The following is a 112,515-nucleotide window of genomic DNA, read 5'->3' as shown; positions in this document are numbered from 1 at the left end:
GGGTTGGCGTAGACGATCACGCCCAGCCGGTCCAGGCAGAACACCCCGTCGGGCAGCAGGTCCGCCGCGGCGTCGGCCACCGGTCCGAGCCCCGGGTCGCGCACGGCACCCCGCACCGGATCGGTGCCGGGCGGCGCGGCGTACGGCTTCCACAGCTCGACCAGGCGCAGCGCGCCGTCGGCGGTGCGCACCGGCAGGGGCAGCGGCGGCGGCCGGCCGGCGGCGGTCTGCCGCAGCGCGGCGGTGATCCGGTGGCCGTCCTCGGGGGCCAGCGCGGCCATGAGGGCCTCGGCGGTCGCCGACGGGCCCTGGACCGGCAGCGGGAGCAGGGCGCGCAGCGGCTCGTCGACGGTCAGGGCGCCGGTGGCGGCGTCCCAGGCGAAGCTTCCGGCGTGCTGCGCGGGGCGCCGGGCCGCGGGGGGCCGCACGCACACGGGCTCCCCGTCCCAGACGACGGGCGGCCCGGCCTCCGCCGACAGGGCCTCCAACGCGGTGCCCAGGTCCTCGGCGATCCGCGCCAGCCGGTCCAGGTGCCCCACCAGCTCGGCGTTGTCGGAGGCGGCGGGCCGCAGCACGGTGAGCACCCCGAAGATCTTCTGCGGACTTCCGACGGGCAGGTGCAGGGAGCCGAACGGGAACGGCAGGCCGGCCGCGAACTGCGGATAGCGGCGCATCGTCTCCGTGGCGTTGGCCAGAATCACCCGCACGCCCAGCCGGTAGGCGTCCGCCACCGGGAACGGGCGGTCGACGTGCATCTTCCACCAGGGGCGGAACAGCGGGCCGGGCAGTCCGACGAGTGCCGACAGCCGCAGCAGGCCGGGCGTGCCGCTCCGCAGGTAGACGCCTCCCGCATGGCCGCCGGCCGCGGCGACCGCCTCGGTCGAGGCGTCGATCAGCAGCGCCGCCAGCCGACCGGCCGCGCGGCCCGTCTCCTCGGCGCCTGCTGTCATCGGCCCCACCTCGTCCGTGCGCCGTCACGCGGGCGACACAGCAAGAATGCGCCACGGCCACCCCCTCGCGCACCTGGGAGCGGCATGTGCCCTCAGAGCCCGGGGATCGAAACTTTCGAATCCTGGGTGTCCCTGTCGGTGGTCCCGCACCTCTGAGTACGGCTCCCGGGGCCTGCCATGTGAATGCGGTGACAGGCGTTGACCCGACGGGTGGCAGTCCGTAACCTCCTTCGCGAAATTCGGAAACAAGAGCGAAACTTTCGCCGGCCCTCGTCGTTCATGGCTTGCTACTCGACGCTCGTCCGCTCGTCCCCGAAGGGAATGTCATGCAACCGACACGCTTACTCAGGGCCGCCACGGCCGGTCTGATCACCGCCGCCGCCCTGACGGCCGCCACGCACACCGCCGAGGCCGCCGACACGCTCGGGTCGGCCGCGGCCGAGAAGGGCCGCTACTTCGGCGCCGCCGTCGCGGCGGGCCACCTGGGCGAGGCCGGCTACGTCTCGACGCTCGAGCGCGAGTTCAACTCCGCGACGCCCGAGAACGAGATGAAGTGGGACGCCACCGAACCCAGCCGCGGCACCTTCACCTTCGACGCCGCCGACCAGGTCGTGAACCACGCCCTGGGCCGGGGCATGGACGTCCGCGGCCACACCTTCGTCTGGCACTCCCAGCTGCCGTCCTGGGTCGGCGCCCTGGGCGCGGCCGAGCTGCGCTCGGCGATGAACAACCACATCACCCGGGTGATGGGGCACTACAAGGGCAAGATCCACAGTTGGGACGTGGTCAACGAGGCCTTCCAGGACGGCGGCAGCGGCGCCCGCCGCAACTCGCCGTTCCAGGAGAAGCTGGGCAACGGCTACATCGAGGAGGCGTTCCGCACCGCCCGCGCCGCCGACCCCGCGGCCAAGCTCTGCTACAACGACTACAACACCGACGGCGTCAACGCGAAGAGCAATGCCGTCTACGCCATGGTCCGCGACTTCAAGGCCCGCGGCGTCCCCATCGACTGCGTCGGCTTCCAGGGCCACTTCAACAGCGCCTCCCCGGTCCCCTCCGACCTCCAGGCGAACCTCCAGCGCTTCGCCGACCTCGGCGTCGACGTGCAGATCACCGAGCTCGACATCGAGGGCTCGGGCACGGCCCAGGCCGAGAGCTACGCGCGGGTGGTGCGCGCCTGCCTGGCGGTGAGCCGCTGCACGGGCATCACCGTCTGGGGCGTGACCGACAAGTACTCCTGGCGCAGCGGCGGCACCCCGCTGCTGTTCGACGGCGAGTACCGGCCGAAGCCCGCCTACGACGCGGTACTGGACGCGCTGGGCGGCTCCGGCGGGGACGACGGCGGCGGCCCGGGCGACGGCACCGCGGCCTGCACCGCCACCTACACGCGCACCGCCGACTGGAACGGCGGCTACAACGGCCAGGTGACCGTCACCGCCGGCGACCGGCCGATCGGCTCGTGGACGACGACCGTGACCGTGCCCTCGCCGCAGCGGGTCTCGGCCATCTGGAACGCCTCGCCCACCTGGGACGACAGTGGCACCGTGATGACCGTGCGCCCGAGCTGGAACGGGTCCCTGCCCGCCGGGGCGTCGACCAGTTTCGGCTTCACCGTGACGAAGAACGGCAGCGAAGCGGCGCCCGTCGTCGGGGCCTGCACCGCCTCCTGAGCCGACGGCCGCGGCCACCCGGGAGCGGGGGCCGCGGCCGGATCGGCCAGCTGTACGGGCGGGTCAGGCTGCCGTACGGCCGGGTCAGGTGCGGCTGTACGGCTGGATCAGGTCCGGCTGTACGGCCGGGTCATGATCTCCATGTTGTGGCCGTCGGGGTCGACGAAATACGCGCCGCGACCGCCGAACAGCCGGTTGATCCGCCCCGGTTCGGTGTGGCCGGGGTCGGCGTAGTAGGTCACTCCGACGGCCTCCAGCCGGGCGATCATGCCGTCGAACTCCGCGTCGGGGACGAGGAAGGCGTAGTGCTGGCTCTGGATCGGTTCGTTCCGCGTCTCGTAGTAGTCGAGCGTCACGCCGTTGCCGAGGTCGACGGGCAGGAACGGCCCGAAGGGGGCGCCGACCGGCAGTCCGAGGACGGCGGCGATGAACTCGGCCGACAGCTGCCGGTCGCGGGCGCGGACGATGGTGTGGTCGAGCTGGACGGTGCTCGTCCCGTTCTCGTGTGTCATGGGAAGGATGTCTCCGGGTCTTCGCTTCGGTGAGGGTGCGCGGCGCACGGGCGCCGCTCGCGCAGGACGCGGAGAAGAGGCGGGGCTCTGGCCCGCCGGATGCTCACGGCCGGGCCGGGAAACCCACTCGTACATGGCCCGAGGCCGACCCGGCAGTCACCGGGCCGACCTTACTGGGCGTCAGGGGGTGGGACAACGCGGTTTTCCGCCGGACGGGTGACGCCGGCCCGCAGGACGGGATCAGTCGAACGGGTCGAGGGTCAGGTACGCCTCCTGCGGGTTGCCGTCGTGGACCAGCGACTCGTGGTTGCCCACGTCGTCGAAGGCGAACGCGTACGCCTTGCCGTCCGCCATCCGCTCATGGATCGCGCGGGCGTAGTGGTTGGTCACCGAGTCCTGGTAGAAACCCGCGGAACCGCGGTCCGGCTGGTCGGGGTTGGTCAGCAGCGTGGTCCGGTTGAACCCGGCGCACAGCGTGCGCGAGATCGGTCCGCGCACCTCGTCGTTGGGGGCGTCCAGCAGCTTGTGGCACCCGAAGACGCTGTCCGCGTCGGGCTTCTGGAAGGTGGTGACCACGGTGCCGCCGCCGTCGGTGAAGTTCATGACGCCGCCCGAGACCCGGCCGTAGTACTTGATGCCCGGCCGGTCGGCGAACGGGGTGACCGTCAGCGTCTCGGTGGAGTACTTCCGCCAGACCCGGTCGATGTAGTCGTCCAGCACCGAGGCGGGCAGGGATCCGGTCGCCAGTCCGTGGCCGGGGGCCAGCACCCGCAGCACCGTGCCGTCCTGCCGGGTCCGGATCAGGCCGGACCAGCCGCCGGAGCGCGAGCGGAGATCGTTCAGCACCCCGTGGTAGCCACCGGGCTCGAGGTGGCCCGTGGTGCTGGTGCCGCCGTCCGCGCGCCGCACGCCGACCGCGTAGGGGGCCGAGAACATGTCGACCTGGGTGCTGTTGATCCACAGGCCGGAGTCGTTGAGCGTGTACTCCGACCAGTTGAACAGGATGTCGCTGTTCGGGTCGCTGGGGTTCTGGACCGCGGGCTGCACCAGGCCGCCGGTGGCGAGCTGGAACACCAGCTTCTCGCCGTAGGAGAAGTAGATCCGGCCGGAGAGCTTGGGGATCCGGATGGTCTTGGACTGGCCCGGCGCGGGTCCGGCGATGGAGGCGTCGGGTGCCGGGACGGGCGGGGCGCCGCCCGCGGGCCAGGCGTGGAAGGTGCCGCCGGCGTCGGCCCAGCCCTGCCGGCCCGAGGCGAGCTCGGTGCCCAGGGTGTAGACGTACACCGGCTCGGAGCGGCCGGAGTTGTTGGTGATCGTCAGGGGGATGGTCGCGGGAACCGCGGCCTCGGCGGTGGCGGGGGCGCCGGTCGCGAGAAGGGCGCCCGCCACCGCGGTGGCGAGTGCGGCCGTCACGGCCGTGATCCGATGGCGCAGTCTGTCGAGCATGGGTGAGCCTCCGTACGGCCCCTGGGGACAGGGACGCAGTGTGGGGGGAGGAGGTGGACTGGGGTGGGGAGACGGACAGGGGGTGGAGACGGACAGGGGGTGGGGGAGAGGTGTACAGGGTCGGGGACAGGGACGGGGAGGGGGCGTCGGTCTGGTCCGGACCATTTCTGAGAGCGCTCTCAGAGTGCTCTGGAAGCGTGCGCATGTCAATAATGTGGTCGTGGGCGACGCGATCGGCGAGTGGGTGGCGGTGCCGTGGACCCGGGACAAGACCGGTGGACACGGCGGAACTTGGGGCAATGGAATCAACAGGGCCGGTGCGGTGCGTATCGTGTGGGGCCGCGGGCCCTTGCTTCCACTTCCCGGCCCCGGACGGTGAGGCTCTGTATGACTGCGGTGCACAGACCCGATGCCACGGACCCCTCCGCCGAGTCCACGGCCGAGGTCCAGCCCACGGTGGCGGACTTCTCGGGCGGATCGGCGATGATCCCCGCGTCCCGGGACGTCGTGGGCGGCTTCGTCGCGCGACTGGCCGAAGCGGGCGTGGAGACGGCCGACGGCTTTCCGGACGCCGCCCGCCTGGTCGCCAGCGAGCTGGTGACCAACGCCCTGCGTCATGCGCCGGGTCCGTGCCGGCTGGGGCTGACCCTGGTCGACGGCGCGCTGGAGATCGCGGTGTCGGACACGGGGGACGGCTTTCCCACATTTCTCCCCAGTGACCCGCGGCGCGTCGGCCGGCACGGTCTGGAGATCGTGACGCGACTGTGCGACGAGGTGATCACCAAGCCGCACGCACGCGGCAAGACCGTCTACGCGCGACTGCCGTTGCGCTGAGCGAGGGCGGTACCGGGCCGGGGGCGCGGGGCGAGCCGCCCGGCACCCCCGGCGGTCAGCCGGTCAGGGCCTCGTCGAAGGTGGCGTAGCAGGGGATCAGCGCGTCCACGCCCACGAGTTGCAGCACCCGCCGCACCGCCTGCCGTGGCGCGGCCAGCCGCAGCCAGGCGTCACGGGCCTGGGCCGTCTGGTGCGCGCTGATGAACACGTTGATCCCGCTGGAGTCCATGAAGGCCACTTCCCGCAGGTCGACGACCGTGCCGGGCGCCGTCTCCACGGCGGACATCAGCACGTCGCGCAGCTGCCGGCTGCCGTCGAGGTCCACCTCTCCGGCGAGAGTGACGACGCAGACGCCGTCGTCGGTGGTGGTACGGGTGATCAGCAGCCGCTCGGGCACCGCCGCTCCCTCGGTCTCCGCCACGCTTCCCTCGCTTCTCGTGGATGTCCGGCCCTCGTCGCGGCCATCATGCCAAGGTCCACCGGTGCCCGGGGGCGTCCGCGGCCGGAAAGCGTCCGGCGCGGAGTGAAGATCCGATGGGCCGACCGTGACTGTACCGGAGCCGCGGCGGGACGTTGAAGTGCCCCGTCCTGGGCAGACGGCGTGAGTGATCACTATCTGATCTTCACACCGATCCAGTGAGGGGGGACAGCTCCACCGTGCCCGTGCCTGCCCGTCGTATACGGCCGACACAGCGTCGGCGCTCCTTCGATCTGCGGTCCACCGCCGTGTCCTTCGGCGTCCTCGCCCTGCTGCTGAGCCTGGCCGGATTCACGGTGCGGACGGTGGCCGAGGCCGTCCAGCACCGCCCGCTCTGGGTGGCCGTCCTCGCTCTGCTCGGTGTCGCCGCCGTGGCCCGCCGGCGCCGTCGCCGCCGACGGCCCGCCGCGCCGGCCCGGGCCGTCCGCGAGGTCGGCGCCGCCCTCGACGAGGCCGCCCGGGCGGCCGCCCCGGACCCGCACGTCACCGAGGAGGGCGACCGCTACGGGTCCGGCCACGAGGTCCTCGACGTGGAGGGCTACGACGCCACCGACGCGCCCGGCCACGAAGCGCCCGACGCGGACGGCTACGACGCCCTCGACGCCGACGAGTTCGAACGGGCGGTGGCCGGGCTGTGCGAGCGGGACGGGTGCACCGGGGTCGAGGTGGTGGGCGGCGCCGGCGACCTCGGCGCCGACGTGCTGGCCGTGACGCCCGACGGGCGCCGCATGGTGATCCAGTGCAAGCGCTACGACAGCGACGCCACGGTCGGTTCCCAGGACGTCCAGCGGTTCGGGGGCACCTGCTTCGCCGTCCACGGGGCCGAGGTCGCCGCCGTCGTCACCACGGCCGGCTTCACCGCCCCGGCCGCCGAGTACGCCCAGTGGTGCGGGATCGTCTGCGTGGACCGGCGGGCCCTGCTCGCCTGGCGCGACGGCACGGGCCCGGCTCCGTGGGAGGACCCGGTGGGCGCCGGGGAACCGCCGGGGCCCTGAAAGCCTGCCGGCCGCGCCCGGTTCGCCGCACCGCCGTCAGCTGCCCGGCCCGACCGCCGTCAGCTGCGCGGTCCGGCCGCCGTCAGCTGCCCGTGACCGGCCGCCCGCAGACGCCTGTGTCCGGCCGTCACGCCTCGGTGTCGCGGTCGACGGCCCGGTGCACCTCCGCCTCGACCTGGCGCCGGTCCCGGCCCTGCTCCCTGACGTACTCGGCCATCGCGGCGCCGGCGTCGCGGTCGAGATCGCGCCAGGCGCGGAGCGCGGTCTCGTACGTGTGCGACTGGCGTGCGGTCCACTCTGCCTGGGTGGGCGGCCCGTAGGAGTCGCGCAGCTTCTCGACCCGGCTGTGCGCCTGGTCCGCCGCGCGCCGCTTCTGCACGAGCTCGTCGAATGTGTGAGCCACACCTCAACGCTAGTCAGCGGTCCGCCGTCGCGCGCGCCGAGCGGGTGTCCGCCGGGCTTCAGCCGTGTCCCGCCAGGGCGTCGCCGACGCAGGCCCGCACGGCGTCGGCCGCCTCGGCGCGGTCCTCGGGCACCAGTCCGATCCGCGTGCGCCGGTCCAGCAGGTCGGCCTCGTCCAGGGCGCCCTCGTGCCGCACCGCCCACAGCAGTTCGGCGCCGGTGACGGGGTGGCCCGGCAGGACCGGCTCCGCGAGCCGCGGGTCCCGCTCGGCGAGGGCGTGCACGGCAGGTGCCTCGGTGCCGTACCGCCGTACCAGACGGCGCGGTGCCCGCAGCGCCGCCAGGGAGCGGGGCGCGGCGGCGCCCACCAGCGGGAGCCCGGCGGTGGGGGAGGGGCCGGCGGCCAGCCCCCGCGCGGCGACGGCGGCGTCCACCGCGTCCTCGGCCATGCGCCGGTAGGTGGTGAGCTTGCCGCCGACCACGGTGACCACGCCGTCCGCCGAGGTGAGCACGGCGTGCCGGCGTGAGACGTCCGCCGTGCGCGGGGCGCCGCCGGGCCGCGCCGCGGAGGTGGTGTCCAGCAGCGGGCGCAGACCGGCGAAGGCGCCGGCCACGTCGTCGCGGTGGACGGGCACGTCGAGCGCGGAGCCGAGCACGTCGAGCAGGAAGCCGATGTCGGTCTCGGGGGCCTCGGGGACGTCGGGGACGGCGCCGTCCACGGGCTCGTCGGTGAGGCCCACGTAGACCCGGCCGTCGCCCTGCGGCAGGACGAGGACGAAGCGGTTGGTCTCGCCGGGGACGGGGATGTGCAGCCCGGCGGGGAGCGGTCCGAGGCGGTCGGAGCGCAGGACCAGGTGCGTGCCGCGCGAGGGCCGGACCCGGATGCCGTCCACCAGGTCGCCGGCCCACACCCCGGAGGCGTTGATCACGGCGCGGGCGCGGATCTCGCCCTCCTCGCCGGTGCGTTCGTCGCGTATGCGGGCGCCGGAGGCGGTCAGCTCCAGGGCCCGGACGCGGGTGAGGACACGGGTGCCGTGCGCGGCGGCGGTGCGGGCGACGGCGGTGACCAGGCGGGCGTCGTCGGTGAGCCGGCCGTCCCAGGAGAGCAGGCCGCCGCGCAGCCCGTCGGGGCGCAGGCCGGGGGCGAGGTGGCGGGTCTCGACCGCGGACAGCCGGCGCGGCGCGGGCAGGGTGGCGCGGGAGGTGCGGGCGGCCAGCCGCAGGGCGTCCCCGGCGCGCAGGCCCGCCCAGGCGAGCGCGGCCTGCCCCCGGGAGACCATCGGCGTCAGCGGCAGGACGAAGGGCTGGGCGTGGACCAGGTGGGGTGCCGTGCGCTCCATCAGCACACCGCGCTCGACCGCGCTCTCGTGGGCGACGTCGAGCTGTGCGGAGGCGAGGTAGCGCAGCCCGCCGTGGATCAGCTTGGAGCTCCAGCGGGAGGTGCCGAACGCCAGGTCGTGGGCGTCCACGGCGACGACGTCCAGACCGCGGGCGGCGGCGTCCAGCGCGGCCCCGGCACCGGTCGCGCCGAGGCCGACGACCAGCACGTCCACGACCCGGCCGTCGGTGGCCTCGGCCAGTTCGCGCGAGCGCCGCACGGCGGAGAGGGAGGCGGCGGGGGAGGACGAGGCGCAGGCCGAGGGGGAGCGGGCCGGTACGGGCGGGGGTGAGGGCGAGGCGGACGGGCGGGGTCCGTCGGCGGCGCCGCTGGTCGGGCTCATGGGGCGAGGGTCCTCTCCAGGATGGTGCGCAGCTCCGCGAGGAAGGCCGCGGTGGTCAGGTCGGCGTCGTCCTCGTCGGTCATGGTCCGCAGCGACAGGGCGAAGGACTGGACGATCAGCAGCACGGCCCGCGCCTGGCGTCCGGGGTGGGCCTCGCGCACGGAGCCGTCGGCGTGGCCCTCCCGCAGCGCGTCGGCGAGCAGCCCCAGGAGCGCCTCCTGGCTGGCGCCGCGCCGGTCGAGCACATAGGGCAGGAGCAGTTCCGGATCGACGTCGACGATCTTGTGGAACAGCGGATGGGCGCGGAACGCCGTCACGCCCGCCACCAGTCCGTCGACCAGCAGGGTGCGCGAGTCCGTCCCCGGCCGGCGCTCGGGCATGGCCCCGGTCGCCACGGCGATCCACTCCCGGGTCATCAGGTCGCCGACCAGCGAGCGGACGTCGGGCCAGCGCCGGTAGAGCGTCATCCGGGAGACGCCCGCGCGGCGGGCCACGTCGGTCATGGTCGTACGGCGCACCCCGACGGCCAGCACGCAGTCGCGCACGGCGTCGAGCACCGCGTCGCCGTCGGAGGAGTTCTGCCGGGCCGAACCGTTGTGACGAATAGGCGTCATGTGTAACAGTGTAACGCCCCGTGAGGCCGCCGCGGCGGCATCCCCGCGAAACGACCGGTGAGGACGACAGGCATGGACATGCTGTGGAACGGCTGGGGCGACCCGGCCAGGGCGACGCCGCTGCCGAAGGACGTGACCGGCCTGCTGCGCGACTGGCTCGGCGTCGAGCCCCGGGCCACGGCGCCGGCCCGGCTGGAGGAGGTCGCGGTCCCCGAGGCCGCCCTGGACGAGGCCGCCCACCGGGCGCTGCGGGCCGCCGTCGGCGACCGCGCCGACCGGGTGCGCACCGACGCCGAGACCCGCGTCCGGCACACCCGCGGCAAGTCCACCCCCGACCTGCTGCGCATCCGCGGCGGCGACGCCACCGACGCCCCGGCCGCCGTCGTCCTGCCCGGCAGCCACGACGAGGTCCTCGCGGTGCTCCGCGCCTGCGCCGCACACCGCCTGCCCGTCGTGCCGTTCGGCGGCGGCACCTCCGTCGTCGGCGGCCTCGCCCCCGGGCGCCACGAGCCCTTCGTCGCCCTGGACCTGCGCCACCTCGACCGCCTGCTCGCGCTCGACCCCGTCTCGCGCACCGCCACCCTGGAGCCCGGCCTGCGCGCCCCCCGGGCCGAGGCGCTGCTCTCCGAACACGGCTTCACCCTCGGCCACTTCCCCCAGTCCTACGAGTGGGCCACCATCGGCGGCTTCGCCGCGACCCGCTCCAGCGGCCAGGCCTCCGCCGGGCACGGCCGCTTCGACGAGATGGTGCTGGGCCTGACCCTCGCCACCCCCGAGGGCACCCTCGACACCGGCCGCGCCCCGCGCTCCGCGGCCGGACCCGACCTGCGTCAGCTGGTGCTCGGCTCCGAGGGCGCCTTCGGCGTCATCACCTCCGTCACCGTCCGCGTCCGGCCCGTCCCGCGGGTGCGCCGCTACGAGGGCTGGCGGTTCGCCTCCTTCGACGAGGGCGCCGCCGCCCTGCGCCGGCTCGCCCAGGACGGACCGCGTCCGACGGTGCTGCGGCTGTCCGACGAGACCGAGACCCTGATCGGGCTCGCCCAGCCCGACGCCATCGGCGCCGGCACCGGGCGGCAGAACGCCGGCTGCCTGGCCGTCGTCGGCTTCGAGGGCACCGAGGAGGACACCACCCACCGCCGGGAGGGCGCCGCCGCCGTCCTCGCGGCCTGCGGCGGCACCTTCGCCGGCGAGGAACCCGGGGAGAAGTGGGCCCGGGGCCGCTACTCGGCGCCGTACCTGCGCGACGCCCTCCTCGACGCCGGAGCCGTCGCCGAGACCCTGGAGACCGCCACCTACTGGTCGCGCCTGCCGGACCTCTACACCGCCGTCCGCGAGGCGCTCACCTCCACCCTCGCCGGGGCCGGCACGCCGCCGCTGGTCATGTGCCACATCTCGCACGTCTACGAGAACGGCGCCTCCCTGTACTTCACGGTCGTCTCCGCCCAGGGCGACGACCCCGTGGCCCACTGGACCCGGGCCAAGCACGCCGCCAACGAGGCGATCCTCGCCGCGGGCGGCACCATCACCCACCACCACGGCGTCGGCACCGACCACCGCGACTGGTACGTCCGGGAGGCCGGCGACCTCGGCATCGCGGCGCTGGGCGCGGTCAAGCGGCGCCTCGACCCGGACGGCCTGCTCAGCCCGGGCGTCCTGCTGCCCGCCGACTGAGCCCGGCCCCGGCCCACGCCCCGTCGTCCCGTGGGACGACAGGCGGGCACGACCATCAGGGGACCGCGGCCCGGCGCATCCGCCGCACGACGGCGGCCCGCACCCGCCTCCCGGCACGGCAGTCCGCACACCCGTCAGCCCGAAAGGCACATCGATGCGACAGTTCACCGCCGTCGTCAACCCCACCGCGGGCGGCGCCACCGGCGCCGCGGCGCTGCTGCGGGTGGCCCGGCTGCTGCGGGAGGCGGGCGCCGGGCTGCGGACCGAGTACAGCCGCAGCCTCGCCCACGCCCGCGAACTCGCCCTGCGGGCCGGGGAAGAGGGGCACGTGGTGCTCGCCGTCGGCGGCGACGGCGTCGCCGGGGGCATCGGCGGCGCCCTCAGCGGAACCGGCACCCCGTTCGGCCTGGTCCCGGCCGGACGGGGCAACGACTTCGCCCGGGCGCTGGGCCTGCCCACCGACCCCGCCGGCCTGGCCCGGGTCCTGCTGGACGGCGAGCCGCGCCCCGTGGACACCATCGAGGTGACCTCGGCCGTCCACGACCGCGTCGCCGTCCTCGGCAGCGTCTACGCGGGCATCGACGCGCTCGCCAACCGCCACGCCAACCGGGCACGGCTGCTGCGCGGCACCGCCTCCTACTACGCGGGCGCCCTGCGCGCCGTCACCACCTGGCGCCCGACCCGCTACCGCGTCACCGTCGACGGCACGGAACACGCGTACACCGGCTACACCGCGGTGGCCGCCAACTCCGGCTACTACGGCTCGGCCCGCCTCATCGCCCCCGGCGCCCGGCTCGACGACGGGCTGCTCGACGTCGTGATGATCCACCACGCGCCACGCCGGCTGTTCTTCACCCTGATGAACGAACTCGACACCGGCAAACACGTCCACCGGCCCCAGGTCCGCGTCGTCCGCGGCAAGGAGATACACATCGAGGCCGACCGGGACGTGCCCTACGGCGCCGACGGCGAGGTCGAGGCGGTACTGCCGGTCACGGCAAGGGTGCTGCCCGGCGCCCTGCGCGTCCTGCGCTGAACGCGCGCGCCGGGCAGCCCCCGTCCGCCGCTCACACCTGCGTGGTGAACCGCTCCCACACCCGGTGGCTCTTCAGCAGCTCGGTGACCTGCTCCAGGGTCGCGGTGGCGGAGTCGCCCACGACCACGCCCGCCGCGTCCGCGGGGACCCCGGCCGCCTCCAGGGCCACCTCGCCGTCCGCCCAGGCACCGATGGCCTTGCCGTGCCGGAACGCCTCCGACAGCAGCAGCCCGACCCGCGGGTCCGTGGTCGTCGGCCGGGCCGGCGCCGGGTCGGACTTGACGTCCCGCGCGGTGTACGCGTCGCTGCCCACCCCCGGCGTCCCGGCCAGCAGCACGGCGTCGAACTCCACGGAACGCGCGGTCACATAGGTGCGCTGCACGGTCAGCGTGTCCTCGCCCGAGCCGATGGTGCCGCCGGTCGGCGCGATGATCAGCGGGACCATCCCGGCGTTGAGCACGGCCTCCCGCACCGCTCGCACCCCGTCCAGGTCGCCGTCCCCGCCGGTCAGGATGCCGATGATCCGCCCGTCGGTCGGCCAGGTGCGCCCGACCTGCGACAGCGCCGGGCTGGGCTCGACGTCGGCCAGGGGCACGGTGGGCTTCGGTGCCGGCAGCCCGAGCCCCTGGGCGACCTGCTCGCACAGCTCGGGGTCGATGTTGGCGAGCACCTGAAGCGCCCGCTCCTTGACCGCCTGCTCGTAGCACTTGCCCAGTTCGAAGGTGTAGGCGCCCACGATGTGCTCCCGCTCCACCGGGCTCATGCTCAGCCAGAACCGGCGCGGCTGGCTGAAGTGGTCCGCGAACGACTCGGGCGCCTCGCGCACCTTCGTCGCCTCCGGCACCCGCACCGGCGCCTCGACGTACGCCGCGGCCTCGGGACCCGCCAGGAACGGGCAGCCGCCGTCCAGGGAGTTGGGCCGGTAGGGGGCGACGCCCCGGTGCACGGCCGTCTGGTGCATGCCGTCCCGGAGCATGTCGTTGACCGGCGCCTGCGGCCGGTTGACGGGCAGCTGCGGGAAGTTCGGCCCGCCCAGCCGGGTGATCTGGGTGTCCAGGTAGGAGAACAGCCGCCCGGCGAGCAGCGGGTCGTCGGTGATGTCGATGCCGGGGACGAGATGGCCGACGTGGAAGGCGACCTGCTCGGTCTCGGCGAAGAAGTTCGACGGGTTCCGGTCGAGCGTGAGGAGCCCGACCGGCTGCACCGGCGCCAGTTCCTCCGGCACGAGGTTGGTGGAGTCCAGCAGGTCGATGCCCTCGAAGGTCTGGTCCGGGGTGTCGGGGAAGGTCTGGATGCCCAGCTCCCACTGCGGGTAGGCGCCCGCCTCGATGGCGTCGGCGAGGTCCCGGCGGTGGAAGTCCGGGTCCACTCCGCTCGCGATCTGCGCCTCCTCCCAGGTCAGGGAGTGCACGCCCAGCTTCGGCTTCCAGTGGAACTTCACCAGCGTGGTGCTGCCGTCGGCGGCGACCAGACGGAACGTGTGCACGCCGAAGCCCTCCATCGTCCGGTAGGAGCGCGGGATGCCCCGGTCGGAGATGTGCCACAGGGTGTGGTGGGTGGCCTCGGTGTGCAGGCTGACGAAGTCCCAGAAGGTGTCGTGGGCGCTCTGCGCCTGCGGGATCTCCCGGTCCGGCTGCGGCTTGACGGCGTGGATGATGTCCGGGAACTTGATGGCGTCCTGGATGAAGAAGACCGGGATGTTGTTGCCGACCAGGTCGAAGACGCCCTCGCTGGTGTAGAACTTCGTCGCGAAGCCGCGGGTGTCCCGGACCGTGTCCGCGGACCCGCGCGAGCCGACCACCGTGGAGAACCGCACGAACACCGGTGTCTCGACGTCCTTCTGGAGGAACTCCGCCTTGGTGACGGAGGCCGCCGTGCCGTAGCTCTGGAAGACGCCGTGCGCCGCCGCGCCGCGGGCGTGCACCACGCGCTCCGGGATGCGCTCGTGGTCGAAGTGCATGACCTTCTCGCGCAGGTGGTGGTCCTGCAACAGCACCGGACCGCGCGGCCCGGCCTTGAGCGAGTGGTCGCTGTCGTACAGCCGGGTGCCCTGGGCGTTGGTCAGATAGGCCCCGGCCTGCGCCATCCGTGCCTGGTCGGCGCCGGTCGGCTGCCCGGTGGGGGACACCGTGTCCGGTCCGCTCTGGTCCGGCTTCGGGGGCAGCGGCTCGCGCGGCTCGACGGGTTCGGCGAACGGGGGCGACTCGGCGGCCGGCTTGCCGGGGATCCCCTCCGCCGGTCCCGCGCCGTCGCCCCGCAGGGTCTCGCTGACCTTGTCGGCTGCCCGCTTCAGGGGGTTGGCCTCGCTCATGCGTCTACTTCCTCCGGTTCCGGCCGTGTCGGTCTGCCGATCGCGGCGCGAGTACCCATGTGGGTCGGGTCAAGCGGGCGTCGGCGCGAGGTCTGGGGGAGCGGGAGCGTCAGACGATCGTCTCGCCGTCGTGGGTGCCGCCCTGGCAGCGCTTGCTGAACCCTCCGGAGCCCTGGCCGTCCGCCGTGACGATGATCATGCCGCCGCCCCGGACGCACTCCAGCGCGGTCACGTCCGCCGGCGCATGGGCGGCCCGGCTCACCGGGGCGGGCGCGGCGTCCGCCGCCGGGGCGGGGAGGACCACCGCGACGGCCAGGGCGGCGGTCAACGCGCACGACGACTTGTTCATGGCAGCTCCAGTTCCTCGTGACCCGTGCGTCATCAGCCTCGGGGGCCGGGGCGGGCACCGCGACCGGACCGGGGCGGGCGGGGGAACCGCGCCGCCCTCGCACGCGGGCACCGCCTTGCGCCGTATGCAGCAGCAGCGCGGGACCGCCCCTCGCGCCGCGCACGCTGTCCGACAACATCGCCGTCGCCCTGATGGCGGAGGCGATCGGGGCGCGCTGTTCGGCGGCAAGGTCCTGCGCGCGCAGCGGCAGTGAGTGCCCGGCGCCTCTCAGCCCGCGGGGCCCGGCCGCGACTCCGCCGGCCCGGGCGTCTTCCGCCACACCACCCGGTGCGGTGTCGTCCTCGGCCACACCGGCGACTCCCCGGCTGCACGCAACCGGCGGCCGCCACACCGGACGGCCGCCGCTCGCTGACGTTCTCCGCCACCACACAGATCGACGAGACCCCCCGGACCGACGCGCCGGATGTCGCGCCCTCCAGGAGGGCCTGGTCTGCGCCCTGCTGCGCGGCGGTTCCTAGGACCGGCCGCCCGGCCGCCCTCCGCCGCCGGGCGCCCCGTCGCCCTCGTGGGTCACGCGCACCCCGTCGCCGAACACCACCCGGGTGCGGGCGCCGTCCGCCCAGACCACTTCCGTGCCCGTGTCCCCGGCCGTCACCGAGGCGACGGCGTCCGGCAGCGGGCCCGGCCCCGGCGCGGCGGTGAGGACGGCCAGGCTCACGTGCAGGGAGGTGCCGCCCGCCCGGCCCGTGAGCCGGGGCACCCGCGCCCAGCGCGTGTAGGCGGTGCCCTGCGGGGCGCGCACCGGCTCGGGGCCGCCCTCCCAGCCGTGCAGCCCGCACAGCGCGGAGACCAGCGGCTCGTCGGGGCCGGTGGCCCAGCCGGTCTGCGTGACCCGGGCACCGGCCGGTGCCCCCGTCACCCGGTGCACGCGCAGCTCGTACACGCCCCGCGCCACCGTCACGCTCTCCACCCGCAGCCCCGGGACCATCGGCGGGCCGCCCGCGAACACCGGCCGGTGCCAGGACGCCGCCCAGCCCCAGCCGTCGCCGTGCCCCGCCCCGAGCGGGTGGATGCGGCGCCGGACGCCGGACCGCCCGGCCACGTCCACCGACAGCCGGTTGTCCGCCACGTTGCCGACGGCCGTCGGGCCGGTCCGCGTCGAGTACGCCTGACGCCCGTAGTGCGGGTCGTCCTCGTCGGCCGACTCCCCCTCGTGGGGACGCACATGGTCGCTGCCGTGGTTGTGCAGCCGTACGATCCCGTCCTCGCGCGTCGCCTGCGCCAGCAGCCCCGGCACGGGCAGCGCCAGCACCCGGTCGGCCTCCTCCACCGGCGCGGGTTCCTCCACGGCCGTCCACAGCGGGTGGTCCGCGGGCGCCAGCAGGGACACGAACGCCTTCGACGCCCAGTACGGGGAGGCCGGCCCGGAGTACGACTGGAGGGTGGCCGGGTGCGGCCCGTGCCAGCCCGGGCTCAGCAGCCCGTCCCCGGTCAGCGCCCCCCGGTCCAGGAAGTACCGCAGGCTGCCGCTGGCCAGGCGGCGGGAGGCACCCGGCGTCAGCGGGGTGTGCCCGGTCAGCGCGCCCAGGCTCACCGCGGCGGACGCGGCGAAGCGGTAGGCCAGCGACCGGCCGAAGTGCAGCGGCGCCCCGTCGGCGCCGAACATCAGGCCGAAACCGTCCAGATGGGCGCGCAGCCGCCCGCCGTACCGGGCCAGGGCGCCGGTGTCGCCGGCGAGATGGGCGTCCAGCACCGGATACAGGTGCAGCGCCCAGCCGTTGTAGTGGTCGAAGGCGCGTCCGTCGCCGTCCGCGTACCAGCCCTCGCCGCGGTACCAGCCCTCCATCAGCTCCAACGCCCGCTGCCGGGCCGCCGCCGTCTCGGTGTCGCCGCGGCCCACCGACTCCAGGAACCCGGCGACCGTGTACGGGAACAGGTACCAGTTGTTCGGCGCGGGCGTGTGCCGCAGCGCGCCGCGCAGCCATTCCTCCGCCCGGTCCTGCACCGGCGCGTCGAGGTGCTTCCACAGCCACGGAGCGGTGAGCCGGAGCCCGAGGGCGACCGACGCGGACTCCACCATCGGCTGGCCCTGCACGTGGTGGTCGAGGATCAGCGGCCAGGACTCGGTGTCGTCGCGGCCGGGAGAGCGGGTGCCCGAGGCGAGGCCGCGGGCGTAGCGCTCCAGCAGCCCGTGCGGATCGGCGCCGCCGGCGCCCGCGATCCGGAAGGCCGCCGCGAGAAACGTCCGCGCAAAGCCCTCCAGTCCGTCGGAGCGCACGCCCGACCGGGACGGCCGCCCGGGCAGGTCCAGCAGTGCGCAGCCGGGGGTGCTCCACCGCCAGGCGGCGGTCAGCAGCCCGTCGGCCACCGCCTCCCAGTGGGCCCGGCAGAAACCGGTGTACGGACTCGCCGCGCGGTCCTCGGCGGGCAGGTCGAACGGGATGCTCATGCCGCTCATGCGAGGAAGGCCAGCCTTTCGCGTCGTACGGGATGGAGGAAGCCGGCGCCGGACGCCCAGCGGGCGGTCTCGGCGAGGGCCAGGTCGGCCAGGCGGCGCCACTCGTTGCCCTGGGACCCGGCCAGATGCGGGGTGATCAGGGCGTTGTCGCACTCCCACAGCGGGTGGTCCGGCGGCAGCACCTCGGGGTCGGTGACGTCGAGGACCGCCCGGATGCGGCCCGCCAGCACGGCCCCGGTCAGCGCCTCCTGGTCCACGACCGCGCCCCGCGAGGTGTTGATCAGCACCGCGTCGGGCCGCATCGCCCCGATCAGGTCCCGGCCGACCAGGCCTCGGGTCTCGGGCAGCAGCGGGGTGTGCACGCTGACGGTGTCGCAGCGTGCGAACAGCTCCGGCAGCGTCACCCGCTCGACGCCGAGGGCGGCGGCGTCCGCCGCGTCGACGTACGGGTCGTGCAGCAGCACCTCGACGTCGTGCGGGCGCAGCAGTTCGATCACCCGGCGGCCGATCAGCGACGCCGACAGGATGCCGACGGTGCGCCGGTAGTTGCCCTCGGTGCGGGGGGTGCGCAGCCAGTTGCCGCGCGCCTTGGACGCGCGGTAGTCGCGGGCCCGCTCCAGGACCCGCTTGCCGGTGAGCAGGATCATGCCGAGCGTGTACTCCGCGACCGGTACGGCGTTGGCGGCGGCGGAGGAGGACACCTCGAGGCCGCGCTCCCAGCAGGCGTCGGTGACGTGCCCGCGGACGCTGCCCGCGGTGTGCACCACCGCCCGCAGCCGGGGCGCCGACCGCAGCACCCGTGCGTCCAGCGGCGGGCAGCCCCAGCCGGTGATCAGCAGGTCGGCGCCGGCGAGCACGGTGCGGGCCCGCGGGGTGGTCAGGTCGTCCAGCACGGGAGGCGGGGCGAGGTCGCAGACGGTGCGGAAGGCGCTGAGCGTCTCGGGGTCCAGGACGGCCTCGGCGGCGTCCCGGGACATGGCCACGGCCGCCCGTGGGCGGAAGCCGGGACCGGGGGCGTTCGGGGTCACTTGACGGCTCCGGCGGTCAGTCCACTGCGCCAGAAGCGCTGGAGCAGGACGAAGGCGAGGATGAGGGGGACGACGGCGACCAGGGAGCCCGTGATGACCACGGGGTAGTACTCCGGCGACACCGACGCGGCGCTGTTCCACTGGTACAGGCCGAGGCTGACCGGATACAGGTCCTGGTCGGAGAGCATCACCATGGGCAGGAAGAAGTTGTTCCAGATGGCGGTCAGCTGGAACAGGAACACGGTGACCAGCCCGGGGCCGAGCATCCTGAGTGCCACGCGCACATACGTGGTCAGCTCTCCCGCGCCGTCCACCCGCGCCGCCTCCAGCACCTCGTCGGGGACGTAGCCGCGGGCGAAGATCCGCCCGAGGTAGACGCCGAACGGGTTGAACAGCACCGGGACGAACACCGCCCAGAACGTGTTGACCAGGCCGGCCTCGGAGGCCATCAGGTACAGCGGCAGCGCCAGGACGGTCTGCGGGACCATCACGGCCGCCAGCACCAGTCCGAACAGCTTCTCCTTGTGCCGGAAGCGGTACTTGTCGAAGGCGTAGCCGCAGGCGACGCTGAGCAGCGCCCCGGCCGCGGCGCCGAGCACCGCGTACAGCAGGCTGTTGACGTACCAGCGGCCGTACAGCCCGCCGTCCATCGCGAACAGGTCCTGGAGGTTGCGCAGGAGGGAGAAGTCGCCCAGGGACAGCAGGTCGCTGCGGAACAGGGCGTCGCGGTTCTTGCCGGCGGCGAGCACCAGCCACACCACGGGCAGCAGGGTGTACAGGACGAAGACCGCGACGACCGTGTTGACCGTCGCGCGGCCCAGCAGACCGGGCCGCGAGGGGGTGCCGCCGATGGCGCTCATCGGGCCTCCTCGGCGATGTCGACACGGCTGGTGAAGCGGGTCACCCCGTAGGACAGGGCGATGGTGCACACCAGCAGCACGACCGAGGCCGCCGCCGCGAGGCTGTAGTTGTTGCGGGTGAACGCCGCGTCGTAGATGTACATGCTCGGCGAGAACCTGGAGTTGATCATCGGGGAGGACTGGCTGAGCAGCATCGGCTCGGTGAACAGCTGCAACGCCCAGATCAGCGTGAAGATCGCCACCATGACGACGGAGGCGCGCACCAGCGGCGTCTTGACCTGGAGCGCCGTGCGCACCGGGCCCGCCCCGTCCACCACGGAGGCCTCGATCACCTCGCGGGGCACGGCCTGAAGGGCCGCGTAGAAGATCACCATGTTGTAGCCGAGGTTGCTCCACAGGGCGATGTTCACGATGGACGGGATCACCGTGTGCACGCCGAGGAAGTCCACGGTGATGTCGGCGCGGGCGAACAGGTCGATCACCGGGCTGATGCCGGGCGTGTACAGGTACAGCCAGATCAGGGCCGCGATGATGCCGGGGACCGCGTGCGGCAGGAAGAGGCCGAGCTGGGCGAAGGCGCGCAGCCGGACCATGCCGGAGTCCAGCAGCAGCGCGAGGCCGAGCGCACCGCCGACCATGAGCGGGAGGTAGATCAGGCAGTACAGGGCGACGGTGCCGAGCCCGCCGAGGAAGGTCGGGTCGCCGAGTACGGCGGCGTAGGAGCGCAGGCCGACGAAGACGGTGCGCTCGGGACCGAAGCCGAGCCCGGGCTGGTCGTCGCTGAAGAAGCTGAGGTAGGCGGCGGTGCCGACGGGGATCAGGAAGACGGTGAGCAGCAGGGCGAAGAACGGCGTCATGAGCACGCCGCAGGCGGTCAGCTGACGGCGCCGGGCGGCTCTGCGGGCGCGCGGGCCCGCGGCGGACGGCGGCGGGGCGGTGGCGCGTGGCGCGCCGGCCGGCACCCGCCGGTGGGTGGTCGCGGTCATGGGTGTCACCTGCCTCTCGACGGCTCAGGTGCTGTGCTGGGTGGTGGACAGGCCGAGCGCCCTGAGGTCGGGCATGGTGCCCTCCTGGGCCGTGCGCAGGGAGTCGACGAGGGTGCCCTGGCCGCCGCTCACCCGGGCGAAGGAGTCCTGCATGACCTTCTGGGTGGCGCTCATCCGGGGACCCCACAACCAGCCCTCGCCGATCTTCTCGGCCTCCTGCTCGAACAGGGCGTAGATGTCCTGCCCGCCGTAGTACGACCGGTCGAACGCCTCCCGTCCGACGGGGACCAGTCCGGGCGCGGCCGGGTACTGGCTGCTGGTGCCGCTGGACAGCCGGGCGCGCAGGGCGTCGGGGTGGGAGACCTGCCAGGCGATGAACTCCATGGCGGCCTCCGGGTGGCGGCTGTCCGCGGTGACGGCGAAGGTGGAGCCGCCGTGGGTGCCGACGGCCGGGCGGCCGGTGTCCCACCGGGGCAGCGGGGCGATCCGCCACAGGCCCTTCTGCCCGGGCCGGGCGTTCATCTGGGCGCCGGCGTCCCAGGCGCCGGTCAGCCGGGTGAGCACCAGTCCGTTGCCGATCTGCGCGTCGGCCTGGCGGCTCTCCACGGCGTTCATGAAGACGTCGTCCCGGTCGATCAGCCGCTGCCAGTAGCCGGCCACCTTCCGCGACGGCGCGTCGGCGAGGGAGACGTTCCAGGCGCCGCGGGAGGTGTCGAACCACCGGGCGCCGGCCTGCCAGGCGTACGCCGCGAACTGGGTCATGCCGTCGGTGGGGAACAGCACCAGCCGCCGGCTGGGCGACTTGCGGCGGACGGTGCGCGCCTGCTCGGCGAACTCCTCCCAGGTGCGCGGCACGGTCAGTCCGTAGCGCTCGAACAGGTCGGCCCGGTAGTGCATCACCATCGGCTCGACGTCCAGGGGCACGCTGAACGTCCGGCCCTCGAAGGTGGTCAGCGCGAGCGCCTGCGGCAGCAGCCTGCGCCGCAGGCCGTCGGGGACCAGATCGGTGATGTCCCGGGCCACGCCGTCGATCGCGTACCCGGGGACCTGCGGGTACTCGATCGTGGCGACGTCGGGGGCGTTGCCGGCCCGGGCGGCGTTGCTGAGCTTGGCGTAGCCGCCCTGCCCGCCGGAGGGGATCTGCTGGAAGTCGACCTGGATGCGGTCGTGCGTGCGGTTGAACGCGTCGACCACCTCCTGGCTGCCGCGCAGGGCGGACCAGAACGTGATGCGCGTGGTGCTGCTCGCTCTCCGCGACCGGTCGCTCTCCGCGCTGCAGGCGCTCACGGCTCCTGTCAGCGGTACGGCGGCCATCGCGGCGAGCACGGATCGACGGCTGCGTCGACCGGGCATGGCGCCTCCCGCGGCTCCTGCGTGTCGCCGTCCGCGACACGACTGTTCGGGACACGGGAATCCTGAACGCCCCGACGCAAGCGGTCAATAGACCGATCAGAAGAAAATGAAACGCTCAAACGCTCATTGGGTGGGGCCGCCGACCGGGTCCATGGCCGGCCGGTCCGTCGAGCCGCGCACCATGAGCCGGGGCAGCAGCTCCACCCGGCGCACGGACCTGCTCCCCGCCCCGCCGCGCAGCCGGTGCAGCAGCAGCTCCGCGGCCACCCGCCCGACCTCGCCCTTCGGCGGGGACACGGCGGTCAGCGGCGGCGTCCCGAGCCCGGCCACCACGTCGTCGTACGCCACGACCGAACAGTCCCGCGGCACCCGCACGCCCTCCTCCGCCAGCCGCTGGACGATCACCAGGGCGTCCGCGTCGCCGTGCAGCACCAGCGCGGTCGCGCCGACCTTGCGCAGCAGCTCCGGCAGCGGAGCGGTCTCGTCCGGCGTGTACGGGCCCCCGGCGCCGGCCTCCGGCGCGCTGAGCGCCCAGGCCCACCGCTCCACCAGCGGATGGTCCTCGGCGATCTCGGCGAAGGCGGCGCGCAGCGAGCGCGCGGTGGGGCTGTCGTCCCGGGTGGCGAACACCAGGCGCCGATGTCCGAGGCCCACCAGGTGTTCCACGGCCAGGTGGGCGCCGTACCAGTGGTCCGAGCACACCGAGTCCAGGGCGTGCGGGGTGCTGCCGCGCCGCGGCCTGCGCTCCATCAGCACCGTCGGCACCTCCAGCCCGGTCAGCCAGCCGTGGTCGGCCTCCTCGTCGGCGGGGCTGCGCCAGCGCGGGGCGAGCAGCAGTCCGCGCGCCCCGTCCGCGACGGCCCGCTCCACCAGGGGCAGCTCGGCGCCGGGCGCCTGCGGCGCCAGGTGCAGCGCGATGCGCAGACCGGCCTCCTCCAGCGCCGTGCGGGCGCCGTGCAGGGTCTCGGTCAGATACGAGTGCCGCACCGGGACCACCACGGCGACCCGGTCGCCGGCCGCGGCCGGCGCAGGGGCCGGCACCTCCTCGGCCGGCAGCGTCGAGCGGACGACGCCGTGGCCGCGGCGCAGCATGCCCTCGCGGGTCAGCTCCTCCACGTCCCGGCGCACGGTCACCACCGAGACCTGCAACTCCTCCGCGAGGTCACGCACCCGCGCGGTGCCGCGCGCCTGCACCGCGGCCAGTATCCGCTGCCGCCTGAGATCGACCGGCTCCCGCATCGAGCCTCCCCGCCCCGTGAATGTTCGTTTGAACGATCGGCGTCATCATAGCGATCGTCCTGCCGCTCGTCCGTGCCGGACGGGTCGGGGCCGGGGGAGGGGGCCGCGGGCCGGGGTCACTCCGTCCGGGGAGCGGCGGGCCGCCTTCGGCAGTGCAGGAAGAGATGCGGCTCCGGCACCGCGTCGGGGTGGGCGGGGGTGAACAGCAGCTCGTGCCGGTCCAGCACCTCCAGGCCCGACCTTTCGGCCACGGCGGTCAGGGCCTCGGCGTCGAAGCTGGTCACCCGGACCGGCTGGCCCATGAAGACGCCCTCGACGTCCTCCAGGTCCAGCGGCACGGTGGCGAGGACCAGATGGCCGGCCGGGGTCAGGGCCCGGACCAGCCGCCCCACCACGCCGGCCTGTTCGGCGCGGGACATCTGGAGCAGCGAGAAGTACACGCAGACCGCGTCGAACGAGCCGTCGGCGAGCGGTTCGTCACGGATGTCGGCGCAGCGGAAGGAGGCGTCCGGCACCTGCCGGGCCGCCAGCTCGACCATGACGGGGGAGACATCGATGCCCAGCACCTCGTGACCGGCCGCGGCGAGCGTCTCGGCGGTGGGCCGCCCGGTCCCGCTGCCCACGTCCAGCACCCGGCTGCCCGGCGCGAGCCGCCCGAGCAGCCACTCCAGCGAGCGCCGGTGCGCCGGCGAACCCGCGAACGCCTTCTCGTAGGCGGTGCCCAGCGCGTCGAACACGGCGGCGGCCTGCGCGCGCTGCTGGTCGTCGGTCACGGCGGTCCCTCCGTAGGGGGTGGATCGAGGCCGGGGTCGGTGCCGGGCATCGTTCCACCGGGGCCGTGCCCGGGACAAGGGCGCGCCGGGCGGGCTGCGGGGCCGAGCCCGGGTCGCGGGCGCGGCGGATCTACGGGCCGGGCCCGGGAGAAGGGACCGTCGGCAACCGTGGACCGAGGGTCAGCCGTCGCCGTCCGGTGCCGTGCCCGGCTCCGCCATCCTGCGGTGGGCGGCGGCCTTGACCCGGTCCGGCAGCACCCGCTCGGCCACCCCCTGCGCCTTGGTCTTCGCCGAGCCGGTGACCAGCTTCCTGCGGCCCTTCATGACCGCCTCGAACGCCTGCCGGGCGACCTGCGCGGGGTCGTCCTTGTCCATGGTGCCGATCCGGGTGTCGTCCATGCCGGCCCGCCGGAAGAAGTCGGTGTCCGTCGGGCCCGGCATGAAGGACGTGACGGTGACGCCGGTGTTCTCGACCTCCTCCTGCAACGCCTGCGCGAAGGACTGCACGAAGGACTTCGAGGCGTTGTAGACCGCCTGGAAGGCGCCCGGCATCGTGGCGGCGACGGAGGAGGTGAACACCAGCCGCCCCACGCCGCGCGCCACCATGTCGCGCAGCAGAGGCTTGGCGAGCCGCACCGTCGACGTGACGTTGAGGTCGATGACGGACTGGTCGTCGGCCGGGTCGGTGTCCACGAAGGCGCCGCCCCGCCCCACCCCGGCGTTGAGCGCCGCCACGTCCACGGTGAGCCCGGTCGTGGCGGCGACCAGCAGGTCGACGCCCGCGGGGTCGCGGAGGTCGGCGCGCACGGCGCGGACCTGCGCGCCGGTCTCCCGCAACCGCTCGGCCGCGTGCTCCAGCCGGTCGTCCTCGGCGTTGATCAGCAGGTCGAAGCCGTGCTCCGCGAACTGCCGGGCGAGTTCGTGTCCGATGCCGCTGGACGCCCCGGTCACCAGGGCGAGGGGCCTGTTGCCGTCCATGGGGAGGGAGTAACCACCCGTGCCCGGGTCAACCGTCCGCGCCCCGGGCGCCCGAGTGCCAGGGCGCGCGCGTGCACGGACGCGCGGGCGTGCTCAGCGCAGCGCCCGGTACACCGACGCGGTGGTGAACCCGTACACCAGATGCGGTACGACGTCCGAGACCCAGGACGTCCGGTCCCACTCGGCCGGGTCGGTCACCCCGAGCGCGGTGGCCGGCAGATCGCTGCCCGCCATGGCAGCGGCGCCGAGCAGCGGACCGGCCGCCCAGTCCGGCAGCGACACGCCCCCGCGTCGCGCCAGCCCGTAGACCGCGCCGACCCCGAGGCCCGTGACGTAGCCGAGGAGCGCTCCGGCGGCCTGTTCGCGGTGGGGCTTCGTCTCCTCGTCGCCCAGCTCGACGCCGGTCCGGTCCGCGACCCGGTCGACGACCTGGGCGGGCGTACCGCTCGATCCCCGGCCGCGCAGCAGCATGTCGCCGTAGGTCGCGATGTTCAGGGCGACGGTGCCGGCGGCTCCGGCGAGCAGGCCCTTGGCCAGTGGTTGCATGGGGGCTCCCTCGGCTCGGCGTGGTGTGGGGGTGCGCGCGGGTGCGCGACGGACCCCGGGTTCCCCGGGCGCGGCCCTCAAACGGACGCCGTGCGGGCCGCGGCTCAGCCCCGGCGCCCGTTCCCGTCGGGCGGGAGCAACTGCTCGCACAGCGCCGTGAGCCGGCGGGAGGCGTCCACCGCACGGGCCCCGTCGGGCGTCGTCAGGGCCAGCAGCAGCATGTCCGCCACGACGAGTGCCGTCAGCGCCTCCGAGGTGATGCCCGTCGGGCTGCGCGGGGCGGTCAGCACGGCGTCGGCCCCGTCGCCGCACCGCTCACCCGGCTCGTCGGTGACCAGCACCACGCGCGCTCCGACCGTCCGCGCGCTCTCCACCAGCACGGTCACCTCGTGCGGCGGCCGACCGTGCCGGAAGGCGACCACGGCGTCGCCCCGGCGCAGCGCCAGCAGGTCGTCGGCCATGGCGAAGCCGGTAGCGCCCGCGAACCGGGCCCGGCGGCCGGCCCGGCCGAGCGCCAGCGCCAGATGCCGGGCGGCCGGCTCCGATGCCGCGGCCCCGAAGACATGGATCTCCGCGGCGTCCGCGAGCGCCGTGACGGCGGCCCGCAGCACCTCGGCCCCGGTCAGCCGCCCGGTCCGCTCGATGCGCTCACGCGCCTCGTCGAGCACGTCCGCCCGGACGGCGTCCAGGTCCCGTACACGGACGGCGCCCGCGTCCCGTGCCCGGACGGCGTCCAGGTCCCGGCCGTCGTGGGCGCCGCCCCCGGGCCGTGCCCCTGGTGCCGCGGTCGTGGCGGACCCGGCCGCGAGCTCCCGCTTGAGCGCGGGCAGGCCCGCGTATCCCAGGCGCTGGAGCGTGCGCACCACGGTGGCGTTGCTGGTGCCGCTGGCGGCCCCCAGCTCCTGGGCGCCGGCGAAGAGCAGGTGCTGGACCGGGGCGCCGACCAGATACCGGGCGACGGCACGCTCGGACGCGGTCAGGCGCTCCCAGCGTTCGTGGACGACCGCCCGCAGCCGGAGCACGCCCCGCCCCGCCGCCCCGCCGTCACCCTCCGTGCCGCCGGGTGCCGGGCCGCCGCACCCGGAGCCGGCGTGCTCCTCCGCGTCGCCGGGCCCGGACCTTCTCATCACGGACATCGAATTCCCTGTGACGGCGTCACTGTCGTGGTCAGCACGTGCCAAGAGCAGCGCTGGTCACCGACGTTACAGAACGGCGGGCGCGGTCGGGGACGCCGAGCACGGTCTCGCCGCCGGAACCGGCCGGGCCCGCGCCGGTGACGTGAGAGATTCCTGAGACTTCGTGGGGCGCTTGAACGCACGGCGGTCCGGCCGCGTATGGAGCCGGGGGCACTTCTCTGCCCGAGTACGTCACGACGTAGGAGCACGCCTTGGGACACAACAGGCGCAGACGCCCGACCGGCGCACGGCGCGCGACCTCTGCGGCGGTCGCGCTGATACTGGGTGGCGGCGGTCTGGTCGCCGCCAACGTGTACGCCTCCGCGACCGAGCCCGGCCCGAAACCCGCGGTCCCCCTGGGCGGTTCCGGAGTGGCGGCCACCGTGGACTGCCCGGACCTGAGCACCCGGCTGACCAGCGTGCCGGAGCAGGCCAGGACGGAGGTCGACACCGAACTCGCCCGGCTGGACGAGCAGATCTCCACGGCCTACCGGCAGTTGCAGGAGGCGGCGCGCACGGCGGACGACGGCCGGCTGGACGAGGAGGCCATCCTCGGCCCGCTGCACGAGGACCGCGCCGGGACCATCGAGCGCGTCGCCGCCGCGATCGACCGCGTCGGCGAGCCTCCCGAGGGGCTGGACGCGCTGGCCGAGTGCTCGCTGCGGCGCACGCAGGCCGCACCGTCCGACGGCCAGGACGGCCAGGACGGCCAGGAGGGCCGGGCGGACGGCGGGAGCGACGGCGGCGGTCAGGACGGCGCCGGTGACCGGCAGGCAGACGGGCAGGAGCAGGGCGGCGGGGACCGGCCGGGCGACGGCGGCGGTCAGCAGGGCGGCAACGGCGGGCAGGCGGGCAACGGCCCGGTCGCCGAGGACTTCGTCGACATCGCCGACGTGCGCCCGGACTCCCGGGACCTGCCCAACGGCCTGGCCGCCAACGGCGACAAGGGGTCCAGGGGTTCCTTCGTCACCGAGTGCGGGGTCAACGAGAACAACCTCTTCAACAGCGACAACATCATCGTCGCGCCCGGCGTCGACAACGGCGCCCACCACACGCACGACTACGTCGGCAACCAGGGCAACGACGCCTTCGCCAGCGACGAGGACCTGGCCGCCGCCGACACCTCGTGCCGGAACCAGGGCGACAAGTCGACCTACTACTGGCCGGTGCTCCGGCTCCAGGACGGTACGCAGGAGTTCGACGCGAACGACCTGGGCGGCGGCGCCGAGGGCAACGTCGGCCGGATCCTCAAGGCCAGTCAGGCGGAGCTGAAGTTCGTCGGCAACAAGCGGGGCGACGTCGTCGCGATGCCGAGGTTCCTGCGCATCATCACCGGCGACGCCAAGGCCTTCACCAACGGCCTGAAGAACGCCAACACCTCGTTCAGCTGCACCGGCTTCGAGGACCGTCAGGTCACCGACAAGTACGTGCTCTGCCCCGAGGGCAGCAAGGTGGTCCGCACGTCGAACTTCCAGAGCTGCTGGGACGGACGGAACGTCGACAGCGCCAACCACCGCGACCACGTGGCGTTCGTCCGGCCGGACGGCAGCTGCCCCGACGGCTTCCGGGCCATCCCGCAGCTCCAGGTCCGCCTGGTGTACGACGTGCCGGCCCCGGTGGTCGAGAACGGCCAGGTGCGCAACCCCTACGCCGTGGACGGCTTCCCGGAGCAGCTGCACAAGCCGATCACCGACCACAACGACTTCATCAACGTCATGGACGAGGACCTGATGAACCAGGTGGTCGAGTGCATCAACGGCGGCCGGCAGTGCGGCCCGGACGACGTCGAGCAGCCGGAGCAGCCCGGCGGCGACGGGGGCGGCCAGGACGAACCGGGCGACCCAGGCGACGACGCGGGCCAGGACAACCCCGGCGGCGATGGCGGAGGCCAGGGCGACGACGCCGGCAAGGGCGGTGGCGACGGCGGCCGGCAGAACCCCGGCGACGACGGCAACGGCAACGGCAACGCCGACGACGGCAACGCCGACGACGGCAACGCCGACGACGGCAACGCCGACGACGGCAACGCCGACGACGGCAACGCCGACGACGGCGGCGCACAGCAGAACCCGGGCGACGACGGAGGCAACGCCGACGGGGGTGCCCAGGACGGCCGGGACCGCGGCGGCGAGCAGACCGCCGCACCGCAGGCTCCCGCGCCGGAGGACGGGGACGAGGCCTCGTCGCCCGACGACGCCGGCACCGCCCCCGCCCAGGGCGGCCCGGAACCCCGCGCCGCCACCACGTCCGCGGCCCCGCCGGCCCAGGATGCGCGCGAGGACGCCACACGGAACGGGAACGACGGGAACGCGGCCGGGAACGACGACGGGAACGAGAGGAACGCGGCCGGGAACGACGAGGCCGGCCCGGCACCCGACCCGCAGGCCCAGGGCGGTCTCGCCGAGACGGGCGCGGGCCTGGGCCTCTGGCCGGCGGCGGGCGGAGCGGTACTGGTGGCCGCCGGCTGCCTGCTCCTGATCCGCACCAGGCGCCGCTCCGCATGAGGCGCTGACACACCCCGGACCACGGCGGGCGGGGGCGGCCCCCCACGGGCCCCCGCCCGCCGTCGCCGCGTCGAATCACGTATCGAACGCGCCACACCCGCCCCGGAAGTGGCGCGATCGGACGTTGTCCGTCCGCCTTGCCAGGCGCAACCTGGTCTTTGGGAGCGCTCCCATACGCGCCCGCTTCTCCAGCGGCGCACACGGCACCCCACCGAGAGAAGGCACGATGTATTGTCATGAGCACCTCAGGCGTGCGCGGCGTGGTCTGACACTCGCCCTGACCGCCCTCGCCGCCGTTCTGCTCTCCCTGCTCCCCGGGAGCGGCACCGCCTCCGCGCACGGCTCCGTCGTCGACCCGGCGTCCCGCAACTACGGCTGCTGGCTGCGCTGGGGCGACGACTTCCAGAACCCGGCCATGGCCCAGGAAGACCCCATGTGCTGGCAGGCGTGGCAGGACAACCCCAACGCCATGTGGAACTGGAACGGCCTGTACCGCAACGGCTCCGGCGGCAACTTCGAGGCGGTCGTCCCCGACGGCCAGCTGTGCAGCGGCGGCCGGACCGAGAGCGGCCGGTACAACTCCCTGGACGCCGTGGGCCCGTGGCACACGACGGACGTAGGCGACGACTTCACCGTCCGGCTGTACGACCAGGCGAGCCACGGCGCGGACTACTTCCTGGTCTACGTCACCCGGCAGGGCTTCGACCCCGCGACCGAGCCGCTGACCTGGGACGACCTCGAGCTGGTCACCCGTACCGGCCGCTACGCCCCGAGCCAGGACTACGAGATCCCGGTCAGCACCTCGGGTCTCAGCGGCCGGCACGTCGTGTACACCGTCTGGCAGGCCTCGCACATGGACCAGACGTACTTCCTGTGCAGTGACGTGAACGTCCGCTGACCGCTCCCGCGGCGGCCATCCCCGCACACCCGCACACCTGCACGGCCCGCCGGACGGCGTCACCCGCCCGGCGGGACCGGCGGCGGTACCACGACGGCGCGCCGGGGACCACGGCCGCGCGCCGGGGCCGCGACCGCGTCGCCGGGGTATACAGCCGACCATGGACTACTACGACCTCGGCACCCACCGGCGCCGCGTGACGACCTCGTCGGAGGAGGCGCAGACGTGGTTCGACCGCGGACTGGTGTGGACGTACGCCTTCCATCACGAGGAGGCCGTGCGCTGCTTCGAGGCGGCCGTCGCGGCTGACCCGGACTGCGCCATGGCGCACTGGGGCATCGCCTACGCGCTCGGGCCGAACTACAACAAGCCGTGGGACGCCTTCGACGACCGGGAACTGGCGCGGACCGTCGACCGCACCCACACCGCCGTGGAGCGGGCCCACGAGAAGGCGGCCGGCGCCGATGCCCTGGAGCGTGCCCTGATCGGCGCCCTGCGCGCCCGCTACCCGATGGCGCGGGCGGTGGAGGACTGCTCGGTGTGGAACGAGCCGTACGCCGACGCCATGCGCGCCGTCCACCGGCTCGCCCCCGACGACCTCGACGTCGCGGCCCTCTACGCCGACGCCCTGATGAACCTGACGCCCTGGCAGCTGTGGGACCTGCGCACCGGGCGGCCGGCCGAGGGGGCCCGCACCCTGGAGGCCGAGGCGGTCCTCGACCGGGCGCTGGCCACCGACGCCGGGCGGGCGCACCCGGGCGTACTGCACCTGTACGTCCACCTGATGGAGATGTCGGCCACCCCCGAGGCCGCCCTGCCGGTGGCCGACCTGCTGCGCGGCCTGGTCCCCGACGCCGGCCATCTGCTGCACATGCCGTCGCACCTGGAGGTGCTGTGCGGCGACTACCGGCGCGTGGTGTCGGACAACACCGCCGCGATCGCCGCCGACGAGAAGTACCGCTCCCGGGCCGGGGCGATGAACTTCTACACGCTGTACCGGGCGCACAACCACCACTTCAAGATCTACGGGGCCATGTTCCTCGGCCGCTCGCGGGTCGCCCTGGACGCCGCGGCCGAGCTGGAGGCCGCCGTCCCCGAGGAACTGCTGCGCGTGGAGAGCCCGCCGATGGCCGACTGGCTGGAGGGGTTCCTCGCGATGCGGGTGCACGTGCTGATCCGGTTCGGCCGCTGGGCGGACGTCCTCGCCCTGCCGCTGCCCGCCGACACCCGCCTGTACTGCGTGACGACCGCGATGCTGCACTACGCCCGGGGCGTCGCGCTCTCGGCGACCGGCCGGACCGACGAGGCCGAGAGGGAGCGCCTGCTGTTCCGGGAGGCGGTCGCACGGGTCCCCGGCAGCCGCACCCTGTTCAACAACACCTGCGCCGACATCCTCGCCGTCGCCTCGGCGATGCTCGACGGCGAACTGGAGTACCGCAAGGGTGACCACGAGGCCGCCTTCGCCGCCCTGGAGCGGTCGATCGAGCTGGACGACAACCTTCCGTACGACGAACCCTGGGGCTGGATGCAGCCCACCCGGCACGCCTACGGCGCCCTGCTGCTCGAGCAGGGCAGGGTCGCCGAGGCCGAGGCGGTCTACCGGGCCGACCTCGGCCTGGACGACACCCTCCCGCGCCCCCTCCAGCACCCCGGCAACGTCTGGTCCCTGCACGGGCTGCACGAGTGCCTGGTCCGCCTGGGCAAGGAGGGGGAGGCCCGGATCGTCGCCCAGCAGCTGAGGCTCGCCACGGCGCTGGCGGACGTCCCCGTCTCCGCGTCCTGCTTCTGCCGCCTCGAAACCGCCGGCGGCGGTGACTCCGGAGGCGGCTGCTGCGACTCCGGGGGCGGCTGCTGCGCCCCGGACCACTGACCGCCCGGCGCGCCGTGCGGACTCACTCCGTCAGCCCGGCCGCCAGCGTCGCCCCCAGCTCCCAGCACGCCTCCAGGTCCGCCTTGCCCGGCTCCCCGGTGACCGTCACCGCCGGTGCGGCCCGCCGCCAGCCGAGGCCGGTCGTGACCGACTCGATGCCCCGCACCGCTCCCGTGGTGTCGCTGCCGCCGTGCACGTAGTACCCGAACGGCCGGCCGCGCGTCTCGTCCAGGCAGGGATAGTAGATCTGGTCGAAGAAGTGTTTCAGGGCGCCGGACATGTAGCCGAGGTTGGCCGGGGTGCCCAGCAGCAGGGCGTCGGCCTCCAGCACGTCGGGGACGGTGGCGGCCAGCGCGGCCCGCCGGACCACCCGTACCCCTTCGATCTCCGGTGCCGTCGACCCGGACACCACCGCCTCGAGCAGCGCCTGGCAGTTCGGGGACGGGGTGTGATGCACGATCAGCAAAGTAGCCACCCCCGAAGCCTGCCGCCCGGCACCCGGTGCCCGCAACGCACCGCCGGACGGCGGCGCGGGCGGCGTTCCCCTCCCCGCCGCGGCGTGGGCGGCGCGCCCCCGGCGTCCGGCGGGCTGTAGCCTGGCCGGGTCGGCGTTCGACCGGCGTGGACAGGAGGTGAGGCGGATGACCGCGCGCGAGGCCACCGTTCGCCGTGCCCGGCACTCCCTCACGCTCCGGGCCGTGGCCTGACCGGTCCTGCCCGCCTCGCCGGAGGAGCGAGCCCGCGAGGCGTCCCGCCGCACGAACCCGACCGAGAAACGGAAGCTCTCCCTCTCATGCCTCTCACCTGGACCACGCGCGCCGAGACCGGCGACGACGTCCCCGCGATCCGTGACATCCTCCTCGCCGCCTTCCCCACGGCCGAGGAGGCCGACCTGGTGGACGCGCTGCGCGCCGACCCGGCCGCCTGGATCGACGGCCTGTCCCTGGTCGCCGCGGACGGCACCGGCCGGCCCGTCGCCCACGCCCTGCTCACCCGCTGCCACATCGGCGACAGTCCGGCCCTGTGCCTGGCGCCGTGCGCCGTCCTGCCCGAGCGGCAGCGCGGCGGCGCCGGTTCCGCGGCGATCCGGGCGGCCCTGGAGGCCGCCCGGCGCCGGGGCGAGCACCACGTCGTCGTGCTCGGGCATCCGTCGTACTACCCGCGGTTCGGCTTCTCGCGGGCCTCGGCCCACGGCATCGGCCTGACCATCGACGTCCCGGACGAGGCCCTGATGGCCCTCACCCTCGACGCCGGCCATCCGCTGCCGAGCGGCACGGTCCGCTACGCGGCGCCGTTCGGGATCTGACGGCGCGGGCGGAGCGACCGAGCACAGGAGCAGCGCCGGAAACGGCCCGGGCACGGCCGTCGCGTCGTCAGCCGACGGGAGCGGTGGGTCCGCCGCCCGCCGGTGCACCGGTCTCCGCCCGCGTGCCGTGGCCGGACTCCTCCGCGAGCCGCTCCATGCCGCTGGTGGTCTTCAGCGGCTTCTCCTTGAGGAACACCACGGCGATCAGCGCCAGCACGGCGAACGGCGCGGCGACGAGGAACAGGTCGGCCGTGGCGACCCCGTAGGCGTGCTCGACGATCTCCCGCATCGGCGCGGGGAGAGTGGTCATGTCCGGCACGCTGCCGTGCCCGCCGCCCGAGCCCCCGTCGGCGCCGGCACCGGCGATGCCGGCCTGCCGAAGGCCCTTGGTCATCTCGTCGGCGACCCGGTTGGCGAGGATCGCGCCGAGGACGCTGGTGCCGATGGTGCCGCCCATGCTGCGGAAGAAGGACAGCACGGAGGTCGCGGCGCCCAGCTCGGCGGCGGGCACGTCGTTCTGCGCCGCCAGCACCAGGTTCTGCATCAGCATGCCGACGCCGACGCCGAGCACCGCCATGAACAGGCTGAGCAGCGCGAAGTGGGTGTCCGCGCCGATGGTGGACAGCAGCCCGAGGCCCGCGGTCATGACGACGGCGCCCGCGACCAGGTACCGCTTCCACCTGCCGGTCCTGCTGATCACCTGGCCGGCGACGGTCGAGGACACCAGCAGACCCAGGATCATCGGCAGGCTCATCAGCCCGGCCACGGTCGGGGACTTGCCCAGGGAGACCTGGAAGTACTGGGACAGGAACACCGTTCCGCCGAACATGGCGACACCGACCAGCAGGCTGGCCACGGTCGTCAGGGTCACCGTCCGGTTGCGGAAGATGCCCAGCGGAATGACCGGCTCGGGGGTGCGCGCCTCGACGAACACGGCCGCGATCAGGAGCAGGACGCCGCCGGTGGTGAGCGCGGCGGTCTGCCAGGACGCCCAGTCGAACCGGTTGCCGGCCAGCGAGACCCAGATGAGCAGCGCGCAGACACCGGCGACGATCAGGAACGCGCCGAGCCAGTCGATCCTCACCCGACGGCGGACGGTGGGCAGCTTCAGCGTGCGTTGCAGCAGCACGATGGCGAGCAGCGCGAACGGTACGCCGATGAAGAAGCACCAGCGCCAGCCCAGCCAGGAGGTGTCCACCATGACGCCGCCCACGAGCGGCCCGGCGACGGTGCCCACGGCGAACACGGCGCCGAAGACGCCGGCGTACTTGCCCAGTTCGCGCGGCGGGATGATCGCGGCCATGACGACCTGGGCCAGCGCGGTCAGGCCGCCGGCGCCGATGCCCTGGATCACCCGGCTGAAGATCAGCAGCTCCACGCCGTGCGAGAAGCCCGCGAGAAGCGAGCCGACGACGAACATGCCCAGGGAGAGCTGGAGCAGCAGCTTCTTGTTGTACAGGTCCGACAGCTTGCCCCACAGGGGCACCGTGGCGGTCATCGCCAGCAGCTCCGCGGTCACCACCCAGGTGTACGAGGACTGGCTGGCGCCCAGGTCGGCGATGATCCGGGGCAGCGCGTTGGCCACCACGGTCCCGGCCAGGATCGCGACGAACATGCCGGCCATCAGGCCCGACATGGCCTGGAGTATCTGGCGCCGGGTCATGGAGGTGGGCGGCGCGTCGGCGGGCGCCTTCGATGCGGTCACGACATCTCTTTCGACGGTGGTGATGGGTGGTGACGGGTGGTGGGTGGTGGTGGGCGGTGATCGGTGCGGCTCCGCACGGGGCGTGCTGGGGCGTGCTGGTGTGTGCTGAGCCGCGCTGGTCCGTGCGGAACGGTGACGGCAGGGTCGTGAGCGGACGTCACGGCGGGGGAGTGGTCGCGGGGCCGGGCCGGGGCTCGTGCGGGCGCTTCCGGGCCGGAACCGGCGGCTACGCGGCCGGTTCCGGCAGTCCGGCGGCGAGCAGGGCGAAGACCTCCTGGAACACCTCGGCGAAGGGGCGTTCCTGCTGGCGCGAGCACCAGTGCTCCACGCTGACGCGGACCGCGGCCACCGCGACCCCCGCCAGCAGCCGCGGATACAGGTCCAGGGCCCGGCGCCGCTCCTCGTCCGACCCGGCCGGCGGGCCGTCCGGCGCGGCGGCGGGGCCCGAGCGGACGCGCGCGGCGACTGCCTCGGCCAGTCCGGTCTCGTCCGCCATGTGGGCGCTGAGGCTGCGGGCCAGCAGGTGCGGCGAGGCGCGCAGCACGTCGCCGTGCAGCCGCCACAGCTCGTGCTGCTGCTCGGCCTCCGTCAGCTCCGCCGCGACGGCGTCGCGCACGGCCTCCAGCGGGGAGAGGCCGGCCGGTGCGTCCAGCACGGCCCGGCGCACCCGCGCGCCGGCCTCCGCGTCGGTGAGGACGAAGACGTCGTCGCGGGTGTCGAAGTAGTTGAAGAACGTCCGCACCGACACGCCGGCCGCCGCGCTGATCGCCTCGACGGTGACCTTCTCGACCCCGTGCTCGGCGGCGAGCCGCACCGCGGCCTCGGCGAGCGCCGCACGCGTCGCCCGCTTCTTCCGCTCCCGCAGGCCGCCGCTTCCCGGGGCGCGGCCCTCCGACTTCTCCGCCATAACTTGCATGCTATGCAAACATGCACGCCATGCAAAATCTGCCGGGAGCCGGGAGCCGGGAGCCGGGAGCCGGGAAGCCCCCTATGCCGGAGCCCGGAGCCCGGAGCCCGGAGCCCCCTATGCCGGAGCCGGGAGCCCGGGCGCCGGTGTGCGGATGCCGCGCGCCCGACGCGGACGTCCCGTGAAGCGCTGGTGCACGGCGACATGAAGGAGGCGGGCCGGGGTAGACGGCGCGTCGCAGGGCCGCCGTCGGAGTCGGCGCCGACGGCGGCCCCGCTCACCGTTCCGAGTCACCGGGACGTGGTCCGGTCTCCGTACCGAGGCGGCGGGACCTGGTCCGGTCTCCGTACCGAGGCGGCGGGACATGGCCGGCCTCCGTGCCGGGTCGGCGCGACCTGACCCGGCCTCCCCCTGTGGGCCCGCGCGACGTGACCCGAACGGCTCTGTCGGGTACTCGCCCCGGGCGCGCAGGGTGGTGGGATGTGCAACGGCGGCACCGCGCCGTCGCGGCACGGCACCGCCCGTGCGCCCGCCGAGGGCGCGAGAGCCGTTCCGACCCGGAAGGACCCCCGGATGTCCGTCGACACGCAGCAGGCGCCCGCCGGGCTCACGGACGAGGAGCTCACCACGCTCGACGCCCACTGGCGCGCCGCGAACTACCTCTCCGTCGGCCAGATCTACCTGATGGCCAACCCGCTGCTGACCGAGCCGCTGCGCCCGGAGCACATCAAGCCGCGGCTGCTCGGACACTGGGGCACCTCGCCCGGCCTCAGCCTGGTCCACACCCACCTCAACCGGGTGATCCGCGCCCGCGACCTGAACGCCCTGTGCGTCTGGGGCCCCGGACACGGCGGCCCCGCGGTCCTGGCCAACGCCTGGCTGGAGGGGGCGTACAGCGAGACGTACCCGGACATCACCCGGGACGCGGCCGGGATGGCCCGGCTCTTCCGGCAGTTCTCCTTCCCCGGCGGTGTGCCCAGCCATGTCGCGCCCGAGACGCCGGGCTCCATCCACGAGGGCGGCGAACTCGGCTACTCCCTCGCCCACGCCTACGGCGCCGCCTTCGACCATCCGGACCTGGTCGTCGCCTGCGTCATCGGTGACGGCGAGGCGGAGACCGGACCGCTGGCCGCCTCCTGGCACGGCAACAAGTTCCTCGACCCGGTCCACGACGGGGCGGTCCTGCCGATCCTGCACCTCAACGGCTACAAGATCGCCAACCCGACGGTGCTCGCCCGGCTGCCCGAACCCGAACTGGACGAGTTCCTCCGCGGCCTCGGCCACGACCCCCTCCACGTCACCGGCGACGACCCCGCAGCCGTCCACCGCGCCATGGCCCACGCGATGGACACCGCCCTGGACCGGATCGCCGCCGTCCAGCGGGCCGCCCGCGAGGGCGGCGTCACCGACCGGCCGCGCTGGCCGGTGATCGTGCTGCGCACCCCGAAGGGATGGACCGGCCCCGCCGAGGTCGACGGCCTGCCGGTGGCCGGCACCTGGCGCTCCCACCAGGTCCCCCTCTCCGGCGTCCGCGACAACCCCGAGCACCTGCGGCAGCTCGAGCGGTGGCTGCGCTCGTACCGGCCGCAGGAACTGTTCGACGACCACGGTGCCCCGCGCCCCGAGGTGCTGGCCCGCGTCCCCGAGGGGGACCGCCGCCTGGGCGCCACCCCGTACGCCAACGGCGGGCTGCTGCTGCGCGAGCTGCCGCTGCCGCCGCTGGAGCGGTACGCCGTCCCCGTCGACAAGCCCGGCACCGCCCTGCACGAACCCACCCGCGTCCTCGGCGACCTGCTCCGCGACCTGATGGCGGCCACCGCCGACCGGCGCGACTTCCGCCTGGTCGGGCCCGACGAGACCGCCTCCAACCGCCTCCAGGCCGTCTACGCCGCCAGCGGCAAGGCGTGGCAGGAGCAGCGGCTCCCCGTCGACGAGGACCTCGACCGGCACGGCCGGGTGATGGAGATCCTCTCCGAACACACCTGCCAGGGCTGGCTGGAGGGCTACCTCCTCACCGGCCGGCACGGGCTGTTCTCCTGCTACGAGGCCTTCGTCCACATCGTCGACTCCATGGTCAACCAGCACATCAAATGGCTGCGCGTCTCGCGCCGCCTGCCCTGGCGTGCCCCCATCGCCTCCCTCAACTACCTGCTCACCTCCCACGTCTGGCGTCAGGACCACAACGGCTTCTCCCACCAGGACCCGGGCTTCGTCGACCACATCCTCAACAAGAGCCCCGAGGCCGTCCGGGTCTATCTGCCGCCGGACGCCAACACCCTGCTCTGCGTCGCCGACCACGCCCTGCGCAGCCGGGACCACGTCAACGTGATCGTCGCCGGCAAGCAGCCCTGCTTCGACTGGCTCCCCCTGGACGAGGCACGGGTCCACTGCGCCCGCGGTGCCGGCGTCTGGGACTGGGCCGGCACCGAGGACGGCACCCGGGAACCCGACGTGGTGCTCGCCTGCGCCGGCGACGTCCCCACCCAGGAGGTGCTGGCCGCCGCCCAGCTGATCCGCCGCCACCTGCCGGACCTCGCCGTGCGCGTGGTCAACGTCGTCGACATCGCCCGGCTGCTCCCCGCCGAGGAGCACCCGCACGGCATGACCGACTTCGAGTACGACGGTCTGTTCACCGCCGACCGGCCGGTGATCTTCGCGTACCACGGCTACCCCTGGCTGATCCACCGACTGGCCTACCGGCGCACCGGCCACGCGCACCTGCACGTGCGCGGGTACAAGGAGATCGGCACCACGACCACCCCGTTCGACATGGTCGTCGGCAACGACCTGGACCGCTACCGCCTGGTCATGGACGTCATCGACCGGGTGCCCGGCCTCGCCGTGCGGGCCGCCGCCGTCCGCCAGCGGATGGAGGACACCCGGCTGCGGCACCACGCCCACATCCGCGAGCACGGCGTCGACCTGCCCGAGGTCGCCGACTGGTCGTGGGACGGCTGACCGCCGGCCCCGCGCCCGCCGCACCACCGCGCGAAGGGAACCCATCGCCGTGACCACCACCGCCCCCTGGACCTGGGAATACGACGGATACGACCCCGCCGAGGAGCGGCTCAGGGAGTCGCTGTGCACCCTGGGCAACGGCTACTTCGCCACCCGCGGCGCCCTGCCCGAGTGCACCGCCGACGACGTGCACTACCCGGGCACCTACGTGGCCGGCTGCTACAACCGGCTCACCTCCCAGGTCGCCGGGCGTCGGGTGGAGAACGAGGACATGGTCAACCTCCCCAACTGGCTCCCCCTGCGCTTCCGCCCGGCCGGCGGTGACTGGCTCACCCCGGACGCCGCACCGGTCCTGGCACACCGCCAGATCCTGCACCTGGAGACCGGCCTGCTGGAGCGCACGACCCGCTACCGGCTCGGCGAGCACGGCACCCTGGACGTGCGCCAGCTGCGTATGGTGCACATGGCGGACCCCCATCTGGCCGCCCTGCGCACCGAGTTCGCGGTGGAGGCCGGCACCGTCGACCTGGAGGTGGAGGCGGCACTCGACGGCGGCGTCACCAACTCCGGGGTGCCGCGCTACCGCGACCTCGACGGCCGCCACCTGACCCATGTGCACACCGGCGTCGACGCCCCCGACACGGTGTGGCTGCGGTGCCGCACCACCACCTCCGACATCCGCGTCGGGCTCGCGGCCCGGCTGACCGCCGACGCCCCCGTCGTCTGCGAACACGACCACCTCCGCGCCACCCAGCGCGTCCGGTTGCACCTGACGCCCGACCACACCGCCGTGGTCGACAAGACGGTGGCCCTGCACACCTCACGCGACAAGGCGATCAGCGACCCTCTCCAGGCCGCCCTGGACCGGGCCGGCTCCGCACCCCGCTTCGACGAACTGCTCGACTCCCACCGCACGGCCTGGGGCCAGCTGTGGCGCCGCGCCCAGCTCGAGGTGCCCGGCGAGGCGGGCAGCATCCTGCGCCTGCACCTCTTCCACGTCCTCGAGACCCTCTCCCCGCACACGGCCGACCTGGACGTCGGCGTGCCCGCCCGGGGGCTGCACGGAGAGGCCTACCGGGGCCATGTCTTCTGGGACGAACTCTTCGTCCTGCCCTACCTCAACCTGCACTTCCCCGAGGTGTCCCGGGCCCTGCTGCACTACCGGCACCGCCGCCTGGAACGGGCGACCGCGGCGGCCCGCGCCATCGGCCGCCGCGGGGCGCTCTACCCCTGGCAGAGCGGCAGCGACGGCCGCGAGGAGACCCAGCAGCTCCACCTCAACCCGCACTCCGGCCGCTGGCTGCCCGACCACACCCACCTGCAGCGGCACGTCGGCTCGGCCGTGGCCTACAACGTGTGGCAGTACTGCGAGGCCAGCGGCGACGCGGAGTTCCTGCACACCAAGGGCGCCGAGATGCTGTTGCAGATCGCCCGCTTCTGGGCGGACTCGGCCACCTGGGACGAGCACCTGGGCCGGCACCGCATCCGGGGCGTCGTCGGCCCCGACGAGTACCACGAGGCCTACCCCGGCGCCGCGGAACCCGGCCTGGACGACAACGCCTACACCAACGTCACCGCCGCCTGGGTCCTCGCCCGCACCCTGGAAGTGCTGCGCGCCCTGCCCGAGCCGCGCCGCCGCGAACTCGTCGAACGCACCGCCCTGGACGACGGCGAGCTGGAGCAGTGGGAGGACGTCTCCCGCACCCTGTACATCCCCTTCCACCAGGGCGTGATCAGCCAGTTCGAGGGCTACGGCGACCTGGCCGAGCTGGACTGGCAGGGCTACCGCGAACGGTACGAGGACATCCGGCGCCTGGACCGGGTCCTGGAGGCCGAGGGCGACACGGTCAACCGCTACCAGGCCTCCAAACAGGCCGACGTGCTCATGCTCGGGTACCTGTTCTCGCCCGCCGAACTGCGGTCCCTCTTCGAGCGGCTCGGCTACCGGCTGGACGACGACACCTGGCGGCGCACCGTCGACTACTACCTGGCCCGCACCAGCCACGGCTCCACCCTCAGCGGCCTCGTCCACGGCTGGGTCCTGGCCCGCGCCCGGCGCGCCGAGGCGTGGACGTTCTGCCAGGAGGCCCTCAAGGGCGACGTCGCCGACCTCCAGGGCGGCACCACCGGCGAGGGCATCCATCTCGGCGCCATGGCCGGCACCCTCGACCTGGTCCAGCGCGGACTGACCGGCCTGGAGACCCGGGCCGGCGCCCTCTGGCTGGACCCCGTGCCTCTGCCGGAGCTGTCCTCCTACGGCTTCTCGCTGCGCTACCACGGCCACTGGGGCGTACGGCTGCGGCTGGAGCACGGCCGGCTGGAGATCGCCGTGCCGTCCTCCAACGGGCTGCCGATCGACGTCCGGCTGCCCGACCGCGCGGTCCGCATCCAGCCCGGCGACAGCTGCCGGCTGGCGCTGCCGCAGTGAGGCGTCAGTCCCACAGGGGGTAGGTCACGGTGCGCGGGAAGTCGTCCGGCCTGCCGTCGGTGTAGGTCAGGGTCATCCGCGTGAAGTGCCGCTCGTCCGGGTCCTTCTCCCAGACCGCGGGCCTGTCGAGGCGGACGGTCACCGGATAGGAGCGGAAGGTGCCGGCCGCGCAGTAGGGCTTGCAGTCGTTGACCAGGTTGATCCCGCTGCCCACGGCCGCCCGCGCGTCCCAGCGCGACCACTCCAGCGACTCCAGCCGGCTGTTGCCGTCACCGCAGGCGATCAGGAACGCCTCCGGGCGCACCTGGGCACCCCACGTGCAGTCGACCAGCACGGGCGCGTCCGCCTGCCGGGGGACGGTGCGCTCCGCCGGCGGCGCGGCGGAGGCCGTGCCCAGCGACGCCGCCAGCGCGGCGGCGGCACCGAGGGTGACCGCCGCCCTCATCGCGTGACTGCCCATCTCCGCTCCCTGCCTCGCCGGGTCAGTGCTCCCTATGACGCTACGACCGCGTCCGGGAACCCACCACTCGTACGGAGCAACGCCGCGCGTCGCCGACCTGCCCCCGGCGCCGCGGCGCGCTAGGGTCGATCTCGAACGCACGGCCCTTCGGGGCCGGCGGCCACGCGTCGGTGGTCCAAGGAAAGACACCCCGCTTCCCGCGGGGAGATGCAAGTGCAAGGCTTGCCCGACGCTCCGGGACCAGGGCCCCGGCTCCACCAGTGGAGCCGGGGCCCTCGTCGTCACCGGCCGGGGTGGCGCACGTCGGCCTCGTGCCGGGACAGCGCCAGCACCCCCACGACCACCAGGGCCACGCCGAGCACCTGGGGCAGCAGCCACCACCCGCCGCGGATGTCCTCCTGGTAGATCAGGACACCGAGCACCAGACTGACCGTCGCGTCGCCGAGCGTGAGCGCCGGCTGCGAGGCGACGAGGGGCCCGCCCTGCATGGCGTGCTCCAGGAGCAGCACGGCGGCCACACCGGCCGCGGCGAACGCGTAGGTCTGCCAGGCGGTCAGGAAACCGCCGATCCCGCGCTCGTCGAGGATGTACATGGCGTCCTTCATCAGGGCGGCCGTCAGCGCGTAGCACACCGCCGTGGCCGCGCCGAGGCAGCCGGCGCGGGCCTTGCCGGACGGGCGCCGCAGCCCGGCGGCGGCCAGCAGCAGCGCCGCCCCGGCGCCGGCCGCCAGCACCGGCACCCAGCGGTCCAGCGGCACATGGAAGTCCTCGCCGCTCGGGGAGGCCGCCGCCAGGGCGACGCCGAGGCCGGCCACCACCGCGGCCACGGCCGCCCACAGCCCCAAGGGGAGCCGGTTGCCCGCCATCAGCGAGGCCAGCAGCAGCGCCAGCGGCAGCTCCATCACGAACAGCGGCTGGACGAGGGCGAGCGCGCCGGTGGCCAGGGCCGCGGCCTGCCCCAGCCCGGCGACCACGACGGCCAGCATCCCGGCCAGCCAGACCGGCTGCCGCAGCAGGTCGAGCAGGAGGGACGGGCGAAAGCCCCGGGACTGCGGCACGCCGAGCGCGGCACGCCGCTGCAACACGGTGGCCAGCGCGTTGCTGAACGCGGCGAGCAGGGCGAAGAGGACCGGCAGCACAGCACCCATCCACCGATCCTCACTCCGATCACCGCGCTCCGCCCGGTGGACCGGACCGACGGGCGTAGGCCCGCCGAGCGGAGGTGCCGGAGGGTCAGGCCGCCGGTGCCGCGCCCTCCGGCTCCGGGGGTCGTGCCGGGCGCGGCAGCGTCAGCACGGCCAGGAGACCGAGGACCGCGACGGCGGAGAAGAAGTAGAAGCCCCACGGATGGCCGATCCCGGAGGCGACCAGCGCGCCCGTGATGGACGGGCCGACGATGGAGCCGAGCCGGCCGATGCCCGAGGCCGAGCCGAGTGCGGTGCCGCGCACGGACGCCGGGTAGAAGTTCGTCACGTAGGCGTAGACGAGCACCTGGGCCGAGAAGACGAACACGCCGGTGAGGAAGACGACCGTGTTGAGCATCAGGTCGCTGTCCATCCTGACGCTCAGACAGGCCAGCATGGCCACCGAGACCGCGAACCAGCACAGCGCCGTGCCCTTGATGCCGCGCCGGTCGGCGACCCAGCCGCCCAGCACCAGGCCCACCACGCCGCCGACGTTGAGCACCAGCAGCTGGGTGACGGCCGTGGGCACGGGGTAGCCGGCGTCGTTCATCAGCTTGGGCAGCCAGGTGTTGAGGCCGTACACCAGCAGCAGCCCCATGAAGGAGGCCACCCAGATCCCGATGCCGGCCCGCAGATAGGCCGGTTTGAGCAGTTCGGTGAACGGCAGCCGCTCGGCGTCGTTCTCCCGGGCGCGGACGAACGCCTCGGACTCCGGCAGCTTGAACCACTGGACGACGGCGACGCCGAGACCCACCACGCCGAGGAGGTAGAACAGGATCTCCCAGTCGTCGGTGACCTGGAGCGCCAGCAGCGAGGTGATGACCGCGCCGGTGTGGTAGCCGGTCATGGTCAGCGTGCTGGCGCGGGCCCGGCGCCCGGCCGGCATGTGCTCGGCCATCATCGTGAGCGACACCGGCATGCAGGCGCCCAGGCCGAGGCCGGCGATCAGGCGGAGCGCGGCGAACATCGCGACGGAGCCGGCCAGCGGCACCACGAGGGTGAACACCGAGAACAGCACCACCGACCCGATGAGGAGCCGGCGCCGGCCCAGGCGGTCGGCGAGGGGACCGACGCAGACCGCGCCGATGGCGACGCCGACGAGGGAGAGCGTGGCGATGGTGGTGGCGTCGGCCGCGGTCATGCCGAGGTGCTCGGTCTTGAGCAGGGTCGGGATGATGGCGCCGAGGACCACGAGGTCGTAGCCCTCCAGCAGGACGGTGATCCAGCACAGGATCACCGTCCAGGCGTTGCGTCCGGAAGCGGTGCCGGTCCGCGCCGGCGTGCCGGAGGAGGTGACGGAAGCCATGGTGGCATTCCCCCCAGGGGACGGAAGGGACGGGGAAGGGGGACGGAGAGGAGAGGAGAGGAGGGGTGGGGACGGGGACGGGGACGGTGCCGAGGATCAGAACGGGTAGTCGGCGATGTCCGGCCGTACGGTGACCCATTGGGTCTCGGTGAAGGCCTCGATGTTCGCCGTGGCGCCGCCGAACCGGGAGCCGGTGCCGGACGCCTTGACGCCGCCGAAGGGCGCGCCGGGCTCGTCGTCCACCGTCTGCTGGTTGATGTGGACCTTGCCGGACTCGATGCGGTCGGCGAGCTTCATCGCCGTCCCGACGTCCCCGAGGATGCCGACGGACAGCCCGTACTCGCAGTCGTCGACGAGGGCGGCGGCCTCCTCCAGCGTGGAGAAGCCCATCACGGGTGCCACGGGACCGAAGATCTCCTCCCGCCACGCCGGCATGTCCGCCGTCACACCGGTCAGCACGGTGGCGCGGTAGCCCGCCCCCGACACCTCGCCGCCCGCGGCGACGGTCGCGCCGGCCGCGACGCTCTTCGTGACGATCTCGTGCACCCGCTCCAGCTGGCGGCGGTCGATGAGCGGGCCGAGCGCCACCTCCTCGCGGGCCGGGTCACCGACGGTCAGCGCCTCGGCCTTGGCGGCGAGCGCGGCCGTGTAGGCGTCGAGCAGCGACGCGTGCACGAGGTGACGGCCCGTCGTCATGCATATCTGGCCCTGGTGCAGGTAGGAGCCGAACGCGCCCGCCGAGGCGGCCTTGTGGACGTCGGCGCCGGGCAGCACCACCAGGGCGTTGTTGCCGCCCAGTTCGAGGTGGGCGCGCTTGAGCAGCCGCCCGGCCCGCTCGCCGATGGCCCGGCCGACCGGCGTGGAGCCGGTGAAGGACACGACCCGCACCTCGGGCGCGTCGACGACCGCCTGGCCGACCGCCCCGTCGCCGGGCAGCAGGTGCAGCACGCCCGGCGGCAGCCCGGCCTCCTCGAAGACACGGGCGATGACCACACCCCCGCTCACCGCGGTGCGCGGGTCCGGCTTGAGCAGCACCGCGTTGCCCAGGGCCAGGGCGGGCGCCACCGACCGGAGGCCCAGGATCAGCGGGAAGTTGAACGGGGCGATCACGCTGACCACGCCCGCGGGGCGGCGCCGGGCCAGCGACCAGCGGTCCTCGCCGGAGGCCAGCACCTCGCCCTGCGGATGCGTCGGCAGTGCCGCGCACTCGAAGCACTCGCCGACCGCCAGCCCGGCCTCGAAGCCCGCCTTGGCCCGCACCGAACCGGCCTCGCGCACCAGCCAGTCCTCGATCTCGGCGGCGTGCTCGGTGAACAGCTCGCCCGCGCGGCGCAGCACGGCGGCCCGGCGCGCCGGCGGGGTCGCGGCCCAGGCGCGCTGCGCCTCGGCGGCGCGGGTGGCGGCGCGCGCCGCGTCCTCGGCGGTGGCCAGTCCCACCGCGCCGAGCGGGCCGCCCGTGGCCGGCTCGGTCACCGGATGGACAAAGGCGGCGCTCCGCCAGCCGTCGCTGAAGAACTTCTCGCCCCAGACGTCGTCGTCGAGGAGTGTCATCCCGTTCCTTCTCTCTTCGGCTCTCTTCGGCTCTCTTCGGCCCCGGGCGGGGCACTGGGGCCCCGTGAGGGGTGCTCGCGGCTCGTGCGGTACGTCGGACGGTGGGTCAGGAGGGCGTGGTCAGCGCCGTGTCCACCTGGATCAGCCGGGGGTGGCCGGGGCGCTCGGCGAGGACGGCGCGCAGTTCGCCGGGGTCGGCGACATGCCGGGAGGGCACGCCGTAGCCCTCCGCGACACGGGTGAAGTCGATGCCGGGGATGTCCGTCCCGGGCGCGTCCGGCACGCCGAGAAGGCCGCCGAACCAGCGCAGCGCCCCGTAGGTGCCGTTGCGCAGCAGCACGACGGTGAGCGGGACCCGGTGCCGGGCGGCGGTCCACAGGGCGGTGATGCCGTAGTTGGCCGAGCCGTCCCCGATCACGGCGGCGACCGGCCGGCCGGGGCTGCCCATGGCGACGCCGACCGCACCGGGCAGGCCGAAACCGAGCCCGCCGGCCGCCGGGAAGTAGTAGGAGCCGGGCCGGCGCAGGTCCATCTGCCGCCACCACGAGGAGATGGTGGAGGTCGACTCCACCACGTACGCGGTGTCCTCGGGCAGTTCGTCGCGGAGTGCGGCGAAGACCTGCTCGGGGTGGAGCAGCGCCCCTTCGGCGGTGCGCGGCTCGGGGGGCGGCCGGTAGCCGGCCGCCGGCGCCACGGGCCCGTCGAGCGCCTTGAGCAGCAGATCGATCACCGGGCCCGGGTCGGCGACGAGCGCCTCGCCCATCGGTGCCCGCGCGGCGGCGGAGGCGTCCTGCGTCACCTGGACCAGCCGGGTGCCCTCCGGCAGGTAACGGCCCGGCAGGTACTCGTGGTAGCGGAACACCGGTGCCCCCAGCACCAGGACGAGGTCGTGGCCCTCGAAGGCCTCGCAGACCGGTGCGATGCCCGCGGGCAGCACCCCGCGGAACTGCGGGTGGCGGTTGGGGAAGGGCAGCCGGAACTGCGACGGGGCCGCCCACACCGGCCCGCCCAGCCGCTCGGCCAGCCGGACGGCGTCGTCGAACAGGCCGTCGGAGTCGATGTCGCCGCCCAGCACCAGCGCGGGCCGCCGGGCGGCGGCGACCTGGTCCACGAGCCGGCGGCTCTGCTCGGCGTCCGGCACACCGGCCCGGCCGACCCGCCGGTCGAGCACCGCGGGGCCGTTGTCGTCGGCGTCGGCCGCCCAGTCGTCGTAGGGGACGGACAGATAAGTCGGCCGGCGCTGCAACCGAGCCTCGAACACCGCCTGCGCCAGCGCCCGGGGCACGTCCTGCGCACAGGCCGGCTCGGCCGCCCAGCCGGCCAGCGGCTTCATCAGGGCCGCGGCGTCGACGTTGGCCAGGTTGGCCTCCGGGCCGATCGCGGGCCGCACCTGCTGGCCGGCGACGATCACCAGAGGGGTGCGGGAGGCGACGGAGTTGGTCAGCGCGCCCATGGCGTTCCCGGAGCCCGAGGCCGCGTGCAGGTTGACCAGCGCCGGGCGGCCGGTGGCCTGGGCGTAGCCGTCGGCCATCCCGACGACGGCACCCTCGTGCAGCCCGAGGACGTACCGGAAACCGTCGGGGAGATCGGCGAGGAAGGGCAGCTCGTTGGAGCCGGGATTCCCGAAGACGGTGGTGAGCCCCTGACGCTGAAGGAACTCGTGGGCGACACGGCGCACGGACGGCACGGACGCTCCTTTCGACGTGATGCGGGACACGCTAGGCAGGCCGCGACATGGGGACCAATAAATGTTTCGGCGGGCCGATATAGAAGCGACCTATATAGTCCGGCCATGGCGCCCCTGCGGAACTTCGACCTCAACCTCGCCCGCGTCTTCGTCCTGCTCTACGAGACCGGCAGCGTCACGGCCACGGCCGACGCCCTGCACGTCACCCAGCCCACCGTCAGCTACAGCCTGGGCAAGCTCCGCCGGCACTTCGGCGACGAGCTGTTCCGGCGCTCCGGCCGAGGGCTCACTCCCACGGCGGGGGCCCGTCGGCTGTACGAGCCGTTGCAGCGGGCGCTGGCGGAGATCGACGGCACCATCGGACAGGCCGAGGACTTCGACCCGGAGACGATGACGGGGCTGTTCACCATCGCCCTGTCCGACCTCGGCGAGGCGACCCTGCTGCCCCGTCTGCTGGCGGCGGCCAGACAGCGGGCGCCGGGGGTGTCGTTCACCGTCCGGCCCCTGGACGTCGAGGACGCCGAGGGGCAACTGCACCGGGGGGAACTCGACGCCTTCGTCGCCACACCGGTGCTCACCTCGCACCGCACCGTGCGCGTCCCGCTGTTCGGGGAGCGCTACGTCGCCATGGTCGCCGCCGACCATCCGCGCGTCCGCGGCCGGGCGGTGACCCTGCCCGAACTCGCGGCCGAGTACCACGCGACGGTCGGCGGGCCCAGCGGGCACATCGTTCCCAGGGCCGCGCTCGCCGCGCACGGGCTGCTGGACCGGGTCGTCGTGGACGCCACGCGGTTCTCGATGCTCCCGTACCTGCTGGAGGCGACCGACCTGATCGCCATCGTGCCCGAGTACGTCGGCGAGCTGTTCACGGCCTCCCACCGGCTGCGCCTGGTCCGGCTGCCGTTCGAGACGGAAGCGATCGAGGTGGCGCTCTACGCCCGGCACGAGTCCTCCCGCAGCGCCTCGCAGCGGTGGCTGGTGCAGTTCATGGCCGAGGTCCTGGGGGAGCGCCACAGCCCGGCCCAACTGCCCCCCACCCAGGCCCTGGACGGCGGGAAACGAGCCGGTTGAACAGTTCGTTCACAATCGCGCGAGCCGGAGGTGGAGCAGGCCGACATCACCGCCGCGCTGAGCCTCCTGCCGCTGATGCCGGGCGAGACGGACGAGCTGGAGGCCGGGCTGCTGCGCATGGCCCGCGGCCGGGGCATGACGTGGCACGAGATCGCTTCGGGCTCGGCCTCGGCACCCCGCAGGCCGCTCGGCAGCGCTGCGAACGGCTGGCCGAGCGCGTCGAGACCACGGACCGAAACCGCCGGCGAGCGGCGCGGGGACCTCAGAACCCCCTCAAGTTCCTTGATCCACACGGCTCGTGAGCCCGAGCATGGCACCCATGTTCGGATGGAGCAGACAACCGGAACTCGACGTCCTCTTCGTGCGCGACGCGGACGTCGTCGCCGACGGCGTCCGCCAGGCGCTCGCCGAGGCCACGCCCGAGGAGCGCCCCGGGCTGGAGCGCGCCGCCGCCCTGGTCGAGCGGGTGGCAGCCGCCTCCGACGCCGAGCTGCGCGCCCGGTGGGTCCGCGAACGCCTGGCCGCCGCCGGCCACGAGGGCCCCGCCGACTCCGTCCACGCCATCAAGATCCTGCGCGAGGCGGCGCCCGGACTCCGCCTGTCCGCCGCCGTCCAGCTGGCGAAGGATGCCGCCGCCGTCCAGCCGACGAAGGACGCCGCCGGCCGTCCCTGATCGCGGCTCCAGGGCACGGCACCGCGGCACCGCACCGGCACGCGGGGCGCACATCGGCGCCGCGTGAGCCCTGTACGCGCCCCCGCGTACGCGGGAAGAATGCCACGTCAGCGAACACGTGGCCGAGGGCCGACGGGTGTGGGCTCCCCGCCACCGACTCCCCAGGAAGGCAGGTCGGTCGCCGTGCTCCTGCGTCTGCCCACGTCCGTGTCCGAAGCTCAGGAGTGCCTCGCCGACGGGGCGGTGCCCATAGGCGGGGCCACGCTCGTGTGGGCCACCTGGCAACGGGAGGGCTTCCCGGAACTCGCCGTGTCCCTGCGCGACCTGCCCGAGGCCAACGCCGTCGGCGGCGAGGAACTCGGCGCCGCCGTCGTCCTGCACCGCATCGACGACCGCGTGCCCGAGGTGCTGCGCCGGGCGGCCGGCTCCGTCGGCACCGGAGCCGTACGCCGCACCGCCACGGTCGGCGGCAACATCGTCGGCAGCACCCTGCGCTGTCTGCTGCCCGCGGCCCTCGTCCTGGACGCCCGCGCGACCGTGCTGGACACCGGCGGCACCTACCGGACCGACCTCGCCGAGGTCCTGGCGAAGCGTCAGCTGATGCTGAGCCTGCACTGGCGCGCCCCCCTGGCCAGCGCCTACCGCAAGCTGCCCGGGGAGGCGGGCGGCCCGCCGCCCTTCGTGACCGCCGCCGCGCTGCACGCCGACGCGGGCGGTGCCCGCACCCTGCGCGTCGCCGCCCGCGACGGCCACGAGGTGCTCGACGGCACCCTCCCGTGCGACGCCGGCGCCGAACAGGCCCTCGCGGCACTGGAGCGCACGGCCCTCGACGGCCTGCCCGGCCCCGCCCGGGACGCCGTCCGCGCACAGGTCACCGGCCTCCTGGACGGCCGTCCCGAGTGAAGCCGCCCGCGACTTGAGCGGTCCCGACGGGGCGGGTCAGGCCCCGGGCCCGCGCGGCGGTGCCGATCGAGGACGGCACAAGGAGACCCTCAGGACCCGCGACCTGCGCGTCCACGAGGGAACGGTGGTCCGTCCGCGCCGGGCTCGGCGGCGCCGCCCGGCTGCCGGGCCGCGTACCGGCCAGGGCCGCCAGGCGTTTCGTGCGCAACCGTCCCCGGCCGGCCTCCGCCGCCGCCCGGACCCGCCGGGAACTCGGACGGCTGCGCGAGCCCCCGGCCGGACGTACCTCGCTCCGGGACCGCCGGGTCGCGGATGCTCCGGTACGGAGCCGACCGTCGAGCTGACGCCCCGTCACTCCTGCTCGGACGCCGCCGTTTCGGCCGCGGTCTGCGGTGCGGGCGGCGTGGCGTCGGCGGCCGAGTAGTAGACGGAGTTGCCCTGCTTGCTGCGCTGGGCCTGGTTGCGGGCGACCAGGCCTTCCAGCGTGGTGCGCACGACGTTGGACTTGATGTCCCGTCCGGGGTGCTCCTGGCCGAGGGCCGTGGCGACCTCGGCGGCCGAACGCGGTTCCCGCTGTCCGGCGAGGTGCTCGCGCACGAGCGCCACCAGCGTCGGCTGGGCCGGCTGCGTCGCGGCCTTCCCGCCTCCGGCGGACCTGCGCGCGGCCGACGCCTTTCCGCCCGCGCTCTTTCCGCCCGCCGCCGTTCCGTCGGCCGGCTTCGCGCTCGTCGTCTTTGCGCCGGCCGGCTTCGCGCCCGCCGTCTTTCCATCGGCCGGCTTCGCGCCCGCCGTCTTCCCGGCAGCGGCCTTCCCGGCCGGGGCCTCGCCCGTCGGGGTCTTCCCCGCCCGGCTCCGGCCCGAAGAGCCGCGCCGCGCAGGGGACTTGGCGGTGGACTTCTTCGTGGCGGGCCTCTTGGCCTGGGTACGCCCGCCCTTCCGCGGCTCCTCGACCGGCTCGGAACGCGGCGCCGGAACCACCGCGCCGTCGGCCACCCCACCCTCGGCCACCCCACCCTCGGCCACCGGACCGTCAGCCACGCCGCCCTCGGCCACGGCGGCGCCCGCGCCGAGCGCCTGCTGCATCGCCACCAGCAGCGCGTGGTCGTGCCGCAGCTCGGCCAGTTGCTGCTCCAGGGCCGCGATCTTCTGAGCGATACGTTCCTGCTCCTTGGTGTTGCGTTCCAGATCGCCGGTCACCTGGGCGGCGTACTGCGAGGACAGTTCGGTGGAGCGCACCGTGCTCTCGGACATGGGACTGACTCTCCTTCGCCAGGCAGTTCGCGACTGCGTCGGTTCGTTGTGAGGACAGATGGTACGGAGGAACCGCCGTTCTGCGCGGTCCCGGCACCGGGCCGGTTGCCCGCGTAACGTGCACGAGCGGGCGCGCACGCCCCCCGGCGCGCCCGGTACGCCGAGTCGAGTACGCCGGGTTACTCCCCGCGTCGGACGCCACGGCGGCTCCCGCCCGGCAGCGTGGAGGACGTGAAACTCAGCCGACCCGCACGCCGGGCTTCCCTCGTCGTCCACGTAGCCGCCTCCGCGAGCTGGCTCGGGCTCACCCTCGGCCTGCTCGCGCTCGGCACCACCGCGGCCACCACCAAAGCCGCGGTGACCGTGGAGGCCTCCCTGCGGACCATGAAACTGTTCGCCGACTGGCTGCTGCTCCCCGTCGCGTTCCTCACCCTGCTCAGCGGCCTGCTGCTGGCCCTCGGCACCCCCTGGGGACTGGCCAGGCACCGCTGGGTGTGGACCAAGTTCTGGCTCACCCTCGCCACGACCGCCGCCACGGCGTTCGCACTGCGCCCCGGGGTCAACGCCTCGGTCGCCGCCGTCGCCGCCGGCGGGCCGCTGCCCGACGCCGGCGAGGTGCTCTTCGGACCGGTCGTCTCGCTGTCCGCCTATGTCTTCATGACGGCCGTCTCCGTCCTGAAGCCGTGGGGGCCGACCCGACGCGGCCGCAGGTTCCGCGCCACCGGCCAAGGGCCCGGGAGCGCGGCGCGTGCCCGTCAGCCCGTCGGCTGACGCGCTCCGGCGGGACTCACCGCTCGCCGGAGCCCGGCCCGGTCCCGGCGCCGTCCGCCGTGCTCAGCACCTCCGACGGCTTCGGGGCACGGATGTCGAGGGGCTCGTCGAAGCCACTGAAGGAGGTGGTGGTGTGGAAGTCGGGGCCCTTGTAGACCGTCCTCAGCAGGTAGGGCCTGCCCTCCGCCGCCACGTAGAAGGTGTAGGTGCCCTTCGCTTCCGCCTCGTCGGTCACCGTCAGCTCGACCGCCTCGCGGCCGTCGATCCGCGTGGAACCGCTCTTCTCCGCCGTGCCGAAGGAGTCGAACGGCCGGGTGCAGGAGGACAGGCCGTCGCCGGCCCGGGCGGTGTCCACGCCCTTTTTGACCCACAGCCGCTGCTCGGTGCCGTCGTCGTCCCCCTTGCCGGCGGCCTGGAGGTAGGCGCGGTTCGGGCGGACGTAGTCCGTCTCACCGATCCGGATCTGCTCCAGCCGCCCCCCGGTCCCCGACCAGGTGGTCCTGGAGGTGCACCTGCTGTCCAGGTCGGTCACCAGCCGGTTCGTCACTTCGTCCCCGCCGGTGGGGACGGTGGTGACGTCGACGGTCACGGACGTCAGCTCCCGCATGGTGGCGTTGGCGTCGTCGAGCAGCTCGCCGGCCGACCGCTGCCCGCCCGTGCCGCCATCGCCGCACCCGGCGACGGCCGCTCCCGTCAGCAGGCAGGTCAGTGCGGTCCGCACCGCCGTGGCCAGGGTCCGCATGACACTCCCTCGTCCGCTCCGCGCCTGTGATCGAGCAGGGGCCGAGCCTAGCAAGGGGCGGAATCCGGTGGCCGCGCCGGTGGGCCCGCGGCTACCGTCCCCGCATGGCCGACGAGTGCTTCACCGACCCGCGGCTCGCCGCGCTCTACGACGCGCTGGACCCCGACCGCGGCGACCTGGACGCCTACCTGCGGCTGGCGGGGCGGCTCGGGGCGCGCAGCGTGCTGGACATCGGCTGCGGCACCGGCGTGTTCGCGCTGGCCCTGGCCGGCCGCGGCCTCGACGTCGTCGGCGTCGACCCGGCCCGCGCCAGTCTCGACGTGGCCAGGGGCAAGCCCGGCGCCGAGCGCGTGCGCTGGATCCACGGCGACGCGACGGCGCTGCCGCCGCTGCGCGTCGACCTCGCCACGATGACGGCGAACGCCGCCCAGGAGATCGTCGATCCGGCGGCCTGGCGGCGGACGCTGCGCGGGGCGCACGCGGCACTGCGGCCGGGCGGCCACCTGGTCTTCGAGACCCGGGACCCGGCCCGGCGGGCCTGGGAGGAGTGGACCGCGGAGGCCACCCGGGCGGTGACCCGGATTCCCGGGACCGGCACCGTCGAGAGCTGGTGCGAGGTGCTCGACGTGAGCGGACCGCTGGTGACCTTCCGGTGGACCTATGCGTTCGGCGCGGACGGGCACGGCACGGACGGGCAGATGCTGACGTCGACGTCGACCCTGCGGTTCCGTGAGCGGCGGGAGGTCGAGGAGGAGCTGACGGCGCAGGGCTTCGTGGTGGAGGACGTGCGCGACGCCCCCGACCGTCCGGGCCGTGAGTTCGTCTTCGTCGCGCGCCGTCCGCCCACCGGTTCCTGCTGACGTCCCCCGGCGGATCAGCCGTTGGCGAGCGCGCGGACCCGGTCCAGCGCCCCGTTGAACTTGTTGTGGTCGCCGACGATCGGCCCGGAGGAGGTGTACTGCCACATCGTGTACGTGGGCCAGCCGGCGGGCAGCTCGCCCACCGCCGAGGCGTACCGGGCCACCCACAGCGGGTTGTGCGCGGCGAAGCCCGTGTGGTTGCCGGTGCACTGCTTCCACCAGCTGGTGGAGGTGTAGATCACCGCGTGGCGTCCGGTGCGGTCCCGGTAGGTGTTCAGGAAATCGCGGATCCAGGACACCATCTGGCTGTGCGACTTGCCGTAACAGGCGTCCCCGTACGGGTTCCACTCGATGTCCAGCACGCCCGGCAGCGTCCTGCCGTCCCTGGACCAGCCTCCCCCGTTGTCGACGAAGTACCGGGCCTGGGCGGCGCCGCTCGCGGTGTCGGGCGTGGCGAAGTGGTACGCGCCGCGGATCATGCCGACGCCGTACGAGCCGTTGTACTGCTGCGGGTAGTAGGGGTTCTTGTAGTAGGTCCCCTCGGTGGCCTTGACGTAGGCCCACTTGACGCCGCTGTTCCACAGGGACGCCCATGCGACGTTGCCCTGGTGGCTGGACACGTCGACGCCCTCGGTCGTGGCGGCCCTGATGCCGAGGGGGAGTCCGTGCTCGCCCTCGTGGGCGAGGACGCCGATGCCCATCCGGGCGGAACCGCGGGCCGGATCGTCCTCGGCGGAGAGGGCGGCGGCGGTGTGCGACGGCAGAAGGAGAGTGGGGGCGGCGAGCAGAAGGCTCGTGGCGAGCACGCGTGAGCGGCCGAAGGCCCCGGCTATGACTGAGCGCATGGCCCCATCCGATCCGGTGCCGCGCCCGGCCGCATCTCACAGCCGTCCATTCGGAGTTGCCCCGGTCCACGGGCCTCAGCCGGCGGGCTCCTGCGCGGGCTTCTCCCAGACCGAGACGTGCCGGACGCTCTCGGCGGTGAACGGCTGCCGCTCCCAGCCCTCCCACCGGTCCCGCAGCCGCAGCCCGGCCAGGCGCGCCATCAGGTCCAGTTCGGCGGGCCACACGTACCGGAAGGGCACGGCCTCGTACTCCGGGCGTCCGTCGACCAGGGTGACGTAGTGCGAACTCATCGCCTGCGTGACGACGTCGTAGGTGTCGAACGCCCACTGCGTGGGGGTGATCCGGAACGGCACGGCGGTCTGCCCGGGCGGCAGCCGGCGCAGGTCCGGCACCCCGACCTCGATGACGAAGCAGCCCCCGGGCCGCAGGTGCGCGGCGGCGTTGCGGAAGCACTCCACCTGCGCGTCCTGGGTCGTCAGGTTGTTGATGGTGTTGTACACGAGGTAGACGACCGCGAACGTGCCGTCCACCCGCGTCGTCGCGAAGTCGCCGATCGTCACGCCGATCGCGTCGCCGCCCGGCTTGGCGCGCAGCCGGGAGACCATGGCCCGGGACATGTCGATGCCGTGCACCGGGACCCCCCGGCCCGCCAGCGGCAGCGCGATCCGGCCCGTGCCGACGCCCAGTTCCAGCGCCGCGCCGTCACCGGCCAGTTCGGCCAGCAGGCCGACCGCCGGGTCCACCACATCCGGCCGGAACATGTCCGCGCTCGACGTGTCGTAGGTGGCCGCGACGCTCTCTCCGAAGTAGCCGTCCGCATCTCGCATGCCGGGACCGTATCCCGGGCGAGGGTGGCTGCGCGCGCGGTTTTCCACCGGTCCGGCGGGGACGGACCGCCGCTCGGCGGCGGGGCGGAACGGGGATCTCCCGCAGTGGCCGGCCGCCGTCGACGAACAGCCGGCCACCCGGTGCGAGGGCGCCGGCGATGCGCTCCCGTGCCCGCCGCCCCGCCTCCGGGCGGCGCCCGTCGAGCGCGCCGACGCGTACGGCGAAGACGAGGTCGAAGGGGCCCTCACCGGGCTGCCGTACGAAGTCCTCCGCCGACGCCTGCCGGACGCTCATCCGGCCGGAGGCGATCTCGGCGGCCGATCCCGCCTCGGCCCGGGCGACGGCCCGGGCGGACCGGTCGACGGCGAGGATGTGCCCGGACGTCAGCCGGGCCGCCACGGCACGAGCGGCGGCGCCCGGCCCGCAGCCGATCTCCAGCACCCGCGCGTCGGGGGTGAGCGGCAGCGCGTCGACGATCTCCGCGAGCCGCGGCGAGAGGCCTTCTGGCATGAGCCGAGCGTCATTCGCCCACCGGGTCGGCGGCGCGTTCACTAGAGTCCCCGATCATGGAGATACGCGAGGAACTGCCCGGCGACACAGCGGCCGTACGCGCCCTGCACCTGGACGCGTTCGGCGGTCACGGGGCGGTCGTGGCCGGGCTGACGGACGCCCTGCGCGCCACCCTCACCCCGGGCGGCGGGCTGTCGCTGGTCGCCGAGGAGGCCGGGCAGGTGATCGGTCACGTGATGTTCACCCCGAGCCTGCTCGACGCGCCGCGGCGCCTGGTCGACGTGCAGGTGCTCAGCCCGTTGGCGGTGGCGCCCGGCCGGCAGCGCCGGGGCGTGGGCTCGGCCCTGGTCCGGCGCGGTCTGGAGGTCCTCGCCGGACGAGCGGTTCCGCTCGTCTTCCTCGAGGGGGACCCGGGCTACTACGCCCGCTTCGGTTTCGGGCCCGGCGAGCGGTCCGGGTTCCGCAAGCCGTCGCTGCGCATCCCCGACGCCGCCTTCCAGTCGCTCGCGCTGCCGGCGTACGAGCCGTGGATGACGGGGACCTTGGTGTACGCGGAGACGTTCTGGCGGCACGACGCCGTCGGCCTGCGGGAGGACCACCGGTGACGGACGCGCACAGCCCGGACCGTGACACGGCGGACGGGGCGCACGGGCCCGGGGGACCGGACGCGGCCGACGGGTCTCGCGGACCGGAAGGGGCCGGCGGGTCCCGCGGACCGGACGGGGCGGAGAGGCTCGGTGGACCGGACGGGTCCGGCACCTCGGCCGTACCCGGCGGGGCGGGCTGGTCCGCCACGCGTGCGTGGGTCGAGAAGCACCTGGGTGCGGGGGAGCGGATCGAGGCCGCCGAGACGCTGCGCGGCGGATGGACCTCCCGGATGCTCCTGTTGCGCGTGTCCGGCCCGGACGGCGGCCGGCGCCTGGTCCTGCGCTCCTTCGTCGAGCCGTTCTTCCGGAGGCACGCCGAGGGCCTCCTCACCCGCGAGGCGGAGATCCTGTCGCTGCTGCGGACGACCGACGTCCCCGCGGCCCGCTGCCTGGCCGTCGACGCGACCGGCGAGCACTGCGACCACCCCTCCCTGCTGATGACCCTCCTGCCCGGCAGGGTCCGGATCGACGACGAGGGGGCCGAGGCGCGCGCCGCGCTGCTCGCCCGCCGGCTGGCGCGGATCCACCGGGTGCGGGTGACGGAGCGGACCCGCCCCCGCACCTACCAGGCGTGGACCGCCCCCGAACGCGTACAGGTCCCGCCGGCCACGCGACGGCCGGAGCTGTGGGCGCGTGCCGTGGACGTCATCCGACGGGACCCGCCCGAGTACGCCGGGCGCTTCCTGCACCGGGACTTCCACCCCGGCAACGTGCTCTTCGCCGGGCACGGCGACGACCTGCGGATCACCGGCGTCGTCGACTGGGTGGAGACCTCCTGGGGGCCCGCCGACCTGGACGTGGCCCACTGCGGCACGGTCCTCGCCCTGCTCCACGGCCCCGACGCCGGACTGCGGTTCGCCGACCGCTACACCGACGCCGGCGGCCGGCTGGCCACGGCGCCGCGGGACCACCTGTACTGGCGGCTCCTGGACGCCCTGTCCTTCGCGCCCGACGCCGAGAAGGTCGCCGTGCCCTGGCGTGAACTGGGCCGCACCGACCTGACCGCCCCGCTGCTCGCCGGACGGCTGGAGAGCTACGTCGAGGCGCTCCTGCGGCGGTACGGCCCGTGACTCAGGTGCGCAGCTTCTTGGCGGGCAGCAGCACGTGGGCCGCCGTCGCGAGGGTCTCCTCGTCGTTGGCGAACGCCGTCAGTGCCTGGGAATCGCCGGGCTCGGCGCCCTGCGGCCAGGGGCGCGTGGCGAAGATGAGATAGGCGACCCCGCGCTTGTCGACCGCGGTCAGCCAGGACTGCGGCGGCACGAACTGGGCGTTGGTCCGGAGCACGGTCAGGACGGCGGAGTTGGGCACGACGAGCAGGCTGATCGGCAGCCGCGGCCGGGTGGCGGCGTCGACCAGTCCCTCACCCGGGGGCAGGCCGATGTCGCGCAGCAGTTGTTCCACGGCCGCCGCGGAGGCCTCCGGGCCGTCCGCGCCGTCGCCGAGCGAGCAGACGAGAAGGTAGGGAACGGTGCCCTCCGGAGTCTCGGTGCTCCAGCACATGACACTGAGCGTGCCCGGGGAACCGGTCGTCGAAGCGGGCGTTTCGGATGAAATGGAAGTCACCGCGGAACCCTATCGACGCACCGGAAGGCGTCCGGCCCGCGCTCACCCGACCAGGTGACGACCCCCGGGGCGGCCACCCGAACGAGGGACGACCGCGCGCGACGCCCGGGCCGGGACCGCCCGCTCGGCGGGCGACGCCGCCGGCGACAGCGCCGGGCCGGGTCCGGACGGACCGCGGCGGCGAGGCGACACGCCGCCCGCCCCCTGCCGCTCGCAGAACCGACCGTCATGGAACGCCCGGTTCCGGGTAGGGGCTCGCAGTCCCGACACCCCGACCGAGGAACGGAGCGCACCCGTCCATGGTGTACGTACCCGACCGCCCGACGACGGACCCGACCATGGAGCTGGCGCCCACGATGCCGGACTGGGCGCGTGACCACACCTCCGAACTGATCGGGATACCGCTGCGCATCGCGCTCATCGTGATCGTCGTCGCGCTGGTCCGGATGCTGGCCAAGCGGGCCATCACCCGCGTGGTCAAGCGCATCCTCGAGCCGGCCGACGGCGGAGGGGAGACGGGCCGCCGGCCGGGCCGCGGTCCGGCGGTGCTGCACCGGGACCGGTCCCGGGCGCGGGAGCGGCGCGAGCAGCGGGCGCGGACGATCGGCTCCGTCCTCAGCAGCATCGTGTCCGTCGTCCTGTTCGCGGTCGGTGTGGCCATGGTGCTCGACCAGATCGGCATCGCCCTCGGACCGCTGCTCGCCAGCGCCGGAGTGGTCGGTCTCGCCATCGGCTTCGGGGCGCAGTCCCTGGTCGCCGACTACCTCTCCGGCATGCTCATCATGATCGAGGACCAGTACGGGGTCGGCGACTCCGTGGACCTCGGTGAGGCGGTCGGCGAGGTCGAGCACGTCGGCCTGCGCCTCACCCAGGTCCGCGACCTCAACGGCGGCCTGTGGCACATCCGCAACGGCGAGATCCTCCGGGTCCGCAACGACAGCCAGGAATGGGCGCGCGCCGTGCTGGACGTGTCCGTGGCCTACGACGCCAACCTCGACGAGGTCTACCGGGTGCTGGAGGAGACCGGCAAGGCCATGCGCCAGGACCCGGACTTCGCCGGCGTCCTGCTGGAGGACCCGGCGGTGTGGGGCGTGCAGTCCCTGGACGCCGACGGCGTCCTGGTGCGGCTGGCGGTCAAGACGGTGCCGCTCCAGCAGTGGGGCGTCACCAGGGAACTGCGGCGCCGGGTCAAGGAGGCCCTGGACGCCGCGGGCATCGACATCCCCTTCCCGCAGCGGACCGTCTGGCTGCGCAACGAGGACTCGCCCGCCGTCGCCGCCTCCGCCCCGCGCTGAGAGCGGCACCCGGCGGCGCCGCGAGCCCCTGACTCCTGGACCGGTGAACTCCCGGGACCCGTGAACTCCCGGACGGCCCCGCCGCGTAGGGCCGCCCGGAGCGGGCAGTCGTGTCGGAGCAGGCCGCGAACCGGAAGGCATCCGCCATGGGTGAATCGTCGGTACGGGCAGTGGGGTGGGCGCGCTCCCTGCCGGTGGGCAGCGGAGTGAAGGCCGCCCGGGACTGGGCGTGGCACAACCTCCGCACTCTGGGCTGGACGAGCAGCGACCCGGCCACCGCGGACGCCGTGCTGCTGACCGTCTCGGAGCTGGCCACCAACGCCCACGTCCACGCGCACAGCACCGCGCATCTGGTGATGAGCTGGGACAACCGTTGTCTGCACGTCGCCGTGCACGACGGGTCGAGAGAGCTGCCCGCGCCCCGCCAACCCGGCGCGGAAGGGCTCGGCGGACGCGGCATGCTGCTCGTCGACGCCCTGGCCGACAGCTGGGAGGCGCGGCCCTGCCCGGACGGCAAGACCGTCATCGCCTGCTTCCGCCCGTCCGGCGCCGACCAGGAGAGCGACTGAGGGAGCGTCAGCGGCGGCGCACGGCACCCGCGAGCACCCGCTCCTGGCTTCGGGATGCCCGTGCCCCGGCTTCCGGACGCCCGTGCCCCCGGCTTTCGGGTGCACGCGCCCATGGCTTTCGGGTGATCATCATGCGGCCACGGCGGAACGCCGACGCCGAAGGGGAAGGCATCACGGCGTCCCAACCCATGGTGAAACCGGAGGTTTGTATGCGTATGCGCACATTCGTGGCGGCCGGCCTGCTGTCGGTGGCGGCCGCGGTGATGGGGGCAGGAACCGCGAGTGCCGCGGACGGCCCGCAGTCGGTCGAGATCGAGGGCGGCTACTTCGACCACAAGGCCGCGGGTCAGTTCATGAACGTCGGTGGCGAGAACGGTGTCACCTGGGCCGGCGAGTTCGAGAGCCACCAGGGCGCCGGTTTCGAGGTCGAGGCCGACTGAGGCCGCCCGCCTCGTGGGCGGCCCGGTTCCGGCTCGCGCGCCGGAACCGGGCCGTCGCCCATCTCAAGCTTCTGACCAGCCGGTATGTGACCGGGGCGACGTTGCCGTACTCCCAGTAACAAGATCACGATCGTAGGCGTGAGCCTCAGGCAACCATCTGGGGCCGACGTGTCCGATCACCCAGGGAGCCCGCATGCACCCCGCGCACCAGCCCGCCGAACCTCTCGCCCGCCTCGCGCAGGCGCGCGACGAGTACGACACGCACCGGCAGAACTGCCGGCAGTGCGGTGCGGACGGCATGCCCTGCCCGGTGGCCAAGCTCCTGCGACGCGCCTACAACAACGCCGCACGCGCTGCCCGCCCCCACCTCGACGGCCACTTCTCGCCGCGGTAGGGGCCCGACGCCCGCGGTAGGGGCCCGACGCGCGCCGCCCGGCGGCTCCGGCAGACCCGGGGCGCGCGCCTAGCCGTCGTCACCGGTGCTGCGACCGGATGTCCCGCGGCTCGTCGCGGAGCGCAGCAGATCGCTCGCGAAGACGGTCACGGCCGCCACGGCGCGGACCCACCGCGGTCCGCCGCGCTCGGCCCGCACCACGCAGACGCACGCGCCGACGACGAGCGCCAGAACGACGAGCAGCACCACGACGGCCAAGTCCCCTACCCTCCCTGTGCACGGTCCCGGTGATCCTCCCAGGGGGCGCGGCAACCCGCTCCGGCGGGGTGGGTGCCGGGGCGGGCCCCGGGCGTTCGGCGGCTCAGATACCGAACTCCGCGGGCGGCACGCCGAGCGCGGCGCAGGCCTCGCGGACCACCTGCTGCTCCGCCGGCTCGAAGTGCCCGTCGGCGCCGGCGACGACCATGCCCGTCTGGATCACCGCGCGGGCCTCCTGAGGCTTCTTGGCGGCCTTGGCGATCACCTGGAGCGCCTCGGCCCTGCCCTGCTGGAAGTCGGCCAGGAGCCGGTCCACGTGCTGGTTGAACCGCTGGCGGAGCTGGTCCGCGGGGAAGTTCTGCAACACCTCGTTGGTGACGATCAGCTCCTCCACGCGCTGCCGCTCCGCCGGCTCCACGCGCCCGTCGGCCGCGGCCACCAGGGCGCACATCGCCATGCTCGCGTCGCGGTAGGCACCGCTCTTCAGCTCCGTCTTGACGGAGGCGAGCTGGGTCTTGAACAGGCCGATCAGCTGGGCCTTGGACCCGCCGGAGGACGAGCTCGAACCCGGGCCCCGGCCACCCCCGAACGGCCCCGGCGCGTGCCCGCCGCCGCCCCGGGAACCCTGGGACTGCTGAAAGGTCTTGGCCTGGTCCTTGATCCGGTCCCACATCGCCACTGGTGCCACCTCGGCTTCTGGTGCTGCCTGTCGGTCCTGGTCGGTCCGGGCCGTGCTCGCGCACGGCCCGTCAGGTGAACGCCCCCGGCGCCGCAGGGGTTCCCCGCCGGCAAAGACCGCGCAAAAAAGGCCGGATGAGCGGGGGCGGCCGGGCCCGGGCCCGACGTCCGGGTCACGGCAGGGCGATGCCGTCCAGCCCGCCGGCCTTGGCTTCCGCGACGAGCGACGAGAACTGATCGGCACTCATCTGCACCCGCTGGCCGAAGTCGTCGGTGAGCACGATCCGGCGGTCGGCCGGGGCTTCGGGGTCGACGAACAACTGGGGGCAGCCGCAGTCGCAGTTGCCGCAGAACGTCGCCACCGGCTCCAGGCCGTGGATGTCCGACATGCCGTTCCACCTCTCCGTGCCGCGCGGTCGGCGCGCGTCGGTGTCCGGGGGTCCGGCACCGGCGCGCGCCCTGGGCTGTCCGGGGGATACCCGGCCGCGGGGAGCGCCACGCCCGTGTCCGCCGCACGCGCGTGCGGCGGCCGACCATCTTGACGTGTACGCGGCGTAGTGAGTTGATGGGAGGCCTGAGTGTGGGAGCGCTCCCATGGTCACTCCGGTCGATCACTCCGATGGATCACTCCCGCCCCCACCCCCCCACTCCTGGAGCCGCCATGAGAAACCTGCTGCGCACCGCCCGGCACCGGCTGCGGACCGGAGCACTGGCCGGACTGGCCGCCTTCCTCGGCCTGGTCGTCCTCGGCGCCCTCGCCCCGGACGCTCGGGCCGGGACGGCCGACGCCGCCCTCGCCGCCGGCCTGCACGTCCGCGACGGCCGCCTGGTGGAGGGCAACGGCAACGACTTCGTCATGCGGGGCGTCAACCACGCCCACACCTGGTACCCCGGCGAGACCGGATCGCTGGCCGACATCAAGGCGCTGGGCGCCAACACCGTCCGGGTCGTCCTCTCCGACGGCCACCGCTGGACGGAGAACAGCCCTGAGGACGTGGCGCGCGTCGTCGACGACTGCAAGGCCAACCGGCTCATCTGCGTCCTGGAGGTGCACGACACCACCGGCTACGGCGAGGAGGCCGCGGCCGGCACCCTGGACCACGCCGCCGACTACTGGATCGGGCTGAAGGACGTCCTCGCCGGCGAGGAGGATCACGTCGTCGTCAACATCGGCAACGAGCCCTGGGGGAACACCGACCCGGAGGGCTGGACCGCACCGACGATCGCGGCCGTCGAGAAGCTGCGCGCCGCCGGGTTCGAGCACACCCTGATGGTGGACGCGCCCAACTGGGGCCAGGACTGGCAGGGCGTCATGCGCGCCGAGGCCCGGTCCGTGCAGGCCGCCGACCCCACCGGCAACCTGGTCTTCTCCATCCACATGTACAGCGTCTACGACACCGCCCAGGAGATCACCGACTACCTGAACGCCTACGTCGCCGCCGGTCTGCCCCTGGTCATCGGCGAGTTCGGCGGTCCCCCCGACCAGTGGGGCGACCCGGACGAGGACACCATGATGGCCGCCGCCGAGCGGCTCGGGCTCGGCTACCTGGCCTGGTCCTGGAGCGGCAACACCGACCCCGTCCTCGACCTGGCCGTCGACTTCGACCCCGGCCGGCTCAGCGGCTGGGGCGAGCGCGTCTTCAACGGGGCCGACGGCATCGCCCGTACGGCGAAGGAGGCCACGGTCTACGGCGGCACCGCCCCCGGCGACACCCGGGCGCCGACCGCTCCCGGCGCCCCGGTCGCCTCCGCCGTGACGGCCGCCTCGGTCACCCTGGGCTGGGCCGCCGCCACCGACGACACCGGCGTCACCGGCTACGACGTCGTCCGCGTGGACGGCGCCGACGAGACGACGGTCGCCGCCGCCACCGGCACCACCGTCACCGTGTCCGGCCTGACCGCGGGCACCGCGTACACGTTCGGGGTCTACGCCCGCGACGCCGCCGGGAACCGGTCGGCCCGCTCGGCGACCGTGACCGTCACGACCGACGGGGACGGCGGCACGCCCGGCGTCTCCTGTTCCGTCCGGTACCGCGTCGTCCACGAGTGGCCCGGCGGCTTCCAGGGCGAGATGGTGCTCCGCAACACCGGTACCGCCGCCCTGACCGGCTGGACGCTCGGCTTCTCCTTCGCCGACGGCCAGACCGTCTCCAGCATGTGGGGCGCGACGCCGGCCCAGAACGGTGCCGAGCTCAGGCTCGTCCCGGCCTCGTACACCGCCACGATCCCCGCCGGAGGCCCGGTCACCGTCGGCTTCACCGCCGGCCGGGGAACGGCCAACACCGCCCCGACGCAGTTCACGCTCGACGGCACCCGCTGCGCCACCGGCTGACGCGCTCCCGCCGTCCGGCGGGCGGACGGCCCCTCCCGCCCGCCGGCCCGGCTGCCGTGCGCCCACGGCACTCGCGGCCGTCTCCGGACGAAGGCGGCCCCACGAGGTGGGAGTCCACCGGCGTCGGCCCCGCCGCGACGAACCCGTCACCCTCGTGGCGGAACGCCCCGCACTTGCCCGGCGGCACCGGGTCGGCCCCCGCCGGCGGGGCGAGCCGCTCCACGTGCTCCCGCAGCGGTGGCGACACCGCGTTCACCACGACCTCCGGGCGGGCCCGGAGGTCGTGCACAGTGTGCAGTGCCGTCAGCAGGACCGCCGTGATCATGGCCGGTGGCTCTCGGCCGCGCACCGGCCCGGTGGCTGTCGCCGCCGCACGGCAGAAGGGGCAATGTAGGAGAATGTGCCCCGAGCGGGTTCTCGGCATCCCGGAGTGATCAATGTCCCGCAAGCGCTCACCGGACGAGGGCGACGAGCTGCTGGCCAGGCTCGGGCTGCTGACCGCCCAGGCGCGCGAGGTCGCGGCGATGCAGCGGTCGCAGGTCGAGCTGGCCATCGCCCTCCAGCGCGGCATGCTGCCCCGGGACATGCCCGACGTCCCCGGCATACACCTGGCCGTGCGGTACTCGCCCGCCTACTCCGGGCTCAACGTGGGCGGCGACTGGTACGACGCCTTCTCCCTGCCCGACGGCCGGATCGGGCTCTCCGTCGGCGACGTGCAGGGGCACACCCCCGAGGCCGCGGCGTTCATGGGGCAGGTGCGGGTCGCGCTGCGCGCCCTCGCCTCCGTCACCAGCGAACCGGGCGACCTGCTCGCCCGCACCAACGACCTGCTGCTCACCCTGGGCACCGACCTCTTCGCCACCTGCACGTTCATGCGGCTGGACCCGTTCGCCGGGACGCTGGAGAGCGCCCGCGCCGGGCATGTGCCGTGCGTGTGGGCCACGGCGGACGGCAGGTCGGGGGTCTCCGAGGACGCGGGCGGCCCGCCGCTCGGCGTCCAGGAGGGCATGGAGTACCCGGTCACCCGGTACCGGCTCACCACGGGCGGCGTCTTCGTCCTGCTCACCGACGGGGTGGTGGAGGGCCCGCTGCTGAGCCTCGACGAGGGCCTCGGCCAGGTGGTCCGCCTCGCCGGCATCGCCGCCGTCGCCGGAATGGAGGCGGCGTCGCTGGCCGCTGCCGTGATCAAGAACGCCGAACACGTCGGACACGAGGACGACGCGGCCGTCCTGGTGGTCGGCCACGACGGGCGGACGTTTCATCCGTAGGGCGGCCACCCGGACACTCCCGCCTCGCCGCCACGGCCGCGCCGGTGTCTGATGACTGCGTGGTGGGTATCCGTGGTTGGCCCCGACCGGTCGTCCTCGCCCTGGAGACGCTGGTCGTCGCGGCGTGCTACTACGCGGCCGGACGGCTGGGGCTGCTGCGGGGGCTGGTGGTGGAGGAGGCCGTCGTCACCCCGCTGTGGCCGCCCGCCGGGGTGGCGGTCGCCTTCCTGTTCGTCCTCGGGCTGCGCGCCCTGCCGGGGATCGCCGTCGGCGCACTGCTCGTCGTGATGTACCTGACCCCGTTGCAGCCGACCGTCCTCGGCACCCTGTTCGGGAACACCGCCGGCCCCCTCTGCGCCTACCTCCTGCTGCGCCGGGTCGGATTCCGCACCGACCTCAGCCGCCTGCGGGACGGGGTCGCACTGGTGTTCATCGGCGCCCTGGCCAGCATGCTGATCAGCGCGAGCATCGGTGTCGGGCTGCTCGTCGGGACGGACAAGCTCGCCTGGGACAGCTTCTGGCCGGTCTGGCTGGCCTGGTGGGTGGGCGACGCGATGGGCGTCGTGATCGTCACGCCGCTGCTGCTCCTGCTGTACCGCGTGCGCTGGCCGCCGCGGGGTCCGCGCTGGAAGTGGGCGGAGGCCGCGGGGATGACCGTCGTGGCCTGCGTGGTGATTCCCGTGGCCGCGTTCAGCACCGTCAGCGCGCTGTTCCTGATCTATCCGCTGCTGATCTGGGCCGCGCTGCGGTTCCAGCTCGCGGGCAGCCTGCTGTGCGCCCTGGCCGCCTCGGTGATGACGACCATCGCGGCCACGGAGGACATCGGCGACTTCCGGCGGCTGACCGAGGTCGAGGTGATGGTCAAGCTCCAGGCCTTCAACGGTTCCATGGCCCTGACCGCGCTGCTGCTGTCGGCCGTGATCACCGAGCAGCTCAACACCCGGCGCTCGGTGGAACGGGCCTGTCAGGAACTGGTCGAGGTGCTGGAGCACCTCACGGCGGGCGAACCCCCGCCCGCCCGGCGCCCGGACGACGCCCGCGCCCGGCGGCGAGACGACGCCCGCGCCCGGCGCGCGGACGCCGGTGACCCGCGCCCGGACGACGGGCCCCGGGCCTCGGACGCCCGCGACCGGCCGCCCTGAGCCGCTCCGGACCGGCACACCCACCTGGATGGTCCCCGGCCCCGATGGCCGGTGCCGGCCCCCGAGGCGGCCCGCGGCGGCCTGGGCGAGGGCCGTCAGCCGCTGTTCGGGGCCGTCCGCGCCGGGCGAGCGGTGCGGGGGCGCCGCTCGGGCCGCCAGGTGGCGACGAGCGCGCCGGCCAGCAGCAGCTCGGCGATGTCGCCGCCGTAGTACATCAGCTCCGCACCACCCCGCACCTGCGTCACGGGTGCGGGGACGTCCACCCAGAACCCGCCGTACATCAGCTGGGAGACGACGGCGTGCACGGCGATCGCGCAGCCCAGGCAGACCAGACGGGTACGGACGCCGGGCCGGGCGGGGGAGGGGTCGGGGCCGGCGATGACGTGGGCGAACAGACAGCCCGCCAGCAGGAAGTGGACGTGCAGCGGCCAGTGGCCGGCCGGATGGGCGGTCAGCGTGCCGTACAGCGGGGTGAAGTAGAGCACCACGAGGCTGCCCGCGGACAGCAGCAGGGCGAGACCCGGGTGGGACACGACACGGCAGGGACGGCTGTGCAGGACGCGGGTCAGCGTCCGGGCCCGTGCGGCCGGCAGGGCGCGCAGCAGCAGGGTGACCGGCGCGCCGAGCACCAGGGCGAGCGGGGCGTACATGCCGATCAGCAGGTGCTGGGCCATGTGGCCGCGGAAGTCGGTGTGCGCGAACGGCGCGAGCGGCGGCAGGAGCGCCGCCGCCAGCAGGGCCAGACCGGTCAGGAAGGAGGCGGTGCGCCACGGGCTCGGAGCCTGGACGGGGTTGCGCAGCCGGGCCCGGTGGACGAGACGGAGGTAACCGGCGGCGCACACCAGGAGGACGGCCGCGGGTACCAGCACGTCCAGTGGGCCGGGCCCCGCACCGTGCTCCGCGGGATGGGTGCCGTGGTCCATCAGGCGCGCCCGGCGGGGGAGTCCGGGTCGACCGGCCGCCCGCCGCGCACGAGCAGCAGGCCGCCGGCGACGAACAGGGCGCCCAGGACCAGGAAGCCGATGTCCCACCAGACCTGGCCGTCCCCGGCGTAGACGTGGTGGATGCCCAGCACATGGTGGTCCAGGACGCCCTCCACCAGGTTGAACAGCCCCCAGCCCACCAGCACCCAGCCCCACAGCACCCGGGAGGTCCACACCCGCCGCCGGTCGTGGGTCACCCGGGAGTACAGGACCGCCAGCCCGACGAGGACGGCCAGCCAGCACACCGTGTGGAAGACGCCGTCCCACACGGTGTTCATCCGCAGCCCGGAGACGGTGTCCGGATCGTAGTACTTCACACTGATATGGTCCTGGTCGGTGCTGGTGAGCATGTGGTGCCACTGCAAGAGCTGGTGCAGCAGGATCCCGTCGACGAACCCGCCCAGGCCCACGCCCAGCACGATCCCCGGTGACCGGAGGCCGGCCGGTGCCGCACCCGCCGTGGTCCCGCCTGCGATGCCGGCCATCGAACAGCCTCCGTCCCCTGGGGTGCTGGTCCGTGTGCGAGGTGCCGGTGCGGTGCCCCGGCCGGGCGGCCCCGGTCCCGGGGCCGGCCCGTGGTGGCTCCCCTCCAGGTCTACCGGCTCACCGGGGCCGCCGCCGCACCACCTTCGGCCGTTCGGTCCCGTCCGGAATCCGCGCACGGTTCGCGCCACACTCCCAGGTCCGGCCTCTTGCGCATCGACGACAGTCCCAGCGCGCGGGAGACGGGGCAGAAACGGTGCGGCGGTTCCGCGTACTCCACGTGGAAGACCGCCTTGCCCGCCTTCGTGAACGGCCGCAGCAGCGCGCACTCCCCGTACTGCGCGCACTCCTCGTTGACGGCGAAGTCGAAGTCCCCGACGAGCTGCGCGATCTGCGGCAGATCGTTCTTCAGACCCACCGCCAGGCCCCGCTCGTGCGCGAGGGCGGCGATCATCCGGTTGTACCGGAGCTGGTCGCGCGCGGTGAGGGGGAAGCCGGTGCGGTTGCCGTACCCCTCCGTCAGATCCGGCTCCACCGCGTCGAACCCCTTGTCCCGGCACATGTCCAGCCGCCGCTCCATCAGGGGCCGCAGCACCGCGGTCCGGCGGATGTCCAGCCAGCGCTCGCCCCGCCAGCCGTTGGGCTCGCCGAGCACGGCCGCCGGGAAGGCGTCCGCGTCCGGCCGGAAGTCCTCCCACGCGCCCACGTTGACGTAGCAGATCACCTTGCGGCCGGCGCGGTGCAGCCGCTCCACGTCCGCCGCGGTGTTCTCGAAGCCGTCGATGTCGTAGACGGGCACGTCCACCGACGTGTCCACGCGGCCGTCGAGCTGCCACTGCCAGGCCAGTCCGGGGCGGGGCCGCCACCACCGCCCGCGGTCGCCGCCGCCGGAACATCCCGCCAGGGACGCCACCAGCACGGCCGCCAGCACCGCGCACACCCAGCTCCGCCCCCTCACCGCCGGGTGTCCGTCAGCGCCGGGGTCAGCCGGGACCACGGGTTGGGCGGCTCTCCCGGGACCGGCCCCGAGACGGCCGCGCCGCGTTCCCGCGCGGTGCGCACGGCCAGCGGCGCGAGCGGCTCGGGCACGCCGTACACCAGGTGGCAGAACCGCTCGGGCGGGTGGCGCAGCGTCCAGTCCGGTCGGCTGAAGGCGGACACGTACGTCGACCAGTGCCCCTCGAACGTGACGAGCAGATCGGCGAAGCGGGCGTAACCGGGGGCCGGGTGCACGCCGGGGTTGAGCACCACGGTGCCGGTGCCCGCGCGGCGCAGCGACCGCACCAGCTGCCGGTAGAAGCGGGTCCCGGACGCGTCCGCGCTCACCTGGTCCAGGAAGCAGCCGTCCGCCCCGTACCACGCGCGGTGCCGCCGTACGTCGGCCTCGATTTCGGCCGCGGCACGGGTGCCGTAGTCGGTGTCGACGTAGCCGAGCACCCGGGCACCCGCCGCGCGCAGCGCCCGGGCCGCCGCGGTGAACGCCGGGTCGGGACCGCTGCCCGGCCCGTCGGCCGGATTGAGCACCACCCCGTAGGTGCGGCCGGCCGCGGAGACGAGACGGTGCCAGGCGCCGGGGTCCTCGGCGGGGTGGACGTACAACGGCACGAGCAGACTCATGACGGGCTCTCGCCTCCGCCGGCTCCGACGGGCGCCCGCACCGCCGCCCACAGCGCCGCCAGGGACTCCCGGAGCGTGTGCGCCGGGCGCCAGCCGAGGGCGGTGTGGGCGGCCGAGACGTCGGAGCACTGCCAGGACACCTCCCCCGAGCGGGCGGAGCCGGCGCCCCGCTCCTCCACCCGGCCCCGGAAGCCCGCGATCTCGGCCAGGGTGTGCACCAGGTCGCGCACCGGCACGGCCTCCCCGCCCGAGACGTTCAGGACGCGGGGCAGGGGGCCGGGCAGCACCGCGGCCAGCTCGGCCGCCCGCGCCACGTCGCGTACGTCCACGAAGTCCCGGTACGCGGACAGGTCGCCGAGCCGGAGCACGGCGTCCGGTCCGGTGCCCGCCGCGCGCAGCAGGCCCGCGACCCGGCCCGGCAGGCCGGACGACGGCGCCCCGGGCCCCACCGGGTTGCCGACCCGCAGCACCACCGCGTCCAGGTCCGAGGCGGCGACGGTGACCGTCCCGGCCAGCTTCGTGGCGCCGTACGCCGTCACCGGCCGGGTGGCCCCCGACTCCGCGGCCCGGGACGCCGCCGTCCCCGGCCCGTACTCGGCGGCCGACCCGAGGTGGACGAGCCGGGCCCCGGGCCGGGAGGCCCGCAGTGCCGCGCACAGCACGGCGGGACCGCGGGCGTTGACCTCCGCCAGGGTCACCGGGTCGCCGCCGGTCGCCCCGGCACAGTTCACCACGGTGTCGGGCGCGGTCTCGGCGAGCGCCCCGGCCAGCCGGTCCGGCGCTGCCGCGGCCAGGTCGACGCGGACGTCGGCGTCCGCCGAACGGCCTCCGCGGAGGACCTCCGTGCCGGTGCGCGCCGTCAGCCGTTCGACGAGATGGGCCCCGAGGTAGCCGGTGGAGCCCAGGACGAGGATGCGCATGCGGTGGTCAGGCCCCCTTCAGCAGCAGCGACTTGCGGCTGGTGAACTCGGCGTTGGCACGGTCGTAGTCGTCGGGGCGGCCGATGTCGAGCCAGTAGCCGTCGAACTCGTAGGCGTGCGGCGGGTTCTGCGCCTTCAACAGGTCGAGCACCAGCTCGTCGAAGCCCAGCGGCAGCCCGGGGGTGTAGCCGTCGAGCGTGTCGCGGGAGAGTCCGTACACGCCCATCGAGACCCGGTAGTCCATGCTCGGCTTCTCGGTGAAACCGACCACCTGGCCGGCGTCGGTGGTCAGTACACCGAAGTCTATGTGCACCTTGCGGGCGTACGTGGCGATCGTCAGCGGTGCTCCGCCGGCCCGGTGCCGGCGCAGGACGTCGGCGAAGTCGAGATCGGTGAGGACGTCGCCGTTCATCACCAGGAAGTGGTCGGGCAGCCGGTCCCGCATCGTCAGCAGCGGGCCCATGGTGCCCAGGGGGCTGTCCTCGGTGGAGTAGTCGACGGTCAGCCCCCACTGGGAGCCGTCGCCGACGTAGGCGCGGATGATCTCGCCCAGGTGGCCTATGGCGATGGTGCAGCCGGCGAAGCCGGCCGTGGCGAGCTGGCGCAGCACGATCTCCAGGATGGCGTGCTGGTCGCCGATCGGTACGAGCGGCTTGGGCAGCGCGGTGGTGTAGGGCCGCAGCCGGACACCCTTGCCTCCCGCCAGGATCACTGCGTGCATGGGGTTCCTCCTTGCTTCTTCGGGAACGTGCCGGCCGGGTCAGATGTTGTAGATGCCGGTCTTGTAGCGGGCGAGGTTGGCCGGGTCGCGGAAGAACTCCGCGGTGTGGCCGAGGCCTTGCTCCAGGTCGTGCTCCGGCCGCCAGCCGGTCGCCGCGGTCAGCCGGCTCGCGTCCGCCACCAGCCGCATCACCTCGGAGTTGGCGGGCCGCAGCCGTTCGGTGTCCTCGCGGACGTCGAGGGCGGTGTCCATGACCTTGCCGATGAGCGCGACCAGGTCGCCGACGGAGATCTCGCCCCCCGTGCCGGCGTTGAAGGTGCGGCCCACCACCCGCTCGGCCGGCGCGGTGCCGACCGCGAGGAACGCCCGCGCCGTGTCCCGCACGAAGGTGAAGTCCCGGGTGGGGCGCAGATCGCCCAGGGTGATGGTGCGCTCCCCGGCGGCCACCTGCCCGATGACGGTGGGGATCACGGCGCGCATCGACTGGCGGGGGCCGTAGGTGTGGAACGGCCGCAGGACGACGACGGGGGTGCCGAAGCTGGCGTGGTAGCTGTCGGCGAGCCGGTCGCCGCCCGCCTTCGACGCCGCGTACGGGGACTGGGTGTTGACGGGATGGTCCTCGGTGATCGGCACGGTCCGCGCGGTGCCGTAGGTCTCGCTGGTGGAGGTGTGCACCAGCCGGGGCGTGCCCGCCGCCCGGACCGCCTCCAGCACGTTGAGGGTGCCGGTGACGTTGGTGTCCACGTAGCTGTGCGGGGCGCGGTAGGAGTACGGGATGGCGATGAGGGCCGCCAGGTGGTACACGCAGTCCGCGCCCTCCACGAGGTGGCGGACGGAGCCCGGGTCCCGGACGTCGCCCAGGACGATGTCGACCTCGGCGAGGACGTCGGGGGAGAGGGTTTCCAGCCAGCCGTACGAGGAGAAGGAGTTGTACTGCGCCATGGCCCTCACCCGGTGCCCGGAGGCGACGAGCGCTTCGGTGAGGTGCGAGCCGATGAATCCCTCGGCTCCGGTGACGGCGGCGAGCGGTGCGGTGGTCACAGGGGTTCCTTCCGGTCGGTCGCGCCCTGGTCGGCGCGAGCGGTGAACGCTTCGGACACGGGCGGGCGCGGGGCCCGCCGCACGGGGTCAGCCATGGGCGGCCGGCCGGCCCAGCAGCGCCGCCGCGCGGGCCGCCAGGACGGCCAGGGCCACGGCGCAGCACAGCGGGAGGGCGCCCGGACCCGGTGGCAGGCCCAGCAGCGGCAGCGCTCCGGCGGTGCCGGCGGCCCCGAGACCGACGGCGGCCGGCGGCCAGGCCACCTCGAACGCCTGGAGCAGCAGCGCGGTCCACAGCACCGCCGCGAGCGGCAGCAGCGTGGCCGGCGGGGCGCCGGTGAGCAGCGCGGCCGGCACCAGCGGACCGAGGTAGAGCAGCAGGCAGCCGGCGAGGACCGCGGTCGAACGGAGCCGGAAGCCCGCGGGGGTGCGGGCGGCACGCAGCGCGGCCACGCACAGGCCGCGGCAGCGGAACAGCAGCCACTCGGCCGGCCCCATGCTCAAGGTCAGCACCACCACCGACCAGGGGTGTTCACGTCCGGCCAGCAGCACCAGCGCCCCGGCGGCCAGCCCGAACAGGCCGTACGGCAGGGAGAGCAGCAGGCCTGGCCGGGCGTCGTGCGGCACGGGCGCGTGGCGCAGATCGCGGCGGAGCGCCCAGCCGGCCGCGGCGACCGCCCCGAGGACCGACGACAGCGGCAGCGCCATCCGCAGCCAGCTCCCCGGCTCCCACCACGGCAGCGCCGCGGCTCCGGCGGTCACCGGCAGCAGCACCGCCAGCAGCAGCCGCTCACGGCCCAGCACCAGCAGGACGCCCGCCGCCGCGAGATACCCCGCCTGCGCGCCGGCGGCCAGGGCCGTGACCCCCGGGCCGGCGAGGGCGGTGCCGGCCGCGGCCGCCGCCGCCGCGCCCAGCGGAGCGCCCGTGCCCAGGGCCAGGGCGGCCTCCCGCCGGCCGGTGGCCAGTCGCAGATACGCCCGGTGGGCGAGCGCCAGGCCCCACGCCCAGGAGACCAGCGCCGCCACCACCAGCGCCGGGACCGTGCCGTCCCCCGGGATCAGCCGGCCGGCGAGGAGGTAGGCGAGGCCGGGCAGGGCGAACAGCGCCCCGCGCAGTGCGCAGCGGACCGTGTCGGGGCGCCAGGGGTCGGCCGGGCGCGGCGGCTCGGGAAAGGACCGCGGTGTCCGCTCGTACAGGGCGGCGGCCAGGGAGAACAGGTCCGGGTGGCCGTAGCGTTCGCGGACCGTTTCGCCGGTGAGGCCCTCCGACTCCAGCAGCGCGGCCACCTCGTAGGGGTGTACGGCGGGCGCGACGCGGTCGGCGAGTTCGGCGGCGAGGACGTCGACGGCGTCGCGCTGCGTCGAGGGGCCCGGCGCGGCGCCGGCCACCCGCAGCGCCAGGGTGCGCTCGTCGGCCAGGCGCAGCGCCAGGGTGTCGTGGCGCCCGGGAGGTTCCAGGGACATGGGCCCGCTCATACGGTCGCCCTCCGCATCGGGACGTCCGCCGTGCGGGCGCCGGGCACGTCGGCGACGGGGCGCGTGCCGCCGCCGCCGGCGAGTTCCCGGTAGATCGACCGGAAGGTGTCGATGGTCCGCCGCAGGGTGAACTGCTCGATCACCCGCAGCCGCGCCGCCTCGCCCATCGCCCTGCGCCGTTCGGTGTCGCGCAGCAGCTCCAGCGCGGCGGCGGCCATGGCCTCCGGGTCCCGCGGCGGCACCACCAGGCCGGTGTCGCCCACGGCCTCGCGGACCCCGCCGACGTCCGTGGAGACCGTCGCCCGCCCGCAGGACATGGCCTCGATCAGGGTGAAGGGGAAGCCCTCGCTGATGCTGGAGAGCATCACGACGTTCCCGGCGGCGTAGGCGTCCCTGATGTCGTCGACGCGGCCCTCGAAGGTGACCGCGTCGGCGTGGCCCAGCTCGGCGGCCAGGGCCTCGCACCGCTCCCGGTAGGCCTCCCCGCCGCGCGGGGTGCCGCCGAACAGCCGCAGCCGGGCCTCGGGCAGCCGGGCCCGGACCAGGGCGAAGGCCCGCACGAGGGTCTCCAGGTCCTTGATCGGGTCGACCCGGCCCGCCCAGCTGAGCACGGGCCGCGCGGGCTCGGGTCCCGCGGGCGGGAACGCGGCGGGGTCCACGCCGTTGTAGACGGTCCGGATGGACCCCGGGGCGGCACCGCCCTGTTCCTCCCAGAGCCGGTTGTAGCGGTTGCCGGGCGTGATCAGCGCGGCCCGCCGGTAGGTCTCCTCCGCCAGCAGCCGGAAGAAGCCCAGGACGAGCGCCTTCACCGGCCACCGGTACGGCGCGGTGCGGTACCCGAGGTAGCGCTCGCGCAGGTAGACGCCGTGCTCGGTCAGCAGCAGCGGCACCCCGTGCCGCTCCCGCCCGGTCAGCCCGGGGAGCACGGCGAGCCCGCCGCTGACGGCGTGCGCGACGCCGTCCTCGGGACAGGGCGCGGCCAGCGGGCGCAGGGCGTGCTCCAGCAGGGCGGTGCCGGTGACCGCGTCGTGCAGGGTCGGCCGGGCCTCGCGGACGGCCAGCCCCGGGCGGTTCCACACCCCGGTCAGGATGGTGATGGCCCGGTCCCCGCGCAGGAAGCAGCTGAGGTGTCCGTCCGTCGCCGCCCCGGCCAGGGCGTACAGGGCGGGGCCGAACCCCTCCTCGGCGCGCGGGTCGAACAGGGCGGTCAGGAACCGCTCGTAGGCGGCGGCGAGCCGGTTGCGCGACCGCCCGCGGGGCGGGCGTCCCCGCGGCGGCGGTCCCCACATCGGGACGGAGACGACCCGCCGGACGTGGCCGGGGACGTCCCAGACGAGCGGCTCGCGTCCGGTGCCCGTGACGGCTGTGACGTCGAACTCCAGGTCGGGCATCCCGGTGACGAGCTGGTCGCACCAGACGCTCACGCCGCCGTGGCTGTGCGGATAGGTGCCTTCGGTGAGCAGGGTGACGCGTTGCGCGCCGGAGCGCCGCGCGCCGCGGTGAACGTGCATGGAGGTGCTCCACGGGCGAGGTGCGGGGAGGGCCGGACCCCGGGCCGGCCGGACGGGCCGGGCAGCGGTGGTCGGTCCCGCGGTGACGGGTTGGGTGTGGTGGGTGTCCCGGACGTCGGCCGGCGTCCGGGACACGGCCGCGCGGGGCCGCTCAGCGCTCCCGGCCGTACGGCACCGGGTCGGACACCCCGGCCGCGACGCGGGTGTCCGGGGCCGTGGACGAGGCGGCGGCGGGCCCGTCCGGTGCGGTGGCGGGCCCGCCCGGTGTGGCGGTCGCGGCCGGAGGGGCGGCGGCCGGAGGCACGGTGAGGGTCAGCGGCTCACCGGTGGAGACGGCCCACCCCGACCTGGCCCCGGCGTAGGCGCCGCCGAAGTCCGCGTCGCCGTGCCGGATGCCCTCGGGCATCGTCGCCGGCACCGGCACACCGCCGGGCGCTCGCACGGTCACCGTGGTGCCGACGCGGTAGGCGGTGACCCGGCCGTCCGCGAGGGCGCCCTGCCAGCGGGCCCGGCGCTCCAGCTCCGCCCCGATGCCCTTCATCCGCAGGTGGACCACGGGGGTGTCGTCGGCGAACAGGCGGGCGTAGCCGCCGAGCACGCCGTCGAGCACCGGGTGGGCGATGCGGTCCTCGGCGAGGTTCGACTGGTGGACGAAGTGCGGCCTGGGGTCGTTGGTGAGGACGTGGCCGAGGGCGATGCGGGTCTCCAGCGGCACGGTGTACCCCGTGGCGGTGTCCAGCGGGTCGGGCAGACACGTCGTGGTGGCCGGGCGGTCCTCGCAGATGCCGCTGCCCCCCTGGGCGCGGCCGGTGTGGATCCAGTTGTACTCGTCGACCTTCTCGGCCGCCCGCCCGGCGTTGTGGAAGACGTTCATCGGATGGCGGGGGACCGTGGTGGCCGGGCCGACCCGGCGCTGCGCGGGGGCCCGGGAGTTGTCCGAGGCCAGCCGGGCGATGCCGGTGTCGGCGAGGGCGGGCCCGGGATGCGGGTTGTCCTCGCTCTGCTGCGGCAGCACCCGCAGGTCGACCCGTGGCGCCGGGGCGTCCGCCCGGGCCGGGCCCGCCTCCGGGCCCGACGCGGCGAGCAGCAGGCCGGCGGCGAGCGCCGTCGTGCGAATGGTCCGCTTCATGCGGTGCGATTCCCTCCCCAGGGCAGGAGTGGGCTGCTCCACGCGGAACGTCCCCCACCCCGTTGCTCACGCCGCCGCCCCCCATGACGCCGGTCGCCGACGTGTCCGTCGCGTCACATGGTGAGGTCTGTGTGGAGCAATTGTGTGCCTGCTGCGGAACTTGACGGAAAAGCGTAGGTGGCCGCCCGGCCGGGTCCGGCAGCGGTACGACCGTCGGCGGCCGGTACCGCGCCCGCGCCCGCAGGGGCGGTGACATGTGGCGGCACCGCCCTCGTCCTGCCCGGAGCCGAGGCCGGCGGCCGGGCCGGACGGCCCGCCTCCCGGCCGACGAGTGCCAGAGGTCTCGACCAGATCGCGCCGGGCCCGGTGCGGGGGACCGGTCGAAAGCCGGCCGCGGGGCGCGGCGGTGGCCGGGCGCGTGCCGCGCCTGCCGTTGCAACTGCCGCCGCGCGTGCCGCGCCTGCTGCCGCGCGTGCCGCCGCGCGTGCCGCGGCCGACCGCCGCGGGGCGCCGTCGTCAGGCGCGCACGACGCGGGTCTCGGGCGGGTGGACGGGGCCGCCCCTGGCGCTCGTGCCGTCGCTGAACTCGGCGCAGCAGTCAGAAGTACGAGGAGAAGCCGATGTCGCCGGTCCGCTACGCCCGGGCCGGGGCGGACCGCGTCGCCGGGTGCGCCGCCTCGCGGGACCGGCGCGGCCGCTCAGCCCGCTCGCAGGGCCTCCAGCACCGCCAGCGCCACGTGCAACTCCGTGCGCTGCGCTCCCGATTCGAGGTCGCGGCCGAGGAGCCGCTCCACGGTGCGCAGCCGCTGATAGACCGTCTCCCGGGAGACGTTGCCCAGCCGGGCGGTCGTCGTCTTGTTGCCGGCCGCTTCGAGGTAGTGGCGCAGGGTCGTCAGCAGGTCGGTGCCGTGCCGCGCGTCGTGGTCGACCAGCCGTCCGAGCTGCCGTTCCGCGTACTCCTGCACCCGCACGTCCTCGCGCAGCGCGTAGAGCAGCCGGCGCAGGCCGATGTCGGAGGGTTCGTGGTAGGCGCGGCCCGTGGGCGGGGGCTCGCCCGGCGGAGTCGCCTCCGCCACGCGCGCCGCCTCCCGGAACGAACGCGCGGCGTGGGCGAGGTCGGTGACCTCCGTGCCCGCGCTGACCACCGCCCCGGGGTCGAGCCCCCGGACGGTGCGGGCCAGACGGTCCAGGACCGGATGCCGGGGCTGCTCGGATCGCAGGGCCAGCAGGACGGCGAGCCGGCCCGGCGCCACTTCGCCGACGAGACCGGCCACGCCGGCCGAGGCCAGCTCCGTGGCCAGCCGCGGTTCGGTCCCGCCCGCGTCGCCGCCGGCGGGGCCGGTCCGGGCGAGGACGGCGAGATAGCGGCAGCCGTCGGTGGGCAGCCCCAGCCCGGCGCAGCGGGCCCGGGCGTCCCCGGCGGAGCGGTGCCGCTGCCCGGCGAGGTCGCGCAGGAGCCCGCGATGCGCCGTGCGCTCCCAGGGTGCGGGGTGGATGAGGCGGGCGATGGTCAGCGTCATCGCCGTGCGCTCCAGGACGACGACGTCCTCGCCACCGTACGCCCGGACGTCCTCGCCGCCGAACGCCCGGACGTCCTCCGGCGCTCCGCCGTACGCCCGGACGTCCTCCGGCACCGAGGGGGCGGGCAGCATCACCACACGGCCCCACCGCTCGCCCTGGTACTCCACCGGCGCCACGAGCCAGCCCTCGGGACCGCACACCTCCGTACGGTCGCCGGACGGCGCGGCCCGGGACCGGCGCTCCCAGCCACCGAGGGCGGCCTCCACGGTGCCGCCGGCCGGCTCGCAGACCAGCGCCTGGTGCACCAGGTTCTCCAGCACCACCGTGCGTCCGCTCAACTCCGCCGCCGCGCGCACCACCTCCTCGGCGCCCGCGCCGCGCAGCGTCAGCGCCGTGAACTGCTCGTGGACCCGCTGGGCGCGGCGCATCGCCTGCTCCTGGCTGCCCAGGATCAGCGCGTGCACGACCTGGGTGACCTCCAGGAAGTTGACGTCCCTCGCCAGGCCGACCAGGGGCAGTCCGCGCGCCCGGCACGCCCGGACCAGGGCCTCCGGCGGCCGGTGGAAGCGCCGTACCAGCTCGATGACGAGGGCGGCCGCGCCCACGTCGGCCAGCTCGTCCACGTAGCGGCGCACCGCCCTCGCGTCCTCGGGCAGCGGCATCCCGGTCGTCAGGACCAGCTCGCCGCCCTTGAGGAAGGAGGCAGGGTCGGTCAGCTCCGTGATGTGCACCCAGCGCACGGTCCGGTCCAGCCCCGGGGCACCCGTGACGACCCGCGGGCGGCCCGCGGCCACGACGGGCAGCGACAGCACGTCGGCCACGGTGAGGCCGGGCCCGGGCCCGGGCCCGGGCGCGTCCCGGCCGGCGCCGCGGGCGGCACCGCCGCCCTGGCTCCGCGCCCCGGTGATGGGGAGGTTCTCGCTCACGGTCCCTCCCTGCCCGCCCGGCCGCGGGGGCAAGCGGCGCCGCTGGACAGATCGTCCGGAGCCGGCCACCGGAACGGACAGTTCATCCCTTGCCCGGGCCGGAAGCGGCCGGGACGCTCGGAACCGGGGCGGTCCACCCAGCCGGCGGACCGCGACCGGGCACGACCGGACACGACCAGACCACGCACGGCCGGGAGACGATATGACCGCACTGTCGCCGCACCTCCGCCAGGCCACCCCGGTGGTGGCGGTCAGGGGCGAGGGCGTCCACCTGTACGGCGAGGACGGCCGCCGCTACCTCGACTTCACCGCCGGCATCGGCGTCACCAGCACCGGCCACTGCCACCCCAGGGTCGTGGCGGCGGCGCAGGAGCAGGTGGGCACGCTGATCCACGGCCAGTACACGACGGTGATGCACCAGCCGCTGCGCCGGCTGGTCGACAAACTCGGGGAGGTGCTGCCGGCCGGACTGGACAGCCTGTTCTTCACCAATTCCGGCAGCGAGGCGGTGGAGGCCGCGCTCCGCCTGGCCCGGCAGGCCACCGGCAGGCCCAACGTCCTGGTCTGCCACGGCGGCTTCCACGGCCGCACCGTCGCCGCGGCGGCCATGACCACCTCCGGCACCCGCTTCCGCTCCGGCTTCTCCCCGCTGATGAGCGGAGTCGTGGTCACCCCGTTCCCGACGGCCTACCGGTACGGCTGGGACGAGGAGACCGCCACCCGCTTCGCCCTGAAGGAACTCGACTACACCCTCCAGACCGTCTCCCCGCCCGCCGACACCGCCGCCGTCATCGTCGAGCCGGTGCTCGGCGAGGGCGGCTACGTGCCCGCCACCGCCGGCTTCCTCCAGGGGCTGCGCGAACGCGCCGACCGGCACGGCTTCCTGCTGATCCTGGACGAGGTGCAGACCGGCGTCGGCCGCACCGGCCGGTTCTGGGGACACGACCACTTCGGCGTCACCCCCGACATCCTCGTCACCGCCAAGGGCCTGGCCAGCGGTTTCCCGCTGTCGGGCATCGCCGCCCCCGAAGAGCTGATGCGCAAGGCGTGGCCCGGTTCCCAGGGCGGCACCTACGGCGGCAACGCCGTCGCCTGCGCCGGGGCCTGCGCCACCCTCGACGTCGTACGGGACGAGAAGCTGGTGGCGAACGCCGAGGCGATGGGCGACCGGCTGCGGCGGGGCCTGGAGGCGGTGGCCGCACGCACCCCGGCCATCGGCGACGTCCGGGGCCTCGGGCTGATGCTCGGCACCGAGTTCGTCACCGAGGACGGCGACCCGGACCCCGCGACCGCCGCCCGCGTCCAGCGCGCCGCCGTCGACGAGGGCCTGCTGCTCCTGCTGTGCGGCGCCTGGAACCAGGTCGTGCGGATGATCCCGGCGCTCGTCGTCGACGAGACGGCGGTGGACGAGGGGCTGGCGGCGTGGACGAGGGCGGTCGAGGCCGGCACCGCGGGGACGGAGTGACGATGACGGGCGACGCGGTGACGACGACGGGTGATGCGGTGACGACGACGGACTTCCTGACCGCGGTACCCAAGCGCCTGTTCATCGGCGGCACCTGGGTGGACGCCGCGGACGGCGCCACCATGGCCGTGAGCGACCCGGCCACCGGCGAGGCGCTGTGCCGGGTCGCCGACGCCGGCCCCAAGGACGCCCGGACCGCCGAGGACGCTGCCGTGCGGGCGCAGCAGGAGTGGGCGCGCACGGCGCCCCGGGCCCGCAGTGAGATCCTGCGCCGTGCCCACGAGACGCTGCTCGCCCGCACCGACGACCTCGCCCGCCTGATGACGGCGGAGATGGGCAAGCCGCTGGCCGAGGCCAGGGGAGAGGTGGCGTACGCGGCCGAGTTCCTGCGCTGGTTCTCGGAGGAGGCGGTGCGCGTCGACGGCGGCTACGGCGTCCTGCCCGACGGCCGCACCCGCATGCTGCTCGGCCGCCGCCCGGTCGGGCCCTGCCTGCTGATCACCCCGTGGAACTTTCCGCTCGCCATGGGCGCCCGCAAGATCGGCCCGGCCGTCGCGGCCGGCTGCACCATGGTGCTCAAACCGGCCCCGCAGACCCCGCTGTCCAGCCTCGCGCTCGCCACGATCCTGGCGGAGGCCGGGCTGCCGGACGGCGTCCTCAACGTCGTCACCACCTCCCGCGCCGGCGAGGTCTGCGAGCCACTGCTGCGCGGCGGCCGCATCCGCAAACTGTCCTTCACCGGCTCCACGGCGGTCGGGCGGCTGCTGCTCGCCCAGTGCGCCGACACCGTCGTGCGCACCTCCATGGAACTCGGCGGCAACGCGCCCTTCATCGTCTTCGACGACGCCGACCTGGACCGGGCCGTGGACGGCGCGATGGTCGCCAAGATGCGGAACATGGGCGAGGCGTGCACCGCCGCCAACCGGTTCTTCGTCCACCGGTCGGTGGCCGCCGAGTTCGGCGAACGGCTCGCCGCCCGGATGGGCGCGCTCTCCGTGGGACCCGGCACCCGGGACGGCGTCGACGTCGGACCGCTGATCGACGCCGACGGCCGGACCAAGGTCGAGGAGCTGGTCGCCGACGCCGTGGAGCGCGGCGCCCAGGTCCTCGTCGGCGGCCGTACGCCGAAGGGGCCCGGCTTCTTCTATCCGCCGACCGTGCTCACCGGCGTCGACCCGGGCAGCCGGCTGATGGGCACGGAGATCTTCGGCCCGGTCGCGGCGATCCTCGTCTTCGACGACGAGGACGAGGTGGTGCGCCGCGCCAACGACACCCCCTGGGGGCTCGTCGGCTACGTCTTCACCGAGGGCCTGGACCGCGCGCTGCGCGTCGGCGAACGCCTGGAGGTGGGCATGGTCGGCCTCAACACCGGCCTCGTCTCCAACCCGGCGGCACCGTTCGGCGGGGTCAAGCAGTCCGGACTGGGCCGGGAGGGCGGCCGGGCGGGGATCGAGGAGTTCCTGGAGCACCAGTACCTGGCGGTGCCGGTGCGCTGAGCGGGCGGCTCGTCAGACGGTGGCCGGCGGTGGTGACCACCGCCGGCCGGGCGGCACCGCCGCGGAGACGCCGTACTCCTTCTCGAGCTGCTCGGGGATGGCGTAGTGCATGACCCGTCCGCGGGTCGGCGACGACAGCTCGAACACGGTCGTCAGGTGACCGAGGCGGTCCAGGGCCCAGGCTCCGAGCGGCGAGCGGCCCTCGATGCCCTCCGGCACCCCCAGCAGACTCGGCAGTACCCTGACCACGCCGTCCCAGGCGGTGCGCGGAACGCCGAGCCAGTCGCCGCAGGCGTCGCCGACGAGATAGTGGATCAGGGCGGAGACGACCGGGTCGAAGAAGGTGCCCGGCACGACCTCCTCGTACAGGTCGATCAGCTGCCGCGTCAGCCGGGCCCCTCCTCCGACGGGCCCATGTGGCGCAGCATGTACAGGTCGAGGAACTGCCGTGCCTCCCAGCGAGCCCTCGTCCCAGCGGCCCTCGCGCCGCAGGTGGTGGCGGATCGACGCGTGCAGCAGGCGCACCTTCTGGGCGGCGGGGACGAAACGGCTGCCCGCCTCGAAGGCGCCCGGCTGCATGAGCAGGACGGTGAACTGCCCCGTCCGCCATGCGCCTGGAGGGGTAGTCCAGGCCGTGCGTCGTGGACAGCAGCCTCGCCACGTGCGGGACGACGTAGCAGGCGGGCATGGCGGCGAACGACAGGGCGGTGGAGATGTGCACGTTGTTGTCGATGAGGAACAGCCGGGCCTTCTCCGTCCGGTCCCAGTCCACCCAGGACGGGGGTGCGGCCGTCGCCTCGAGGTACTCGCGGGCCGCGTCCGGCAGCCCGTCCGGCAGCGGGGCGCCTGCCGTGGAGACGTAGCGCACAGAAGCGGCTGCTCCACCGTGTACTTCGCCGTCTTGTACCGGACGAGGTGCAACGACACCGCCGTGTCCGGGCTGCCGCCGGTGTGCAGGATCTCCAGGCAGGCCCCCGCGGTCAGATCCCGGTCGAGCGCCGCCCACAGCGGCCGGGCCCGGGCCAGGTAGGCGGTGGGCAGGCCGCTCGCCGCGAACGACTGCCCCGCCAGGGCCATCAGATGGTCAACGACTGCCCCGCCAGGGCCATCAGATGGTCGCCGACCGGCATGGCCGGCCAGCGGGCCGCCGGCGCGGCGTCGGGCCGGTCCCGCAGGACCGAGCACAGCGAGCGGTGCGCGGTGGGCAGACCGTGGCGAACGGGGCCGTCGTCGATGAGGTCGTCGTGGACGGTCGCGGCGGCATGGACCAGCTCCATCGAGGCCGCCGCCCGGACCAGGGCGTCGCTGTCGGGCTGTCCGGCCGCGCGCCGGCCCCAGTAGCACAACGCCGCACGCAGCCGCTTGCCGTGCCGGGCGGCTGCCCGGATCCGTGCCGCCACCGGTTCCAGGTCCGGGTCGACCGCCGCGTACCGCGCGGTCTCCGCCGAGAGGAAGGAGCGCAGGGTGTCGTCGACGCGGGCCCTGAACGCCGACGGGTCCCAGCGGTCAGGGATCGGCGTCGGCCACCGGCCGGCGTGCCGCCACCCGGCGTGCCAGGACCTCCAGATGCGCGGGCCCGGCGGCGTGGCGGTCCAGCACGAGACGGCCGCGGGCCATGAGGTCCCGCTCGGCCTCCGCGACCAGTTCCGCCCCGTCGGAGCGCCGCAGCAGCCCGCGCAGCGTCCCCACGGCGGTGCCCGGCGTGCTCACCGCCAGATCCGCCAGTCCGGCCGCCAGCACGACCGCCTGCCGGTCCAGGCCGCCGCCGCTGTCCGTCTCACGCGTCATGCGTCACCCCTCGCCGCCCGAGCCGACGGCGCGGGTGCGCCGCGCCGTCCGGAGCAACGATCCGGTGTCCCCGGTGCGGAGCGGGACCGCGATCACCCGACGGGCGATGACGGGAACGCCTGTCCTGCCGGCGGCCGGCCGGCGCGGGAGACCGGGAGGAGGAGCACGGCGGGGACGTGCCGGGGAGGTGCCGTGCCCTCGGTGCGGGGCGTCGGGTTCGCCGTGCCGGTCACGCAGCGGCCTCCTGTCCGGTCGCGGGCTGGCCGTGGGAGCGCCGGGCGGGGAGGATGCCTGCCATGGAGCACGGCGCCGGAAGCGTACGGACCGGGACGGCCGCGGGACGGTGGGTACTGCTGACCACCGTCCTCGGCTCGACCATGGCCATGCTCGACTCCACCGTCGTCAACGTGGCGCTGCCCCACATCGGGCGCGACCTGGGCGCCGACCTGGCGGCGTTGCAGTGGACCGTGAACGGGTACATGCTCACCCTGGCCGCCCTGATCCTGCTCGGCGGGGCGCTGGGGGACCGGTACGGCCGCCGGAAGGTCTTCGTCGTCGGCGTCGCCTGGTTCGCGCTCGCCTCGCTGCTGTGCGGGATCGCCCCGGAGCCGTGGGTGCTCATCGCCGCCCGCGCCCTCCAGGGCGTCGGCGGCGCGCTGCTCACGCCGGGGTCGCTGGCGCTCATCCAGGCCACCTTCCACCCCGACGACCGGGCGAAGGCGGTCGGCGTCTGGTCCGGCCTCGGCGGCGTCGGGGCGGCCGTCGGTCCCTTCGTCGGCGGCTGGCTGGTGGACGGGCCCGGCTGGCGGTGGGTGTTCCTGCTGAACGTCCCGCTGGCGCTGCTGTGCCTGCCGGTCGCGCTCCGTCACGTGCCCGAGTCCCGCGACACCCGCCGGCGGGGCCGCTTCGACGTCCTGGGCGCGGTGCTCGGCGCGGCGGTCCTCGCCCTCCTCACGTACGCCCTGATCGACGGCGTCCTCGTCGCCGGGGCGGCCGGGCTCGTGCTCGGAGCCGTCTTCGTGCTCCTCGAGCGGCGGCGCCCCGACCCGATGCTGCCGCCCGCCGTCTTCCGGTCCCGGCTGTTCACCGCCACCAACCTCGTCACCCTCTGCGTCTACGCGGCCTTCGGCGGCTTCTTCTTCCTGGCCGCGGTCCAGCTCCAGACCGTCGCCGGGTACTCCGCGCTGGGCGCCGGCACCGCGCTGCTGCCGACCACGGTGCTGATGCTGCTGCTCTCCGGCCGCTCCGGCGCGCTCGGTGAGCGCATCGGGCCGCGCCTGCCGCTCACCGTCGGGCCCCTGCTGTGCGCCGCCGGGATGCTGCTGATGCTCCGCGTGGGCGAGGGCGCCTCCTACGTGGCGGACGTGCTGCCGGCGCTCGCCGTGCTGGGACTGGGAATGGTCACCCTCGTCGCGCCGCTGACCGCCACGGTGCTCGCCTCGGTGGAGGCCGGGCGGGCCGGCCTGGCCAGCGGCATCAACAACGCGGCGGCGCGGGCCGCGGGTCTGCTGGCGGTGGCGGCCCTGCCCCTGCTGACGGGCATGGGCCCGGAGGCGTACCGGTCGCCGGACCAGTTCCAGGAGACCTTCCGGCAGGCCATGCCGATGTGCGCGGGCGTGCTGGTGCTGGGCGCCCTCATCGCCTGGACGTCCGTCCGCACGCCCGCCGCCGCTCCGGCCGCCGAACCCGCCACCGAACCGGAGTGCCGGATGCACTGCGGGGTCTCCGCGCCGCCCCTGGAGCCGGCCCGCGACCGGCCCGGAACGTCACCTGGTGCGCCGTAGCCGTCCGGGCCGCAGGACCGGTCAGGGCAGGGGCTGGCCGCCGGTCGCGTTGAGGATCTCGGCGGTGATGTAGCTCGCCTCCTGGGAGGCCAGATAGACGTAGGCGGGAGCCAGTTCCGCGGGCTGCGCGGGGCGGCCCAGCGGACTCTGCTTGCCGAACTCCGCCGTGTCCGGCAGCGTCGCCGGGATCAGCGGCGTCCACACCGGTCCCGGGGCGACCGCGTTCACCCGGATGCCCCGGTCCGCGACCATCTGGGCCAGACCCTTGGTGAAGGTGGCGATCGCACCCTTGGTCATCGCGTAGTCCAGCAGATGCGGACTGGGCTGGTAGGCCTGAACCGAGGTGGAGTTGATGACACTGGCCCCCTCGGGCATGTGCGGCAGGGCGAACTTCGTCAGCCAGAACATGCCGTACAGGTTGGTCCGCATCACCCGGTCGAACTGCTCGGTCCCGATGGCCTCGATGCCGTCCGGCTGAGCCATCTGGTACGCGGCGTTGTTCACCAGGACGTCGATGCCGCCGAACTCCGACACGGCCCGCTCGATCAGGGCCCGGCAGTTCGCCTCCTCCCGGATGTCGCAGGAGACGGCGACCGCCTTGCGGCCCGCGTCCTCCACCAGGCGTGCGGTCTCGCGCGCCTCGTCCTCCTCCTGCTGGAGGTAGGTGAACAGCACGTCGGCGCCCTCACGGGCGAAGGCCAGCGCCACCGCCCGCCCGATACCGGAGTCACCGCCCGTGATGACGGTCCTGCGGCCCTCCAGCCGGCCGGAGCCGCGGTAGGACTCCTCGCCGTGGTCCGGCGGCGGGTCCATCGGCCCGGTCCAGCCCGGGTGCGGCTGGTCCTGCGCCGGGAAGTCGGGGCGCGGATGCTGGGTGGTCGGGTCCTGCTGGGCGCGCTGTTCGTCCGCCACGGCGGCCTCCTGTCGTTCGAGCGAACCGGGACGAACCCCCGGGTTCCCCCATGTCAGCGGCCCAAAAGCGGATCCCCGGCCCGTTGTGCCCCGTGCCCCGACCTGCGTGGAGGGCCGAGCGCGCGGCCCGGCCCTCCGTCACCGTCCCCGGCCGCTAGGGCAGGGTCCATTTCTGGTTGGGGCCGGTGTGGCAGGTCCACAGGTGGACGGGGGTGCCGTCGTTCCAGGTGCCGCCGGAGGCGTCGAGGCATTTGGCGGACCGGGGGTTGCGGAGGCTGCCGTCGGTTTGGGGGGTCCATTGCTGGGCGCCGGTGCCGTTGCAGGTCCACAGTTGGATCTTGGTGCCGTCAGTGGTGCCGCCGCCGGAGACGTCGAGGCATTTGCCGAGGGCGCGCAGGGTGTCGTCGCCGGGCAGGGTCCAGGTCTGGGCGGCGGTGTTGTTGCAGGTCCAGAGCTGGATCTGGGTGCCGTCGGCGGTGGCTCCGCCGGAGACGTCCAGGCACTTGCCGTTGACGCCCTTCACCGCACCCGACCGCGGACCGGGGCCGGGGCCGGGGCCGGGGTCCGACGTCCGGATCCGGACGTTGCGGAAGGACACCTCGTCACCGTCGCCGTGGTTCTGGAGGCCGACGTGCCCCTGCGCCAGACTGCGCGCCGGGTCGGTGTTGGTGAAGTCGTTGATCTTACGACCGTTGAGGAACAGCTCCAGCCGCTCGCCCGTGACCCGGATCTCGTACGTGTTCCACTCACCCGGCGGGTTGAGCGCGGCGTCGCGGGCGGCCAGGTCGGCCGACTGGAAGCCGTAGACGGAGCCGGTGGTGCGCTCGGGCGCGTCGGTGGCGTCGATCTGGATCTCGTAGCCGTTGTCCACGGCCGACCACGGGTCGCCGGAGGCCGGGAACCCGACGAACACCCCCGAGTTGTCGTCTCCGGCCGTCCTCCAGTCCAGCTTGAGGGAGTAGTCGCCGGTGAACTCCTCGGCGGAGTACCACAGCATGCCGAGGCCGCCGTGGGAGGTGAGCGTGCCGTCGGCCAGGGTGAAGCCGCCGGGGCCCGCCTGGCTCCAGCCGGTCGTGCCGGAGCCGTCGAACAGCGGCCGGTAGCCGGTCTCCGGCCGGCAGTCGGCCTCGGTCATCCCGGCGGCCCAGCGGATGCCGCCCAGCAGATGGCGGCGGAACGCCGGCTCGCCGTAGGACTCGTCGGTGTGGCCGCCGCCGGTGTAGAAGGCACGGCCGCCCCGGTAGTCCTTGCACCAGCTGATCGGGTGGTCGCCGGACATGTTCCCGCCGCTGTAGCTGGACTCGTCGAGCGAGGCCAGCACATGGGCGGTGGTGCGGGGATTGGTGCGGTAGTTGTACCACTCGTCGGTGCGCTGCCAGGCACCGCCCAGATGGGCCGTGGCGTCATGGGCCCGGTCCTCGACCTTCACGGTCGCGGACTGGATCGCGGGGTGGGAGTGGAACAGGGCTCCGGCGAGGCCCTCGTAGAACGGCCAGTCGTACTCGGTGTCGGCCGCGGCGTGCACGCCGACGTAGCCACCGCCCGCCTGGATGTACTGCTCGAAGGCGGTCTGCTGGGTGCCGTCGAGGACATCGCCGGTGGTGGAGAGGAAGACGACCGCCCGGTACTGGGCGAGGTTGCCGGCGGTGAAGGCGTTCGCGTCCTCGGTGGCGTCCACCGTGAAGTTGTTCACGGTGCCGAGGTCGCGGAGCGCGGCGATGCCGTCGTCGATCGAGGAGTGCCGGAAGCCCGCTGTCTTGGAGAACACCAGGACCTTGTAGGCGGGGTCCGCGGCGCGGACCGCCGCGTCCGCGGAACTGTCCGCCGGGCCGTCCGCGGGCTTGGCCGAGGACATGGTCGGTGTGGTGGCCAGCAGGGCTCCGGCGAGCAGGGCCACTACCGTCCGCAGTCGCTTGCGCATGGGTGACTCACCTCCTTGTGATCATGCGGGACGGTCACGGCAGGGTCCATTTCTGGTTGGGGCCGGTGTGGCAGGTCCACAGGTGGACGGGGGTGCCGTCGTTCCAGGTGCCGCCGGAGGCGTCGAGGCATTTGGCGGACCGGGGGTTGCGGAGGGTGCCGTCGGTTTGGGGGGTCCATTGCTGGGCGCCGGTGCCGTTGCAGGTCCACAGTTGGATCTTGGTGCCGTCGGTGGTGGCTCCGCCGGAGACGTCGAGGCATTTGCCGAGGGCGCGCAGGGTGTCGTCGCCGGGCAGGGTCCAGGTCTGGGCCGCGGTGTTGTTGCAGGTCCACAGCTGGATCTGGGTGCCGTCGGCGGTGGCTCCGCCGGAGACGTCCAGGCACTTGCCGTTCACGCCCTTCACCGCACCCGACCGCGGTCCCGGGCCGCCCGAGGTGGCGAAGGAGAACTCGTCCACGTCGAACAGGGAGCCCGCGCCGCCCTTGAACACCAGGTACAGGGTGGTGGTCGTGCCGGGCCGGTCGGTGAGGGACGCGGTCACGTCCACGAAGTTCTCCCAGCCGCCGGTCACCGGCACGGTCGCCGTGCCCAGCAGGGTGCCGGTCGCCGAACCGGCGCGCACCTCGATGGTGCCGCCCGCGCCCGCCGAGGAGACCCGGGCGGTGAACCGGGTCGCGTTGTCCAGCGCGTACGGCTTGAACGAGATCCAGTCGCCGTTCTCGATGTGGCCGACGGTCCTGCCCCCGTGCGCCGGGGCATGGCTGACGACCTGGACGCCCGCGGAGTCGCCGTAGTGCTCGGCCTGCCGGTGGGTGGGCTGGGTGATGTGCTGGTCGTGGGTGGTCAGGGCGGGCTGGCCGCCTGCGCCGCCGTCGGTGTACTCGGCGTCGATCACCCCGAAGATGTTGGCGTTCGGGTCGTGCTCGCCGTCGGCGAGGGTCTGGAGGGTGCCGGTGCAGCCGGTCGCCGAGGTCTGCGGGTGGCCATGGCTGTCGTGGCCGACGATGAAACTGACCTTGACCTTGGAGCAGTCGATCGTGCCGTCCTCGGCATCGGTGACGGTGACCTTGAAGGGGATCGCCGCGCCGAAGTCGTAGATGCGGCCGTCCAGAGGCGTGTCCAGGGTGACCTTCGGGGCGGTGTTGCCGACGGTGATCTGCACGGAGGCGGTCGCCGACCTGCCGGTGGAGTCGGTCACCGTCAGGGTCGCCGTGTACTGGCCGTTGGCGTGGTAGGTGTGCGACGGGTTCGCCGCCGTCGACGAGGAACCGTCACCGAAGGTCCAGCGGTGCGTGATGCCGTCGCCGTCCGGGTCGGAGCTGCCCGCCGAGGAGAACGACACGGTCAGCGGGGCCTGACCCGACGTCACGTCCGCCGCGGCCTGGGCCACGGGGGCGCGGCCGCCGGTGACGTGCTCGATGCGGTACAGCGCGGAGTTCTCGTCGCCGTTGAAGTAGCCGGTGCCGTAGTCCAGGACGTAGAGCGCGCCGTCCGGGCCGAAGGCCATGTCCATCACCTGGGTGCCGGTCCAGGGGAAGGCGTTGATGGACTGGACGGTGCCGTCGCCCGCGCTCTCGACGCGCTTGATCCAGCGCCGGCCGAACTCCCCTGCGAAGAAGTCGCCGTCGTACTCCTGCGGGAACTTCACCGCCGACGTCGAGGCGGCGTCGTAGCGGTAGACCGGCCCGCCCATCGGCGACTCCGAGCCACCGCCGAACTCCGGTACGGACGTGCCGTTGTACGGGATCCAGGCGGGCTGCGCCGGGGGCAGCTCGGCGAGTCCGGTGTTGTTCGGGGAGGTGTTGCGCGGCGCCGAGCAGGTGAAGGCGGAACCCGAGGCACCCGTGGCGAAGTCGTAGTCCACGTAGGCGTCGTTGGCGCCGGTGCAGTACGGCCAGCCGAAGTTGCCCGCCCGGGTGATCCGGTTGAACTCGACCTGGCCCTCGGGCCCGCGCGTCGGGCTCGAGGTACCCGAGTCGGGGCCGTAGTCGCCGAGGTGGACGATGCCGGTGGCCTTGTCGACGCTCATCCGGAACGGGTTGCGGAAGCCCATGGCGTAGATCTCGGGCCGGGTCCGGGCGGTGCCGGGCGCGAAGAGGTTGCCGTCGGGGATCGAGTAGGAGCCGTCCGCGTTCACCTTGATCCGCAGCACCTTGCCGCGCAGGTCGTTGGTGTTGCCGGCGGAACGCTGGGCGTCGTAGGCGGGGTTGCGGGAGGGGCGCTCGTCGATCGGGGTGAAGCCGTCCGAGGCGAACGGGTTGGTGTCGTCACCGGTGGACAGGTACAGGTTGCCCTCGGCGTCGAAGTCGATGTCGCCGCCGACGTGGCAGCAGGTGCCCCGGGACGCCGGCACGTCGAGGATCTTCTTCTCGCTGGCGAGGTCGAGCGTGCCGTCGGTCCTCAGCACGAACCGGGAGAGCCGGTTGACGCCGTCGAACCGGGCGAAGTCCGAGGCCGATCCGTCGGCGGGAGCGTCACCGGCCGGCGTGTCGAGCTTGGGCGCGTAGTACAGGTACACGTACCGGTTGGTGGCGAAGTCCGGGTCCGCCGCGACGCCTTGGAGGCCTTCCTCGTCATGGCTGTAGACGTCGAGCCGGCCGGCCGTCCTGGTGGTGCCGGCGGCGTCCGTGAGACGGAGGGTGCCGTCGCGCGAGGTGTGCAGCACCGAACGGTCGGGGAGTACCGCCAGGGTCATCGGCTCGCCCGTCTCGGCCAGGCCCTTGGCGAGGGTGACCTGCTGGAAGTCCGGGGCCGCGGCGGCCTCGCGGGCGCCGCCGGGCCCGTCCGGTCCGTTCGGCGCGGCCGTGGCCGCCGTCGGTACCGCGGGCAGCACGGCACCGACGGCGCAGACCACCGCCGGTACCAGCCATCGAAGGAGTCTGCGTCGATACGGTCTTGTGCGCACAGGTGTCTCCCATGGGGGGTGGGGTACGGCAGGCCGGAGCCGCCCTGCCGGGGGGAGTACAGGCGCGCGCCGTCGCGCCATGAAACACCGGCCGTCGTGTCATGACCGGTTCATTTCACGGAAGTTAGTGCGCTTCGTTCGGGGGCGTAACCCCTTTCGCACAAGATCTCGACACTTCTTCCTTCACGGAGACAAAGGCGCGGGTGACCGGCCGTCGGCCGGTGCCGCTCCGGCCCGCCCCTCCCTGCATCAGTGCGCGCGGATGCTAGAACGAGATCTCGCGGACGCCGACCTGGTTCCTCGGCCGGGTGGTCGCGGTGACCTCGGAGCGGTGGCGGCTCGCCGAGAACGTCACCGTCAGCGTCTCCGGCGCGCTCTGCTCCGTGCTCACGGTGAAACCGCGCTCGGGCACGGCGGAGACCAGGCACACGTCGTCACCGCCGAAGCGCACCGTCACCTTGCCGCCCTCCGACGGCACCGTGTACACGCCGGAGGCGCCCCCGTCGCACCGCGGGGCGCCGCTGCTCGGCTCCGGCGTCCGGGAGGCCGTCGTCGTACTGGGCTCCGGCGCCGACGGTGTCCGCCGCGGCGGCGGGGACGTACGGGCCGGCGTCGGGCTGGGCGGCGCGGTCTTCGTCCGGCTCGGCGACGGGCTGGGCGAGGGTCGGGCGCTCCCGGTGGCCTCCGGCCGCGGCGACGCCGGCAGCTCCCGCGGCGCCGACTGCGCGACCGGTGCCGTCGGCCGGGTCGATCCCACGACGAAGTGGATCGTGAGGATGACGGCCGTCACACTCGCCGTCGTGCAGGACAGCCAGAGGATCAGGTAGCGCAGGAGGCGGGACACGACACCATAGTGACGGACCGGCTAACGTGCCTGCCCATGGCCTCCGTACTTGTCGTCGAGGACGACCCGGTGATCCGGGCCGCGCTGATCGATGTCCTGACCGGGCACGGCTACGCGGTGAAGACCGCACACCAGGGCTTCGAGGCGCTGCGCGAGATCACCGAGAGCCCGCCCGACATCGTCGTGCTCGACCTCGGGCTGCCCGACCTCGACGGGCTCGACGTGCTGCGCATGGTCAGGGGCATCTCGCGGGTGCCGGTGCTGGTCGCCACCGCCCGCGACGACGACAGTGAGATCATCCGGCTGCTGAACGCCGGCGCCGACGACTACATGGTCAAGCCGTTCTCCGGCGGTCAGCTCGCCGCGCGGCTCGCCGCCGTGCTGCGCCGGTCCGCGCCCGCCGAGGTGCGGACCGCACGGCAGCAGGTCCTCCAGGTCGGCGACCTGCGCATCGACCCGACCGCCCGCACCGCGCACCTGGCCGGCCGGGAGCTGTCCCTCACCCGCCGCGAGTTCGACCTGCTCGCCTATCTCGCCGCCAACGCCGACCGGGTGATGTCCCGGCAGCACATCCTCGCCGAGGTCTGGCAGCAGCCGTACCTGGAGGACCAGACGGTGGACGTCCATCTCTCCGCACTCCGCAGGAAAATGGGGGAAAAGGCGCGGCAGCCGCGATACCTGCACACGGTGCGCGGAATAGGTATCAAGTTGGTCAGCTCGCCATGAGACGCGCGCTCGCCGGCATCGCCCTCGCGGTCACCTCGATGGTGGCCCTGTCCTTCCTCGTGCCGCTCGCCCTCCTCGTCCGCGAACAGGCCCGCGACCAGGCCACCACCGTGGCCGAGCAGCGCGCCGCCGCACTGTCGCCGGTGCTCGCGCTCACCACCGAGCGCGCCGACGTCCAGCAGGCCGTCGCCGAACTCGGCTCGCCCGAGCAGCTCGCGGTACGGCTGCCCGACGGAGGCCTGGTGGGCACCCCGCACGCGCCCCGCGAGGCCCTCGACCGGGCGGTACGGGGCCGGGAGACGCTCGCGGTGGACACCGCCGACGGCTGGGTCTACCTCCAGCCCGTCGTGCTCCCGGGCGACCGCGTCGCCGTGGTGGAGGCCTTCGTCCCGGCCGCCGACCTGACCCGCGGCGTGGCCGCGTCCTGGGGCGTCATGGCCCTGCTGGCGGTGGGCCTGGTCGGCGGGTCGGTGCTGGTCGCCGACCGGCTCGGCGCCCGCGTCGTACGGTCCTCCCGCAGCCTCAAGCGCGCCTCGCTCGCCCTCGGCTCCGGCGACCTCGACGTGCGGGTGGAACCGGACGGCCCGCCGGAGCTCCAGGAGGCGGGAGTGGCGTTCAACACCATGGCCGACCGGGTCGTCGACCTGCTCGCCGTCGAACGCGAACTGGTCGCCGACCTCTCCCACCGGCTGCGCACCCCCCTGACCGCCCTCTACCTGGAGGCGGACCGGATGGGCGCGACCCCCGGCGCCCGGCGGGTCACCGAGGCCGCCGCGCAGCTGGAGAGCGAGCTGGACTCCATCATCACCGCGGCCCGCACGCCCCTGGCCGCCGGCCAGCCCCGCGGTGCGGCGCCCGCCACGGCGAAGCCCTGCGACGTCGCCGAGGTGGTCGCCCTGCGCCTGGACTTCTGGTCGGTGCTCGCCGCACAGCAGAACCGCCCGTACGAGAGGTACCTCACCCCGCGCCGTACACCGGTCCGCTTCCCCGAGGACGATCTGGCCGCCGTCGTGGACGCCCTGATCGGTAACGTCTTCCGGCACACCCCGCAGGGCACCGCCTTCGTCGTCCGGGTGGAGCGGGCGGACCGGCACGTGCTGCTCACGGTGGACGACGCGGGGCCGGGCGTCGCCGACCCGGAGGCGGCCCTCACCCGCGGTGTGAGCGTCGGCGGCTCCACGGGCCTCGGCCTGGACATCGTGGCCCGGGCCGCCCGTGCGGCGGACGGCGAACTGACGATCACCCGCGCGCCGATGGGCGGCGCGCGGGTGCGGGTGTCGTTCGCGCTCGCCGGCGCGCAGGGCTGACGGGGCGGCGGCGAGCAGGGGCGTGACGGCGAGAGGTCCGGCACGCCGGGCGGGGAGCCTGCGCGCGCTGCCTCAGCGGGGGCTGCCGAAGTTCTGGGTCCACCAGGGGCCGCCGTCGCCGAAGTGGACGCCGACGCCCAGCTCCTCGAAGGAGCAGTTGAGGATGTTGGCGCGGTGGCCGGGGCTGTTCATCCAGGACCTCATGACCGACGCCGCGTCGGCCTGCCCCCGGGCTATGTTCTCGCCCAGCGTCGACCACGCGTAGCCGGCCGCCTCCACGCGGGTGGTCATCGTGGAGCCGTCGGGGCCCGTGTGCGACATCACACCGCTCTCGGCCATGACGTCGCTGTAGTCGTCCGCGGCCCGGGTCAACCGTGCGTTCGCGGTCACCGGCGAGCAGCCCGCCGCGGCCCGCTCCTCGTTCACCAGCGCCAGCACCTGTGCCTCCGGCCCGCCGGCCGCGACACCCGAACCTGCCCCCGCTCCGGAGCCGGAGTCGGCACCGGAGCCGGAGCCGGAACCCGCTCCGGCCGCCGAGCCGCCACCGCCGCCGGCCGGCTGTCCGCTCGTGCTCTTCGGCGTCCGCCGCACCGACGGCTCGGAGGCGGGCGCGGCCTTCTTCGCCGGGTGCGTCGTGCTCGCCGTCCGCTCCGGCTCGGCCGAGGGCGTCGCGGCCGGGCCGGAGGCACTCGCCGAGGCGCTCGGGCCCGTCGACGGCGACGCCGTCGGGATGGCGCCGCCCGCCGCGGCACCGGCGCCCGGCGTCCGGCGGTCGGTGCTCGCGGCCACCTGGTCCGAGGCCCGCTTCCCGTCGCCGCCGGCGACGGCCACCGTGACCCCGACGCCCGCCGTGACGGTGACGGCACCGAGCACGAGCGCGGTCTTGCGCGTCAGCAGCCCCCGCCTGGGGCGGGCGTGGGAGCGGGAGGGACGGTCGGCTCGGCGGGAACCCATGCGTACGGCACCTCGGCTGTCGGTCGGCGATGAAGACCCGGTGGACGCGATCGCGCCCACCGGGACTGTGGGGGGTTGACCGAGAGCCTAGGGCGGCGCCGGCCCGCGGAAGGCCCCTCGAAGGTCATCTTCAAGAAGCCTTAAGAAAGCCGCCAAAGTCCGCTGAGGAACCGCGACGGGACCGGAGCCGAGTGATCACGGTGAGCTGATCGCGAGCACAGGTGATCATGGTGCGGACGTCGCGTCGGGTGATCACGGTGCGGGCGCCGCGTCAGGTGATCACGGTCTTGCGTTCCGTCTCGGTGAGCGGAGGACCCGGCAGAGGGGGTCTCCTCGGACCCAGCAGCATGGGCACGAGCATGTCGGGCGAGAACAGCCGCGTCGCCGGCTTGTCGAGGCTCATCACGTCGAGCAGCGCCTGCATGGCCCGGGGATTGCGCGCGCCGGTGGCGACGGCGCGGTCGACGAAGCGCGCGAGGAAGCGTTCGGCCAGGGTGGGCGGGGTGTCCGCGGCGCCGGGGTAGAAGGCGTCCTGCCCGACGGCCAGGTCCCATGCCGCGCCGACGGGACGGGCCGTCGCACGCTGGAGGCGCCGTGCCGTTCCGGGTGCGGTGACGTCCGCGGCGCGCAGGGTGTCCCGGACGGCGAGGGCGCTCTGGGCGGCCACCGTGATGCCGTGGCCGTAGACGGGGTTGTAGCCGGCGACGGCGTCGCCGAGGACGGTGAAGCCGTCGGGCCAGCTCGGCATCTTCTCGTAGTAGCGGCGCTGGTTGGCCGTGCTCCGGGTCGTGACGACCTCCGTCAGCGGCTCGGCGTCCTTGATCAGTTCACCGATGACGGGATCGTCCAGGCCGAGCGCGAAGTCGGTGAACTCCCCGGCGTCGCCGGTGGGTTCCGCGCCCCGGGTGCCGGCCAGGGTGACGATCCAGCGGCCCTGCTCGATGGGCAGGACGATGCCGCCCCGGCCGGGCGCCTTGGCCGGGTTGGCCTGGACGTTGACGATGGGGAAGGCGGTGTCCGTGGCCCTCCCCGGGGCCCGGTACAGCCGCGTGGCGTAGGTGATGCCCGCGTCGATCTCCCGTTCCGCGACCCGGGGGAGTCCCAGCTCCCGCAGCCAGTGGGGGGACCGGGACCCGCGTCCCGAGGCGTCGACGACGAGGTCGGCGGCGAGGGTGCGGGTGCGGTCGCCGGTGCGGACCCGTACGCCGGTGACCCGGCGGGCGTCCCCGGCCGGGCCGAGGGCCGTGGTGCCCTGGAGCAGCATGATGCGCCGGTCCTCCAGCACCCGCTCGCGGACCACAAAGTCGAGCAGGTCCCGGGAGCACACCAGGACGTGGTGGGTGGGGCCGGTGAAGCGGCGGAACCATATCTCGTTGGGGGCCCGGGAGACCATGTCGGCCATGATGCGGTGCAGCCGGGCGCCGTGGGCGACGATCTCGTCGACCAGTCCGGGCAGCAGCGCGTCGAAGGCCCGTACCCCGCCGGTCCACACCACGTGGGCGTGGCGTGCCTGCGGGACCCCGCGGCGTGGTGCGGGGCCCGAGGGCAGCGCGTCGCGTTCGACGACCGTGACGTCGGCGAACTCGGTCAGGGCCGCGGCGGTGAGGAGACCGGCGACGCTGCCGCCGATGACGACCGCCGAGCGGCGTCCGGTGATGTCAGGCATGGGAGGAATGACCTTCTGTTGCGGCCGCCTGCCGGCGGATCGATTCGACGTCGGCTGCGTGACGGCGCAGCGCATGGGCGATGGACTCCAGCTCACTGTCCGGGCCGGACCTGCCGGGAGCGGCTCCGGCCTCCGGGGAGGCGGTGCCGGCCTCGGGGGCGGCCCGGCCGCACCGGACGGCCTCGACGGCGACGGTCAGGTCCACCGCGTCCGCGATGCCCCGCGCGGCGGACTCGGGATGACCGGCCGCCAGGGCCTGGCGGTAGGCCGCATCGCGTCGGGAGCGGCTGAGCTGCGGTGCGAGGGTGAGCAGGGCGTCGTGGATGGCGGCCCGGCGCATCTCCAGGTGCAGCGCGGCCCCGCCGACCCGTCCCGTCGCCGGTGCGGGGGAGACACTGACGGTGCGCACCAGTTCCCACAGGGGTGCCAGGCGGCGGTGGGTGCGACGGACCCTCAGCCGCTCCTGCGCCAGGGGGCCGGCCTGCCCGATGATGAAGCCCACCGCCACCAGGACGGCCTCGGCGATGGCGAAGGGCGGCGCCGCGTAGGTGGACAGCCAGTCCCAGTTCCGGCCGGCCCACCGGGCGCCCACCGCGGTGAGCTTGGCGATGTCGTACAGGATCCCCAGGGCGTAGGCGAGTTGCAGCAGCACCACGGCGCGGCGCAGCCACACCTGGTCGATCTCCTTGAACCACGCCCACAGGATGCCGGCGGTGACGACGGCGGAGACCATGTGCGCCAGGAGGTACAGGAGGATGTGCTCCCGCATCCACGGGGTGCCGGCGTAGTACGTGTCCAGGTCGCGCAGCCGCTCCACGGGGGCGTCGGCGAGCAGGAAGGTCACCCAGAGGCCGACGACGACGGCCGTGTAGCTCACGGCCACGGCACGGATCTGGCGCCGGCGGGTGGGCGAGGGCGGGTTCTTCCACAGCAGCACCAGCCACAGACACGCGCCGCAGTACACCGTCAGCAGCGAATACGCCCACGGCGCCGCGAAGTTGGGCACGCCGGTGAGCCGGTTGATCAGCCGCAGGCTCGGCGGCGGCAGCGAAAGGAAGTTGACCACGCCGATGACGAGGAGCAGCGCCGTGGCCCGCAGGATCGGGTCGTGCCAGGCCCGCCGCAGCAGCGGCAGCTTCATCACGAGCGCCGTCGTCCCGAGGACCGCGGGGACGGCGTAGGCGAGGTGGTGGCCGGCTGGGTCCCAGGCCATCACAGGTCGCCGAGGTTGGTCAGGGACGACGACAGGCGCTCCGTCAGCGTGTCCTGCGTGGGCCGGCCGGGCGTCGCCCGCGGACCGACCACCTTGTGGAACCGCGCGGCCAGGCGGAGGCCGCACTCCTCGGCCTGCCACTCGGCGGCCGGGTCGCTCGCGGCGGGGGAGCGGGTGGCGAGGGCGACGACCTGGTCCCAGGGGACGTCGTCGTCGGGACGGGCCAGCAGCCTGCGCGCGGCGGCCGGGGCCGCGGACGGATAGTGCACGTCCAGCGTGCCGTAGTAGCAGTGCCCGATCTCATGCCCGGTGATGACGAACTTGTGGGCGTCGGGCACGGCGTCCTCGACCACGACCACGTACGCGTCGTCGGTGGCGAAGGTGACCCCGGAGACCTCCATCCCGGGCGGGAAGCGCACGAACTTCAGTCGGATCGGCCGGTCCAGCCGCGGACCGAGCGTCTCGCACAGCGCCCGGAGGAACGCCTCCGGCCCGACCGGGACCGTCACCCGCCGGGTCGTGTCGCGCACGAGCCGGGGCAGGAACCGCCGGGGCGGGAGTAAGCCCCCGCTCGTGCGCACTTCTGTGTCGGTCATGCGTCGTCGTCCTTCAGCGCGAGGATCAGCAGGGCGGCCAGCCGGCCGGCGGTGGGCGGCGCGGAGCCGCGGAAGGCGAGGGCCTCGGGGTCGACGCCGAACTGCCGCATCAGCGCCTGGAGTTGCTCCTGTTCGTCCAGTCCCCGGAAGCGGTGCAGCACCTCCTGGAGCGTCCCGGACGCGTCGGCCTCCGGCTGCTCGGGGACCGGACCCGCCTCCTCCAGCTCCCGCAGCACCGGCAGCAGGACCCGGTTGAGGGCCTGGGGAGCCCCGGCGGTGAAGAACGCCTCGCCGCCCTCCACGCCGAAGAACTCCACGAGACCGTGCAGGAATTCGACGCTGGGCACCTTCCTGCCGCCGCACACCTGGCGCGCCCAGTACGCGGAGACGCCGAGACGCGTGTGGATCTCCGCGGCGAGGTCCGACATCCGCCCGCCCGTCCGGGCCAGATGCCCGGCGGCCACCGCCTTGATGCGGGCGCAGACCCGGTCGTTGACGGTCTCGGGCGGCGCGCTCCCGCCCGCGAGCAGCGTGCGGACGGTGCCCACGGGCAGGGCCGTCCGCGCGGCCAGCGCCCGCGGGTCCAGCAGCCGGGACCGGTCCAGGCCCCTCCGCTCGGCGACCACGTCCAAGCGCCGCAGGGTGCCGGGCAGTTGCGGGGGCGGTTCCACGGGTGCGCTCCCAGGCGGGCGGTCACGGGCAACGGTGGCACAGCCTACGGGCCGCCGGGCCGGTACTCAACGATCGTTGACCCGTCCCCGCAACGATCGTTGGCCAAGCGGCCGGGGCGGCGCACCCCGCGACACGGGCGGCGAGAACGCGGCGCGCAGTGGCCGGCGGCGCGTCAGCCCAGGTGGACCCGGGTGGCGACCGGCAGATGGTCGCTGCCGGTGGCGGGCAGCGAACGGATGTGCCCGACGGTCGCCGAGCGGGCCATGACCTGGTCGATCCGGGCCACCGGGAAGGCGGCCGGGAAGCTGAACGCGAAGCCCCGCTCCGCCGGGTCCAGGCGCGAGGTCAGCGGGGCGAGCCCGCGGTCGTCGACGGTGCCGTTGAGGTCACCCAGCAGGATCACCCGGCGCAGCCTCTCGGCGGCGATCGCCTCGCCCAGCAGGGCGGCGCTCTCGTCGCGCGGGGCGGACCCGAGCCCGCTCGCCCCGATGCGCACCGACGGCAGGTGGGCGACGTGGACGGCGATCTCACCGTGCGGCGTGCGGACCGTGGCACGCAGCGCGCGGCGCCAGTCCGGCCCGAAGCCGGTGGGCCTGATGTCCACCGGCCGGGCGTCGCTCAGCGGATACCTCGACCACAGCCCGACCGTGCCCCGCACGGCGTGGTGGGGGAACTCCTCGGCGAGAACCCGCTCGTAGGCCGGCAGCGCCGAGGGGACCAGCTCCTGCAGCGCGATCAGGTCGGGGTCCGCACCGGCCAGCGCACGGGCCGTGCCCGCGGGGTCCGCGTTCTCGTCGCTGACGTTGTGCTGCACCACGGTCAGCCCGGGCCCCTCTCCGGCGGCCGCGGGCAGCAGCAGGCCGCCGAAGAGCAAGGCCCAGGCGGTTGCCGGCAGGACCAGGGCGACCAGGGCCAGGACCGAACGACGCACCAGGGCCAGGACGAGCAGCGCCGGCACGACGAGGCCCAGCCAGGGAAGGAACGTCTCCAGCAGACTGCCCAGTCGCCCCACGGAGTTGGGCACCGCGCCGTGGAAGGCCAGGAGCGCGGCCGTGAGCACCGCCAGGCCGCCGAGCACCCGGCCCCTGCTTCCCGCCCACCCCCGGTGTGAGGCCCCGTCCCGGGCCGGTTGCCCCGCCCGCCGCCGCGCCCACCGGGCTGCACGCGCCCTCACCGTGTCCGCCCGGTCACCGTCCGTCGCCATTCTCACCTCTTCGTCGCCTTCCGGTGCAAGACGGCCCGCGAGGCGCAACGGTTGCGGTGTCCCGTTCAACGATCCCGGAAGGGAAACGGCCTCAGTGGCGACTCCGGGAGCGTCCGGCCCCGCGGAGGCCGGGCCCCGCGACTCTTGACGTCCCGGGCGGGACCGGCGATGCTGCGTCAGCAGCCATTGTGCCGGTCATGACAACCCGCCGCCCGGGGGAGCGCTCACGGTCCGGGGGACCGGCTCGTCGACCGTGCCATCCCGCCGACCGAGGGACGTGGCCCGTGACCATCGCCCGCCGCCCGTACCGCCGACGCACCGGCCTCACCGTCGTCTCGCTCCTGCTGCTGCTGGCCACCGCCCTCGTGCCGGCGCCGAGTTCCGCGGCGGACGGCGCGTGGTGGAACCCGGTCGCGCGGCCCGCGCCGGACAGCGCGATCGGCGTCACCGGCGAGCCGTTCCGGGGCACGAACGCCGAGGGCGAGGTGCGCGGCTTCGTCGACGCGCACAACCACCTGATGTCCAACGAGGCCTTCGGCGGGCGGCTGATCTGCGGGAAGACCTTCTCCGAGGCGGGCATCGCCGAGGCGCTGAAGGACTGTCCGGAGCACTACCCCGACGGTTCGCTCGCGGTCTTCGACTTCATCACCGGCGGCGGCGACGGCCGGCACGACCCGGTCGGCTGGCCCACCTTCCGGGACTGGCCCGCCCACGACTCGCTGACCCACCAGCAGAACTACTACGCCTGGGTGGAACGGGCCTGGCGCGGCGGTCAGCGGGTGATGGTCAACGACCTCGTCACCAACGGGGTGATCTGCTCGGTCTACTTCTTCAAGGACCGCGGCTGCGACGAGATGACCTCCATCCGCCTCCAGGCGAAGCTGACGTACGACCTCCAGGCCTACGTCGACCGGATGTACGGCGGTCCGGGCAAGGGCTGGTTCCGCATCGTCACCGACAGCGCCCAGGCCCGCGAGGTGATCGAACAGGGCAAGCTGGCGGTGGTCCTGGGTGTGGAGACCTCGGAGCCGTTCGGCTGCAAGCAGGTCCTGGACGTCCCGCAGTGCGACCGGGAGGACATCGACGAGGGGCTGGACGAGCTGTACGCGCTGGGCGTGCGCAGCATGTTCCTGTGCCACAAGTTCGACAACGCGCTGTGCGGCGTCCGCTTCGACTCCGGAGCACTCGGCACCGCGATCAACGTCGGCCAGTTCCTGTCGACCGGGACCTTCTGGAAGACCGAGGAGTGCACCGGCCCCCAGCGCGACAACCCCATCGGCCTGGCCGCGGCACCGCGGGCCGAGGAGAAGCTGCCGGCCGGCGTGCGCGTCCCCTCGTACGACGGCGACGCGCGGTGCAACGTCCGGGGGCTCACCGACCTCGGCGAGTACGCCGTGCGCGGCATGATGCGGCGCGGCATGATGCTCGAGATCGACCACATGAGCGTCAAGGCCACCGGCCGCGTGCTCGACCTGTTCGAGGCGGAGTCCTACCCCGGCGTGCTGTCCTCGCACAGCTGGATGGACCTGAACTGGACCGAACGCGTCTACGGCCTCGGCGGTTTCATCGCCCAGTACATGCACGGCTCGCAGCAGTTCACCGCGGAGGCGGAGCGCACCGACGCCCTGCGCGAGAAGTACGGCGTGGGTTACGGCTACGGCACGGACATGAACGGCGTCGGCGGCTGGCCGGGCCCGCGCGGCGCGGACACCGAGAACCCGGTCAGGTACCCGTTCCGCAGCGCCGACGGCGGCTCCGTCATCGACCGCCAGACCACCGGCGAGCGCACCTGGGACCTGAACACCGACGGAGCCGCGCACTACGGACTGGTCCCGGACTGGATCGAGGACCTCCGGCTCGTCGGCGGCCAGGACGTGGTCGACGACCTCCTGAGCGGCGCCGAGTCCTACCTCGACACCTGGGGGGCCTCCGAACGGCACCGGGCCGCCGTGAACCTCGCCGCCGGAGCGCCGGCCACGGCCAGTTCCACGGAGTGGAACCCGTTCACGAGCTACGCGGCCGGCCGGGCCGTGGACGGCGACCGGGGCACCCGCTGGGCCAGCGGCTGGAGCGACGGCCAGTGGCTGCGCGTCGACCTGGGCGCCACCCACCGGGTCGGCCGCGTCACCCTCGACTGGGAACGCGCGTACGCGAGGTCCTACCGGGTGGAGGTGTCCACCGACGGCGAGCGGTGGCGCACGGTCTGGTCCACCACGGCCGGCGACGGCGGCCTGGACACCGCCCGCTTCCCGGCCACACCGGCCCGCCACGTCCGCCTCCAGTTCCTGGACCGCGGCACCGACTGGGGCTACTCGCTGCACGAGGCGGGCGTCCACGCCCACTGACCGCGCACCCCGCCGTCAGGCGGCCTCCACCACCCGGAAGGACAGGCAGACCAGCGGGGTGTCGTCCGCGACGGGCGTGCCGATGCCCTCCCAGAAGCGCCGGTGGCCGTCCCGCCACTCCTGGAGGGAACTGTTCCCCTCGCCCTCGGCGGCGGCGTGCTCCCAGGTGACCCGGCCGAAGGGCGTCAGCTCGACTCCGGTGATCTCCAGGGTGGCGACGGCCCGGCCGTCGTCGTCCAGCAGGGCCAGCCGTTCGCCGACGAACTCCAGCCCCTCGGTCTCCGCCACGTACTCGGCGAGCAGCCCGGTGGTGGCCCGTTTCCGGCCGGCCAGCACCAGGGCGTTCAGCCGGGACCGCAGGGCGCCCGGGGTGCCGAGTTCCATCGTCCGCATACCGCCGACTCGTGGCCACACCGTCTCATCGCCTCACTCGGTCGTCCGCCGCTCGTGCTCCGTCGCGGTCGATCATCGCGGAGCGCGGGGTAGTCGGTCCAGGAGAGGCCGGGGCCACACGGCCCGCCCGGACGGCGCGGGAGGTGCGGGAGATGGACACGTACCGGGAAGGCGGCGGCGGGCGCGGCGGCGTCGTGACCCTGTTCCTGTGCGGTGACGTCATGCTCGGCCGGGGGATCGACCAGATCCTCGCCCACCCGGGCGACCCGGAGCTGCGGGAGGAGTGGATCAGGGACGCGCGTTGCTACGTGGAGCTGGCCGAGCGGGCCGGCGGCCCGGTCCCGGCGCCGGTCGCCCCCGACTGGCCGTGGGGCGAGTCCCTGGACGTGCTGGAGCGGGCCGCGCCCGACGTGCGGATCCTGAACCTGGAGACGGCGGTCACCGCCGACGGCGAGTTCGCCCCCGGCAAGGCGGTCCACTACCGGATGCACCCGGCCAACGTGCCCGCACTGACCGTGGCCCGGCCGGACGTCTGCGTGCTGGCCAACAACCACGTGCTCGACTTCGGACGGCGCGGCCTGGCTGAGACCCTCGACACCCTGGCGGCGGCGCGGCTGCGGGTGGCCGGTGCCGGGCGGGACGCCGCGGCGGCGCACGCGCCCGCCGTGGTCCCCGTCGGCCCCGCCACCCGGGTCCTGGTCCACGCCGTCGGCACGGCCTCCAGCGGCATCCCGCCGAGCTGGACGGCGACCCGGCGGCAGTCCGGGGTCGCCTACGTCGCCGAGCCGACCACCGCGGCCGCCGAGGCCCTGGCCCGGCGGGTGCGGCAGGCCGGACGGCCGGGTGACGTCACGGTGGTGTCCGTCCACTGGGGCTCCAACTGGGGCTACCGGGTCCACGAGGGCCAGGTCCGCTTCGCGCACGCCCTGGTGGACGGCGGCGTCGACGTCGTCCACGGACACTCCTCGCACCACCCCCGCCCCGTGGAGGTGTACCGCGACCGGCTGATCCTCTACGGCTGCGGGGACTTCATCGACGACTACGAGGGCATCGGCGGGTTCGAGGAGTACCGCGACGACCTCCGCCTCGCCCACCTGGTCTCGGTCGAGGCCGGCACGGGCCGGCTCGCCTCGGTGCGGATGGTGCCGCTGCGGGCGCGCCGGATGCGTCTGGAGCACGCGGACCGGGAGGACCGCGCCTGGCTGCGCTCGACGCTCGACCGGATCAGCGAGGGGGTGGACGTGGCCCTGTCGCCCGACGGAGCACTCACCCTCGCCGCCCGCCCGCGCACCGGCCCGTGAGGCTGGCCGATATTGCCGGTGACGCAGATCACATGGGAAACCGGGAACGGAGCAAAACGGGCTCCGCTGCGATTACCGAATATCGGACACCGATTGTTCACCCTTTGGAAAGCCGGATGCGACTCGGCGGGAGGCCTTAGGAATGAAGGTGACCTGACCTAGTCGACCCTTGAAGTAGGGGCTCTCGTGGGCCTCGCGGGGTTACCTCAAGGAACCGTCACCACGGAAACCGCAGGATCTAACGTCTCGTGCATGACTCAGCTGGACGTACGGCTTCAGGCCACCGACAAGCATGACGGGGCTCCCGCGGAAGGAGTGCGGGAGAAGGGCCTCAGCGGCAATTCCGTGGGCCTGCTGGGCAGTGCGGTCATCGGGGTCTCCACGGTCGCGCCGGTCTACTGCCTGACCTCCACGCTCGGCTCCACCGCCGGCGAGGTCGGCCTCCAGATGCCGGCGATCTTCCTCGCCGGTTTCCTGCCGATGCTGCTGGTGGCCTTCGCCTACCGCGAGCTGAACCGGGCGATGCCCGACTGCGGCACCTCGTTCACCTGGACGGTCAAGGCCTTCGGGCCCCGCCTCGGCTGGATGTGCGGCTGGGGACTGGTCATCGCCACCATCATCGTGCTGTCGAACCTGGCCGGCGTGGCGACCTCGTACTTCTGGCTGCTCGCGGGCGAGATCACCGGCAGTGACGCGGTGGCGGCGCTCGACGGGAACAAAGCGGTCCACATCGTGACCTGCCTGGCCCTCATCGCGATCGCCACGGTGGTCAGCTACCGCGGCATGACCGCGACCAAGGGACTTCAGTACGCCCTCGTCGCGCTGCAACTGGTGGTCCTCGCCGTGTTCGTCGCGATGGCCTTCGCCAAGGCCGGCAGCGCCCGGTTCCCGACCTCGGCCGACTTCTCCTGGTCCTGGCTGAACCCGTTCGCCGTCCAGTCCTTCGCGGCCTTCACCGCCGGCCTGTCGCTGTCGATCTTCATGTACTGGGGCTGGGACGCCTGTCTGACGGCCAACGAGGAGACCAGCGGCAGCGGCCGCACGCCGGGCCGCGCGGCACTCGTCGCCATGATCGTGCTCGTCGGCTCCTACCTCGCCACCGGCATCGCCGCCCAGATGGTCGTCGGCTCCGGCGACCAGGGCCTCGGTCTCGCCAACCCCGAGACCTCCGACAACGTCTTCGCCGCCCTCGCCGGCCCGGTGATGGGCCCGGTGCTCGGCGTCCTGCTCTTCGTCGCCGTCGTCGCCTCGGCCGCGGCCAGCCTGCAGACCACCTTCATCCCCGTCGCCCGCACCGTGCTGGCCATGTCGGCGTACGAGGCACTGCCCGCCTCCTACGCCGAGGTCCACCCGCGCTTCCGCACCCCGGGACGGGCCACGGTCACGGCCGGCGTCGCGACCGGTGTCTTCTACACGGTGATGACCCTGGTCAGCGAGCACGTGCTGGTCGACACGATCTACGCCCTCGGCCTGATGATCTGCTTCTACTACGCGCTGACGGCCTTCGCCTGCGCCTGGTACTTCCGCGCCGACCTGCGCAGGTCCGGCCGCGACCTGGTGTTCAAGGGCGTCTTCCCGGTGCTCGGCGGTCTGCTGCTCGCGGCCGTCTTCGCCAAGACGCTGATCGACATGTGGGACCCCGCCTACGGCAGCGGCTCGTCCGTCTTCGGGGTCGGCTCCGTCTTCGTGATCGGCGTGGGACTGCTCCTCCTCGGCCTGGTGATCATGAGCGTGATGCGCCGGCGCAGTCCCGCCTTCTTCCGCGGCGAGGTGCTGACCAGGTCGACCCCGTCCCTGGTCGCGCAGGACTGAGGGCACGGCCGCACAACCGGCAGAGCGCCGAACGCGGGCGCCGGTGGGCCGCCGCCGACGGAAAATCCGTTGCGGCGGCCCATCGGCGCCCCCGACGCTTCCCCCATGCCCCCTGCCTCCCCGCCCCTCGCCTCCCCGCACCCTGCCTCCCTGCGCCCGGCCACGCTCGCCGACGCACCCGCCGTCACCGCGCTCCTCAACGAGATCGACCGGATGGAGATCGGCCGCCCCGAGACGGAGCAGCACACCGTCGAGGCCTACCTGAAGCATCCGGAGACGGACCTGGAGCGCGACTCCTGGCTCGCCTTCGACGGCGGGCGGCTCGTCGCGTACGGACTGGTGTGGGACGAGTCCGGCGGCGAGCGCATCGACATCGACCACTACGTCCTGCCCGACCACCAGCGGACCGGACTGCGGCTCCTGGCCGCGATGGAAGCCCGGGCCCTGGAGAAGGCACGCGGCAACGGCGCCGCCCGCGCCGTCGTGCACCTGCACCTCAACAGCCGGCCCACCACCGACACCGCCCTCCTCGCCGACCGCGGCTGGAAGACCGTACGCCGCTACCACGTCCTGCACCGCCCCGTGGACCCGGCCCGGGACCGCCGGCCCATCCCGCCGGCGGGCGTGCGCCTGCGCAGCTGCGGCGGCGAGGCGGACCGCGTCCGGGTGCACGAGCTGTACCAGGCCGCGTTCGCCGGTCACTTCGACTTCCAGCCCCGCGACTACCGGCAGTGGCTGCACGACATCGACGCCGAGAGCCTCGACTGGTCGCTGGTGTGGATCCTGACCATCGACGACCTGGGCGACGCCGGGTTCCTGCTGGCCCGGGGCGACCGCCGGGCCATGGGCTGGATCCGCAACGTGGGCGTCCTGCCCGAGGCGCGCGGCCGGGGACTGGGCGGCTTCCTGCTCCGGCACGCGTTCGCGGAGTTCGCGGCCCGCGGCCGGGACACCGTCGGGCTCGGCGTCGACACGGCGAACGCGACGGGCGCCCCGCGGCTGTACGCCCGTCACGGCATGGAGGTGCACCACGCCGTGGACACCTGGGAGGCCGTGCTGGCCTGATCCCGCCGTCGGGACACGTCGCCCGGGTGCTGGACTGCGCCGCGCGATTGCTAGGAGACTGGCGCGTCAACTGCGTCGCGCGTGGAGGAACACGTCTATGTCGAGTGTCGGAGACCAGAGCGGCGGGGCGGCACCGGAGGGTGCGGAGGCGGAGACGGAGGGCACGGGCAGGCTGAAACCCGTCGTGTTCGCCGGGTCGGCGGCGCTGGTGCTCGCCATCTCCATCTGGGCGATCGTCACCCCGTCCGGCGCGGAGAAGGCCATCGGCGTGGCCGTCGACAGGATCTCCTCCTGGTTCGGCTGGTACTACTTCCTCGCCGCGACGCTGTACCTGGCCTTCGTGGTGTTCATCGGGGTGTCGAAGTACGGCACGATCAAGCTGGGCCCCAAGCACTACAAGCCCGACTACGGGCTGTTCGCCTGGGCGGCGATGCTCTTCGCGGCCGGCATCGGCATCGACCTGATGTTCTTCTCGGTCGCCGGTCCGGTCAGCCACTACCTCGCCCCGCCGGAAGGCGACCCCGAGACGGTGGAGGCCGCCCGGCAGGCCGTGGTGTGGACGCTGTTCCACTACGGCATCACCGGCTGGGCCATGTACGCGCTGATGGGCATGGTGCTCGGCTACTTCGCCTTCCGCTACCGGCTGCCGCTCGCGATCCGCTCGGCGCTGTACCCGATCATCGGCCGGCGGATCCACGGCCGGATCGGCGACGCCGTCGACCTCGCGGCCATCATCGGCACGGTGTTCGGCATCTCGGTGTCGCTCGGCATCGGCGTGGTGCAGCTCAACTACGGCCTGAAGGTCCTGTTCGACGTGCCGGAGGGGCTCCCCGCGCAGATCGGTCTCATCGTCGTGGCCGCGGTGATGGCGACGGTGTCCGCGGTGGCCGGTGTCGACAAGGGCATTCGCCGGCTGTCGCAGCTCAACGTCCTCCTCGCGGCCCTGCTGATGCTGTTCGTCCTGGTCGTCGGCGAACCGATCCGGCTGCTCAACTCCCTCGTGCAGAACGTCGGCGACTACGTCAGCCGCTTCCCGTCGATGACGCTGAACACCTTCGCCTACGACCAGCCGACCGACTGGCTGGACGCCTGGACGCTGTTCTTCTGGGCCTGGTGGATCGCCTGGGCACCGTTCGTGGGACTGTTCCTGGCCCGCATCTCCCGCGGCCGGACCCTGCGTCAGTTCGTCGCGGCGACCCTGATCATCCCGTTCGTCTTCACCGGTCTGTTCCTGGCCGTCTTCGGCAACAGCGCGCTGTTCGTGGTGCGCGACGGCGACACCGAGTTCGGCCAGACCGCTATGGCCTCCCCCGAACAGGGCTTCTACGGACTGCTGGAGCAGTACCCCGGCGCGCTGTTCAGCGCCGGACTGGCCACGTTCGTGGGCCTGCTGCTCTACGTCACCTCCGCCGACTCCGGGGCGCTGGTCATGGGCAACCTCAGCTCCGACCTGCCCAGCCCGGTGACCGACGCCAAGCCGTGGCTGCGCATCTTCTGGGCGGTGACGACGGGACTGCTCACCCTCGCCATGCTCATCGTGGGCGGCGTGCAGGCGCTCACCGACGCGACCATCATCATGGGCCTTCCGTTCTCCTTCGTGATGTTCCTCATCATGGCGGGGCTCTACCTGGCGCTGCGCACCGAACGCATGCGGGAGGAAGCGCAGATCACCACGCTGCCGGGATCGCTGTCCGGCCGGACCACGCCCCACGGCCCGCCCGGCGCGCCCAACTGGCGTCGGCGGCTGGCACGGGCGATGGCGTTCCCCGGCAGGCGCGCGGCCACCCGGTTCGTCGACGAGGTGTGCCGTCCCGCCTTCGGGGACGTCGCCCAGGAGCTGCGGCAACAGGGCGCCGAGGCCGAGTCCCTGGAGGGCGTGCAACCCGACAACGGCCTCGCCCACGTCGGGCTGCGGGTGCCGATCGGCGAGAGCGACGAGTTCGTCTACCAGGTCTGGCCCGTCGAGACGCCGACCCCCGGGTTCGCCACCCGGTCGGTCACCACGCACGACACCTACGTGCGCTTCGAGGTGCAGCTCGCCGAGGGCAACCAGGGCTACGACGTGATGGGTTACACCAAGGACCAGCTCATCGCCGACATCCTCGACCAGTACGAGCGGCACCTGGAGTTCCTGCGGCTGCACGACGAGGCCGCGGCCCGCTCGGCGCTGCCGGACCACCGTCCGGACGCGCCCGAGGCGCATCTGCCGGAATGACCGGGTGCCGTGCGCCCCGCCGGACGCACGGCACCCTCACGGTCGGGCGGTCACGGGCCGCAGACGCGCTGGGCCTGGGAGGCCGTCCGGTCGCGGTCGGCCTTGGCGTCGGCCACGGCCTGCCGCCCGGCCTCACCGGGGTGGCCGCCCTGGTCGACGAGGTCCCGGTACCACTGCAGCCAGGACTCGTAGTCCTTCTGCGACTTCTCGGCGACGGCCAGCGCCCTTGAGCAGGCGTTCGAGACGGTCGGTGCGGCCTGTGCCGCCGTGGGCAGGGCCAGGACGAGTGCGGCCGCGGCTCCGGCCGCGCCGGCGAACATGCGGCGAGACACCATGGGACACCTCCGTTACGCGGGCGGATCCAGGACGGGAACGTGCGGTTCGGACGGTGGGCGCGCGGGCTCTAGGACGTCAGCGTGACCCAGCGGCTCGCGTCCGCGGCGGCCACACACCTCTGGTAGGGGTTCGGATCGCCCTGCTGCTCCCGGCAGTTCCAGGCGGTCCCGTCGGCACGGACGGTCACCGTGGTCCCGGTCGCGCCGCGTGCCTGCTGCGTGTAGGCTCCGGCGACCCGCAGAGCGGTGGCGCACGACGTCGTCCCGTCGGCCGAGACGGCCAGGCCCGAGGCCCCGTCCGTGCCGCAGACCCTGCCGGGTGCCGCCGCGCTCGTGCCGGTGGTCAGCGCGGTCAGGAGTGTGAGTCCCAGTACGACGACGCTCACCAGGCCTGCTCTGGCGGTGTTCGTGAACGACTGCATCTCCGAGCCTCCTTTCGGACGCACCTCCACCACCATCACCCACCCGGCCCAGCCCTGCCACTCGGCGCACCACCCAACCCGGGAGCGCCCTGCGCGCGGGACGCGGGACTCCGCGGACCCGGCTCCTCACCCGCGGTGTGACGTGCCGTCAGAAGGCTCCCCGGCCGAGGGGCCCGTGGCGGCGCGTGCCAGCGCGCTGGGCCACCACGCCACGCGTCCGATGTCGACCACCAGCGCGGGCACCAGCAGCGAACGGACCACGAGCGTGTCGAGCAGCACGCCGAAGGCGACGATGAACGCGATCTGCACCAGGAACGCCAGCGGAATGACCATCAGCGCCGCGAACGTCGCGGCGAGCACCACACCCGCGGAGGTGATCACTCCGCCGGTCGTGGTCAGTCCGCGCAGCACGCCCTGCCGGGTGCCGTGCGCGAGTGACTCCTCCCGCACCCGGGACATCAGGAAGATGTTGTAGTCGACGCCCAACGCGACCAGGAACACGAAGCCGTACAGCGGCACCGACGCGTCCGTCCCGCCGAAGCCGAGGAGGTGCTCGAAGACGAGCGCCGAAACCCCCAGCGTCGCCGCGAAGTTGAGCGCGACCGTCGCCACCAGCAGCACCGGGACGAGCAGGGAGCGCAACAGCGTCATCAGGATCAGCAGGATGATCGCGAGCACGACCGGCACGATGACCGTCCGGTCCCGGGCGGCGGTCCGCTGGGTGTCGACCTGCTGCGCCGTGTACCCGCCGACCAGGGCGTCGGCCCCGGGGATCGCGTGCACCCTCGCGCGCAGCCGCTCGACCGTCTCCTTCGCCGCGTCGCTGTCCGCGGCGGCCCGGAGGGTGGCGTCGACGCGTACCCGCCCGTCGACGACGAGCGGTTCACCGGCGCCGGGCCGTCCGGAGGCGGAGACCGCGCCGGCCGACGCCACGCCCTCGGTGCCGCGTGCCACGGCGGTCACCTCGGCGGTGCGGTCGGCGTCGGCGATGATGACCGCCGGGTTGCCGGACCCGCCGGGGAAGTGCTCGCCGAGGGCCCGCTGCGCGGCGACCGAGGGGGCGTCGTTGACGAAGATCTCGTCCAGCGGCACGCCCTTGGCGGACAGGGTGGGGGAGAAGGCCGCGCAGACGCCGAGGACGAGCGCGGTCACCACCCAGGTGCGCCGCGGCCGGCGGTCCACCGTCGCGGCGACCCGGTGCCACACGCCGTCGCCCCGCGCCCCCTGAGCCGCCGGCTTCGGCCGGGACGGCCAGTACGCGGCGCGCCCCAGCAGGGCCAGTGCGGCCGGCAGGAAGGTGAGCGCCGAGAGCACGGCGCAGACGATGCCGATGGCGCCTACGGGGCCGAGGGCTCGGTTGTTGGTGAGGTCGCTCGCGAGCAGGGCCAGCAGCCCGAGCGCCACGGTGGCCGCGCTCGCGGTGATCGCGCCGAACGAACGGCGCACCGCGGCCAGCGCCGCCGCGGCACGGTCCCCGCGTGCGGCGAGTTCCTCGCGGAAGCGCGCCGTCAGCAGCAGGGCGTAGTCGGTGGCGGCGCCGATCACCAGGATCGAGAGGATGCCCTGCACCTGTCCGTCGACCCGGACGACGTCCCGCTCGGCCAGGGCGTAGACCACGGCGCAGGCGAGACCCAGAGCGAAGACGGAACCGAGGATGATCACGAACGGCAGCAGCACGCTCCGGTAGACCAGCAGCAGGATCAGCAGCACGGCACCGAGCGCGACCCCGAGCAGCAGCCCGTCGATGCCCGAGAACGCGTCCGACAGATCGGCCCGGCTCGCCGCCGGTCCGGCGATCCTCGCCGTCGTGCCCGGAACCTCCCGGGCCGCGTCGCGCACCGCGTCGAGGGCCGCGGGCAGTTCCTCGCCCAGGTCGGGCGCCAGCTGGACGACGGCCTGCAACGCCTGGCGGTCGGCGGAGAGCAGGGCGGGCGACGGGCGGCCCACCACACCGGGCTCGCCGGCGAGCGCGCCGAGGGAGCGGGTGGCGGCTTCCTGCTGGGCCTCGGTGATCCGTGCCCCGTCCGTGGTCCAGACGACCACGGCCGGCAGGGTCTCGGACTGGTCGAACGCGTCACGGGCCTGAAGGACGCGGGTGGACTCGGCACTCCGGGGCAGGAACGCGGCCTGGTCCTCGGTGGCCACCTCGCCGAGCTTGCCGGCGTAGGGGCCGAGGGTTCCGCCGATGCCCAGCCAGGCGAGCAGCAGGACGAGCGGGATGACCCACCGGACGCGGCGGGCTGCGGTAGTCACGGACGTCTCCCAGGGATCGTCGATTACTCAGTCATCAAGTATCTCGATGATTGAGTGATCGTATACTGGAGGCATGCCCGGCACCGACGACCCCTCCCCGCCGCCTCCTTCCGACGATCCCGTGGGGTTGCAGACCTTCGCCGTTCTGCTGCGCCGGATGAACGGCGAGTTCAACCGGTTCGCCCAGGAGTTCGCCCGGGTGCAGGGCCTGCACCTGACCGACGTGCTCGCCCTGATCGCCATCCTGGACGCCGGCGACGACGGCCCCATGACGCCCGGTGCCCTGCGCCGCCGCCTCGACCTCACGTCCGGCGCCGTGACGGCGTGCATCGACCGGCTGGAGAAGGCCGGGCACATCCGGCGCGTCCGGGCCGCCGGCGACCGCCGGGTCGTGCATCTGCACTAC

General features: G+C 74.1%; 97 protein-coding genes and 5 pseudogenes (2 of these 102 cut by a window edge). 38 read left to right on the top strand and 64 right to left on the bottom strand.

Going from position 1 to position 112,515, the window contains the following annotated elements; all coding sequences use genetic code 11:
- Positions 1-950, bottom strand: the 5' portion of a protein-coding gene (locus ACZ45Q_RS21745; RefSeq protein ID WP_468263784.1) for a SpoIIE family protein phosphatase. 1,594 nt of this gene lie to the left of the window's left edge; 950 of the gene's 2,544 nt are visible here — the first part of the coding sequence; the start codon lies at positions 948-950; its stop codon lies off the left edge, out of view.
- A gap of 326 nt (positions 951-1,276) precedes the next feature.
- Between ACZ45Q_RS21745 and ACZ45Q_RS21740 the strand changes: the two genes are divergently transcribed.
- Positions 1,277-2,620, top strand: coding sequence for a glycoside hydrolase family 10 protein (locus ACZ45Q_RS21740; RefSeq protein ID WP_468263781.1), 1,344 nt, complete (start codon positions 1,277-1,279; stop codon positions 2,618-2,620).
- Positions 2,621-2,727: 107 nt separating this feature from the next.
- Here the strand turns inward: ACZ45Q_RS21740 and ACZ45Q_RS21735 are convergent, their stop codons facing one another.
- Both ACZ45Q_RS21735 and ACZ45Q_RS21730 read right to left on the bottom strand, forming a co-directional pair.
- Positions 2,728-3,132 (bottom strand): VOC family protein, encoded by a 405-nt coding sequence (locus ACZ45Q_RS21735; protein WP_468263778.1) that lies wholly within the window; start codon positions 3,130-3,132, stop codon positions 2,728-2,730.
- Positions 3,133-3,372: 240 nt separating this feature from the next.
- Positions 3,373-4,578 (bottom strand): glycoside hydrolase family 64 protein, encoded by a 1,206-nt coding sequence (locus ACZ45Q_RS21730; protein WP_468263775.1) that lies wholly within the window; start codon positions 4,576-4,578, stop codon positions 3,373-3,375.
- Positions 4,579-4,965: 387 nt separating this feature from the next.
- Here ACZ45Q_RS21730 and ACZ45Q_RS21725 point away from each other — a divergent pair, with 387 nt between their 5' ends.
- Complete coding sequence (locus ACZ45Q_RS21725; RefSeq protein ID WP_468263772.1) at positions 4,966-5,412, top strand: ATP-binding protein; 447 nt, start codon at positions 4,966-4,968, stop codon at positions 5,410-5,412.
- 55 nt (positions 5,413-5,467) lie between these two features.
- Here ACZ45Q_RS21725 and ACZ45Q_RS21720 read toward each other — a convergent pair whose 3' ends face one another.
- On the bottom strand, positions 5,468-5,833 hold the full coding sequence (locus ACZ45Q_RS21720) for an STAS domain-containing protein (RefSeq protein WP_468263769.1): 366 nt from the start codon (positions 5,831-5,833) through the stop codon (positions 5,468-5,470).
- Positions 5,834-6,138: 305 nt separating this feature from the next.
- Here ACZ45Q_RS21720 and ACZ45Q_RS21715 point away from each other — a divergent pair, with 305 nt between their 5' ends.
- The gene (locus ACZ45Q_RS21715; RefSeq protein ID WP_468263766.1) at positions 6,139-6,885 is read left to right on the top strand and encodes a restriction endonuclease; all 747 of its coding nucleotides are present in this window, start codon (positions 6,139-6,141) and stop codon (positions 6,883-6,885) included.
- Between the two features lie 127 nt (positions 6,886-7,012).
- On the opposite strand, the gene ACZ45Q_RS21710 is transcribed toward ACZ45Q_RS21715, so the two are convergent.
- From ACZ45Q_RS21710 to ACZ45Q_RS21700, 3 genes are read right to left on the bottom strand one after another with little or no spacing between them, the layout of a single operon-like run.
- Complete coding sequence (locus tag ACZ45Q_RS21710) at positions 7,013-7,288, bottom strand: hypothetical protein (RefSeq protein WP_468263763.1); 276 nt, start codon at positions 7,286-7,288, stop codon at positions 7,013-7,015.
- A 58-nt stretch (positions 7,289-7,346) separates the two neighbouring features.
- A complete protein-coding gene (locus ACZ45Q_RS21705; protein WP_468263760.1) occupies positions 7,347-9,008 on the bottom strand; it encodes a glycerol-3-phosphate dehydrogenase/oxidase in 1,662 nt (553 codons plus the stop codon).
- The gene (locus ACZ45Q_RS21700) at positions 9,005-9,622 is read right to left on the bottom strand and encodes a TetR/AcrR family transcriptional regulator (protein WP_468263757.1); all 618 of its coding nucleotides are present in this window, start codon (positions 9,620-9,622) and stop codon (positions 9,005-9,007) included. The genes ACZ45Q_RS21705 and ACZ45Q_RS21700 overlap by 4 nt, the downstream gene beginning before the upstream one ends.
- Positions 9,623-9,694: 72 nt before the next feature.
- On the opposite strand from ACZ45Q_RS21700, the gene ACZ45Q_RS21695 reads away from it, so the two are divergent.
- Entirely contained in the window at positions 9,695-11,293 is a 1,599-nt protein-coding gene (locus ACZ45Q_RS21695) for an FAD-binding oxidoreductase (RefSeq protein ID WP_468263754.1), read from the top strand.
- A 154-nt stretch (positions 11,294-11,447) separates the two neighbouring features.
- Entirely contained in the window at positions 11,448-12,329 is an 882-nt protein-coding gene (locus ACZ45Q_RS21690) for a YegS/Rv2252/BmrU family lipid kinase (protein ID WP_468263751.1), read from the top strand.
- 31 nt (positions 12,330-12,360) lie between these two features.
- Here the strand turns inward: ACZ45Q_RS21690 and ACZ45Q_RS21685 are convergent, their stop codons facing one another.
- The 12 genes from ACZ45Q_RS21685 to ACZ45Q_RS21630 form a co-directional block, all read right to left on the bottom strand.
- Entirely contained in the window at positions 12,361-14,640 is a 2,280-nt protein-coding gene (locus tag ACZ45Q_RS21685; RefSeq protein WP_468263749.1) for a catalase, read from the bottom strand.
- Positions 14,641-14,749: 109 nt separating this feature from the next.
- On the bottom strand, positions 14,750-14,989 hold the full coding sequence (locus ACZ45Q_RS21680; protein ID WP_468263746.1) for a hypothetical protein: 240 nt from the start codon (positions 14,987-14,989) through the stop codon (positions 14,750-14,752).
- A gap of 514 nt (positions 14,990-15,503) precedes the next feature.
- Entirely contained in the window at positions 15,504-17,438 is a 1,935-nt protein-coding gene (locus tag ACZ45Q_RS21675) for a DUF2264 domain-containing protein (RefSeq protein ID WP_468263921.1), read from the bottom strand.
- A 5-nt stretch (positions 17,439-17,443) separates the two neighbouring features.
- The gene (locus ACZ45Q_RS21670) at positions 17,444-18,475 is read right to left on the bottom strand and encodes a hydroxyacid dehydrogenase (protein ID WP_468263743.1); all 1,032 of its coding nucleotides are present in this window, start codon (positions 18,473-18,475) and stop codon (positions 17,444-17,446) included.
- The gene (locus ACZ45Q_RS21665) at positions 18,472-19,335 is read right to left on the bottom strand and encodes a carbohydrate ABC transporter permease (protein ID WP_468263740.1); all 864 of its coding nucleotides are present in this window, start codon (positions 19,333-19,335) and stop codon (positions 18,472-18,474) included. Before ACZ45Q_RS21665 ends, ACZ45Q_RS21670 begins: the two co-directional genes overlap by 4 nt.
- Entirely contained in the window at positions 19,332-20,321 is a 990-nt protein-coding gene (locus ACZ45Q_RS21660; protein ID WP_468263737.1) for a carbohydrate ABC transporter permease, read from the bottom strand. Before ACZ45Q_RS21660 ends, ACZ45Q_RS21665 begins: the two co-directional genes overlap by 4 nt.
- 24 nt (positions 20,322-20,345) lie before the next feature.
- A complete protein-coding gene (locus ACZ45Q_RS21655; RefSeq protein ID WP_468263735.1) occupies positions 20,346-21,674 on the bottom strand; it encodes an ABC transporter substrate-binding protein in 1,329 nt (442 codons plus the stop codon).
- 123 nt (positions 21,675-21,797) lie between these two features.
- Complete coding sequence (locus ACZ45Q_RS21650; RefSeq protein ID WP_468263732.1) at positions 21,798-22,913, bottom strand: substrate-binding domain-containing protein; 1,116 nt, start codon at positions 22,911-22,913, stop codon at positions 21,798-21,800.
- A 116-nt stretch (positions 22,914-23,029) separates the two neighbouring features.
- Positions 23,030-23,686: a class I SAM-dependent methyltransferase gene (locus ACZ45Q_RS21645; RefSeq protein WP_468263729.1), complete on the bottom strand. Its 657-nt coding sequence runs from the start codon at positions 23,684-23,686 to the stop codon at positions 23,030-23,032.
- 180 nt (positions 23,687-23,866) lie between these two features.
- Complete coding sequence (locus ACZ45Q_RS21640; protein ID WP_468263727.1) at positions 23,867-24,664, bottom strand: SDR family NAD(P)-dependent oxidoreductase; 798 nt, start codon at positions 24,662-24,664, stop codon at positions 23,867-23,869.
- A gap of 93 nt (positions 24,665-24,757) precedes the next feature.
- On the bottom strand, positions 24,758-25,210 hold the full coding sequence (locus ACZ45Q_RS21635; RefSeq protein WP_468263724.1) for a hypothetical protein: 453 nt from the start codon (positions 25,208-25,210) through the stop codon (positions 24,758-24,760).
- A 104-nt stretch (positions 25,211-25,314) separates the two neighbouring features.
- The gene (locus tag ACZ45Q_RS21630) at positions 25,315-26,337 is read right to left on the bottom strand and encodes a MurR/RpiR family transcriptional regulator (protein WP_468263721.1); all 1,023 of its coding nucleotides are present in this window, start codon (positions 26,335-26,337) and stop codon (positions 25,315-25,317) included.
- Between the two features lie 260 nt (positions 26,338-26,597).
- On the opposite strand from ACZ45Q_RS21630, the gene ACZ45Q_RS21625 reads away from it, so the two are divergent.
- The 3 genes from ACZ45Q_RS21625 (at position 26,598) to ACZ45Q_RS21615 (ending at position 31,657) form a co-directional block, all read left to right on the top strand.
- Positions 26,598-28,889: a DUF1996 domain-containing protein gene (locus ACZ45Q_RS21625; protein ID WP_468263719.1), complete on the top strand. Its 2,292-nt coding sequence runs from the start codon at positions 26,598-26,600 to the stop codon at positions 28,887-28,889.
- A 226-nt stretch (positions 28,890-29,115) separates the two neighbouring features.
- The gene (locus tag ACZ45Q_RS21620; RefSeq protein WP_468263716.1) at positions 29,116-29,787 is read left to right on the top strand and encodes a lytic polysaccharide monooxygenase auxiliary activity family 9 protein; all 672 of its coding nucleotides are present in this window, start codon (positions 29,116-29,118) and stop codon (positions 29,785-29,787) included.
- A 160-nt stretch (positions 29,788-29,947) separates the two neighbouring features.
- Entirely contained in the window at positions 29,948-31,657 is a 1,710-nt protein-coding gene (locus ACZ45Q_RS21615) for a tetratricopeptide repeat protein (protein ID WP_468263713.1), read from the top strand.
- A 22-nt stretch (positions 31,658-31,679) separates the two neighbouring features.
- Here the strand turns inward: ACZ45Q_RS21615 and ACZ45Q_RS21610 are convergent, their stop codons facing one another.
- A complete protein-coding gene (locus tag ACZ45Q_RS21610) occupies positions 31,680-32,132 on the bottom strand; it encodes a flavodoxin family protein (protein ID WP_468263710.1) in 453 nt (150 codons plus the stop codon).
- Between the two features lie 318 nt (positions 32,133-32,450).
- Here ACZ45Q_RS21610 and ACZ45Q_RS21605 point away from each other — a divergent pair, with 318 nt between their 5' ends.
- A complete protein-coding gene (locus ACZ45Q_RS21605) occupies positions 32,451-32,963 on the top strand; it encodes a GNAT family N-acetyltransferase (RefSeq protein WP_468263707.1) in 513 nt (170 codons plus the stop codon).
- Between the two features lie 67 nt (positions 32,964-33,030).
- On the opposite strand, the gene ACZ45Q_RS21600 is transcribed toward ACZ45Q_RS21605, so the two are convergent.
- Both ACZ45Q_RS21600 and ACZ45Q_RS21595 read right to left on the bottom strand, forming a co-directional pair.
- Positions 33,031-34,626: an MDR family MFS transporter gene (locus tag ACZ45Q_RS21600; protein WP_468263918.1), complete on the bottom strand. Its 1,596-nt coding sequence runs from the start codon at positions 34,624-34,626 to the stop codon at positions 33,031-33,033.
- 268 nt (positions 34,627-34,894) lie between these two features.
- On the bottom strand, positions 34,895-35,584 hold the full coding sequence (locus ACZ45Q_RS21595) for a TetR/AcrR family transcriptional regulator (RefSeq protein ID WP_468263705.1): 690 nt from the start codon (positions 35,582-35,584) through the stop codon (positions 34,895-34,897).
- Positions 35,585-36,148: 564 nt separating this feature from the next.
- Here ACZ45Q_RS21595 and ACZ45Q_RS21590 point away from each other — a divergent pair.
- Both ACZ45Q_RS21590 and ACZ45Q_RS21585 read left to right on the top strand, forming a co-directional pair.
- A complete protein-coding gene (locus tag ACZ45Q_RS21590) occupies positions 36,149-38,533 on the top strand; it encodes a phosphoketolase family protein (protein ID WP_468263702.1) in 2,385 nt (794 codons plus the stop codon).
- Positions 38,534-38,582: 49 nt separating this feature from the next.
- On the top strand, positions 38,583-40,961 hold the full coding sequence (locus tag ACZ45Q_RS21585; protein WP_468263700.1) for a glycoside hydrolase family 65 protein: 2,379 nt from the start codon (positions 38,583-38,585) through the stop codon (positions 40,959-40,961).
- A 4-nt stretch (positions 40,962-40,965) separates the two neighbouring features.
- Here ACZ45Q_RS21585 and ACZ45Q_RS21580 read toward each other — a convergent pair whose 3' ends face one another.
- The 5 genes from ACZ45Q_RS21580 to mdlC all read right to left on the bottom strand — a co-directional run bounded on the left by ACZ45Q_RS21580 (position 40,966) and on the right by mdlC (position 47,149).
- Complete coding sequence (locus ACZ45Q_RS21580; protein ID WP_468263697.1) at positions 40,966-41,421, bottom strand: hypothetical protein; 456 nt, start codon at positions 41,419-41,421, stop codon at positions 40,966-40,968.
- A 281-nt stretch (positions 41,422-41,702) separates the two neighbouring features.
- Positions 41,703-42,569 (bottom strand): DMT family transporter, encoded by an 867-nt coding sequence (locus ACZ45Q_RS21575; RefSeq protein WP_468263693.1) that lies wholly within the window; start codon positions 42,567-42,569, stop codon positions 41,703-41,705.
- Positions 42,570-42,654: 85 nt separating this feature from the next.
- Positions 42,655-43,911 (bottom strand): MFS transporter, encoded by a 1,257-nt coding sequence (locus ACZ45Q_RS21570; protein WP_468263690.1) that lies wholly within the window; start codon positions 43,909-43,911, stop codon positions 42,655-42,657.
- A gap of 96 nt (positions 43,912-44,007) precedes the next feature.
- Positions 44,008-45,462 carry an aldehyde dehydrogenase family protein gene (locus tag ACZ45Q_RS21565; protein ID WP_468263687.1) on the bottom strand — a complete coding sequence of 485 codons (1,455 nt, stop codon included), beginning with the start codon at positions 45,460-45,462 and terminating at the stop codon, positions 44,008-44,010.
- A 106-nt stretch (positions 45,463-45,568) separates the two neighbouring features.
- A complete protein-coding gene (gene mdlC / locus ACZ45Q_RS21560) occupies positions 45,569-47,149 on the bottom strand; it encodes a benzoylformate decarboxylase (RefSeq protein WP_468263684.1) in 1,581 nt (526 codons plus the stop codon).
- A 105-nt stretch (positions 47,150-47,254) separates the two neighbouring features.
- On the opposite strand from mdlC, the gene ACZ45Q_RS21555 reads away from it, so the two are divergent.
- The 4 genes and pseudogenes from ACZ45Q_RS21555 to ACZ45Q_RS21540 all read left to right on the top strand — a co-directional run bounded on the left by ACZ45Q_RS21555 (position 47,255) and on the right by ACZ45Q_RS21540 (position 49,796).
- Positions 47,255-48,220: a LysR family transcriptional regulator gene (locus ACZ45Q_RS21555; protein ID WP_468263681.1), complete on the top strand. Its 966-nt coding sequence runs from the start codon at positions 47,255-47,257 to the stop codon at positions 48,218-48,220.
- Positions 48,221-48,238: 18 nt separating this feature from the next.
- Positions 48,239-48,522, top strand: a pseudogene (locus ACZ45Q_RS21550) (hypothetical protein); the annotation flags it as partial.
- A 17-nt stretch (positions 48,523-48,539) separates the two neighbouring features.
- Positions 48,540-48,893: a hypothetical protein gene (locus ACZ45Q_RS21545; RefSeq protein WP_468263678.1), complete on the top strand. Its 354-nt coding sequence runs from the start codon at positions 48,540-48,542 to the stop codon at positions 48,891-48,893.
- A 183-nt stretch (positions 48,894-49,076) separates the two neighbouring features.
- Positions 49,077-49,796 carry an FAD binding domain-containing protein gene (locus ACZ45Q_RS21540; protein ID WP_468263675.1) on the top strand — a complete coding sequence of 240 codons (720 nt, stop codon included), beginning with the start codon at positions 49,077-49,079 and terminating at the stop codon, positions 49,794-49,796.
- A 351-nt stretch (positions 49,797-50,147) separates the two neighbouring features.
- Here ACZ45Q_RS21540 and ACZ45Q_RS21535 read toward each other — a convergent pair whose 3' ends face one another.
- The gene (locus ACZ45Q_RS21535; protein ID WP_468263672.1) at positions 50,148-51,047 is read right to left on the bottom strand and encodes a hypothetical protein; all 900 of its coding nucleotides are present in this window, start codon (positions 51,045-51,047) and stop codon (positions 50,148-50,150) included.
- A 231-nt stretch (positions 51,048-51,278) separates the two neighbouring features.
- On the opposite strand from ACZ45Q_RS21535, the gene ACZ45Q_RS21530 reads away from it, so the two are divergent.
- Entirely contained in the window at positions 51,279-51,818 is a 540-nt protein-coding gene (locus ACZ45Q_RS21530) for a DUF2269 domain-containing protein (protein WP_468263669.1), read from the top strand.
- A gap of 16 nt (positions 51,819-51,834) precedes the next feature.
- Here the strand turns inward: ACZ45Q_RS21530 and ACZ45Q_RS21525 are convergent, their stop codons facing one another.
- Positions 51,835-52,560 (bottom strand): hypothetical protein, encoded by a 726-nt coding sequence (locus ACZ45Q_RS21525; RefSeq protein WP_468263666.1) that lies wholly within the window; start codon positions 52,558-52,560, stop codon positions 51,835-51,837.
- A gap of 104 nt (positions 52,561-52,664) precedes the next feature.
- On the opposite strand from ACZ45Q_RS21525, the gene ACZ45Q_RS21520 reads away from it, so the two are divergent.
- On the top strand, positions 52,665-53,420 hold the full coding sequence (locus ACZ45Q_RS21520) for a class I SAM-dependent methyltransferase (RefSeq protein ID WP_468263664.1): 756 nt from the start codon (positions 52,665-52,667) through the stop codon (positions 53,418-53,420).
- Between the two features lie 14 nt (positions 53,421-53,434).
- On the opposite strand, the gene ACZ45Q_RS21515 is transcribed toward ACZ45Q_RS21520, so the two are convergent.
- From ACZ45Q_RS21515 to ACZ45Q_RS21505, 3 genes and pseudogenes are all read right to left on the bottom strand, one after another.
- Positions 53,435-54,265, bottom strand: a complete 831-nt coding sequence (locus tag ACZ45Q_RS21515; protein ID WP_468263661.1) for a lysozyme — start codon at positions 54,263-54,265, stop codon at positions 53,435-53,437.
- Positions 54,266-54,340: 75 nt separating this feature from the next.
- On the bottom strand, positions 54,341-55,093 hold the full coding sequence (locus ACZ45Q_RS21510; protein ID WP_468263658.1) for a class I SAM-dependent DNA methyltransferase: 753 nt from the start codon (positions 55,091-55,093) through the stop codon (positions 54,341-54,343).
- A 133-nt stretch (positions 55,094-55,226) separates the two neighbouring features.
- Positions 55,227-55,604, bottom strand: a pseudogene (locus ACZ45Q_RS21505) (SAM-dependent methyltransferase); the annotation flags it as partial.
- 56 nt (positions 55,605-55,660) lie between these two features.
- Here ACZ45Q_RS21505 and ACZ45Q_RS21500 point away from each other — a divergent pair.
- Both ACZ45Q_RS21500 and ACZ45Q_RS21495 read left to right on the top strand, forming a co-directional pair.
- Entirely contained in the window at positions 55,661-56,209 is a 549-nt protein-coding gene (locus tag ACZ45Q_RS21500; RefSeq protein WP_468263655.1) for a GNAT family N-acetyltransferase, read from the top strand.
- A 212-nt stretch (positions 56,210-56,421) separates the two neighbouring features.
- Complete coding sequence (locus ACZ45Q_RS21495) at positions 56,422-57,321, top strand: phosphotransferase family protein (protein ID WP_468263915.1); 900 nt, start codon at positions 56,422-56,424, stop codon at positions 57,319-57,321.
- Between the two features lies 1 nt (position 57,322).
- Here ACZ45Q_RS21495 and ACZ45Q_RS21490 read toward each other — a convergent pair whose 3' ends face one another.
- Positions 57,323-57,814 (bottom strand): DUF5949 family protein, encoded by a 492-nt coding sequence (locus tag ACZ45Q_RS21490; RefSeq protein WP_468263652.1) that lies wholly within the window; start codon positions 57,812-57,814, stop codon positions 57,323-57,325.
- A 299-nt stretch (positions 57,815-58,113) separates the two neighbouring features.
- Here ACZ45Q_RS21490 and ACZ45Q_RS21485 point away from each other — a divergent pair, with 299 nt between their 5' ends.
- From ACZ45Q_RS21485 to ACZ45Q_RS21470, 4 genes are all read left to right on the top strand, one after another.
- Positions 58,114-59,109 (top strand): mechanosensitive ion channel family protein, encoded by a 996-nt coding sequence (locus tag ACZ45Q_RS21485; RefSeq protein WP_468263649.1) that lies wholly within the window; start codon positions 58,114-58,116, stop codon positions 59,107-59,109.
- 146 nt (positions 59,110-59,255) lie between these two features.
- On the top strand, positions 59,256-59,678 hold the full coding sequence (locus ACZ45Q_RS21480) for an ATP-binding protein (protein WP_468263646.1): 423 nt from the start codon (positions 59,256-59,258) through the stop codon (positions 59,676-59,678).
- Between the two features lie 209 nt (positions 59,679-59,887).
- Positions 59,888-60,118, top strand: coding sequence for a hypothetical protein (locus tag ACZ45Q_RS21475; RefSeq protein ID WP_468263643.1), 231 nt, complete (start codon positions 59,888-59,890; stop codon positions 60,116-60,118).
- A 193-nt stretch (positions 60,119-60,311) separates the two neighbouring features.
- Entirely contained in the window at positions 60,312-60,512 is a 201-nt protein-coding gene (locus tag ACZ45Q_RS21470) for a hypothetical protein (protein WP_468263640.1), read from the top strand.
- A gap of 69 nt (positions 60,513-60,581) precedes the next feature.
- Here ACZ45Q_RS21470 and ACZ45Q_RS21465 read toward each other — a convergent pair whose 3' ends face one another.
- The 3 genes from ACZ45Q_RS21465 to ACZ45Q_RS21455 all read right to left on the bottom strand — a co-directional run bounded on the left by ACZ45Q_RS21465 (position 60,582) and on the right by ACZ45Q_RS21455 (position 61,837).
- Entirely contained in the window at positions 60,582-60,761 is a 180-nt protein-coding gene (locus ACZ45Q_RS21465) for a hypothetical protein (RefSeq protein ID WP_468263912.1), read from the bottom strand.
- Between the two features lie 112 nt (positions 60,762-60,873).
- A complete protein-coding gene (locus ACZ45Q_RS21460; protein WP_468263910.1) occupies positions 60,874-61,449 on the bottom strand; it encodes a tellurite resistance TerB family protein in 576 nt (191 codons plus the stop codon).
- Positions 61,450-61,621: 172 nt separating this feature from the next.
- Positions 61,622-61,837: a hypothetical protein gene (locus tag ACZ45Q_RS21455; RefSeq protein WP_468263637.1), complete on the bottom strand. Its 216-nt coding sequence runs from the start codon at positions 61,835-61,837 to the stop codon at positions 61,622-61,624.
- A gap of 272 nt (positions 61,838-62,109) precedes the next feature.
- On the opposite strand from ACZ45Q_RS21455, the gene ACZ45Q_RS21450 reads away from it, so the two are divergent.
- From ACZ45Q_RS21450 to ACZ45Q_RS21440, 3 genes are all read left to right on the top strand, one after another.
- On the top strand, positions 62,110-63,780 hold the full coding sequence (locus ACZ45Q_RS21450; protein ID WP_468263634.1) for a cellulase family glycosylhydrolase: 1,671 nt from the start codon (positions 62,110-62,112) through the stop codon (positions 63,778-63,780).
- A gap of 437 nt (positions 63,781-64,217) precedes the next feature.
- On the top strand, positions 64,218-65,048 hold the full coding sequence (locus ACZ45Q_RS21445; RefSeq protein WP_468263631.1) for a PP2C family protein-serine/threonine phosphatase: 831 nt from the start codon (positions 64,218-64,220) through the stop codon (positions 65,046-65,048).
- Positions 65,049-65,107: 59 nt separating this feature from the next.
- A complete protein-coding gene (locus tag ACZ45Q_RS21440) occupies positions 65,108-66,190 on the top strand; it encodes an MASE1 domain-containing protein (protein ID WP_468263628.1) in 1,083 nt (360 codons plus the stop codon).
- Between the two features lie 95 nt (positions 66,191-66,285).
- Here ACZ45Q_RS21440 and ACZ45Q_RS21435 read toward each other — a convergent pair whose 3' ends face one another.
- The 11 genes and pseudogenes from ACZ45Q_RS21435 to ACZ45Q_RS21385 all read right to left on the bottom strand — a co-directional run bounded on the left by ACZ45Q_RS21435 (position 66,286) and on the right by ACZ45Q_RS21385 (position 78,515).
- Positions 66,286-67,113 (bottom strand): cytochrome c oxidase assembly protein, encoded by an 828-nt coding sequence (locus ACZ45Q_RS21435; protein WP_468263625.1) that lies wholly within the window; start codon positions 67,111-67,113, stop codon positions 66,286-66,288.
- The gene (locus ACZ45Q_RS21430) at positions 67,113-67,658 is read right to left on the bottom strand and encodes a DUF2243 domain-containing protein (RefSeq protein ID WP_468263622.1); all 546 of its coding nucleotides are present in this window, start codon (positions 67,656-67,658) and stop codon (positions 67,113-67,115) included. Before ACZ45Q_RS21430 ends, ACZ45Q_RS21435 begins: the two co-directional genes overlap by 1 nt.
- A gap of 110 nt (positions 67,659-67,768) precedes the next feature.
- On the bottom strand, positions 67,769-68,614 hold the full coding sequence (locus ACZ45Q_RS21425; protein WP_468263619.1) for an endo alpha-1,4 polygalactosaminidase: 846 nt from the start codon (positions 68,612-68,614) through the stop codon (positions 67,769-67,771).
- Entirely contained in the window at positions 68,611-69,273 is a 663-nt protein-coding gene (locus tag ACZ45Q_RS21420; protein WP_468263617.1) for a spherulation-specific family 4 protein, read from the bottom strand. Before ACZ45Q_RS21420 ends, ACZ45Q_RS21425 begins: the two co-directional genes overlap by 4 nt.
- Positions 69,270-70,193: an NAD-dependent epimerase/dehydratase family protein gene (locus ACZ45Q_RS21415; protein WP_468263614.1), complete on the bottom strand. Its 924-nt coding sequence runs from the start codon at positions 70,191-70,193 to the stop codon at positions 69,270-69,272. The genes ACZ45Q_RS21420 and ACZ45Q_RS21415 overlap by 4 nt, the downstream gene beginning before the upstream one ends.
- Positions 70,194-70,200: 7 nt before the next feature.
- Complete coding sequence (locus ACZ45Q_RS21410; protein WP_468263611.1) at positions 70,201-70,914, bottom strand: nucleotidyltransferase family protein; 714 nt, start codon at positions 70,912-70,914, stop codon at positions 70,201-70,203.
- 39 nt (positions 70,915-70,953) lie between these two features.
- Complete coding sequence (locus ACZ45Q_RS21405; protein WP_468263608.1) at positions 70,954-71,955, bottom strand: GDP-mannose 4,6-dehydratase; 1,002 nt, start codon at positions 71,953-71,955, stop codon at positions 70,954-70,956.
- 87 nt (positions 71,956-72,042) lie between these two features.
- Entirely contained in the window at positions 72,043-73,428 is a 1,386-nt protein-coding gene (locus ACZ45Q_RS21400) for a hypothetical protein (RefSeq protein ID WP_468263605.1), read from the bottom strand.
- Positions 73,425-74,939 (bottom strand): GT4 family glycosyltransferase PelF, encoded by a 1,515-nt coding sequence (gene pelF / locus ACZ45Q_RS21395; protein ID WP_468263602.1) that lies wholly within the window; start codon positions 74,937-74,939, stop codon positions 73,425-73,427. Before pelF ends, ACZ45Q_RS21400 begins: the two co-directional genes overlap by 4 nt.
- A 151-nt stretch (positions 74,940-75,090) precedes the next feature.
- A pseudogene (locus ACZ45Q_RS21390) lies at positions 75,091-75,960 on the bottom strand (hypothetical protein); the annotation flags it as partial.
- An 806-nt stretch (positions 75,961-76,766) separates the two neighbouring features.
- On the bottom strand, positions 76,767-78,515 hold the full coding sequence (locus tag ACZ45Q_RS21385; protein ID WP_468263600.1) for a PucR family transcriptional regulator: 1,749 nt from the start codon (positions 78,513-78,515) through the stop codon (positions 76,767-76,769).
- Between the two features lie 202 nt (positions 78,516-78,717).
- On the opposite strand from ACZ45Q_RS21385, the gene ACZ45Q_RS21380 reads away from it, so the two are divergent.
- Positions 78,718-79,980: an aspartate aminotransferase family protein gene (locus tag ACZ45Q_RS21380; RefSeq protein WP_468263598.1), complete on the top strand. Its 1,263-nt coding sequence runs from the start codon at positions 78,718-78,720 to the stop codon at positions 79,978-79,980.
- A 2-nt stretch (positions 79,981-79,982) separates the two neighbouring features.
- Complete coding sequence (locus ACZ45Q_RS21375) at positions 79,983-81,476, top strand: NAD-dependent succinate-semialdehyde dehydrogenase (protein WP_468263596.1); 1,494 nt, start codon at positions 79,983-79,985, stop codon at positions 81,474-81,476.
- Between the two features lie 12 nt (positions 81,477-81,488).
- On the opposite strand, the pseudogene ACZ45Q_RS21370 reads toward ACZ45Q_RS21375, so the two are convergent.
- From ACZ45Q_RS21370 to ACZ45Q_RS21360, 3 genes and pseudogenes are all read right to left on the bottom strand, one after another.
- A pseudogene (locus ACZ45Q_RS21370) lies at positions 81,489-82,374 on the bottom strand (oxygenase MpaB family protein); the annotation flags it as partial.
- Positions 82,344-82,990 (bottom strand): annotated as a pseudogene (locus ACZ45Q_RS21365) (polyprenyl synthetase family protein); the annotation flags it as partial. The pseudogenes ACZ45Q_RS21365 and ACZ45Q_RS21370, both read right to left, overlap by 31 nt.
- Entirely contained in the window at positions 82,983-83,264 is a 282-nt protein-coding gene (locus tag ACZ45Q_RS21360; protein WP_468263593.1) for a polyprenyl synthetase, read from the bottom strand. The gene ACZ45Q_RS21360 and the pseudogene ACZ45Q_RS21365, both read right to left, overlap by 8 nt.
- Before the next feature lie 296 nt (positions 83,265-83,560).
- Between ACZ45Q_RS21360 and ACZ45Q_RS21355 the strand changes: the two genes are divergently transcribed.
- Entirely contained in the window at positions 83,561-85,048 is a 1,488-nt protein-coding gene (locus ACZ45Q_RS21355; RefSeq protein ID WP_468263590.1) for an MFS transporter, read from the top strand.
- A 21-nt stretch (positions 85,049-85,069) separates the two neighbouring features.
- Here the strand turns inward: ACZ45Q_RS21355 and ACZ45Q_RS21350 are convergent, their stop codons facing one another.
- The 4 genes from ACZ45Q_RS21350 to ACZ45Q_RS21335 form a co-directional block, all read right to left on the bottom strand.
- Positions 85,070-85,960: an SDR family oxidoreductase gene (locus tag ACZ45Q_RS21350; RefSeq protein WP_468263587.1), complete on the bottom strand. Its 891-nt coding sequence runs from the start codon at positions 85,958-85,960 to the stop codon at positions 85,070-85,072.
- A gap of 154 nt (positions 85,961-86,114) precedes the next feature.
- Entirely contained in the window at positions 86,115-87,881 is a 1,767-nt protein-coding gene (locus ACZ45Q_RS21345; protein ID WP_468263584.1) for a ThuA domain-containing protein, read from the bottom strand.
- Between the two features lie 34 nt (positions 87,882-87,915).
- Positions 87,916-90,786: a PQQ-dependent sugar dehydrogenase gene (locus ACZ45Q_RS21340; protein ID WP_468263581.1), complete on the bottom strand. Its 2,871-nt coding sequence runs from the start codon at positions 90,784-90,786 to the stop codon at positions 87,916-87,918.
- A 265-nt stretch (positions 90,787-91,051) separates the two neighbouring features.
- Positions 91,052-91,273, bottom strand: a complete 222-nt coding sequence (locus ACZ45Q_RS21335) for a hypothetical protein (RefSeq protein WP_468263578.1) — start codon at positions 91,271-91,273, stop codon at positions 91,052-91,054.
- Between ACZ45Q_RS21335 and ACZ45Q_RS21330 the strand changes: the two genes are divergently transcribed.
- Genes ACZ45Q_RS21330 through ACZ45Q_RS21320 form a run of 3 tightly spaced genes read left to right on the top strand, consistent with a single transcriptional unit; the run spans position 91,266 to position 93,663 of the window.
- Positions 91,266-91,613 carry a hypothetical protein gene (locus tag ACZ45Q_RS21330; RefSeq protein WP_468263575.1) on the top strand — a complete coding sequence of 116 codons (348 nt, stop codon included), beginning with the start codon at positions 91,266-91,268 and terminating at the stop codon, positions 91,611-91,613. The two genes, ACZ45Q_RS21335 and ACZ45Q_RS21330, sit on opposite strands and share 8 nt — an antisense overlap.
- Before the next feature lie 53 nt (positions 91,614-91,666).
- Positions 91,667-92,356 carry a response regulator transcription factor gene (locus ACZ45Q_RS21325; protein WP_468263571.1) on the top strand — a complete coding sequence of 230 codons (690 nt, stop codon included), beginning with the start codon at positions 91,667-91,669 and terminating at the stop codon, positions 92,354-92,356.
- Positions 92,353-93,663 (top strand): sensor histidine kinase, encoded by a 1,311-nt coding sequence (locus ACZ45Q_RS21320; protein ID WP_468263568.1) that lies wholly within the window; start codon positions 92,353-92,355, stop codon positions 93,661-93,663. Before ACZ45Q_RS21325 ends, ACZ45Q_RS21320 begins: the two co-directional genes overlap by 4 nt.
- Positions 93,664-93,735: 72 nt before the next feature.
- On the opposite strand, the gene ACZ45Q_RS21315 is transcribed toward ACZ45Q_RS21320, so the two are convergent.
- From ACZ45Q_RS21315 to ACZ45Q_RS21290, 6 genes are all read right to left on the bottom strand, one after another.
- Complete coding sequence (locus tag ACZ45Q_RS21315; protein WP_468263565.1) at positions 93,736-94,617, bottom strand: CAP domain-containing protein; 882 nt, start codon at positions 94,615-94,617, stop codon at positions 93,736-93,738.
- Between the two features lie 271 nt (positions 94,618-94,888).
- Positions 94,889-96,283, bottom strand: a complete 1,395-nt coding sequence (locus ACZ45Q_RS21310; RefSeq protein WP_468263562.1) for an FAD-dependent monooxygenase — start codon at positions 96,281-96,283, stop codon at positions 94,889-94,891.
- On the bottom strand, positions 96,276-97,496 hold the full coding sequence (locus tag ACZ45Q_RS21305; protein ID WP_468263558.1) for an MAB_1171c family putative transporter: 1,221 nt from the start codon (positions 97,494-97,496) through the stop codon (positions 96,276-96,278). The genes ACZ45Q_RS21310 and ACZ45Q_RS21305 overlap by 8 nt, the downstream gene beginning before the upstream one ends.
- The gene (locus tag ACZ45Q_RS21300; RefSeq protein ID WP_468263556.1) at positions 97,496-98,092 is read right to left on the bottom strand and encodes a M48 family metalloprotease; all 597 of its coding nucleotides are present in this window, start codon (positions 98,090-98,092) and stop codon (positions 97,496-97,498) included. Before ACZ45Q_RS21300 ends, ACZ45Q_RS21305 begins: the two co-directional genes overlap by 1 nt.
- Positions 98,089-98,763: a hypothetical protein gene (locus tag ACZ45Q_RS21295; protein WP_468263553.1), complete on the bottom strand. Its 675-nt coding sequence runs from the start codon at positions 98,761-98,763 to the stop codon at positions 98,089-98,091. The genes ACZ45Q_RS21300 and ACZ45Q_RS21295 overlap by 4 nt, the downstream gene beginning before the upstream one ends.
- A gap of 173 nt (positions 98,764-98,936) precedes the next feature.
- A complete protein-coding gene (locus ACZ45Q_RS21290; protein ID WP_468263550.1) occupies positions 98,937-99,968 on the bottom strand; it encodes an endonuclease/exonuclease/phosphatase family protein in 1,032 nt (343 codons plus the stop codon).
- A gap of 284 nt (positions 99,969-100,252) precedes the next feature.
- Here ACZ45Q_RS21290 and ACZ45Q_RS21285 point away from each other — a divergent pair, with 284 nt between their 5' ends.
- Positions 100,253-102,313 carry a galactose-binding domain-containing protein gene (locus tag ACZ45Q_RS21285; protein ID WP_468263547.1) on the top strand — a complete coding sequence of 687 codons (2,061 nt, stop codon included), beginning with the start codon at positions 100,253-100,255 and terminating at the stop codon, positions 102,311-102,313.
- A gap of 15 nt (positions 102,314-102,328) precedes the next feature.
- On the opposite strand, the gene ACZ45Q_RS21280 is transcribed toward ACZ45Q_RS21285, so the two are convergent.
- A complete protein-coding gene (locus ACZ45Q_RS21280) occupies positions 102,329-102,706 on the bottom strand; it encodes an ASCH domain-containing protein (protein WP_468263545.1) in 378 nt (125 codons plus the stop codon).
- A gap of 152 nt (positions 102,707-102,858) precedes the next feature.
- Here ACZ45Q_RS21280 and ACZ45Q_RS21275 point away from each other — a divergent pair, with 152 nt between their 5' ends.
- From ACZ45Q_RS21275 to betT, 4 genes are all read left to right on the top strand, one after another.
- Complete coding sequence (locus ACZ45Q_RS21275; RefSeq protein WP_468263542.1) at positions 102,859-104,007, top strand: CapA family protein; 1,149 nt, start codon at positions 102,859-102,861, stop codon at positions 104,005-104,007.
- A gap of 252 nt (positions 104,008-104,259) precedes the next feature.
- Positions 104,260-105,819 (top strand): APC family permease, encoded by a 1,560-nt coding sequence (locus ACZ45Q_RS21270; RefSeq protein ID WP_468263539.1) that lies wholly within the window; start codon positions 104,260-104,262, stop codon positions 105,817-105,819.
- Positions 105,820-105,924: 105 nt separating this feature from the next.
- Entirely contained in the window at positions 105,925-106,884 is a 960-nt protein-coding gene (locus ACZ45Q_RS21265; protein WP_468263536.1) for a GNAT family N-acetyltransferase, read from the top strand.
- A gap of 97 nt (positions 106,885-106,981) precedes the next feature.
- Entirely contained in the window at positions 106,982-109,099 is a 2,118-nt protein-coding gene (gene betT / locus ACZ45Q_RS21260) for a choline BCCT transporter BetT (RefSeq protein WP_468263533.1), read from the top strand.
- Positions 109,100-109,149: 50 nt separating this feature from the next.
- Here the strand turns inward: betT and ACZ45Q_RS21255 are convergent, their stop codons facing one another.
- The 3 genes from ACZ45Q_RS21255 to ACZ45Q_RS21245 form a co-directional block, all read right to left on the bottom strand.
- The gene (locus ACZ45Q_RS21255) at positions 109,150-109,434 is read right to left on the bottom strand and encodes a hypothetical protein (RefSeq protein ID WP_468263530.1); all 285 of its coding nucleotides are present in this window, start codon (positions 109,432-109,434) and stop codon (positions 109,150-109,152) included.
- Between the two features lie 68 nt (positions 109,435-109,502).
- Positions 109,503-109,856: a hypothetical protein gene (locus tag ACZ45Q_RS21250; RefSeq protein WP_468263528.1), complete on the bottom strand. Its 354-nt coding sequence runs from the start codon at positions 109,854-109,856 to the stop codon at positions 109,503-109,505.
- Between the two features lie 126 nt (positions 109,857-109,982).
- Positions 109,983-112,109 carry an MMPL family transporter gene (locus ACZ45Q_RS21245; protein ID WP_468263525.1) on the bottom strand — a complete coding sequence of 709 codons (2,127 nt, stop codon included), beginning with the start codon at positions 112,107-112,109 and terminating at the stop codon, positions 109,983-109,985.
- Positions 112,110-112,182: 73 nt separating this feature from the next.
- Here ACZ45Q_RS21245 and ACZ45Q_RS21240 point away from each other — a divergent pair, with 73 nt between their 5' ends.
- Positions 112,183-112,515, top strand: partial view of a MarR family winged helix-turn-helix transcriptional regulator gene (locus tag ACZ45Q_RS21240; protein ID WP_468263522.1) — the 5' portion only. 156 nt of this gene lie beyond the right edge of the window; only the first 333 of its 489 coding nucleotides appear in the window; the start codon lies at positions 112,183-112,185; its stop codon lies beyond the right edge, outside the window.

It is taken from the genome of Streptomyces sp. NPDC031049 (genome assembly GCF_055571015.1).
This window is presented reverse-complemented; position numbering and strand designations above follow the sequence as displayed.

Bases quoted from the DNA above. Each gene is read 5' to 3' on its own strand.
- ACZ45Q_RS21740 (WP_468263781.1), top strand. From the start codon at position 1,277: ATGCAACCGACACGCTTACTCAGGGCCGCCACGGCCGGTCTGATCACC.
- ACZ45Q_RS21735 (WP_468263778.1), bottom strand. From the start codon at position 3,132: ATGACACACGAGAACGGGACGAGCACCGTCCAGCTCGACCACACCATC.
- ACZ45Q_RS21730 (WP_468263775.1), bottom strand. From the start codon at position 4,578: ATGCTCGACAGACTGCGCCATCGGATCACGGCCGTGACGGCCGCACTC.
- ACZ45Q_RS21725 (WP_468263772.1), top strand. From the start codon at position 4,966: ATGACTGCGGTGCACAGACCCGATGCCACGGACCCCTCCGCCGAGTCC.
- ACZ45Q_RS21705 (WP_468263760.1), bottom strand. From the start codon at position 9,008: ATGAGCCCGACCAGCGGCGCCGCCGACGGACCCCGCCCGTCCGCCTCG.
- ACZ45Q_RS21700 (WP_468263757.1), bottom strand. From the start codon at position 9,622: ATGACGCCTATTCGTCACAACGGTTCGGCCCGGCAGAACTCCTCCGAC.
- ACZ45Q_RS21695 (WP_468263754.1), top strand. From the start codon at position 9,695: ATGGACATGCTGTGGAACGGCTGGGGCGACCCGGCCAGGGCGACGCCG.
- ACZ45Q_RS21690 (WP_468263751.1), top strand. From the start codon at position 11,448: ATGCGACAGTTCACCGCCGTCGTCAACCCCACCGCGGGCGGCGCCACC.
- ACZ45Q_RS21685 (WP_468263749.1), bottom strand. From the start codon at position 14,640: ATGAGCGAGGCCAACCCCCTGAAGCGGGCAGCCGACAAGGTCAGCGAG.
- ACZ45Q_RS21680 (WP_468263746.1), bottom strand. From the start codon at position 14,989: ATGAACAAGTCGTCGTGCGCGTTGACCGCCGCCCTGGCCGTCGCGGTG.
- ACZ45Q_RS21675 (WP_468263921.1), bottom strand. From the start codon at position 17,438: ATGAGCATCCCGTTCGACCTGCCCGCCGAGGACCGCGCGGCGAGTCCG.
- ACZ45Q_RS21665 (WP_468263740.1), bottom strand. From the start codon at position 19,335: ATGAGCGCCATCGGCGGCACCCCCTCGCGGCCCGGTCTGCTGGGCCGC.
- ACZ45Q_RS21660 (WP_468263737.1), bottom strand. From the start codon at position 20,321: ATGACCGCGACCACCCACCGGCGGGTGCCGGCCGGCGCGCCACGCGCC.
- ACZ45Q_RS21655 (WP_468263735.1), bottom strand. From the start codon at position 21,674: ATGCCCGGTCGACGCAGCCGTCGATCCGTGCTCGCCGCGATGGCCGCC.
- ACZ45Q_RS21650 (WP_468263732.1), bottom strand. From the start codon at position 22,913: ATGCGGGAGCCGGTCGATCTCAGGCGGCAGCGGATACTGGCCGCGGTG.
- ACZ45Q_RS21640 (WP_468263727.1), bottom strand. From the start codon at position 24,664: ATGGACGGCAACAGGCCCCTCGCCCTGGTGACCGGGGCGTCCAGCGGC.
- ACZ45Q_RS21635 (WP_468263724.1), bottom strand. From the start codon at position 25,210: ATGCAACCACTGGCCAAGGGCCTGCTCGCCGGAGCCGCCGGCACCGTC.
- ACZ45Q_RS21630 (WP_468263721.1), bottom strand. From the start codon at position 26,337: ATGAGAAGGTCCGGGCCCGGCGACGCGGAGGAGCACGCCGGCTCCGGG.
- ACZ45Q_RS21620 (WP_468263716.1), top strand. From the start codon at position 29,116: ATGTATTGTCATGAGCACCTCAGGCGTGCGCGGCGTGGTCTGACACTC.
- ACZ45Q_RS21615 (WP_468263713.1), top strand. From the start codon at position 29,948: ATGGACTACTACGACCTCGGCACCCACCGGCGCCGCGTGACGACCTCG.
- ACZ45Q_RS21605 (WP_468263707.1), top strand. From the start codon at position 32,451: ATGCCTCTCACCTGGACCACGCGCGCCGAGACCGGCGACGACGTCCCC.
- ACZ45Q_RS21600 (WP_468263918.1), bottom strand. From the start codon at position 34,626: ATGACCCGGCGCCAGATACTCCAGGCCATGTCGGGCCTGATGGCCGGC.
- ACZ45Q_RS21595 (WP_468263705.1), bottom strand. From the start codon at position 35,584: ATGCAAGTTATGGCGGAGAAGTCGGAGGGCCGCGCCCCGGGAAGCGGC.
- ACZ45Q_RS21590 (WP_468263702.1), top strand. From the start codon at position 36,149: ATGTCCGTCGACACGCAGCAGGCGCCCGCCGGGCTCACGGACGAGGAG.
- ACZ45Q_RS21580 (WP_468263697.1), bottom strand. From the start codon at position 41,421: ATGGGCAGTCACGCGATGAGGGCGGCGGTCACCCTCGGTGCCGCCGCC.
- ACZ45Q_RS21575 (WP_468263693.1), bottom strand. From the start codon at position 42,569: ATGGGTGCTGTGCTGCCGGTCCTCTTCGCCCTGCTCGCCGCGTTCAGC.
- ACZ45Q_RS21570 (WP_468263690.1), bottom strand. From the start codon at position 43,911: ATGGCTTCCGTCACCTCCTCCGGCACGCCGGCGCGGACCGGCACCGCT.
- ACZ45Q_RS21565 (WP_468263687.1), bottom strand. From the start codon at position 45,462: ATGACACTCCTCGACGACGACGTCTGGGGCGAGAAGTTCTTCAGCGAC.
- ACZ45Q_RS21555 (WP_468263681.1), top strand. From the start codon at position 47,255: ATGGCGCCCCTGCGGAACTTCGACCTCAACCTCGCCCGCGTCTTCGTC.
- ACZ45Q_RS21545 (WP_468263678.1), top strand. From the start codon at position 48,540: ATGTTCGGATGGAGCAGACAACCGGAACTCGACGTCCTCTTCGTGCGC.
- ACZ45Q_RS21535 (WP_468263672.1), bottom strand. From the start codon at position 51,047: ATGTCCGAGAGCACGGTGCGCTCCACCGAACTGTCCTCGCAGTACGCC.
- ACZ45Q_RS21525 (WP_468263666.1), bottom strand. From the start codon at position 52,560: ATGCGGACCCTGGCCACGGCGGTGCGGACCGCACTGACCTGCCTGCTG.
- ACZ45Q_RS21520 (WP_468263664.1), top strand. From the start codon at position 52,665: ATGGCCGACGAGTGCTTCACCGACCCGCGGCTCGCCGCGCTCTACGAC.
- ACZ45Q_RS21515 (WP_468263661.1), bottom strand. From the start codon at position 54,265: ATGCGCTCAGTCATAGCCGGGGCCTTCGGCCGCTCACGCGTGCTCGCC.
- ACZ45Q_RS21510 (WP_468263658.1), bottom strand. From the start codon at position 55,093: ATGCGAGATGCGGACGGCTACTTCGGAGAGAGCGTCGCGGCCACCTAC.
- ACZ45Q_RS21500 (WP_468263655.1), top strand. From the start codon at position 55,661: ATGGAGATACGCGAGGAACTGCCCGGCGACACAGCGGCCGTACGCGCC.
- ACZ45Q_RS21485 (WP_468263649.1), top strand. From the start codon at position 58,114: ATGGTGTACGTACCCGACCGCCCGACGACGGACCCGACCATGGAGCTG.
- ACZ45Q_RS21480 (WP_468263646.1), top strand. From the start codon at position 59,256: ATGGGTGAATCGTCGGTACGGGCAGTGGGGTGGGCGCGCTCCCTGCCG.
- ACZ45Q_RS21475 (WP_468263643.1), top strand. From the start codon at position 59,888: ATGCGTATGCGCACATTCGTGGCGGCCGGCCTGCTGTCGGTGGCGGCC.
- ACZ45Q_RS21470 (WP_468263640.1), top strand. From the start codon at position 60,312: ATGCACCCCGCGCACCAGCCCGCCGAACCTCTCGCCCGCCTCGCGCAG.
- ACZ45Q_RS21455 (WP_468263637.1), bottom strand. From the start codon at position 61,837: ATGTCGGACATCCACGGCCTGGAGCCGGTGGCGACGTTCTGCGGCAAC.
- ACZ45Q_RS21450 (WP_468263634.1), top strand. From the start codon at position 62,110: ATGAGAAACCTGCTGCGCACCGCCCGGCACCGGCTGCGGACCGGAGCA.
- ACZ45Q_RS21445 (WP_468263631.1), top strand. From the start codon at position 64,218: ATGTCCCGCAAGCGCTCACCGGACGAGGGCGACGAGCTGCTGGCCAGG.
- ACZ45Q_RS21435 (WP_468263625.1), bottom strand. From the start codon at position 67,113: ATGGACCACGGCACCCATCCCGCGGAGCACGGTGCGGGGCCCGGCCCA.
- ACZ45Q_RS21430 (WP_468263622.1), bottom strand. From the start codon at position 67,658: ATGGCCGGCATCGCAGGCGGGACCACGGCGGGTGCGGCACCGGCCGGC.
- ACZ45Q_RS21420 (WP_468263617.1), bottom strand. From the start codon at position 69,273: ATGAGTCTGCTCGTGCCGTTGTACGTCCACCCCGCCGAGGACCCCGGC.
- ACZ45Q_RS21415 (WP_468263614.1), bottom strand. From the start codon at position 70,193: ATGCGCATCCTCGTCCTGGGCTCCACCGGCTACCTCGGGGCCCATCTC.
- ACZ45Q_RS21410 (WP_468263611.1), bottom strand. From the start codon at position 70,914: ATGCACGCAGTGATCCTGGCGGGAGGCAAGGGTGTCCGGCTGCGGCCC.
- ACZ45Q_RS21400 (WP_468263605.1), bottom strand. From the start codon at position 73,428: ATGAGCGGGCCCATGTCCCTGGAACCTCCCGGGCGCCACGACACCCTG.
- pelF (WP_468263602.1), bottom strand. From the start codon at position 74,939: ATGCACGTTCACCGCGGCGCGCGGCGCTCCGGCGCGCAACGCGTCACC.
- ACZ45Q_RS21380 (WP_468263598.1), top strand. From the start codon at position 78,718: ATGACCGCACTGTCGCCGCACCTCCGCCAGGCCACCCCGGTGGTGGCG.
- ACZ45Q_RS21375 (WP_468263596.1), top strand. From the start codon at position 79,983: ATGACGGGCGACGCGGTGACGACGACGGGTGATGCGGTGACGACGACG.
- ACZ45Q_RS21360 (WP_468263593.1), bottom strand. From the start codon at position 83,264: ATGACGCGTGAGACGGACAGCGGCGGCGGCCTGGACCGGCAGGCGGTC.
- ACZ45Q_RS21355 (WP_468263590.1), top strand. From the start codon at position 83,561: ATGGAGCACGGCGCCGGAAGCGTACGGACCGGGACGGCCGCGGGACGG.
- ACZ45Q_RS21345 (WP_468263584.1), bottom strand. From the start codon at position 87,881: ATGCGCAAGCGACTGCGGACGGTAGTGGCCCTGCTCGCCGGAGCCCTG.
- ACZ45Q_RS21325 (WP_468263571.1), top strand. From the start codon at position 91,667: ATGGCCTCCGTACTTGTCGTCGAGGACGACCCGGTGATCCGGGCCGCG.
- ACZ45Q_RS21320 (WP_468263568.1), top strand. From the start codon at position 92,353: ATGAGACGCGCGCTCGCCGGCATCGCCCTCGCGGTCACCTCGATGGTG.
- ACZ45Q_RS21315 (WP_468263565.1), bottom strand. From the start codon at position 94,617: ATGGGTTCCCGCCGAGCCGACCGTCCCTCCCGCTCCCACGCCCGCCCC.
- ACZ45Q_RS21310 (WP_468263562.1), bottom strand. From the start codon at position 96,283: ATGCCTGACATCACCGGACGCCGCTCGGCGGTCGTCATCGGCGGCAGC.
- ACZ45Q_RS21305 (WP_468263558.1), bottom strand. From the start codon at position 97,496: ATGGCCTGGGACCCAGCCGGCCACCACCTCGCCTACGCCGTCCCCGCG.
- ACZ45Q_RS21300 (WP_468263556.1), bottom strand. From the start codon at position 98,092: ATGACCGACACAGAAGTGCGCACGAGCGGGGGCTTACTCCCGCCCCGG.
- ACZ45Q_RS21290 (WP_468263550.1), bottom strand. From the start codon at position 99,968: ATGGCGACGGACGGTGACCGGGCGGACACGGTGAGGGCGCGTGCAGCC.
- ACZ45Q_RS21280 (WP_468263545.1), bottom strand. From the start codon at position 102,706: ATGCGGACGATGGAACTCGGCACCCCGGGCGCCCTGCGGTCCCGGCTG.
- ACZ45Q_RS21275 (WP_468263542.1), top strand. From the start codon at position 102,859: ATGGACACGTACCGGGAAGGCGGCGGCGGGCGCGGCGGCGTCGTGACC.
- ACZ45Q_RS21270 (WP_468263539.1), top strand. From the start codon at position 104,260: ATGACTCAGCTGGACGTACGGCTTCAGGCCACCGACAAGCATGACGGG.
- ACZ45Q_RS21265 (WP_468263536.1), top strand. From the start codon at position 105,925: ATGCCCCCTGCCTCCCCGCCCCTCGCCTCCCCGCACCCTGCCTCCCTG.
- betT (WP_468263533.1), top strand. From the start codon at position 106,982: ATGTCGAGTGTCGGAGACCAGAGCGGCGGGGCGGCACCGGAGGGTGCG.
- ACZ45Q_RS21255 (WP_468263530.1), bottom strand. From the start codon at position 109,434: ATGGTGTCTCGCCGCATGTTCGCCGGCGCGGCCGGAGCCGCGGCCGCA.
- ACZ45Q_RS21250 (WP_468263528.1), bottom strand. From the start codon at position 109,856: ATGCAGTCGTTCACGAACACCGCCAGAGCAGGCCTGGTGAGCGTCGTC.